This window comes from Planctomycetaceae bacterium (genome assembly GCA_039680605.1).
GTDB lineage: Bacteria > Planctomycetota > Phycisphaerae > SM23-33 > SM23-33 > JAJFUU01.
On the sequence record JBDKTA010000025.1, the window covers coordinates 55174 to 170516 of the forward strand.

The window sequence follows — 115343 nt, forward strand, 5'->3', positions numbered from 1 at the left end:
GACCAAGGACCTAGTGGAGTTCGACCCCCTCGGCCGAAAGTACATTTACGGCGATGAACAAGAAGCCGCCGAAGACGCCGCTTGGCTGCTGTATGACCTTTTCGCTTTGTCAGCCGACGCCGAGATCCGCGTCACCGCGGCCAGCTTTGAGGGCAACTATCACTATGAGAAGGATAAGCGCCTAACAGAAAAGCTGGAATCCTATTGATGTCGCTGGGACTCCACGGTATCATGATACCAAACATTCCCAGAGGAGTTCTGGCCGTGACGTATCATCAGTACAGCCTTAAGGGCGTTCCAGGGCCACTATGGGCGTGGGTCGAACAGCAGGCCATGGCCCGGGATATCGAGATCAACGACTTCATCTTCCGCGTTCTCGACTTCGCACGATGTGACTGGCGAGGTAAGAATCCGCTCGACGCGAAGCCTGTGGTGCGAGAGGTATCGGTTGCCAAAATCGCCGAGCCCAAGGCACAATTTTGTCTTCGTATTGGCGAGTATGGTCATATCTGGCAATGGGTCATCGAACAGCACCGGGGAACCAAGCAACCCATAAAAACAATTGTCCTTGGCGCGATTGAGCGTGCCCGCATCGGTTGGACGCCGCTCTTCGAGTCAGAGACATTAGTACCCCAACCAAGACCGGCTATCATCCCCTTTACGTTCATCGACTTGTTTGCCGGAATCGGCGGTTTTCGGGTGGCATTGCAGGGCAAACTTGGGGGGGCATGTGTCTTCTCCTCTGAATGGGACCGATTTTCCGCGCAAACTTACGCCAAGTGGTTCGGCGAGCCGCCAGTGACTGAAGACATCAGAAGAGTTCCAACGGAGACAATCCCGGATCATGATATCCTTGCAGCAGGCTTTCCCTGCCAGCCGTTCTCGATCGCGGGTGTCTCTAAGAAACTCAGCTTGGGCCAGAAGCACGGCTTCGAATGCAAACGCCAAGGCAATCTCTTCTTCCGAATCTGCGATATCGCACATGCAAAGCGGCCCAAGGTGATGATTCTGGAGAACGTCAAGAACCTGCGATCGCACGACCGTGGCCGAACTTGGCTGGTTATCCAACAGGAGCTCAGACGGATTGGGTACGAACCTAGGGCCGAAATCATAGATGCAGCTGCATACGTTCCACAACATCGGGAGCGCATTATCATCGTCTGCTTCCGCACCGATCTCTACGGCACGGCTGAAGACTTCAGGTTCCCTGTGCCACCATCCGGTCAAAGACCAGCGATCAGGAACATTCTCGAGGATCGTCCGGACGGCCGTTACATTCTGACCGATCATCTCTGGGCGTATCTGCAGCGATACGCTAAGAAGCACCGGGAAAAAGGGAATGGTTTTGGTTTTGGTCTGACGCCCCTGGATGGCATCTCCCGCACACTAAGCGCCCGGTACTACAAAGACGGATCCGAGGTGCTCGTTCCGCGTCGTCCCACAGACCCTTCGTCTTCGGACAGGGGAGCGCAGAATCCTCGCCGGCTTACGCCTGTTGAGGCAGGAAGACTGATGGGATTCAACTTTGTTCGCAACAGAAATGACATCCCTGTTTCGGACACGCAGGCCTACAAACAGTTTGGCAATGCCGTTGTTCCAGACGTCATCGAAGCCGTTGCCATCAACGTACTTCGATATATGGCTGAACGCAAAACTTCGAGCAGCAGGGGGAGCGCTAAGCAACGCATCGCTCTTCGAGCGAAGCGATTACTGAAGCAAAAGGTGCTGCAGTCTGCAGGTGTTGGCGGCGCGGGGGCATGATATGGACGTCCATTCCCGAATCCAGCGGAGCCAGAACATGGCCTCCATCAGGGCAAAGAATACGAGTCCTGAGATCGCCATCAGAAAGCTCCTTCACCGAGAGGGCTTTCGGTTCAGGATACATTCCAGTAGCCTCCCTGGCAAGCCTGACATTGTGCTGCCGAAATATCATGCAGTGATCCTTGTGAACGGATGCTTCTGGCACCTTCACAGGTGCTGTCTCTCCAAGCTCCCGCAGAGCCGCGCAGACTGGTGGAGGAGAAAGCTGGAGGGGAATCGGCAGAGGGATCTTGCAGTAAGACGAGCTCTCATCCGAAGTGGTTGGCGCGTTCTGACCATCTGGGAGTGCGCCTTCAGGGGCAAAGGGAGCGTGAGCGAGGCCATGCGGAAGATCGCAGATGAGGCGGCGATGTGGCTACGATCTACGTCAAGAGAGCGCCAGCTATCGCGGTGACGGCTTGCAGGCGTCTGCCCGATCTGGTTGAATGTCGCCGGAATGAGATGTTGCAGACTTCGTTGTTGGTACGGCTTAACGGGGATACAGCTTTGGCTATGGGCGATCAGGTTGCTGGAGCTTCTTCAAACGCCGCTTGGATGCTCGACGGCGACAACATCTGTATTCGAATGCAGGACGGGCAATGGCTATATCCCACCGCCATGGAAATCGTTGGTGCAGAGTTCAAAAGCAGGCTTAACATCAGAGGAGCCCAGTTGCAGGAGCCACCATCGTTATCGCTTCAGGAGATCAGCTTTGCGCGTTTTCCTCTCAGTGTGAGGCTTTGTTTGTCAACGGCAGGTGAAGGTGAATGCAGCTGCTTTGTTGAAGGAACAGATGCCGATAACCGGGTGCCTTTAACCTGGCCAACAACCGATCAGATTCTTATCGACGGAAAGTGGTTTCCTCTTGTACACGAAGACGTGGCGGCTGTGAGGGACGCTTTGAGAGAGGCAAATGTCCCGTCGCCTGGCCAGCTGACACTCCGCCAATATCTCGCGATCATCCGTCAGGGCAGGCCTCAGGTCGTAGTAGACTCCAGTGCTGAGGCAAAGCATTGCACTTCCATGGTTATCCACAGCATTCCGGCCGATCCGGGGTTTTGTGGAACCCTGTACCCTTACCAAGAAGTGGGTGTCCGGTGGCTGCAGGCGGTGACCGCAGAGGGCCTAGGCTGCGTCTTAGGCGATGAAATGGGCCTCGGGAAGACCGTGCAGATCATCCGGTTGCTTGTCGGAGAGAGGCCTAGTCGCAGCCAACCAGCGCTGATAGTAGCACCTGCGACGCTGCTCGAAAACTGGCGTCGTGAGATCACGAAGTTTGCCCCAGGACTGCGAGTCGCTATCCATCGAGGTCAGGGCCGCACCGGCTTCCCTGCCCAACTAGCGTCGCATGATGTTGTTTTGATTTCCTACGATTTGGCTGCCAGAGATCTCTCTCTTCTGAAGATGGTCCCTTGGAACGTGGTCATTCTTGACGAAGCTCAGGCAATTAAGAACCCAAACACAAGGCGGTCGCTATCAGTCAAAGCTATTGGGAGACGTGTGGGCATTGCCGTGACGGGTACGCCGGTCGAGAACCGCCTGCGGGATCTCTGGTCGATCATGGACTTCACATGCCCGGGCTTCCTCGGCACCCTCAATGACTTCGAGCAACGCTTCACTGATTCAACCAAGGACGCGATCCTTCTAGAGCATATTGTTACCCCTCTGTTGCTGCGACGACAGGTCAAGGACGTCGCTGCGGATCTTCCCGAGCGGATTGACATACCACAAGCGGTTGAGTTGTCCGCTGTTGCTGCCAATGAATACGAGATTCTGCGTGCGGCGATCGTCGAAAAGTATGGAGCGGCCGCCACACTGGTGGCCCTGATAAAGCTGAGAATGTTCTGCGCCCATCCGTTCCTGATCAACCAGGCAGAAGGCGATCCGGCTCACTACAGCACGAAATATGAGCGACTTCTTGAATTGATGGATGAAATCATAGTCGTCGGTCACAAGGCGATTATTTTCACTTCATTCCAGGGAATGGCGGATCTTCTGAGGCAGGATATGAGCCGGCGCTATAGATGTTTCTGCGAAATCATTGATGGCCGCACTTGTGTCGAATCGCGGCAGCCGACTGTCGATGCCTTCCAGGAATATGCCGGAGCTGGCGTGCTTGTTCTCAATCCGAGAGCCGCTGGCACCGGATTAAACATCACGGCCGCCAATCATGTGATTCATTACAACCTCGAATGGAATCCGGCAATTGAGGACCAAGCCACAGCACGGGCATTTCGACGCGGCCAAAAACGTCCGGTGACAGTCCACCGGCTCTTCCACCCTGGCACGGTTGAGGAAGTGATTGATGACCGGGTGCAGCGGAAGCGAGAACTGGCACGGACAGCGGTTGTCGGGACGGAGGGTAGCAGAGTGAATAAGGCAGATATTGTGCGGGCATTGAGCCTCAGTCCGCACGCCCATGGAGAGCAAGCATGAAGAACGAAAGGCCATCGGCAATAACAAAGATTCTCAGCCGCAATGACACGGGTGAAACTGGCGGTCATCAAGCTGGGATTCTTGTACCACGAAATCTTCAGGTGCTGTCCTTCTTCCCCAGCTTGGACAGAGCGACGAAGAATCCTCGCCATCTGCTACTCTTCACCGATACTCTTGGGGAAAGTTGGTCTTTTGCATTTATCTACTACAACAACACCTTCTTCGGCGGAACCCGAAATGAGTACCGGCTCACCAGAATGACTCCCTATCTAAGGTCGCGCAACCTGAAAGCAGGTGACAGAATCACCTTGCGAAGGGATACTAACGGGCAGTATACAATCGAATGCACCCAGCAGCACCAGAGCAGGCGCGGGTCAGATGGTGTCCTGCATCTTGGAACCGGGTGGAAGGTCATCCGTATATAACCTGTCATTAATCCTGATGGGAAAGGAGAATTTGTGCCTACTATAAAAAAGAAGCTGCCGCCAAATCCGTCGCGACTGATTGAGGGCCTGCGAGATACAGGCTACGACTTCAATACAGCGTTGGCAGATATCGTTGATAACTCAGTCGACGCGGGGGCCGACCTTGTCGATATTCGTATCCAGATGGATACTGATGGGGACATTCTTGTTACTGTAGCCGATAATGGCTGCGGAATGGACGAGCAAACCCTGTTGGACGGTATGACATATGGAGCCCAGGGGAGCGGCGATCCCCAGAGGCTCGGAAAGTTTGGATTGGGCCTGAAGACCGCGTCAACAGCGTTTTGCCGGCGACTGGCAGTGGTCACGCGCTCTAGCGGCAAGGCAGATCCGCTGAAGGCCACTTGGGATCTGGATCATGTCGTGAAAGTCTCCGAATGGGAACTCCTGATGGAGGAGCCCAAGAAGGCCGAAATCGACCTTCTGAACAAGGCCGCAAATAATCATTCCGGCACTTTGGTGATTTGGGACAAGGTTGACCGGGTCTTGAAAGCATATGCGAATCCAGGCGGTAGTGCTGCTCGCAACGCCATAGAACGGGTTGCGGACAGCTTCCGGCAGCATGCCGGGATGATCTATCAACGGTTCCTGGACCCGAAGGATAAGCGTGCTCGCACGATCACGATGAATCTTAACGGCATTCCCATCGAGGCATGGAATCCCTTCTGTGAGGATGAGGAGGAGACTGAGATGGTGGCCTCAGAGAAGGTGCCGGTTGAGTCAGAGAGCGGCAAGAAGACCCACTTCACGATCCGGGCCTTTATTTTACCCAGGAAGGAACAGTTCACTTCTGAGGAGGCTCACGCGCGAGCTAGGCTGTCCAACAGCATGCAGGGCATTTACATCTACCGTGAGAACCGCCTGATCCACCCTGCCGACTGGATCGGTATGTTCAGCAAAGAGCCTCACCTCACGCTCTTGCGGGTCGAGTTCTCTTTCGACCACAAGCTTGATGACGCTTTCCAGGTTGATATCAAGAAGTCAAGAATTTTACTCAACGAAGCCCTTTATGACTACGTACTGAACCAGTTTCTCCCGGCTCCACGAAACGCGGCAAACGAAAGGTATCGCAAGGGGCAGCGGAAGAAAGGCGACGAACAGGCAAAGAACGCGCACGCTGATTCTGACCGCAATATTCAAGCAAAGGAAGAAGACCTTCGCATGGCGGACATCCAGGTCCGCGATCCAAAGAAGAACGAGGTGGAGGTGACAAACAGGAGTGGGCATTTTGTTCTGAAGCTTAAAGTTGGGGCCGCCAGCAACAACGGTCAGATGAACGTGCAGACCGTCAGCAGCATAGATGATGGGCTCCTATGGGAACCAGCATTGGCCAGCGGTCACCATGCTGTGCGCATCAACACGGGGCATCCTTACTACCATAAAGTCTATATTCCTAATCACTCTTCCGGAGTCACAGTACAGGGGATGGATTCTCTGCTGTGGGCTTTGGTTGAGGCAGAGCTTGGAACCATCAGTGAGGCGACCCTCAATCATTTTCATGACCTGAGATTCGAAGTCTCTAGGCTTCTGAGAAAGCTGGTTGAGGACCTCCCTGAGCCAGACCTGGATGGCAACGGACAAGAAGATGATCAAGCCTGAAGACCTGGCTGCTTTCCTTACCGTTCGTTTTGGACTGCCCGTTATCGCGGACAGCAGACGCCTTCCAGAGGGGCAGCAACTAACTGTGCGCCCTGCAGATGTTCCCCGAACCATTGGCTTCTCTGTCTCCTTTGTCGTTGGCTGGCGCGCGATAGAGGCGCATTTTATGCCTGCCAGCTATGCGGTAGAACTCGTGCAGGCAATGCAAGCAGCAACAGTTGACCAGAAAGCCGCCTTTCGGATCTTCGCCGCTTCAGCAGTTCAGAAGGGTGCACCAATCAAAATGACCATCGGTGGGATACCGGCTGACCCTGCCGCCCCGGATACTTGGCCATCTGCATGGCGATCTGTGGAGTTCTCGATGCGAAAGGGTGCCTTGGTTATTACACCGGAAGACCCGCTGCGCGAAACACAGACGGTCTTTCCGTGGGCGGCAACTTTCTTTGGCATTACGCTCGCGTTGCTCCCGCTTGAGCCTGCGGAGAGCGCTGTACCAGTGGGCGAGGCGGAAGGAGCCGTCACGCTTGCCAAGGTAAGGCGGTATGAGAGGAGCCGCATCAATCGAGCTGCTTGTATCGAGATAAACGGTGTTCGCTGTTGTGTCTGTGGTTTCCACTTCGGAGAGCAATACGGCCGGGTTGGCGATGGTTTCATCCATGTGCACCATCTTGAGCCATTGTCTATGATGCAGGAATCATATGTTATTGATCCGGCAATTCATCTGGTTCCAATCTGCCCGAACTGTCACTCAATGGCGCACCGCAAAACTCCACCGTATACACCTGCAGAGCTGAAAGAAATGCGAAGCCTTGGCATCCAGAGTGGACTGCACAACTAGATCATCTATGAACTTAAGGCTGATGCGATCACTTTGGGTGACTACCCTCGCCAGCTTTGGCCGCAGTAGCTGATTGTTAATGCGTACCAGACCGGGCCGTCGGTTGTTGCCGTCCCAAGAGCACTTTGCCATCTACCCGATCTGACGGTCCTCGTGATACTGACGCAGCACCTCGCGGATGATGAGATCGCTCTGCGCCGCGTGGGCATACAGGTGCTGCCAGTAGTATTGAAGCGGGCGCCTATTCAGGCACCGTTGGCAATTTTCTGAACGACTAGTCAGACATGCCCGGGCCGCCGCGGCGTCGGCAGGCCCTCCGGCGTGCCACATGTCATTGGCAATCTCCTTTTGAATGTCCTGGATGTCGCACATGAGCGTGCGTCCCCAGAACTCCGCTAGCCTGAACAACCTGTCGAGATTAGCAACCTTGGGTTGGTCGGCCGGATCGAGGGCCTCCAGCGTTGCTACCAACTCCCTGGCTCCTTGCTCGATAAACGCGACCTTGAATTTGCCCACGGCGGATCGCCAGCGTGGATGAAAATGTTCGGCTGTTTGGTCTAAGCTTGTCCAGTCCAGCGGCGGCGTGTCGCCCTTGCGGTCTCCACGATTAGAATCGTGGCACGAGGGAATCAGATTGTCCGGATGTACGGACAGGAACGGAAACGCGCTTTTCGGGAGGAAGTGGTCCAGCTCAGTGCTCTGAAGTTGGTTGTCGCAGTAGGGGCAGATACTGAAGACGGGTTCACGGAGGAACGCCTGCCGAGTCAGATGGCCATTCCCTTGGCACACCGAGTCAGGATACCCGAGGTCTTGGCGCAGCCAAGGCTCGTAAAAGTCCAACAGAAGGTTCTTCATCGCTCGGCGTGCATGCGCCCCCTCCCAGAACGCCGCATCCGTTTGAGTAAGATGAACGCCAACCGGAGCAGTATACAACTCACGGAAGCGATGTTGTTCCCCCATGATGCGGAGCAGCTCGTCCTTGGCTGCCCGGTCGGCCGATGCCACCGTGTTCATCCACGGCTGGCGGCGGCCATTCTGATTCCCCCAGAATCGGCAAACCCAGTCCGAGTCAACTGCCGGCCATGCGAGCCGCTGCAGCCAGGGAAGGTCTACCACTGCTCCTTCCGGCAGCGCGCAGAGCGATCGCACAAGCTGACATTGCAGCTCGACGATGCGTAACATGCGCTGGCGCTCTTGCGAATCAGGGACCGGGTGTATCATGCGTCAGTTCGTCCAGCAGTTTCTGTAATCTGGCCCTCGGCCAGCCGCCGCCAATCTTTGCCACCAGCCGCTCAAGTGCGTCTCGAGTGTCCGCAGTCCAGTCTTCGGCGAGTTTCTGCCTTAGCACCTCGTCAGCCCGCGACCCGATGCACTCGGCTGTCTCGAACACGTGCAGCATCACCCGCCCCGGTTCGGCTCCGAACGTCGGGAACGACACTGGCTTTACCCTCGCTTGGCCGTCCTCCCGGACGAGGCGAATAATCTCGCTCGCGAAGGCATCCGTGAGCGCGATGCTTGTGTGCGTTGCCACAAGAACCTGGGCGACGGTGGTCTTGAGCACGTTATCATCGACGATATCGATGATCTCTCTCTTCCAGGAATCATTGAAGTGCGTCTCGGGTTCGTCCAGCAGCAGCATGCTGCCGTCACGGCCACGCAGCAGCAGTAAGAGGGCCATCCGCCCCAGAAGCATCTGCTCGCCGTCTGAGAAATCATCCCAGGTCAGCACCACATCGTCGGCATAGCCGGCATGGTCGGTCATCGGGCTGACCCGCTTGACGGTCACGGTGGCATCCTCAATCAAGCGGGCTGCCCGCCAGCCCTGAAGTGTGCGGAACACCTGCCAGAGGGGGGTAGCTGTTCCGCCTTGCTCTTGCCTGACCGTGCTGAGAATACGAGCAACGGCACAAGCCCCCGACTGTGCCCCATCTACCTGGTTGGCAACGTCACCGATAGTCGGCGGCCAACGATCTACTGTTTCCTCGCCTCGGACCTCGAAACGGGTTCCCAACACTCCTTCAAGCATTGGTGTAATCCGGCGTTCGCCAAAGCCCAGGTCGATCACCATCTGCATCCTTCCCAGAGGCAGGCGGATCACTTCGTCGGCCAAAGCGCACAGCGCCAGCCATTGAGCATGCCATTCGGGGTTCATCCGGCCCGTGTGCGGCCTGTAGGTAATGCTCAGGTGGGTCGGCCACCACCAGTCCACCTCGTTGAGCAGCGTCCTGGCGTCCTTCTCAGCAGGGCGCTTGCCATGTTGCTGCTGGCGCATCCGTTCCAAAAGCTTACTGCGCCAAGCCTGCATCACGTCTTCCGCAGGGTGCTGGCGCAGTTCCTCGCTAGCCGCCACCAGCCCGACGGCAACCGCTGCCAGCTTGAGGTCAGGGGGCGTCAACAGTAGGCAACTCGCGTCGGCATCGCTGTCGTGTGGCTCGATCTGCGCCCGCAACTCATTGCGCTGCTGGGCCGTCATTTCCACATCAACCGCGCCCAACTCCCGGTTAATGTCCCAACCCCTGGGCCTGTCGTCGTCCTGTCCGCCCTCGATGATAATCTCGGCCAGCGCGTCACCCGGCAACTGCTTCTCAGCCGCTCGCAGCCAGACTGCCAGGTCGCCGGATGTGTAAGCCACAAGAGGATCAGGCAGGTGCTCGGCCAAGAGCTGATTGCCTTGAAACGCGTCGCCATGAATCCACATCGCATCAACCTCCCCCGATGGAGCCCGCCCTTGTTTGATCAGGGGCATCACATCATCCCACGTCGTTTCGCCACCGAGGCCAGATACCACTTCTGCCAGATGCGATTCAAAAGGCGCGACTACGAAGACCGCTTCGCTCTTTGAATCCTCAAGGTGTCGGAAAAAGACGAGTTTCCGCTCCTTATCGCGGGTCGTCTCATAGGCTAGAGCCACCGGGAACGGAGGGACCTCTCCCCGGTCCAGACAGCGGAAAGTCTCATATACCGCCCGAAGTAAACTACTCTTGCCGGTGCCATTCAGGCCGACGACGAACTGAAGCGATCCCTTACGCTCCAGGATACCCTCCTGGTGGAAGGCGACCTTGACATCCTTCAGCACGCCGTAGTCCGGAAGATGAAGGTATCGTAGCCACATGCTCAGCCCCCCTTGACCTGGTCAGCCTGAACATCGACCGACCCAGAAAGGGAAAGAGAATTGCCAACCGAGACATCATGAATGCGCCCCGCGCGGGCCATGCGGGTCAACTCTTCCATGCGGGCGTGATCGGAGGGTTCTCCACCATCACTAGCGTGTTCGCGGGGCAGGCGGAAGACATTGCCGAAGGCCGCGCCGTCGCCGGAACTGCCCGCAACCCTCCGGCTGACCACCCGCACCAGACCCCGGGCCGCCAGCACATCCAGATGGCGGCGGAGGGCATCCTCGGGCAGCTTGTCCAGCGGCTCGGACAGCCAATCCCGCATCGAACCGAGCGTAAAGGCGGGTCCTTGGCCATTCTCGGTCACAGCCAGCTTTATCTGCCGCAGCAATTCCCGCTGCTCGCGGTTGAGTTCCGCGTGTCGTCCGGTGGTCGGCACGGCCACGCTGATGACCGGCCGCTCCGGCCTCGCCAGTTTTACGCCCGCCGCCTTGATCGCTGCGTCACGCTCAGCCGCCTCACGCTCCAGCAAGTCCCGATTCTTCTCGCGCCAGTCGCCTGTCAATTCGCCGCTGAAGGCATTAGCGAGAAGAGAGTCCTGCAGATCGGACAGCAGACCGATTGACGAACCCAAGGCACTGCTCGCATCCGCGACGGCGGCAAGCAAACGCAGGAATTCATCTTGGTGTTCGAGAGCGGGAACCGGCACAGGCAGAGACTGCACATCGCCCTGGTTGATGCTGGCTTGATTCACAGCCAGCTTTGCCCGTCGGCGAAGCTCGTACAGTGCATAGTCGGTCTGCAGATAGGCCAGCAAATACGTTGGCCGAACCTTCGCCCGATCCACTTTGAGCCGCATCATGTTGGATTCAAAGACGGCGGGCTCATCCATCACGGGCACGATGGCGCTCTTGCCCAAATATTCCACGCTATTGACGCGGTTGACCAGGATCTCGTCTGTTTGGACCCCGTACCTGTCAATTTCCTTCTCGGACAACCGGAGCCGCTGAAGTGCCGTGACATCCGTGATTCGTCCGTCGTAGAAATCTCCAATGCGGATGATTCGTGTGCCCTCGCCGTACTGATCCGCCGGCTTGTACAGGCCATTCTGGGGCGACTCAGCCAGCAGCTTACCCAGCCGGATGTGGTTGGCCGTGCTTGGATCGCCAAACATCTCGTGGAAGATGGCGGGTATGAGTTTGGCGGTCAGGTCGTCTGCCTGGCGGCGCAAGCGTCGAACAGCTTGGGCCTCCCTCAGCATCGCCACAATCCGCCGCTGCTCGCTGAGGGGAGGAAGGGGAACCTGCACACTGATCAGGAATGCGGTAGGAACGCGTTGCTGTCCCGCCGATCCGGTAAAGGCGGCTTTCGCACGCTTTCTAAACACGGGGTTTCGCACGAGGAAGAACAGCCATTCCGGCAGAACGTGCGGTCCAGCACGGAGTACGTGGAACTCCGTGGACCCGAAGCCTCTTCCCCCGATCAGCCCCTTGGCTACTGCGGCCTTGCCGTTTTGCATGCATGGCGTGATTTTTGCGAACAGCACGTCATTCTCGCAAAACGGCGTGTAGCCGGTTCGCACCTCCGCAATATCCCGCGGCTCCGCCTCAGTGATCTCGCCCATGACCTCGTCGATGGCGGACATTGGCACAAAGCTGACTTCGCCCTCAACGTCCGAAGGGATCGGATCCCGTGGATTCACCTCGCACACCTGCGACAACCTGGCAAGGTGCCATGTGTTGGGGAGCGTCTGCTTCACGCTTTGCCCTCCACCATGGCCAGGAGGTTGGCGAGCTTAGTGCGGATGTCGGCGTGGACGACATCAAGCTTCTTGACGAGGGCCGCGGGCTTTTCGTGGTCGCCTGCCTCGAAGACGAACGGCTTGTGCCGGCCGGCGGAAAGGTTCAGGTCGGCGGCCTCGATGCAGTCGGGGTCGAGCCGGTCGCGGAAGTCTTCCTTCACCGTGCCGTCGTCGCTGAACACGTTCATCCGCTCGGTCAGGAACTTCAGGTATTCCGGATCGACGTTGCCCTCGGCGTCGTGCGTGGGCTTGGCGGTTTCCTCGCCTGTCTGCGGGTCCCTGCCCCAACTATCCAGCTTGGCCCAGGCGCGGACGGGCGTGGTCCAGGCGAGTTGCTGTTCCTTATCATCCTTCTTGTCCTGACGCTCAGGTTCAACGCTTCGCAGCCAGAGGTCATAGCCATCCATCCGCGCAAAGCCTTTGAGGAGAGTCTGAAGCTCATCGTCGGGTACATCGTAGCCGCTGGGCTTCTTGGGCTTGCCGCCATCGCGCTGTCGTTGATCCAAGCTTGCACGCGCATTGGCCTTGGCCTCTTCCCAAGTCTCGCGCATTGCCGTGAAGCCGAACTGGTCGAACTCGCGATCAAGGATGCCGTGCTCGCGGTTGACACGATTAAGGTCGTTGGACAGCTTGCGCAGCCTGACATCCAACTCCTCTTTCGCCCTGTCGGTCTTCTTCTGGGTGCTCTTTTCGGTTGCCCCGATACCGTGGGCATCATTGACGAACTGTCTGGTCAGTTTCGTGAAAAGGTCGAGCGCCTCAGCCTTAACCTTTTCGGTGGCCTTGGCGGGATCACGCGGCAGGGCCTTAAAGACCTCGTGAATGCCCAAGGCATGCCCAGCCTGAGAACTCTCCTCGGGAAAGATTCGCAGGAACTCGTCATCCAGCACTCGCCATCGCTCCAGCGAGTACTGTGGCTGATGGTAGGCCGTTGTAACAGCGGCCTCACGCAGGCCGGGAGCGTCGGAGCCCTGGAGGACTTCATGCCAAAGGCGGAACTTGGCGACGGCGTCGTACAGGTCATTGGGGCCCTGGAATCTCTCTTTCCGCTTCTGGTCGAGGGTGAAGGCTTCATCGGCCACGTCGTAGAACCATACCTCACGAGTGCGCGGTTCCTGGCCGGCGACAGCCTTCTGGCTGACCTTCTGGAAGATGAGGATGGACGTCTTGACTCCGGCATATGGCAGGAAGACTCCGCCGGGCAGCGACACGACCGCCTCAAGCGTGTTCTCGAATAGAAGTTGGCGGCGCAGTTCGCGGTGGGCATTCGTCGAGCCAAAGAGCACGCCGTCGGGCACGACCACGGCACACCGCCCGCCGGTGCGGAGCAGGTCGAGCATCAGCCAGACGAAGAGCAGTTCGCTCTTGGTGGTGATGGGCTTATCCTTATGACCAGAGGACGGCACGCGGTTGCGATTTGTGGACAGGTCGCCCTCGTCTACGCTGCCGGTGAAGGGCGGATTGGCCAAGATGAAGTCGAAGCTGTCGCTGAGGTCGTCGGGCATCCGCTTGGACAGGCTGTCGCGCTGCTCGATACGTGGGAAATCCAACTCGTGCAGGATGAGGTTCATCCAGGCGATGCGGACCATGGTTCGGTCGTTGTCGAAGCCGACGAAGCACTCGTTCAGGTCGACTCTCTTGGACAGCATGCCGTAGGTACGGTGCGGCGTGCCATCCCACTCGATGCGGAGCGTACCGGGATCAGTGGCCTGCTTCCTCCAATGGAGCAGCGTGTTGACGAGAAAGCCGCCCGTGCCGCTGGCGGGATCGAGCACGCGCGACCCCGCTGGCGGGTCAAGCATCTCGACCATGAAGCGGATGATGTGCCTGGGCGTGCGGAACTGCCCATTCTTGCCCGCGGACTGAATCTCGCCGAGAAGGTACTCGAAGATGTCCCCCATGATATCCGCATTGGCGCTATGTCCGTCGAGCTGGGCGAACAATTCATCGATTGCCTTTACGGCGCGTTCGAGTGTGTCGGTCTTGTTCGGATCGAGAATGAAGTAGGCATCATCTAATCGGCCGGTGACGTGCATGAGCGGATCATGGTTAGCGGGGCTGTTCTCTTTGAGCCACTTCTCCAGGCCGCGGAGCCAGGGAAAGACCGTGTCATTGAATAACTTGAATGAGGGATCTTGGCGGATGTAGCTCCAGCGACACTGATTGTAGTCCTTCTTCGCCTTCTCGTCCTTGTAGTAGATGGATTCCTTGGGCGGATCGGCCTTAGTTCGTGCGGCGTCGAAGCGTTCGAGTTGCCGCAGGAAGAGCAGATACGTGATCTGCTCGATGGCGACCAGAGGGTTGGTCATTCCGGCGGACCAGAACATCGTCCAGAGGCTATGAACTTTGTTTCGCAGTTTCGGTGAAAGCATTGGCGTCCTCAGGCGGCAGACTCGGCCGCGAGCTTGATCAGTTCCTTCAGGGTGTTCCTGTCAAACAGCTTCTCAGGGTCGCCAATCCGGGTGAAGGGCGACTGGTGAAGCTGCTCTACGGTGCGGACCTGCGCCCGGCTGAGCACCGCCTGACGCAGCGTGCGGACAAACATGAGCTGTGTAGCGTTCAGCTTGGGGTGGGCGGTCACCCAGCCATCGAAGGCTTCGGACACCTGCTTCTCGCGTGACGGTAACGCCGCGATACCGAGAATGTGCCCCAGAAAGGCTCTCAGATCCGCACTGGGCTGGTGGTAGAGCTCTCGCAGCCGCTCCTCAGTGATAAACAGATCCGGACGCTCGAGTACGTGTCCTATTTCGTCACATTCGTAGTCTGATAGCGTTCCGCCCTCGCGAAGTTTCTGAAGAGCTGGGCTCTGTTCGGCCAGATCGCGGACGAAGGCTTCGACCTGCTGACGATACGTGTCAGCAAATGCTCCTTCGCCTGAGGGGCCGAAAATGATCCAGTGGCGATCACGTATCTCATCGCGCACAGACAGGCGGACCAGTTGGCCGGTTTCGCGACGGGCACGGAATCGCATGACGGGAGAGAACACCCGGTGGATATGAATGACACGTTCGTAGTCGACGGGCTGCCAGTACTCGTCGCTCATTGCGCGATTGAGTTCGTCTGCCACGGCTCTGATTTCGGGCAGATCATGCGGGAGAAGCGACAAGTTCTCCAGGGTCCTCACCCGGAGCCTTTGGATCTCCTCTACTTCGGCCTTGAGGGCTGCCACGGCGAGACTCTGCGTGAGATTCTCAAACTGCAGCGTCGTGTAGCCCGATGCCGAGGAGAATCGCAGCAGGGGAGCGATGGTCAACACCAGATGCTTGTACTTGGCCTCGTCGAGCGGCAACCAGGCGTCTGGCTTGTCTATCAAGTGTCGGATTTCATCTGCATGCGGAGCCACGTTGACGTTGTCCAGCGGCACGTCACGAAGCATGGCCCTGAGCGCGTTGCACTCGCATTGGGCCAATTCCGCCTCGCCACGGCCGGCTAATATCTCCATTGCCTCCACTCGCAGCCGGAACGTCCGCGTCGGCAGCGGCTCGGCTGCTGGTGTCTCTCCGTGGCCGGCAGGATTGACCTGAAAGTAGGCGAAGTTGTCCCAGTGATCTATGATCAGGAAGTCTTTCTTCGCCTTCCCCGAAAGCGGGTCCTTCCATGGGCGAGTGCCCCGGCCGATCATCTGCCAGAACTTTACTTGGCTGAAAACCGGCTTGGCGAAGACGAGATTGCGAATCGCCGGCACATCAATGCCGGTGTCCAGCATGTCCACAGAGATGGCGACACGTGGGAAATCCCGATTCTTGAAATCGTCGAGCGTCTTGTCGGCCCTCTCCATGCGGCTGTCGATCACCTTGGCAAGGCCTCGCCGCTGGAGGTCGGGATAGAGTCGATTGAAGCTCTGGTACAGTTCGAGAGCGTGATTGTGGCTTACCGCGAAGATGATGGTCTTGCCGGGTAGCGTACCCACCGCATCCTTGATGGAGACATCCATAAACTCCCGGACGATGGCGTCATTTGTACCGGTGTTGGTAATTCGTTTTTCGAAGTCAGTTCCCTCAAAATCCAACTCCGATGGCTCAATCCCCTGTTCCTTAAGCTCCTTAGCGATCTCAGGGGGAAGTGTTCCGGGCTTCAGCCCCTCCACCTGGAATCCGGTCTTGGCGACGTGAACCGGGCGGTATGGGACCAAGTGGCCATCATGAATGGCCTCGTCATAGCTGTAGTGGAAGGTGGGCAGGCCATCCTCGCACTCAAACAACTCGAACGTGTTGTGATCGATGAAATCGGTTGGTGTGGCTGTAAGTCCGACATGAATAGAGTCGAAGTGATCAAGGATCGCCTTGTATCGGTTGTATATCGAGCGATGGCTCTCATCAGCTACAATCAGGTCGAAGTAGCCCGGCGAGAGCCGCTGGTATGTCGCCATCATGCCGGGGTAGGTGGCGGCCAGGACGCGAGCGGCAGGATCGACTTCTCCAGATTCAACCCATCCGCGCGGCACCTGGGGCAGATGCTCCTTAAAGGCATCTAGAGCCTGCTTGACCAGCTCGCGGCGGTCAGCCAAGAACAGCACCCGCTGAATCCATTTTCGGCGCAAGAGCAGTTCGATGAGAGCGATCACCGTCCGGGTCTTGCCCGTTCCCGTCGCCATCACCAACAGGAAACGGCGGCGCGACGTTTCAATTCGTTCGGCGATAGTCTTAATCGCCTCTATTTGGTAGGCGCGACCGGCAATATTCACATCCACATCGGCTCCACCGAGTGGCTGCCTATAGCTCCGAATGAATCGCAGTCGGTCGAGATCCCCTGGTGAGTAGAACCCGCTCACCTTTCGCGGCGGGTAGAGAGAACTGTCCCAGAACCATATCTCATTGCCATTTGCCAGGAAGACAAACGGTTCTGTACCACAGTCGGCTGCGATCCGGCGCGCGTAATCAGCCGCCTGCCGTTCGCCTTCCAGAGCGCTGCGGCTGCTGCGCTTCGCTTCGACGATGGCGATTGGCGCCTTTTGTTGGTCCAACAGTGCATAGTCAGCAAACTCGGTGCAGTCGCCTTCAACGGTTGCCTTGAGGACAAACTCCTCAAGCAGCCGCTGACTGCGAGGCAGCCAACCAGCAGACCGCAGCTGCTGGTCAATGCGATTGGATCGAGTGTATGATTCCTGCTCCATAGCGCCCGATGCTCTCAGCTTGGTTGCATCCCATTGTTCGTATCTGTGTGTTGCCTAATAACGGTCACGGGTGCTCCTTCCCAGCCGGATCGTCCTTGGACTCGCTGGCCAGCTTCGGAAACAACATCTTCCACCTTTGCGTCTCACCAGGAAGAGGAAGCATCCATCGCTTCTCCATGAAGCTGAGCAGTTTCATTCCACGAGCACAGATCTGGGCAGGCCCCCAGATGGCTTCCGCTGCGACCTCAATTTCCGAGTGTGACCCGTCAGCATAGCCGTTACGCGCCTTGCTGCCATCGGTGTGGAACTGCGGCCGCTTCTTCTCCTCAAAGCTGTCGTTTTGCAGCGACGAGTTGATTGCAGATGAGAGAAGCAGCAGATTTCCCAGGCTGCACTTGTAGGCTGACTGCGCGATCTCATCCAACCCTTGAAACTGTTCCGCCCAATCCTCCGTCGTGGTCTGGGGATAGATATGCTCTATCGAAATCGTGTCTTTATTGCTCTTTAAGAGGTCGGACCAATCCACCTTCTTCTGGCGGCTGCGGGATAGAAGGCTCAATTCATACTCATAGAGGAAATAGCGCAACCCGGACCACCCATAGAACCCGTCGCCGTTGGCGAATTTCTTCTCCAGCACGTTGTACAGGCTCCCCAAGCGGAAATGGCCTTCGTCATCAAAAGCGAACAACATGCGCTGGTCCAGCTGCTCCGCGATTTCCGACAAGGTAGCCTCACCGCGATCCACTGCGCGGGCAAAGTTGTAGAACTCGCTGCTGCGGTAGTTCGAGCGAGTGACCGTCATTCTGAAGACGATGAAGATGAACCGCTCTATCCGCTTGAAAAGGCCTATCCGTGCGGCCTCGTCTGGAATGTTCTTTAGGACTGCCATGACCAGCGGCCGAAAGTAGCCCATGCCGACGCGGGTCAGACGCTGCAGCCATGTCGTCTCCTGCGCAGACAGGTTCCCGGCCAGTTCGGGGTAGAAGGAAGCGAACCAATAGAGGGATGATTGCTTGAGACTGAGCACGTAATCGCGGATCTCGGTCGGCCTAAGTTCCGCAGTCTCGCGAAGCGGCTCCGTGATATCGCCGTTGACATCCTCCTCACCTGCATCAATCTCCTCTTCCCACGACTGCTCGTCAGTCTGCTCCAGGTCAACCTCGTGAACGACCTTGCGATGGACCCGCTGCGCGGTGAATTGCTCATCCAGCAAGAAGCGGATGTAGTCTCTGCCAGTTTGTCTGGAGTACTTGAAGTACATGGTCCAATGAGCGCGCAGGAAGTCATCATCGTTCAAAGGCTTGAGCTTGTTGCGGCCCAACTGGTGGTAGACTTCCTTCCACGTATCATTGATGGAATCTCGAAGGCTTTTACGTTCCGCCAGATCAAGCTCGTCGTCGGTATACAGAGTGGTTAAGTAAATCAGACGGTTCTTCAAGAGTTCTAGGTCAGATAGCTTCTTGCCCCGGTTATTCATCGTCTCAAAGGCAACGAAGACATCGAACTCGTCCTTAATGATGTACTCGTTGAACAGAAATCGTTTCGTCAGGGTGCGGTAGAGCTCGTGCAAGCCTTGGACGCCTTCGTTTTCGTGCCACCCACGCAGCTGCTCAAGGAAGAACAGCTTTGCGTTGCTGAGGTTCAGCGTGTAGAAGGTCTCATGGACGGTACCCCCGCCGTCTTCATTCATGATGCGATACCGCATATATTGGTAACTTGGATTGTCGTCCGTGTACCCGAACTTGTAGGTCCGGTACTGATCGCCCTGTGGCTTGACCATGAAGAGGAACTTCTTCTGGACCCCGTCAATGCTCAGAGTGTCTGCGATGTAAATCTCGTGGTTAGGCTTGCCACTGGAGTCTGGCAAATCTCGCACCAACTCGACGAAAGCCTGAAGAAAGATAATGAAGGTGGTTAGCCGCTGCTGACCGTCTACAACATGGTACAGCTTGTAGGAATGGTCGTCGATTAGCCAGAACTCTTTCTCGTCAGCGTTGACGGTGGTGGATGGAATCTCTTTAAGCGTCAAGACGCCGGTGTAATGCGACCGCCCGTCGGGTAGATTCACCAGGTCTTCCCAGAACGCTTCCAACTGTTCGCGACCCCAAGCGTATCCCCGCTGGTAATCCGGGATACGGAAGAGCTTTTCTTTGAAGACGCTGTCAAGAGAACGTGGTTCATCCATTACTAGACCCTGCCTTCCTCAGATGCCCAATTCGTCCGTGATTGCCTCACTTGTGGAACCAGCAGTTTGCTCTCGGGCTCGCTTGTACAGCGTGGCCTTGGAGATCTTTCGATATTGTGTCAGCTCGCCCACTGTCATGATCTCGCAGCATCTGGCCGGCATAGGCTACGCCACGTGCCCCGTGTCAGTCGGATTGGTGACTTGTAAAACCTGAGGGCGGTTTCGTCAACAGGAATCCGATATGGCTGATCCGAGAAACCGCCCCGCGTGCCTGACGACCTGACGGAGTTTATCAAGATGACGCGTGGATTCTACTGCGGCCGTACTGCAAGCGTACAGCTCCTGCTGGCTCAGCGTACTGGCAGAAGGCTCTCCATAACGGGCATTCTGGGTATCGATTCCCAAGCAGATCAGTTGGGAGCAGAATCAGTCTTCCGCCGTTGAGGCCCCGCAGAACTTCGGTAGCTCCTAATTGTCCGTTCAAGCGTGGTAGCAATCTGCCCGGCCAAAGCCTTGGGCGAGAGCATGGTCGCATGCTCTCCAAACCCCAGCACCCATCGCACAAACTCGACAGTGTTGCTCAGCTCGAAGGTCGCAACCACGTTCTGGCCATCGTCCTTCGTGATCCTCTGGCTCGGATGCCATTGCTGTTCCCGCACATTCGTTGCCGCCCAGCCGGTGAAGCGGGCTTTGATCTTCTGGAACTTGCCGGGGCCGAAGATTCCGAAGGCGCCGTGGGTGTGTTTGGTCAGCGAGAATGACTTTGGCTTTTCGAATGACTTGGACGTGGCCCGCACGCCCTTGAAACGTGAGACCTTCAGTGTGCGCACCTCATCGTATTCGGCCAGCCATCCGATGCAGTACAGGGACGAAGACAGCACCACCATTCCGTAGGGATGGAACACCGTTTCCATGTCTCGGCCCTGGCTGGCGGAGCAGTAGACAACCCTCAGCACCTGGCGATTGATGATCGCCTCATTGAGCAGTTCGATCTCTTTCGTCTGGCCGGAGTAATCGTGGCTGGCGAGGGTCTTGATCAGGAAGGCGTCGTCGAGGTCGGAGAAGTAGCTCAGGGCCTTGGTCGGGAGCACGGCCCTGATCTTCTGGAGGGCAGAGTTCAGGCCATCGCCAAAGGGGGTGCCGGCCAGCGGCGCCAGGAGCTGCTGGCTGAGGTAAAGGCTGAGCATTTCCGTCATCGTCATCTGGAGCTTCTCGGATTCCAGGTACCCCGAGTCCAGCTTCCAGTACTTGCGGTTGTTCTCACGATGATCGGTCCGCAGCGGGAAGTGCGTCTGCAGCACATCCAGGTCCCGCAGGACAGTGCGCTTGTTGCACTCCAGGCGCTGGGCCAGTTCGTCGGCCGTGATGCCGAAGCGATTGGCCTGCAGCGTCTTGAGCAACTCCCATTGTCGAAACAGCGGCTCTCCTCGGCCCATATCGTGCCCCTTACGTCAGGTGAAGCGAGGTGATTATAGCTCACTGGACAGGCGGGCGGCCATCAAACCGCCTGGCCGAAAGAATTTTTCAGAAAATTCGTGCCCCCATCTGCTGGGGCTCTTTGCGGCCCGTGTCCCACAAGATGCTGTAGAACGTGACCACATCTGTCATACCCCCGCGTGAAGGCACTATGACCATACCTGTCACAGTGCCCGGCCATAATATCGGCGCCCAAGGGGAAGAACCTGCGGGGAACACACTGAAAGGACACGGCAATGGAAAATGAACGGACAGAACAGAACGGGGTGCTCAAGACGGTTGTGCCGGCTCTGCGGATCGGCGAGGCCTTCGGCCATCGTAACTTAACCCTGGTGCCCCTGCGGGGGGAGGGGTACCAGGGGCTTGATTACACTCTCGCCCAGGACGCCATCGCGGCCGGCGTGTTGGCCGTGACGGAGGTCAGTGAGGCCGGCAGCGTGCCCGAACTTCTGGCCAACAACACGGGCGTGAAGATGGTCCTGTTGCTGGACGGCGAGGAATTGGTCGGCGCCAAGCAGAACCGGATCATGAACACGTCCGTCCTGCTCAAGGGCGAGTCCAAGACGAAGATCCCGGTCTCGTGCGTCGAACAGGGGCGGTGGTATCACGAGTCGGCAAAGTTCCAGTCGGGCAACTACTCGCCCTCGCGCCTGCGGGCGCGCAAGAGCCGCGACGTGACGGCCAGCCTGCGGGAGAGCGGCCAGGCCCGCAGCGACCAAGGCGCCGTGTGGCAAGAAGTACGTGAAAACGTCATGGCTTTCCAGGCCGCCTCGCCGACGATGGCCATGAGCGATGTCGTCAAGCAGCGGCGCGAGTCGTTTGACCTGTACGTCCAGGCCCTGACGTATCCCGAGGGCGCGTGCGGCGTGGTGGCGGCCGTCAACGGGCGGTTCCTGGCCGCGGACATCTTCGACAAGCCCCAGACGCTGGAGCGTGTCTGGCAGCGGCTGATCACCGGCTATGCGATGGACGCCGCGGCACAACTGGGCGAGAGGAACAAAGACTTCTCCGCCAAGGCGGCCAGCGTCCTGATGGAACACGTGGGCGGGATCGACTGCACGATCTGCCCCAGCGTCGGCGTCGGAGGCGACTGGCGGTTCGCCGCCGATGACGTCGTCGGCCAAGCCCTGGTCGCTGACCAGACGTGCGTACACCTGTGCGTCTTCCCCGGCGACGACGTTGCCAACCGCCGCGGCCTGACGCAGAAGGCAATCCAGGCGCCGTCGCGACGACGAACGCGCCGGCAGCAGTAGATGGTTCTGGGGGCGCCGGGCACCCGGCCTTTGCGCCGGGTGCTCGGCAGCGATTCTTCACAAAGGGGGGCCAGCCATGAGACACCATGCATTGATTGTGTGCAGGGATCAGGAAGAACTCGACTACATGAAGGAGGTGCTTTTCTCGCTACATGACAAGTACGACATGGCGGACTGTCAGGCAATGGCAAGGCGCAGGATCAAGAAGCGGCGATACGACTACGTGATTGTGTCTGCGCCCATGTACGTCTGCTCTTCATCGCGCGTCGCCAGCCCGTCGGTGATTGACAACTTCCTGGACGAGATGGACGAGATATACAAGGGCAAGCTCGTTCCAATGATCGTCATCGTGTCGCACAAAGCAAGAGCATGGACGGGCGAGATCATGGGAGCGTCTCGCGGCCGGAGAGTTTTGATCCGCTTCATCCACAATCCCTTTCCACGTCGGGGAGAGACTCTGGATCGGATAATCAAGCACCTCGTCTCCCACGCGGACATGGTGAATCGAATGCTTCAGCACGTGGAGCTAACCCGACCGGAGAGGGTCGCGAATTCTGACAGTGAGAAAGAAACGACAGCAGTTCCCGCGTTGACCAAAGCGCAACTGGACATTCTTCAGGCCATGGCAGAATCGCGGCACCGCGTGATGAAGCAAACCGACATTATTGCGGCAGGAGGTCACAGCAAGCACGTGACGCGACAGGCGCTGAAGGTTTTCCTACGGTTAAGTCTGATCAAGCGGCCTTTTGGATCTCGTGGAGGTTACGCTCTAACAGATAAAGCAAGGGCTGCAATTGGCGATCATGGCAACACCCGCACAACAGAATAGTAGTACTACTACTTTTCATTCGGATTACTACCAAAAACAGCCAAATTTCATGGAATTTACTTGACAGACAACTTCGTCTTAGCTATAAATAGCATAAGTAGTTACGGCTTTTTTCACACGGGCTTCGGAGCCCTCTACGGAACCGAAGGTTACAGGTTCGACCCCTGTCGCCCGTATTGAAAAAGGTCCCGGCTCTGCCGGGGCCTTTTTCAATAGAGCGGAGAAGGTAGAGAGTAGAAAGGAGAAACAACAAGAGGGCCGGCTGACAAGTCGGACGCGTCTGGGCAGCAGCAAGATTTCTCCGCGGTCTCCTCTCTACTTTCTCCTCTCTCGGCCAGACGATGCCGCCCTCTATCGGCGGCTGGAACTTCCCCAGCCCCGACGCACACCGCTGGGACGTCGACAACTTCTCAAAGGCCCTCCACGCGGCCAATCGCAAGGCCCGCCTTATCTGGACGTGTCTGGACTACCGGCACACGTTCGGAAGTCACTTGGCGCAGGCAGGGATATCGCTGTATAAGATCAATGCACTTATGGGCAACTCACCGGATATCTGCCAACGACACTACGCGGCGCTCGTTCCGGAGAGCCTCGGGGAGTGCGTCGAGTTCACACAAAACTTCAGAAACAACATCCGAACTGGTTAAGCAACACAATGACCGACTACACCCTCACCAGAACTCAGAAGAACCAGGTCTTCACTATGATGCAGGCCCTCCAACTCGAGCCAGCCGAATTCCGGTGGGACATTTGGACGGAATCCGACGAGAAGCACAGCAAGCTCGCGCACATCAGCGAAGATCACTACTTCAAATTCGGTCAGCAGTCGAGCGATCTGGACGCAATTTGGTGCGAATGCAGACCAGGCGCACAGACAAGTGTAGAATACGCTTACATATCCGTCCCATCCATAATGAGCACTGTCAATACCTGGCTTGGCGGGGTCAAACGCGAACTCTCCGCACCCGACCTTTGGGGCCAGTTGGAGGCCTTTTCCCTAACAATCCCGCTAGACACTCAGCTTGCCCTGAACGCTGTGCCACTGCTGGAGCGGGACAAAGAAAGGATTCGCGCGGCCCTCGATGAATCGCGTGATCGAGCCAAAACGGCCCATCTCTCGCAACCACAACTTCAAGTTGTGTACGAGAGACTCGATTACCTTGTGGACTCCGCCAACCGTTTAACCCGAAAGGATTGGGTAATGTTGGCACTCGGCGTACTGGCAACCATGGCTCTCCAAGCAGGTATCGACATCCCCAGTTACAAAAAAATCGTTGAGCCCATCTGGCAACTGATCGTATCCGGCCTCCGCTTGCTCACGTGACGCCTTGCGGCCATCGTCTAATGCAACAGATCCGCCGGTTGAACTTGCCAGTCTAGGATCTATCGACCATGCACAATCATAAGCGTAAAGCGGACGCAGTAACCAACCCCATCTACTCTTGGCGTCAGCTAATTGTTACTGCCGCCGTCTCGGCAATCGTAGCTTACGCTACTACATATGTTGCCCAGCGACTGTTCCCCACTGTTCAACTAACACGACAACTGCCACCCGCCGATGCAGAATTCCACCTCAAGAAGCTTCGCGAGGATTGCCCCCCTTTCCCGTACAAGATCGAGCTGATACAGGCCATCCCTGCTTCAACCTTCCTTGGACTACAAACACAGGCCCCCATCTACACTTACTCGATATCACTCGCAAATTTGACTGAAACCCCGGTCAACAACGTCTCGATAACGATAAAGTACCACCGCACCGCGGAAAGATTCTTCCTTCGCCCATTATGGGATTGCGTCCTCACTTCCGCTCCAGGCAAAAGTATTCCTAAGAACGAAACCGTAACCCTTCAGCCAACCAGAGAACCGTTCACCTATCAACTCGCCCAACTCCCCCCTACCACATGTTCACAGTTTCTCTTCGCCGTCTGCACCGACGCTCAGCCCTCGCTCAAAGACATCGCGCTCGACATAGAATGCCCCGAAGGTCGCTTCTGTCAATTAACACCAATCCAATGGAACCGTATTGGCTGGAAATAGCCAAAACGCTACCCCGGCGGACTTGCACGGCCGGGGTAGTGTTTGGACAGAGCCCCGATCTACGAAATCGGGACCGAAGGATGTACTGGCGGGTCTGGCGATCATCCAGGCCCGCCACTTTGCTTCATGACCCCTCACCCCCTTCACAATGGGGGTTGCCTCGAAGGCCTCGACTTCCGCCCGCACGTACCGCACGATTCCGTTGCGCCCCTCGCCCAGGAACACGCGGGACAGGCCCGCCCTGGCCGCGATCCGGTCCAGGTGCGGGGCGGGTTGGGGATTGCATTGGCGGGGGGAAACGGTTCTAGTATGCATCGGAAACCGACGCCGTGAGTGTCGCGGGCAGATGAAGACAGACCGGGTGTCCGGGTACTTTTCAGGGTTCAGGGCGGAACTGCTGATGCTGGAACAGACACGCAAGGATGACAACGCGATTCACCCGGCGGCAGGATGCACGTGCATCTGGCGACGGCCTGTCGTCTGGCTGGTTCTGGTCCTGCTGGTCTGCGCCGGCGTTCGCGTCTGGGCGGCGGAACATGCCGAAGTCATCGCTAAAGACGGGGTCATCTATCTCGAAATGGCCAGGCTCTGGGGAACCAACCCCCATGCCGTCGTTCAGGGCTACGACTATCCGCCGGGGTATCCGGTGGCCGTGGCGGTCACACATGGCCTGCTGACCCGGGCAGGGCTCACCGACAGGCTGGAACTCTGGGAATACAGCGGCAGGCTCATCTCGATGCTGGCGGCGATAGCGTCGATGGCGGCGCTGTGGGTGCTGGCGCGGGCGGCGTTTTCGCCGCAGATCGCGGCCATGACCGTGCTGCTGTTCGGCGTCAGCCGCAAGTGGACGTATCTCGGCGTCGACACGCTCAGCGATTCGCTGGCGGTGGCGTTTCAATTGTGGGCGACGGTAGGCCTGTGGAAGATGCTCTCGCTCCTGAAACAGCGCCCGTGGCTGGCGTTGCTGACAGCCGCCGGGGCCGGCGTTCTGATCGGGTGCGGGTACCTGGTGCGTCCGGAGTCGGTGTGGCTGCTGCCGATCGCGGCGCTGGTCTGCCTGTGGTGGTGCATCCGGCGGCGTTCCGGCTGGGGCACGTCGCTGGCGTCGCTGGTGCTGATGGGCGGATGCGCCTTGGCGGTGGGGCTGCCGTACATGAAGGCCATCGGCGGGTTCAGCCAGAAGGACAGTTTCGAGAAGGTCCTGGGCTACATCGGCGAGGCGGCGGCGCAGAATTCGCCCACCCCCCCGCCGCCCTCGCGGGTCGATCCCCTGTTTCCGCCGGCGCCGGCGGCCGTCGCCGCGTCGCTTGCGGACAGTTCCATCGGGCAATGGGCGCCGATGGTCATCAAGCCGACATTCAAGATCGTCTCGCGGTTGTTCGAGGGGATGAGCCCGATCCTGGGCGTGGGGCTGGTGATCTGGATATGCTGGCTGGCGCTGAAACGCTGGGTGCCCCAGGCTGCGTTTGCCTCGGCGGGCTCGATGCCGGCCGGCGCCTACGGGCCGATCCTGATCGCCGCGGCGGTCGTCGTGGTTCCGGTGCTGGTCCTGCTCTACATCAAGAGCAGTTACATTTCACACCGGCACATCATGTTTCTTTCTGCCCTGGCGTCGCCGCTGGCCAGCGCGGGGATCGTGGTGACCGGATCGCTGGCGGCCGCGGCCGTACCGGCGTTTGCGAAGCGGCCTCACGCGGCGCGTCACCTCACCGCGCTGATCGCGTGTGTGGTGTTCGTGGCGTTGACCTTGGTAACCGTCCATGCCTCGCACACCGACAAGGGCTACCTCCAGGACGCCGGGCTCTACGTCCGTTCGGCGGCGGCAGGCGGCGACCGGTTGCTCACGACGGACTTGCGGATCGGGCATTACTCGCAGATACCGTACAAGGTGCTCAATCCCGCGGGCCTTGCCGCCCCGGCGACGTTCTGGACCTATATGGCCGAGGGCGCCCCTGCCGCGACGCTGGTGGCCCTGAGCCAGAAGGACATGAATGAAACCGAGCAAGGCCGCAAAGCTCTGGCCCAGATGGCGAAAGACCCCCGCCTGGCGGCGATCGGAACGTTCGTCCAGGAGGAAGGGGCTTCGGATCGCGTGATGGTCTTTCGCGTTCGGGCGGCGCAGACCCAGCCGGCCCCCTAGGTTGCCCATGCGCGTGGCACTGGTCCATGACTGGCTGACGGGAATGCGCGGGGGCGAGAAGGTCCTGCAGGCGCTGGGCGACATTTTCCCCTCGGCCGATCTCTTCACCCTCCTGCACGCCAAAGGTTCCTGCCAGGAGCTGGTCCGCAACCGCCGGGTCGTCACCAGCTTCCTCGACGCCTTGCCGGGCGTCGCGCGATACTACCGCTATCTGCTCCCGCTGATGCCCCTGGCGGCCGAGCGGTTGGACCTGCGCGGCTATGACGTGATCGTCTCTTCCAGCCACTGCGTGGCCAAGGGCGTCAAGGTCCCCTCCGACGCGCTGCACATCTGCTACTGCCACACGCCGATGCGGTACCTGTGGTCCCAGAGCGGCCAGTACGCCCGGCGACTGGGCTGGCTCAGCCGCACGGCGATGGCGGCCTTTCGTCGCTATCTCCAGGACTGGGACGTTCGCAGCGCCGCGCGGGTGGATCTGTTCCTGGCCAACTCGCACAACGTGGCGCGGCGGATCGAGCGCGTGTACGGCCGACCTTCAACCGTGGTCTGGCCGGGCGTCGACACCGAATACTTCTGCCCCGGTCCCCAGCCGCGCGAGGATTTCTATCTTGTCTTGTCGGCGCTGGCTCCGTACAAGTGTGTCGACCAGGCGGTGGAAGCGTTCGGGCGGTTGCAGCGGCCGCTTCGGGTGATCGGGTCGGGGCAAATGCTTAAAGCGCTGCGGCGAAGTTCACCTTCGAACATTCAGTGGCTGGGTTGGCAGAGCCAGGAGTCGGTGCGGGAGCATCTGCGCCGCTGCCGGGCGCTGATCTTTCCGACGGAAGAAGATTTTGGTATCGTGCCGGTAGAAGCGATGGCCTGCGGAACGCCGGTGATCGCTTACCAGGGCGGCGGAGCGCTGGAGACGGTGCTGGACGCCCCGACCGACGACGGGTGCGGCCCGACCGGATTGCTGTACCCCTCGCACGACGCCCAGGGGTTGATCGGCGCCGTCGAGCGGTTTGAGCAGACCAGTTCGGTATTCCGCCCCGAGCGGCTGGTGGCGTGGGCGGACCGGTTCAGCATGAAGCGGTTTCGCCAGCGGTTCGTGGCCGCCATCGAACCGGAACTGGAACGAAGGAACATCAAGGGCCTGTGCTGAAAAGATATTCCAACTTCATCCTGCCCTTTCTGGGCGTGGCGGATATCGCCGCGACGGCGGCCGCCTGGGCCGGGGCGTACCTGATCCGCATCGCCAGCGGGCGCTGGGGGCTGACCTCGTACGATCCGCCGACTCTGGACGAGCTTCTGCCCTACGCGCTGCTGACGATGGTGCTGTGCCCGCTGATATACGGCCGCATGGGGTTGTACGGGCCCAAGCGGACGGCGAGCCTGCTTCGGGAGTTGACGGGGGTGGCGCGGGCGGTGGTGCTGGTGTGGCTGCTGACGTGGATGGTGATCGCCCTGACGCGAACGGCGACGCTGTCGCGGATCACGATGCTGTCGCTGCTGGTGGTGTGGCTGCTGCTGGCGTTCGGGACTCGCAGCCTGGCGCAGTGGGCGCTGCACTATCTTCGCTCGCACGGGGCGAACCTGCGGCGTGCGGCCATCGTGGGCGCGGGGCGACTGGGCCAGAAGCTGCATCATGCCCTGAATCAGAATGCGTGGACGGGGATCCGCGTCGAGTACTTCGTGGACGACAACGTCCAGCCCGGCCGCAAGATCAGCGGGGTGACGGTTCGCGGGCCGATCGACAACGTCGAGGCCATTCTGGACGAGCACCCGGTGGACATCGTCTTCGCGGCGCTGCCCGGTTCGAGCCAGAATCGCCTCGAGGAAGTCATCGACGTGCTCTCGACCACCCACGTGGACCTTCGCGTGGTGCCCAGCCTGCTGGGCGTCCAGCTCCTGCGCCACCAGGCGTCGCAACTGGACGACCTGACCATCATCTCGCTGACGCACAGTTCCCAGCAGGGGTGGAACAGCCTGCTGAAATGGGCGCTGGACTTCGCCGTTTCGCTCGTCGCCCTGACCATCCTGGCCGTGCCGATGCTCCTGATCGCCCTGCTGGTCAAGTGTACCAGCAAAGGCCCGATCCTCTACCGCCAGATCCGCACCAGCATCGGCGACCAGCCCTTTGCGATGCTGAAGTTCCGGACCATGGTCGTCCACACCGACGGCGACGCCGGCCCTAACTGGACCGCCAAGAACGACGCCCGCGTCACACCGCTGGGAAGGCTGCTTCGAAAGACCAGCCTGGACGAACTGCCCCAGTTGATCAACGTGCTCAAGGGCGACATGTCGCTGGTGGGCCCGCGCCCGGAGCGCCCCGAGCTGATCGAGCGATTCCGCAGGCAGGTGCCCCACTACATGCTGCGACACCAGGTCCGGGCCGGAATCACCGGCTGGGCGCAGGTCCACGGCCTGCGCGGGCAGACCTCGCTGCGCAAGAGAATCCAGTACGACCTGTTCTATATCCGCAACTGGTCCTTGGCGCTGGACCTCTGGATCATGGTGCTGACGCCCATCCGCGGCATGGTCAACGCCAACGCCTACTGACGAGCGGGAGTCGCGGCGGCACCTCCCAGAAGCCGGGGAATCTGCGACACAGAGACGCAGAGAAAACAGAGAAAAGCAACTGTACTAAAGAGGAAGACCGAATAACCCTTTCCCGCGTCTGTTTTCTCTGCGCCTCTGTGTCGCAAAGTCTTTGCCAGCCCAAAGCGGTACGGGCCACACCACAATTCCACTTCCTTGCTCTTTGTTGTACTTTTCACAGCGGTTTCGAGGGAACCTGCCCCATCCCCTCTCTCCGGCCAGAAGACGGGGAATCTGCGACACAGAGGCGCAGAGAAAACAGAGAAAAGCAACTGTACTAAAGAGGAAGACTTAAGAAGCCTTTTCCGCGTCTGTTTTCTCTGCGCCTCTGTGTCGCAAGGTCTTTGCCAGCCCAAAGCGGTACGGCCCACACCACAATTCCACTTCCTTGCTCTTTGTTGTACTTTTCACAGCACTTTGCGGGAACACCGCCGGACCGCTTCCCCGAGAAACCAGTACGGTCTATACCACAATTCCACTTCCTTGCACTTTGTTGTACTTTTCACAGCGGTTTCGCGGGAACCGCCTCTGGATTGTGGTATTCGTGGACCCGCATAGTAGACGTTCTGCTCTGCTCTGAAATGAGCCTCGAAGAGGCTCCAGAATTTAGCTGGACGCGTAAGCCTCCGGAGAACGGTCTTCCTTATCTTCCCGCCTCGCAGAGGCGGAAGGTTTTTGACCCTCAACCGCCACGGCGTCTGAAACCTGCCGCCTCTGCGAGGCGGGTTCTAATGGTTTCAGTTTTAGATGCGATTGCCCTGATATCCTCTGCCCTCCCTCTTGCCATCGCCCGCGCGAGGGCGTAGTTTATCAGCATGGCCAGAAAAGCAAATCAAGGGGCAGCCGCGCAGGAGACCACGCCGGCTCAAACGCTCGCGACCCCGCAGGCGGCGCAGGCGGCGAAAAAACCTTCCAGCCTCGTCGACACGCGGGTGATCTACTGCGGCGACAATCTCGATCAGTTGCGCAAGCTCCCCGACCAGTGCGTGGACCTGATCTACATCGACCCGCCCTTCAACTCCAACCGCAACTACGAAGTCTTCTGGGGTGAAACCAAGGAAAAGCGGGCCTTCGACGATCGACACGCAAGCACGGCCGCCTACATCGACTTCATGCGCCCCCGCTGCGTGGAACTGGCCCGAGTCCTCAAGAAGACCGGCTCGTTCTACTACCACTGCGACTGGCACGCCTCCCATTACGTCAAAGTCATGCTCGATCAGATCTTGGGGGAGAATAACTTCGTCAATGAGATCATCTGGAAGCGCCAGTCGTCCCATAACGACTCAAAGCAGGGAAGCAAGCATTATGGGCGGCTACATGATTCGATCTTCTTTTACACCGGCGGCTCGGATGATTACGTTTGGAACCAACTCTACGAACCGTACGCAGACGACTATATTGAGACCTTCTACTCCAATGTGGAGCCAGAAACCGGACGGCGCTTCCAGTACGGTGATTTGACAGCCCCGGGCGGCGCTTCTAAGGGGAACCCGCATTACGAGTTCTTGGGCGTCACGCGGTATTGGCGGTACTGCCAAGAGAAGATGGAGGAACTGCATCGGGCAGGCAAGATCGAGTTTCGTCCTAAGGGCAAAGTGCCGCGACTGAAACGATATCTTGATGAAGCCAAAGGGATGCCCGTTCAATCTGTCTGGACCGATATTCGTCCCCTCAGCAATTTCGGCAGGGAAGCACTGGGCTATCCAACGCAGAAACCCGTCGGCTTGCTTGAACGAATTATCAAGACGAGCAGCAACCCCAACGACATCGTGCTGGACGCCTTTTGCGGGTGCGGGACGGCGTTGGTGGCGGCCGAGACTTTGGGGCGGCAGTGGATCGGGATCGACATTTCGCCCACGGCCTGTCGCGTGATGGCCAAGCGCCTGCGCGACGTCTGCCGCGTGAAGGAAGACGAGAAGCTCTGGCAGATCGGGCGCGGGTTTGTCGTGCGCGACCTGCCCTGGAGCCAGGAGCAGCTCCGCAAGCTGCCGCCCTTTGAGTTCGAAAACTGGGCCGTCATCGCCCTGGGCGGCATCCCCAACAAGGCCCAGGTGGGCGACATGGGCATCGACGGCCGCATCTACCCCGTCTCGGCCATGCCCGAGAAGAGCGGTCCCTCAGCCGGACAACTGGACTTCATGGACGCGTGGTATCCCATCCAGGTCAAGCAGAAGGACAAGACCGGCCGCGCCGACATCGACGCCTTCGAGACGGCCATGAACCGCGCCAACCGCACCAAGGGCTTCTTCGTCTCGTTCGACTTCACCACCGACGCCCTGACCGAAATCCAGCGCTACTTCACGGCCGAGCACAAAGTAATCGTCGCCCTGACGGTGCAGGAGATTCTGGAAGAACAGATTGCAAGGAAGTTGGTGTAAGGACTTACAGAGGACACGGCCGTGCGACTGCAACTTGCGCCACGTGCTAGTGAGCATGATTTTGAGTGCTTGTGCGTGAGTATCTTCCGCAAATACTGGCGTTCCCTTAGCATTCAGCGCTACGGGCAGAGCGGCCAAACACAACATGGGGTGGATTTCTGTGGATATGGTGCTGATGGCGCGCTCTACGGCGGCCAAGCTCGATCCTGCGCCCATGTTCGTCGCCCTTATGAAGAAAGGGTTTCTGGAAAGCGATGGACCCCTTAGGCTTTTATCGCCGCAGTCGCGCCCGATTTGGTCGAGCAACCCCATTCTGCTCAAGATCGGCAACATGGTCTTTTCTGACCATCTGATCAGAGAGACAATATAACGCGGTTCCCGCGGCTCAGATTCGCCTTAATACCACCCGAAGTTTCTACCGTGCGAACCTGCTAGCGTCCGATGCCGCTCATCCACGGCAGTTGCTCGGGCCAAATGCCCGTCATAGTCCGGGCTGTCGATCTCCACTAACTGAAGATCATAGATCGGATTGGCCCCTCCGTCACGTTTAGTAAATACCGCCGCATAATTGGAGCGTCGTTGTATCTGCCCTTCGACAACCGGGAAGACCCCCGCATGAATTTCAGGAACGGCCTCAGAAAGTTCTATCCTCCACATTGCATTGTCTGGTCGATAGATGGCCCGAAATGAAGCCAGTACCCCGTTCGACAGCCTCATGTCGAGATAGCTGGTGACTCCTCCAGCAAGTCCAAAAAATGGAACTATATTTTGGACCAATTCAAGTTCGGTTTGCTGGTGGCCGACCATAGTCCCGCAGTCGATCAATACCGTGTTTGCATTTTGTATGTTCATATCGCTGATCTTAACTGTTCGTCGGGAACAATGCAAGCAAGTCTTTGCTGTGCAATCTCTAGCAGATCCACAGGGTCCCTCCGGAACTGCTCGACATATTCGTTCTTCTCTATCCCGATGAACCTACGACCTTCAGCCTTGGCCGCAACAAGAAAACTGCCGCTTCCAAAGGCATTGTCTAACACGATATCATTGGGATTAGTGAAAGTTCTAACAAGATATCGCCCAAGCGCCACCGGTTTTTGTGTTGGCTGGTATACTGGCCCTTCAGACTCGGCCGTCTTGAAATAGACAACGTCTGTAGGATAGCGTTTCCCTTCGCTGGCCACCAGGACCGGAGAAAACTCACCATAGCTTCCAGTAAACTGCGCTTTGCGCACGCCTTTTGAGTAGGCCTCGCCGGCCGAAAACTGCGGGTTATACGTTGGCGGCTTTTTATAAAAAACACAAATATCTTCATGCTTTCGTAGCGGTTGTTTCTTCGCGTTAAGGAAGTTTGTGGGTTTGGATTTCTCCCAGACAATCTTGTACCGGAACAATCTGGTATTGCTGACGATTAGTTTTGCTGTAAACACTCCTTGGGCCGTTAAGCAAATTACCCCATTGGGTTTTATTATGCGTTCATATTCGGCCCAAAGATCGTCCAAGGGGATCACAGAGTCCCATGGATTCTGCGTAGTTCCATATGGCAGGTCACAAAGTATCATGTCTATCGACTGGCTGGGTAGAGTCGGCATGACCTTGAGGCAGTCGCCTTCGATAACCCGTGATTCCTCCAGACGGGAAGTTTTATCCATTATCCTTCTCTCCTTCGTAGCACTTGGCGTGTTTTGGCTAAAAGTACCTGCCTAGCCCATGAGGATGCATCAAGAGATAACGCTGCCGCAGCAGTTACAATCTTCTTGTGCTCTTTCCTCAAGAGACGCACCTGGAATAGTTTATTCCGAAGATCCTGATCGCGTTTTTTTGGTCTTGCCATAGCTGCGTCCGAAAATCTCTTTTCGGCACTTTTTGCCTGATTACTGTAGTGTTAATAAAATGTTTATAACATTACACATATCTCGAGGAGTGGTTCATCTTCGATTGCGCACTCGGCGGAAATAGCGGTAAAGCCCTGGCCGTGGCGGCCGACAGCGCCCTACCGGACAGCGGAGAATTACCAACAGCTTCGGACGGAAGGGATTCGCCCGGCGATTCCGCATCAGCACAAAAAGGGACCCAAGGACAAGTTCGGGCGGGACTGCTTCCGGTACGATGTCCATCAGGACTGTTACATCTGCCCTGCCGGGCAGAAGCTCTCTCGCAGGGCCAAGACAGGCAATGGCTATCATGTTGTTCTATCCCCCCGCCACTGCAATGCTGACCGTCCATTTCTTTTCTTGCCGCGAAGATTTGTTGCATCAGCGGTGAGCCACAACACGGGATGGCGTGAAACAACCACGCCATCCCGAGCCGACTGCGTCGGAGGTCCCCCCCCGGGTGGGGAAGAAACAAGATAAGCCCCAAGGGCAGCGGGATGAGGCCGCCGGCGTCGTGGGCAGGGGCCAAACGGAGGCTCATGGGGGGCCGGCTTGGGGCCTGGGGTCCTACGGCGATGGCGGCTGGCGAAACTGCTCACCGGCCTGGACCGGCAGAAGATGCCTTTGGTTGCGGCCAGAGGCCGCGCCGGGTTCTCTGTGGCAAAGTTGTTGCTGCTATGTGCTGCCGGAAAGTTTGGGCCATTCGGCACAGATACCTTAATTCGCTCATCGAAATCATAATTTGCTTTTCCTGAGTTCTTCGCTCTGATGCACACGAAGTGACTCGCCGCATTGACACTTCCGACGTTGGGTGATATAGTGCCTTGGCCACGGTGGGGATTCTTTAGCGGTCTACGGATCTACGGGGAAGTCGCTGGGTCGGGTCAGTGGACTCGTCAGGAAACTCGATGCCGTCCCGGGTCGGACATTGCGCCGCGAGTCTGGAAGCCCGGCGCGAAAGACCGGCGTGGGTCGGCAGCGTGGTAATCGGGGAGGAGTCTAGCGGAGAATACACATGAGCAAGATCTTCCGAATCCTGGCGATAGACGGCGGCGGCCTGCGGGGCGTATATGCCGTGCATTTGTTGAAACGCATTGAGGAGGAGTTGGGCCCGGTATGGGACAAGGCCTTCGACCTGATCGTCGGGACCAGTACCGGATCCATGATCGCCGGCGGCTTGGCCTGCGGGATCACCGCAACGCGGGGTGAGCAGATCTTTCTGGAAGAGGGAAAACGCATCTTCCGAAAGCGATGGTTCACCCTGATGGGATTGATCGCAAGCCGATACCGGAACTGCGAACTTAAGCGCGTGCTGGAGGACACCCTGGGCGATCGCAAGCTCGCGGACGTCAAGACCCCTCTGATGATCCCCGCGACGGACATCGGCAACGGGTGCGTCCACATGTTCAGATCGGCGTACCACGCGGATTTCGCCGGGACCAAGGATCTGCGCGTCGTGGATGCCATCATGGCCTCCTGTGCGGCCCCGACGTATTTCGACCCTCACCTCGTCGGCGAGTATCTGTTGGCCGATGGAGGCCTTTGGGCCAATGATCCGTCGCTGGCGGCCACCCTCGAGGCCCGGCAGCATTTTGGAGTCGAACTGGAAGATGTGAGGGTGCTTTCCATCGGCACCGGATCCGGCCGGCGATTCTACTCGCAGGCCACGCGGTGGAGGCACAAGGTACTGGGATGGGGGCTGGCCACGCGTTGGGAGGCCGGCAAGTGCATCAACATGATTCTGAACCTTCAGGTTGAGAAGTCCCAGCACATGCTGGGGGTCCTGCTGAAACCCGAGCAACTACTGCGGTTCTCGTTCACGTCCGATATGCCTTTGGCTATTGATGATGTTCGGGAGATTCCCAACCTGATTTCAAAGGCGGACTACGATTTCGAGCACGGTTTCCCGAGGATCCGGGACTTTCTGATCCTGGCTTCGAAAGAGATATCCCCCCAGAAGCCAGCCGCACAAGCCTGCGGACCCGCTGCCTGACTTGAAGACGATATGGGCAAGTGCCCATGCTACTTCTGAGCATTACGGAAAAGAATTGCCCATCCCTTGCAAAGGGCCCGTCGTTGCTCAATAATGCCCCCTGACCGGACCGGGGACGGGTGGGCGGTTTCGGCTGTTTGCCAAGGCAAAGGAGTTCGCCGTGATCAGAGTGGCCGTCATAGGCGCCGGGAACTGGGGCAAGAATCTCGTCCGCACGTTCAACGCCACGCCCGGGGCGGAGCTGCGGTACGTCGTCGATGTCAACGAAAAGACGCTCAAGACCCTCGGGGCACTCTATCCCCGGGCGACCATGACCGCCGACCTCAACCAGGTCCTCCAGGACAAGGATATCGACGCCTGCGTGGTAGCCGTCGACGCCCCCCGCCACCACGCGGTCGCCAAGGCCTGCCTCCAGGCCGGCAAGCATACGTATGTGGAAAAACCGCTGGCCCTCAACGGCCGGGAAGCCACCGAGCTGGTCGACCTGGCCACGGCCAACGGGCGGCACCTCATGGTCGGGCACCTGCTGGAGTACCACCCGGCCGTCAATTACATGAAGGACATGATCGCCCAGGAGTCGGTCGGGCAGCCGCTCTACCTCTACTTCCACCGCGTGAACCTGGGCGTGGTTCGCACGCAGGAGAACGCGTGGTGGTCGCTGGCCCCGCACGACATTTCGGTGGCGTGCTATCTCTTCGGCGCCCAGCCCGTCAGCGTCACGGCTACGGGGCAGTCGTTTCTTCAGCCGGGCATCGAGGACGTGGTTTTCGCGACGCTGCGGTTCGCCGACGGCAAGCTGGCGCACATTCACGTGTCATGGCTGGACCCGCACAAGATCCGCAAAGTCACGCTGGTGGGGTCGCAGAAGATGGTCGTCTTCGACGACATGGACGCCTCGCAGAAGATCTGGATTCACGACAAGGGCGCCGTCGTCAAGAGCGTCGAGAGCTACGTCGAGGCCATCACCCTGCGCACCGGCGACATCCTGATCCCCCGGATCTCCTCGCAGGAACCGCTGATGCTGGAATGCCAGCACTTCATCGAGAGCATCACCAAGAACACGACCCCCCGCAGCGACGGACAGGACGGGCTGAGAGTCGTCCGCGTTCTGGAAGCGGGCAGCCGCAGCCTCCAGGAAGGCGGAAAACCGGTTACCATATAAGGCTTATTCGCCGGCCCGGCCGGGCGGCGGAAGGAGATATCATGGCGCAGCAGGACACGCCCTATTTCGTGCATCCGACGAGTTTCGTCGACGCCGGCGCACAGATCGGCGAAGGGACCAAGATCTGGCACTTCAGCCACGTCTACGCCAAGGCGAAGATCGGCAAGAAGTGCATCTTCGGGCAGAACGTGTCGATCGCCGACGGAGTCGAGATCGGCAACAACGTCAAGGTGCAGAACAACGTGTCGATCTACACCGGCACGGTGATCGAAGACGACGTGTTCCTGGGCCCCAGTTGCGTGCTGACCAACGTGACGAACCCGCGCTCGCAGGTGGTTCGCCACAGCCTGTATGAAACGACGCTCCTGCGCCGCGGCGCCACGGTGGGCGCCAACGCGACCATCGTCTGCGGGACGGTGCTGGGGCGGTATTGCTTCGTGGCCGCCGGCGCGGTCGTGGCCAAAAACGCCCCCGACTACGCCCTGATGATGGGCGTGCCCGCACGCCAGGCCGGCTGGGTCAGCCGCCACGGTCACCGCCTGGGCGCCCCCGACGCCTCGGGCGTCATGCGCTGCCCCGAGAGCGGCTTTCGCTACAAAGAGGTCTCGCCCGGCGTCCTGCGATGCCTGGACCTGGACGAAGAAGCCCCCCTGCCCGCCAATTTGGCCGTAGGCACAAAATCCTACGACGAGTTCAAGAACGCCATCGCCTGAAAGGAACGGAAACCCAAATGAAAGTCCCGCTGCTCGATCTCAAGGCCCAGTACGCCCCCATTCGCGAACAGGTCCTCAAGGCCATCACCGAGGTGGTCGATTCCTGCCAGTTCATCAACGGTCCCCAGGTCAAGCAGTTGGAGGACGCCGTCGCCAAGTATTGCGGTTGCGCCGCGGCTGTCGGCGTCTCCAGCGGCACCGACGCCCTGCTCTGCGCGATGATGGCGCTGGGCCTGGGCGAGGGCGACGAGATCATCACGACGCCCTACACATTCTTCGCCACCGCCGGCTGCATCGCCCGCACCGGGGCCAAGCCGGTCTTCGTCGACATCGAGCCCGACACGTTCAACATCGACGCGACGAAGATCGAAGCGGCGATCACTCCAAAGACCAAGGCGATTCTGCCGGTCCACCTGTTCGGTCAGATGGCCGACATGGACCCGATCATGGCCATCGCCGCCAAGCACGGCCTGCTCGTGATCGAAGACGCCGCCCAGTCGATCGGTTCGCTGTATAAAGGCCGCCCCGCCGGCAGCATCGGCACGGTGGGCTGCTTCAGCTTCTTCCCCTCCAAGAACCTGGGCACCCTGGGCGACGGCGGGATGATCGTGACGCAGTCGGCCGAGCTGGGCGAGCGCCTGGCGGTCTTCCGCAACCACGGGTCCAAGCCCAAGTACTACCACAAGTTCGTCGGCGGCAACTTCCGCCTCGATACGGTCCACGCCGCGGCGCTGCTGGTCAAGCTGCCGCACCTGGAGAAATGGTCGCAGATGCGCCGGGCCAACGCGGCGCGGTATACGTCCAACTTTGCCGGCTTTGCGCCGGTGCGCACGCCGGTCATCCGCGACTGGAACACCAGCATTTTCAACCAGTACATCATCACCGTGCCGCGGCGCGACGAGCTGCAGGCGTTCCTGAAGCAGAACGACATCGGCACCGAGGTCTACTACCCCGTCAGCATGCACGAGCAGGAATGCTTCGCCTCTCTGGGCTGCCGCAAGGGCGACTTCCCCAACAGCGAAAAGGCCGAGGCGTCCACGCTGGCCCTGCCGATCTACTCCGAACTCGCCGGCGAGCAGATCGACTTCGTCGCCGGGAAGATCAAGGAGTTTCTGTCCTGACGACTAACGCCTCAGTTATGGGCTGTGTCGCGGGCGTCCCGCCCGCGCGTGGCGAGGCCGTCTCGGCCTCGCTGCCCAACCGCCGCAGGCGAGACGCCTGCGGTACTCGCGGGCAAGATGCCCGCGACACGCATGTAACTGAGGCATTGCCCTGACAATGTCTGATACGAAGAAGGTCCTCCTGGTCACAGGGCACTATCTGCTGTCCAAGCGGCGGGCTGGATTCCATGCCTTGGCCGAGGCGTTCTGGCAAAAGGGCTGGCAGGTGCTGTTCTTTACCGGAGCCCTGAGCCGCCTGTCCCGCCTGAGGCGCGACTATCGCCTGCAGTACCCGGTGCTGGCCGAGGCCAATCGCATCCGCCCGGTCAAGGACCGGATGGACAGCTTCGTCTGGTACACGCCCTGGCATCCGGCGTCGGTCCGCATGCGGTGGCTCGAGCGCCTCACGTACCGATGGTTCGCCCGGTACGGCCGCCAGGACATCGGCCCCAGCCGGGCGTTCGTCGAAGAGGCCGACCTGATCATCTTCGAGAGCACCCCGGCGCTGCTGCTGACAGAGGCCTTCAAGGAGATCAACCCGCGGGCGCGCTACGTCTACCGCGTCTCGGACGACATGCGACTGCTGGGCAACCACCGCGTGGTCCTGGACGCCCAGGACCGCCTGGCCGGCACGTTCGATTTGATCAGCGTCCCCAGCGAACCGCTGCTGGAGAAGTTCCGGCAGTACCCCCAGACGCGGCTGCACCTGCACGGCATCAACAAGGATGTCTTCGACGCCCCGCACGAGAACCCGTACGACCCGGCGTGGGAGGCCAACTGCCTGTTCGTGGGCGCCAGCCGCCTGGATTACGCGGTGCTGGCCGCGGCGGCGGGTCAATTCAAGCGGTGGGCGTTCCACGTCATCGGGCCTTTCAGGAATCTGCCCCGCGCCGCCAACATCATCGCCCACGGCGAGATGGAGTTTCTCAAGACCGTGCCGTACATCCGCCACGCGGACATCGGCCTGCACACGCTCGCGCACGTTCCGGGCGCGGAGTGTTTCACCAACAGCCTCAAGGTCATGCAGTACTGCTACTGCCGCCTGCCCATCGTCGCGCCGGAGTTCCTCCGCACCCCGCGCCGCAACATGTTCTACTATCGCCCCGGCGACGCCGAATCGATCGCCCACGCCCTGCGCCAGGCCCGAGCGTTCGATCGGGCGGCCTACACCCGCGACGACATCCTGTCATGGACAGACCTGGCGAGCCTGTTGGCCGGCGAAACGACGTCCGCCGCCACACCGCGCTAACCCGAAAACGGCATGCACCGCAGAGACCGCAGAGACCGCAGAGAAGCAACCGGCTCAAAAACAGTACGCCGCAGTGTCGTCAGTTGAAAAGAACACACAATCCACGAAAGCGCCCCGCACTGTGCTGTATTTTTCTTGAAATGCCTCTGCGATCTCCGCGATCTCCGCGGTGAAACATCCGGGTTAGAGCCGCGGCTGGTCGCATACCTGGCGGTAGAGCGATGCGACCTGCCGGGCGGTGTTGCCCCAGGTGTATTTCGCCGCCTGCGCCAGGCCCTTGGCCGCCAGTTCCCTGGCCACATCGTCGCGCAGGGTTTGCTTGACCGCCTCGGCCAGCGCCGCCGGGTCCGACACGTCGACCTGCAAGGCGGCCTGTCCGCACACTTCGTCCAGCGACGAGCCTCGCCCGCACACCACCGGGCATCCGCACGCCATCGCCTCGAGCACCGGAAGGCCGAAGCCCTCGTAGGCGCTTGGAAACAGCAGGCACCGCGCCCCCGCGTATAACAGCCGCAGATGTTCGTCATCCACATACCCGCACTGGATGATGTCCCCGCCGTCGTCGCTGCGCTGCCCGACGGACACAAGCTTGAGCCCGGGATACTCCGCGGCCAGCCGCTCAAAACACTGCCTTGCCGCCTTGAAGCCCTTGTAGGGCTTGCGGTCGCCCATGCAGATGATGTACGCGTCGAGCCCCAGCGACTTGCTGGCCGCGGCGATCTGGTCGGCGGCGACCGGCCTGAAAGCCTCCGACACGCCGTTGGGAATCACCGTAATTTTGCCCGCAGCCTGGGGGAGCATTTCCGCAAGATCGCGCCGCGTCGATTCGCTGGGGCAGATGATCGCCCCGGCCATGCCGGCGGCACGCTTGAGCATTCTTGAGGCGATGAAGACCTTGCCCCGGCCGAACATCTGGGGGAACTTGAAGTGGATCAGGTCATGCACCGTGACGACAAACGGCGTGGGCGGCCGCACCGGAACGTTGTAGTGCGGGAAGTGCCAAAGATCCGCCGGCCCCAGGCTACGAAAGAACCCCCCGCCCCACCACTGCTCGCGCAGCGAATAGAGGGCCGCGTCATAAGGGGCGACCTGTCCGGCCGATCGGGCTTCGTCCGCCGCGCCGGCCATCACCAGGCGCAGCCCCGCATCGACGCGCGGCAGGTGCGTGCAGAGTTCCTTGACGTAGCGCCCGATGCCGGTCCGCCCCCAGAGGCGCGCGTCGATCACGATGGTTTGCGGGCAAGTCATCACTCGGGAAATTCCACGTCAAATTGTTCCGCCCAGGCGATCAGGTTCACGCACCGCCACATGCAGTGATCATAATCGCTCTGGCCGCGGCTCATCCGGCTGAACATGTCCATCATCGCTTCGTGCCTCAGGGCCGGTACGGCGCGGGCTCGCGGCGAGGTCAACACCTGCTGGTACCAGCCGCCCAGCCCCTGCAGCCATTCCAGACCCGGCGTGGCAAATCCGATCTTGTCTTTGCGGTCGAGGATGACATTGGGCACTGTCCCGCGCATGGCCGCACGGAAGACGCGCTTGCCGGGGTAATCGCGGGAGACAAGGTATTCCTCGGGCAGCGAGAACACGAACTCGACCAGCGCCGGCGTGAGGAAGGGGACGCGGCTTTCGATCGAATACGCCATCGAGTTGTGGTCTTCGTATCGCAGCAGTTGCGGCAGGCTGTTGTCGAAGATGGACTGATTGAGCGTCTGTCGCAGAACGTCGGGCCCCTTGACGCGCCAGATCGGCTCGCCGGCGACGCCATGGCGGGCGAACCAGCGTGCGTCGATCCATCGCGGCAGCAGACCTTTGCCGCCCAGGCGGCGCCCGATTTTCTGCAACGCCGTCGGCGCCAGCAATCCGCCGGCGTGCAGCAGCATGCCCAGGCCGCTCTGGCCGCCCAGGCGCGACGCCCCGCGCCAGAAGTGCAGCGCGGGTCCCAGCCGCATCTGTCGCAGCAGCGAAGCGAGGCGGCAGGAAAGATACGGCACGTAGCCGGCCAGCATCTCATCGGCCCCTTGGCCGTCGAGCATCACCTTCATGCCCGCCTCGTGCGCTCGGCGGAAGACGCGAAACTGCGCATAGATGCTCGGGCTTCCGAACGGCTCGTCCTGCGCCGCCAGCAGCGCGCCCAGATCCGAGAGCAGGTCCCGCGGCGAAAGGGCGATCTTGTGCGACTGCGCCGCGGCCCCGGCGGTGATCACGTCGACGTACCGCTCTTCGCTCAGGGCGTTGTCGGCCACGTAGCTGAAGGTCGACAGGTCGCTCTGGGGCCCCAGGCCTGCGCGTGCGAGCATGGTGATGGCCGAGGAGTCCAGCCCACCCGACAGCGCCACGCCCAGCGGCACGTCGCTGCGCAGGTGCATCGTGACGCTCTGGGAAAACAGCTCGCCAAGCCGCCGGGCGGCTTCGTCGAAGGACAGATCGGTGGTGCGGCTGAGATCCAGCCGCCAGTACCGCACGGGGCTCAGCCGCGCCGGCGCGTCCAGCGACACCTTGACGTAATGCGACGACGGCAGAGCGTAGATGCCCTCGAAGAAGGTCTCCTCGCCGCTGTCGCTGAGGCCGAACCGCAGGTACTTGTAGACCCGCGCGGCGTTGGCTCGCCGCGGCAGAGCGGGCAGTTGCAGCAGCGCCTTGATCTCGGAGGCGAAGGCCAGCCCGCCCCGCCAGAACGTGTAGTAGAGCGGTTTGATCCCGAAGAAATCCCGCGCCAGCACCAGCGTGCGCTCGGCGGCGTCCCAGATGCCAAAGGCGAACATCCCCACCAGGCGGGTCAGGCAGCCCTCGCGCCACTGGCTGTATGCCGCCAGCAGAACTTCCGTGTCGCACTCGGAACGGAACCGGTGCCCGGCTTCTTCCAGCTCGCGGCGCAGGGCCCGGTAGTTGTAGATCATCCCGTTGTAGACGATGGTGTAGCGTCCGTCGGGCGAGGACATCGGCTGCGCGCCGGCCTCGGAGGGGTCGATGACGGACAACCGGCGGTGGACCATCGCCACGGAGGGTTCGCGAAGATCTGTCGCGCTGCGGGAGATAACGGAGGCGCCTCGCCCGTTCCATCCGAAGAACCCTTCGCCGTCGGGCCCGCGATGCGCCAGGCAGCGGCCGATCGCCGTCAGCAGCTCGGCGTCGATGCCGCCCTGTCCGCCCGCCAATATTCCGGCAATACCGCACATAGACGCTCTCAGACCCCCAGTTCCTGGTAGACCTTCAGCAACGCCTGCCGCTGGCGCACCCAGGAATACTTCTCCTGGGCCGCTTGCATACTGGCGGCCGTGAACTCGCCCTTCTGCCGCCGGCTCAGGCAATCTTCAACCGCCGAGGCGATCTGCCGCGCCGAGCCCATCGGGTACACCTCGCCGATGCCCTGGTCCTTGACGATCTTGCGAAGCTCCGGAAGATCGCTGGCACAAACGGGAACCCCCGCCGCGATGAACTCAAAGAGCTTGTTGGGAGTGCAGAAGCGATTATTCAGGATGCCGTCGTCCGTATACGGAATGATCCCCATGTCCGCCAGGCGCGTGAACCCCAGCAGCCGCGTCTGGCTGACCGGCGGGGCGAAGAAGACGTTGGCGATGCCCTTGCGGGCGCAGGCGGCCTTGAGCGACCTTGCCAACTCGCCTTCCCCCAGCATCAACAGGCGAACGTCGGTGCCCAACTCGGCGAAAGCGGCCACGAGGTTCTCCAGGTTCCGCTCCGGGCCGATGTTGCCTTGGTACAGCACGTTGAGCCCGCCCTTCGGAACTGCGAAGTGCCCCAGGAATTCCTCCCCCGTCACAGCCGCGGGGGGACCGGCCGCCTCATGGCTGTTGTAGACGACGGCCGGCATGGCGATGGCGTAGAACTCGACCATTTGCCGGGCGATGGAGTCGTTGACGGTGATGACGCGGTCGGTCTGGCCGATCAGCGACGTCTCGACGCCTTTCCAGTATTCCTGAAAAGCTTTGTCCTTCACCTGGTACGGCCACAACTCGTGAGAGTCGTAGATGATCTTCGCGCCGGGCGCTATCTCGCGTTTGAGCTGCACGGCGGCAGGCAGGGTGTCCAGGTCGTGGCAATGGATGACGTCGTACGCGGCCGTCGGGCACCGCCGCACCAGCACCTCGGCGGCGCCGGCCCGCTTCCACCCGCCACTGGCCCGGTAGAGCCTCTTCTGGACCTGGTAAAACCACGGCCAGGCCTTCAAGAGCGTCTTGCCCTTCTCGACGAACCGTCGCCGCCAGCCCAGCCCCTGCAGGTCTTGCGAACTGCACAGAACCAACTCCACGCGGCCGTCCAGCAGGCCCTGTTCCACCGCCGCCGGTACGCTCACCAGCGTGACGCTCCTGCCCGAGTCGGCCAGGGCGTTGGCCTCGGCGACGATGCGGCGGTCGATCCGGGTCGCATGGGCGGAGAGCATCAAGATGTTGGACATGTCGTCATCCTGTTCACAGAAAGGCGATTATACGCCTCTGCCTGGCCGCTAACAATACGCTCCCGCCCGAACCGGCGGAAAGCGCGTGATTCACAGGCCTCAAATCGCTAGAATCGGCCACGATGCCGATGTTCAGTCTCAAAACCTATGAGCACCTGATCCGCTCGCTGGGGGCGACCGCTCGGCCGTTCGTCACGTTCGCTCGTGGCTCGGCCGGCCTGGCGCTGCGGCTGGACGTCGACTACGACCTGGCGTTGGCCGCCGCCGTGGCGGCGATCAACCAGCGCCTGGGCGTTAGAGGCACGTTCTTCATCCAGGTCTCATCGGCCGTGTACAACGCCTGCAGCCCCGCCGACCGCCAGGCCATCGCTCAGATCGGCGAGGCCGGCCAGTTCATCGGTCTGCACCACGACGCCCGCGGCACGGTTTTGGACAGCGACCAGCTCCAGCGCGAGTACGACGTGCTCGAACGCCTGACCCCGCAGGTGCAGCGGGTCGTGGCGTGGCACAATCCGCCAGCCGACACCGCGTCGCTCGATGCCGCCGCCGAGAAGGCGGGCTTCCTCAGCACCTACTGTCCGGAGTTTTTCGGACCCGACCGCTACGTCTCCGACAGCAACTGCCGGCACCGCGCCGAGCAGATCGCCGCCTTCGCCGGCGCCTGCCGCGCCCCACTGGTGCAGGTGCTGCTCCATCCAGTGATCTGGAGTTTCGACGCCGACGGGATGGAAGACGTCCTTGCGGCCCTGTTTGGCGCCAAGGTAAACCAGCTCGGCAGGGACTTCATGCAGAATCGCCTGTGGACCAACGCGCTGTGCCAACGGGCCCTGCGCATGCTGGACGCCGAGGTTCGCAAGGCATGAGCCAGTCGCGCTCCATCGTCCTGTTCGCCGACGAAGTCGGAATACCGCTGGCGCTGGCGTCGGCCGGCGCCGGCGCGATCGCCTGCGTCGTGGTCGACCCCAAACGCGCCACTGCCGTGGCCGCGGCCGAGCAGGCCTGCCGACCATTGGCGATCCCCGTCCTGGCCCACCCTTCACCGCAAGGGCGCCGGGAATTCGAGGCCGCCGTCGGCGACCTGTCTGCCTCACTGGGCCTGGTGGTTTCGTACAATCGGATTCTCTGGCCGGACCTGCTTGGGCTGTTCCCCCGCGGCGTGGTGAACCTCCACGGCAGCCGCCTGCCGCAATATCGCGGCGCCAACGTCCTGCAGTGGGCCATTATCAACGGCGAGACGCAGACCGCCATGACGATGCATTACGTCGACCAAGGCGTCGACACCGGGGCGATCATCGCCCAGCGCGACGTCCCGATCGCCCACGCCGACACCGCCCTGGCGGTTCGCGAGAAACTGATGTCGGCCGCCGCAGCGCTGCTTGAGGAATACCTGCCCCGCCTCGTCTGCGGGCGGCTGTCCGCCCACGCCCAGGACGAGGCTTTGGCAAGAGTCTGGCCTCGGCGCCGCCCGCAGGACGGGCGCATCGACTGGTCCTGGAGCGACCGGAAGATCCACGACCTGATCCGGGCGCTGGTGCGGCCTTGGCCTGGAGCGTTCTACCGCGACCGCGCGGGGCAGGACGTCACCATCGACCGTTACATGAGCCTGGGCGAGATTGCGGCGCTGCGCCGCGAGGTGGGGTCATGATTGCCGCCGCCCATCAACCCAACTTCTTCCCCTGGATGGGGTACTTCCGCAAGATCGCCCGGTCGGAGGTGTTCGTCTTCCTGGACGCGGTGCCCTTCGGGTCCAAGGGAACCTGGATCAACCGCGTCAAGATGATGGTCTCGGGCGCCGCCCAGTGGGTCATCTGCCCCGTGGCCAGCGCCCACGAGAAACGCATCTGCGAGATCACCATCGTCGAACCCTCCCCCTGGCGAAAGAAGCTCATCAAGACCCTGGAGATGAACTATGGCAAGGCCGCCTGCTTCAAGGAGGTCATGCCCTGGATCGAACCGATGATTCTGCGCCAGGAAGAAAATCTCTCCCGGTACAACATCCAGAACATCCTGGAGATCTGCCAGCGCCTCGGGCTGCACCGGCGATTCGTGCTGCACTCGGAACTGCCTCCGGGCGAACCTCACGAACTGCTGGGAAGCGAGCGGCTGGCCGCCATCTGTTCGCAACTCGGCGCCGGCGTCTACCTCGCCGGCGACGGGGCCGACGACTACGAGCAGCAGACCGCCTACGACCGAAAGGGCCTGCGCCTGGAGCGTCTGGGCTTTGTGCCCCAGCCGTATCCCCAGGCGGGCGCCGCCGGGTTCGTCGCCGGCCTGTCTGTTCTGGACTGCCTGTTCAACGTGGGCGTCGAGGCAACCGCTTCGATGCTCACACACGACCCTGGAGCCCCACAATGACCCGTTTGGTTTGCCCATCGGACCAGTCGGCCCTGAGCGCGGCCGGCGAGAGCCTGACCTGCCCCTCGTGCGGCCGCAGCTATCCCGTGCGAGAGGGCATCGCTCGCTTCGTCTCGGCGATCGCGGACGATTCACAGAAGCAGGTCGAGGCGGGTTTCGCCTACAAGTGGACGCGCGACGAGTGGGGCTTCGAGCCCAAGCACATCGAGTTGATGCAGGAGTTCTTCTGGACGCGGTTCGGTTTTTCGAGCCATGCCGACGTGGCGGCGTTGTTCGGCGGCAAGACCGTCCTGCACGCGGGGATCGGCTCGGGGCAGTGCGAGCAGCATTATCTTCAGCACTGCCGCGAGGTCTGGGGACTGGATATTTCGCAGAGCGTCGACGCGGCGCAGCGCAACTGGCACAAGCACTACCCTGACCTGGCCGGCAGACTGCACCTGGTGCAGGCCGACCTGATGAGCATGCCGTTTGACGACGGCGCGTTCGACATCGTCTTCAGCGACGGCGTGCTGCACCACACGCCCGACACGCGTGCGGCGCTGGGCGCCATCACCGCCAAGGTGCGCCCCGGCGGGCTGGTGGTGTTCTACGTATACAAAAAGAAGGCGCCCATCCGCGAGTTCGTCGACACGTACCTCCGCGACCGGATATCGGACCTGCCGCCCGAGCAGGCCTGGCAGGCGATGGAACCGCTGACCGCCCTGGCGCGCGACTTGTCCCGCCAGAAACTCCAGATCGCCGTCCCGCAGGACATCCCGCTGCTGGAGCTACAGGCCGGCACTTTCGACCTGCAGCGATGGCTGTATTGGAACGTCATGAAGCTCTATTGGAATGAGCTGCTTGATTTCGACGGCAACAACCACGTAAATTACGACTGGTATTATCCCAAGTACGCTTGGCGACACACGGCCCAGGAGGTTCAGAACTGGCTCGATGAGCTGCGTCTGGAAACCCTGCACCTGCAGGCGGGCGATTCAGGAATCAGCGTCATAGCCAGGAAGGGTTGAGATGGGAATCCACGATTTAAGCTCCAGCGAAAAGACGGCCGCTCGCCGCCAGTACCAGCAGCCGGACTTTCCGTTCGTCTGCGGCATCTCCCTGGGCGAGTACCCGTGCAACCGCCGCTGCCGCATGTGCCCGATGTACACGGCTCCGCCCAAGGTCGAGCGTTACATCACCGACGAGATCCTCGAACAGGCCTGCCGGCAGGTCGGACAGCGGAAGGTCAATCTCGAACTGTCCGCCTACGGCGAAACGTTCATGCACCCTCGGGCCGACGAGTATCTCTTCACCGCCCGGCGGATGTGCCCCAACGCCCAGATCGTCGTGGCCACCAACGGCGCCCTGCTGACGCGCGAGCGATGCGAGAAGATCGTCGACAGCGGGATCGACCACCTGTCCTTCTCGCTCGACGCCGGGTCGGCCGAAAGCTACCAGTGGCTGACCGGCACGAGCGACTATGACGACGTCTGCCGCAACCTCGAGACGCTCGCGGCCGTCCGCGACCAGCGCGGGGGCAAACACCTTCGGATCACCACGCACATCATCGGCATCAAGGAGCTCGCCCACGAGTTCGAGGCCTTCGAGGCCCGCTGGAAAGGTATCGTCGACTCGGCGGTGGTGCGTCCTTACGGCAACTGGGCGGGGATGGTCAACGACAACGGCGTGACGCCGGCGCAGAAGCAGGAGATCCCGGCCGAGCGGTATCCCTGCGCGTGGCTGTGGTACGCCACGAAGATCGAGCCTAACGGCGACGTCTCGAAATGTTTCGTCCACATCACGGGCGACCTTCACCCCGTGGGCAATATCATGCAGGAACCCCTCGAGTCGATCTGGCGCGGCGAAAAGATGAACCGCCTGCGGGAACTCCACATGACCAACCGCTGCGGCGAGCTGGACCTGTGTCCCGACTGCATCGTCTGGTCGCTGTTTCCCAAGTTCTGGAAGCAGCGCAAGCGCCTGGGGCTCTTTAAAACCGGAGAGTGGAAATGAGCGTGGCAGGAAGACTCAAGCGATTGGTGGCCTCTGCCCTGGGACGCAAGACTCCCCCCGCCGTCGAGGCCTCCGCCGACGCGCCCAGGGTCGCGCCGCCCTTCCCCCACTACATCTGCATGGAGCTGACCAACGCCTGCAATCTCCGCTGCATCCAGTGCATCTACCAGGGCGGCAAGGGCGACCACTACCGCGGGCAGATCGGCTACATGGACGTCGACCTGGCCCGGCGGGTGCTCGACCAGCTCCAGCCGACGCGCTGCGGCGTCATGCTCAACGGCGACGGCGAGGCGCTGCTGCATCCCAAGTTCCAGGTCATCGCTCGCCATGCGGTGAGCCTGGGGCTCTCCAGCGTGTACTTCAACACCAACGGCACGCTGCTGTCGCGCGAGTTCACCGACGAGTTCGTGACGTACTTCAAAGGCGCCGTCTCGATCAGCCTTGACGGTTTCAAGGAAAGCCACGACCGCATCCGGCGCGGCTCCTCCTACGACAAGGTCGTCGCCAACATCGACTACCTGCTGGCCCGGATCGGCGAAACCGGCGCGCCCATCACGCTCTCGGCGGCGTACTGCAATTATGACCAGCCCAAGGGCGAGCGCCTGGAGTTCGCCAAGTACTGGACGCAGCGCCTGGGCAGCGTCTCGGTGTGCGAGGTATACGACCAGGACTACCGGATCATCTCCGACCAGATCAACAAGCCCCAGAAGCCCGACCGCGTCCGCTGCGGCGTGCCCTGGGAGACGTTCATCGTCCGCTGGCAGGGGCCCGTCGTGCCCTGCTCGAACTGCTTCCCCCTCGGCGACGCCGGCGGCATCGTCCTGGGCGACTCGCGAACGCAGACCCTCCTGGACATCTGGAACGGCCCGGTCCTCGCCGACCTGCGCCGACGCACCGAGGCCTGGGACCTCGAAGGCACCATCTGTCAGCCGTGCGAACGATGGAACATGTACGTCACGTTGGACCCGCGCGAAGAGGAGGGTATGATGGTCACCCGGACCGGCGTGTTCAGCACGTACAAGAGAAAGGACCCCGCGCCCGATGCGCCTGGTGGCCATTGAAAATCTCGACCCCTCATCCGGCAACACGCCGGCGGAGATAGCGACGCTCTTCGGCGCTGACGCCTGGCTGACGCTGAACTGCGGCGGCACATGCACCCCCACCGGCGGCGACAAGCGCCTGCTCGCGGCCGCCGGGGCCTCACCCGCCAGCCCGCTGGACTTCTACCGCCGCCTGCTCGGCGCGCTGGACGCCCCGGCCCAGATCGTCCGCCTGCGCAACCCGGCCTATCCGCTGCACCGCCTGCTGTCGGCCGAAATGGACGAAGCGTTTGGGCCCGCACAGTACGACTATGTCCTGTCCACCGCCGCCGAGTGCGGCCTGACGGGGTACTTCGCCGAACGGTTCAATGCCGCCGCCCTCGACCGGATCAGTCACACCGCCCAGGCCGTCATGCCCGAGGGCTACTTCAACGGCATGGCGACGCAGCGATGCGGGCGGCACTGGTTCTCGCTGGATCTGCGGCGGTTTTATCTGCAGGACAATTTCGAGCGCCTGTTCGATTCGCCGCGCAGCCTGTGCGTCAACGCGATTCCCACGTGCAACTATCGCTGCGAGAAATGCCAGTACCACTCGCCGCGCGTCGGGCAGCGCCGCGACTGGCCGCCGGCGATGACTGTCGAGAAGTTCCAGCTCATGCTCGATCGCACCAAGGCGTACAAACGCCTGGCCAGCGTCTGCCCCACCATCAGCGGCGAACCGCTGCTGCATCCGCAGATCGACACCCTGGTGCGCCTGACCAAGAAAGCCGGCTACAGCTCGTCCTTCGCCACCAACGCCGCCCTGCTGGACGGCGAGATGACCGCCCGCCTGCTCGACGCCGGACTCGATGGCATTGCCTTCAGCGTCGATAGCTGCGACCCGCAGACGTACCAGGCACTTCAGCACGGCAACCTCGAAGCCGTCGAAGGCAACATCCTGCACTTCCAGCAAGAGGCCGCCAAACGCCAGCGCCCCTGCCCGATGACGATGATCTGCGTCGTCTCCAAGGCCAACGAGTCGCAGGTCGAGGCTTACCGCGATCGCTGGCTCGGCCGGGGCATTGCGGTGGTCTTCTCGGCTGAGCATGACATCGAGAACAACAATACCGCCTCGTTTGCCCATTCGCGGTGGGGCCCGTCCCAGCGGATGCCTTGCCATTCGCTCTGGCACGGTCTGTACCTCCAGAACGACGGGCGCCTCGTGACCTGCGGCGCCACGGCAGGCTCCGACGGCCTCAAGGACAACTTCTTCGAGCAGGAGCCCCAGAGCCTGTGGCGCTGCCACGCGATGGAGACCCTCCGCCGCCAGCAGTTGACCGGCCAGCGCCCAGGTTACTGCGGTATGTTCTCCTGCTGGACCGGGCTGATGAATACCTGGGCGTATGAGGACGGCCGCCTGATCAACCACACCCTGGGCACGTGGATGGAACCGCTCCCCCCGCCGCTCTCGGCGCCGCAGGCAACGCTCGAGTCGGAACACCAACCCTCCCGCTCGATACTACGCCGAGCCCTGCGCTCGCTGCGCCGCCGCCTGGGGTAAAGCCGTTCTGGGCTAGTGATCAACGCCCAGGACGCCAAGCACTTCAAAGGCGCCTTGCCCGCCCATAACAGGATCCGTCTCAGACATCATGGCCCAATAGTCCAGCGGGCCCGGCGCCAGGAAAAGCAGGTACTTGCGACCTTCAACGATCTGGCCGGCCGGGGCAGTCGGGGCAGACGTGCGGAATGAGATGGATTTCAGAGAGGTATTACCGCGAAGAACCCGCTGGATATCAAAGGCGTTGTTGATCGGCATAGCCAGACTTCCGTCGGGTCCGGAAATGCACGGGCCGTTGTAGTGCTTTCCCGTGCCGACGGCGATCACCGTCGCTCGCTCAATCATCTCGGGCGGGACTTTCTGACCCCCGCGCAGAACCTCCGACAGTGCCTGCGTCAGCGGCAGACCCCACTGCTTATCATCGCGGCCGCCGCCGAACATCGCCGCTCGCGGTATCAGCAGCGATGCGTTGTCGTCGCCGAGGGATTCGCCGCGAAAGACCGCCATCGTCTCCACGGGTACCGCCTCGTCGTCGCGGCCCCGGCGGTCCAATATCTTCCACCAGAACAGCTTGCCCAGCGTCTGGTCGACGCTCACGTGGATTGGCACGTAATGCCCCGTCTGGTCGTCTTTGATGGACCCCTTGAGCTGGCCGGTGACTTCGGAATCGCCGCCGGGGGTTTTGGTTTTGACCTGCTCCAGCCGCGCCGCCCCGATGGCCGTTGTCACGCCGTCGGGCGCGGCCGCGCCGGCATCGACCGCCCCCAAGGCCGCATTGAGCAGCGCCGGGACATCAAGAGACGTCTCGATATTCTCCGTCAGAACAAACACGCCCAGCCCTCGCCACTGTCGAAGGCCTTTCGCCCGGCGCGACGGTTCTCCATACTCGCGCGGCACATAGCTTGACGGCATCAGCCAGATGTCGATCCGCGGACTCTCTTTCCAGCTAAAGCTCTGGTAGTTCCGATCCAACTTCCGCACGGCCATGAACAACACGCCCGGATGGGCCGACAGACCGGCTGGGCACATCGGGGCGTCAGTCAGCGCGTAGGGGATAAACCACCCCTGCGACAGTCGCTGGGCCAGGGCGATCAGGAACTGCTGCGACCATCCCTGCGTCACCGAGAGCTTGGCCGGAATCGTCGGCGGTGCGGGCTGCGCCGCCTGCGTCGCCGTGGCGGGTTGAGACGCGGGAGACGAGGCCGGCGCGTGGCGCCCGCGACAACCGCCCCCGCTCAGGATGAACACTGACATGCAGATGGCGAAGATACGGTTGATGCTCGGCGCGTATGGATTCATGAGCAACATTATGCTGGACGGGAACCCGTCGAGCAAGTCGAAGCACCGCCTCGTTAGCGGTCGAGAACCATACGTCTCGCTGCAAAACGCGCGGGGCAAGCCCCGCCGCTAACAGGAAACGCCATGGCTGCTACTCGAACGTCACGATCACCGGCGCGTGGTCCGAGGGGCTCTTGCCTTTGCGCTCGTTGCGGTCAACCTCGGCGGCAGTGGTCTTGTCGGCCAGCGGTCGCGTCGCCAGCACGTGGTCGATCCGCAGCCCGTTGTTCTTCGGGAATGACAGCAGTTGATAGTCCCACCAGGAATAGATGCCGCCCTCAGGGTGCATCTTGGCAAAGACATCCACCAAGCCCCAGTCGGCGATCTCCTGCAGGGCCGCCCGCGCGGTCGGATGGCAGAGCACGCTGGAGGCCCAGAGTTCCGGGTTGGCGACGTCCTGGTCGTCGACGGCCACGTTCAAGTCGCCGCAGAGCACCAGCGGCTGATCGGGCTGGTAGCATTGCTCCAGATGCGTCCGCAGGCGGTGCATCCACTGGAGCTTATACTGGTACTTCTCCGAGCCGACGAACGACCCGTTGGGAAAGTACGCGCTGATGATACGCACGCCGTCGATCGTGGCCGCGATCAGCCGCGAGTCCGGGTCCGGCACGGCGTCGCAAAGCCCGCGCGACACATCGGCCGGTTCGCCGCGGCTGAGGATCGCCACTCCGTTGTAAGCCTTCTGCCCGTATACGGCGCAGCGGTACCCCATCGCCTCGACCGCCGCCGCGGGAAAGATATCGTCAGTGACCTTGAGTTCCTGCAGACACACCACGTCCGGCCGGTGCCGCTCCAGCAGCGCCGCCAGCCTCTCCATCCGCACGCGAATCGAATTGACGTTCCAGGTGATGAGCTTCATTCGGGGACACAGGAAAAACCCTGCTCGGCAAAGTGGCTATCGAAAGTGAATACCTGACGAATGCCCATGCGTCTCATGATGTGGAAGCTGACACAGTCGACGAGGCTCAGATCCCTTCGGCCCGCTGCCAACAGCGCTTCGGCTGCCGCTTCGTGGTCGGCCGAATTGCTCCATTCCACTGAAAGAATGGGATAGAACAATTCATGCAGCGAACGGGCTGCCGCAATTCCAAAACGAGCCTGTACCAATGCAAACGTTTCTGTAAGGACGCAACTGGGGACAACCAAGATCGCATCGCCATCGAGCAATTCCTGCCAAGCCGCTCTTGCAGCAGCGTGATTGATGTCCTTGGGGTTGAGCATTGCCAGGAAAGCAGAGGTGTCAATGAGGCAGATCACGAACCGAAATCCTCAGCCAGATACTTGTCGTGGTTGACAGAAAGATCTGTGATTTCACACTCAAAGCGGCCCAGCGCATCCACTGTCCGCTGCTTGAGTTCCTGTCGTGAAACGCGGGGCCTGCTGCGCAAAAACTGTTCCATGCCTTCTCGGACGAGTTCGGACAATGAAACCCCTTTGGCCTTAGCTTCCTCACGAATCCTCGTAGACTGCTCTTCGCTAAACTGTATTTGCGTTCTAATCATCGTGACACCATAACATCACTTTCTACATTATGGTAGCATCATCGGCTGCTTTTGACAAAGAAAATAGCCAGTCTTGCCATTTTTCCCGCTATCAACCCTATCTCTCGGTATCCTGCTCCATGTTCGCTCTTACAGGTTTCAGCCCCAGCACACTGGATTCTAGCCGCCGCGGCAGGCAGCTTGAGCGTGATCTGCTGGCTGGTGCGGCTGGTGATTCTTGCATCCAGGCGGCCGGCGGGGATATCCCACTCGATGTCCAACGTGATCCCGCCGCGGCAGGCGATGCCTTGGGCCGAGCCCTTCGTCCACTTCTTCGGCAGCGCCGGCAGGAGCTTCACCCAGCCCGGGGCGGAGAAGACCAGCATCTCCAGCACCGCGGCGGTCAGGCCGAAGTTCGCGTCGATCTGGAAGCAGCGGTCGCCGCCGAACCAGCCCAGCGTCAGCCCCTGCGCTCGCCAGTCGTTGTGGTACGTGTACAGGTTGGGGCCCACGCACGAGCGCGTCAGCAACTCCAGGCACTCCAGCGCCCGGTCGCCCTCGCCCAGCCGCGCATAGATGTTGGCCATGTGCGACAGCGACCAGCCCGTCTGACTCGTCAGGCCCACCACCAGCCGCTTCTCAACCGCGACGCGGCACGCCTCGAACAGCTCTCCCGCCGTCTCAGGCGTGACCTCGCGGCCGGGAAACAGCGGATAGATATGCGACTGATGGCGATGGTGGTAGTTGTCCGGCAGAGCGTCGTGGATCCACTCGCGGATCGCCCCGTCGGCGTTGACCTGGTACGCCGGCAGCTTCGCCAGCAGAGCCCGCCACCGCCCCGCCGCTTCGCGCTCGATGCCGAGCGTATCGCACGCTGCGCACAGGTTCGTCAGCAACTCGCGGGCGACGGCCACGTCCATCGTCGCGTTGATCGTCACCAGCCCTGCTTCGTCGCGCTGAGGGCGGTTCTCCGGTGACAGCGACGGGGCGAACACGGCCCGGCCGTCCGGGCTTTCAAAGAGGAAGTCCTCGTAGAACAGGGCGGCCTCTTTCATGAACGGGATTGCACGGGCTCGCAGAAACTCCTTGTCGCCGGTGAAGAGGTAGTAGTCGTAGAAGAGCTGCGCCAGCCAGCCCGCCGCGGCGGTCCAGTTGCACCAGACGCCCGGGCCGATGAGCCCGTGCGTCGTCTGCGAGATGGGGATATAGATGCCGCGGCAGCCATAGAGGTTGCGGGCGTTGACGCGGTAGTCTTCAACCATCGACTCGTAGTAATCGAAGAACGGCAACGCCGCCTCGGCGAGGTTGCCCGGCAGGGCCTGCCAGTAGTTCATCTGGACGTTTTCGTCGTTGTGATAATCGCTGCGCCACGGCGGCTGATAGAACCCGTTCCAGATTCCCTGCAGGTTCGCCGGCCAGGCGCCCCCCGCCGAGCTGGACACCAGCAGGTGCCGCCCGTAATCGAACATCCGCTGGATCAGCGCCGTCGGCACGTCGCCGTTGTACGCGTCGATCAACAACCGCTCGTTCACGGCCTCGCTGTCGCCGGCGCCAAGATCGAGCTGCATGCGGTTGAACAGTTCGTCATGGGCCGCCACGTGCTTGCGCCGCAAGGCGGGGTACGTCCCCGCAAGTGCGGCCACTTCGTCCGCCAGGCGAGCCAGCGCCGACGCAGGCTCTTCCCACACGAACAGCTTGAGCAGCACGACGATGCTGTCGGCCCCGGTCACCTGCACGCCCTGGCCGGTGGAGACGCTCCGCCCGCCGGCGGCAAAAACTCGCGCCAGGCCGCCGAACTTCGAGCCGTCGCTGTACGCGCCGATAACCGACAACGTGTCGCTGGTTTCACGCGAGTCGAACGTGAGATTCGGATCGCACCCGGCCGCCGCGTCGGCCTTGGGGATGGCGGCCGCATCGTGCGGCGCCAGGGCCAACCGCACCGTCAACCGCCCGCGGCGCGAGGCGCTGATGCGCATGGCGACAACGTCCTGCCCGCGGCAGACGAAGACCTCGCGGCGATAGTTCACTCCGGCGTCGGTCCACTCGACAGCCGCAATCCCGCTGCGAAAGTCAACGCTGCGGCGGTAATCGCTGAAGGGCCCGCCCGTCTGCGTGTGCATGCACAGGTCGAATGCCGGCTGATAGCAGCCCGGGCGCTGCATCGGATAGCCCGCCTCGCGAAGCGTTCTTTCGAGAAAGCCCTCAGCCTCTTTGTACCGCCCTGCCGCCAGCAGCGCCCGCAGGTCGGGCAGCTTGCCCGAGACGTCCGGCAGAACCGGCTTGGGCAGCGGCACCCATAGCGCCTCGTGATTGAGCATCACGACGTCGTGAACGATGTTCCCGTACAACGTCGCGCCGATGCGCCCGTTGCCGACCGGACAGCCGTCGCGCCAATCGGTCGCCGGCTGATACATCGACATGCCGCAAGCTCGCTCGCGTGATTTCGCCTTGGCCATCGCAACTCCAGTGCAGCGTTCCTGCCGCCCCATGGCGACCGATGTGCTTTATATATCGGCCGACCGAAAAGTTACGGTCAGGAATCGTCAATCTGCCGGTACGCATCGGCCGACCGCCCAATCGCGCAGGGCCTGGACTTTTTCCCGCATCGTCACCGACAACGGCGGCGAGGTGCGGATCGCATCGGCGACGTGCCGGTCGGCCAGCTCCTGCTTTGCGGCGTATGCATCGTGCAGGCCGCTGATGACGGCCGACTCGATCTCCGCCCCGCTGAAGCCCTCGCTGGCCGCGGCAAGGGCGTCCAGGTCGAACAGCGAGGCGTCGCGTTTGCGTTTGCCCAGGTGAATGCGGAAGATCTGCTTGCGCACATCGAGCGTCGGAAGGTCGACAAAGAATATCTCGTCGAAACGCCCCTTGCGAAGCAACTCCGGCGGCAACGCCTCGATGTCGTTGGCCGTGGCGATCAGGAACACCGGCGCCGTGTGTTCCTGCATCCATGTCAGAAGCGTCCCGAACATCCGCTTGCTCAGCCCGCCGTCGGAGCTTTGCGAGGCCGCCGACGCGAAGGCCTTCTCGATCTCGTCGATCCACAGAACGATCGGGGCCATCATGTCGGCCTGCTTGAGCGCGTCGCGGAGGCGTCGCTCGGATTCTCCGATGTACTTGTCGTACAGCGCCCCGGCGTCCATGCGGAGCAGCGGACGTTTCCACGCCGTCGCGACGGCCTTGGCCGCCAGCGATTTGCCCGCCCCTTGCACGCCGAGCATGAGCAGCCCGCGCGGGGCAGGCAGACCGAAGGTGACCGCTTCGTCAGAGAGCGAATCCTCGCGCTGCGCCAGCCATTTCTTCAGCCGCCCCAGGCCGCCGACCTCGCTCAGGTCCGTCGGTGATTCGACGTATTCCAGCAGCGTCCCATCGCCCAGGGCACGACGCTTTCCGGCCAGAATCCGGTTGATGTCCTGGGCGTTGAACCGCCGGTCGTCGGCCAGCACCTCGACGATGATCTGCGCCGCCTGGCGTCGCGTCAGCCCGCGCAGGTTGCGAATGATCGTGCTGAGATCTTTGCCGGTCAGCTTGACGCTGATCCGCTGCTCGTCGTTCATCTGTCGCACGGTGCGACGGATCAGTTCCTTGATTTCCTTTTCATCCGGCAGCGACAGTTCCATCTTCGTGCATGCGCTGGCAACCACCGCCGGCACGTCGTCACAGGCGTCAATCAGCACAAGCGTCGAGTTGAGCCCGGGCATTTTCTGCGCTGCCTCGCGGAACATGCGACGCGTCCGTTCGTCCTTCAGATGTCCCGCCAGGTCCAGAAACACGAAGAGGCCTTTGAGGTCCCCGCGGGTGATCCGGCATAGCGCTGCCGCCGGGTGTTCGGTGTCGGCCTGAACCGTGCCGTCTTCGATCATCCCGTCCCTCAAGCCCGTGCCGATCGACCATAGCCAGACGTCGCGGCCGCGGTTCATCGCCACGTCACGCACAATGGACAGGGCGTACTGCTCTTCATCTGTGAGCATCCTGATGCCGGGATGGCGGCAGGTCAGGAGGTACCCAAATTGCTCGCGGTCGTTCATCTAAATGCCTCGCTCAGTTGATGCTAACCTGCCCATTGTCTCGGTTGGCCTCTCGATAGGCCATGGCGTACTCCATGTGGTAGCAGAAGACTTCCAGAATATTGCCGTCTCTAAAAGCCTGTTTGCCGCTGCGGATGAGCTTGACAGGAAGGTGGGAGAAAGGAATGCCCATCGAGGCAGCCAGTCTGCGCTTGGCAGTTCGGATGTAGATGACGGCAGCGACAGCCATCAAGGCGGCGCCCGGCAGGACGAACAGCAAGCTATCAGCAGGCAATAGAGCCGCAACAGTTGCCAGATAGAAGTGAAGAGCCATCAGCGCAGCGATAATGAGTACCGACAGGATCGCCAGCTTGGTCCTGCTCTTGGCCGCTCGTTGGTGAAAGTCATGGCATCGCAAGCAGATGGGCCAGCCCTGTATCGTCACGATTGATCCGATTCCAGGCAGCAGCAGCTCTCTTGAGAGTTGGAGCGACCGGCTGGCTTCGGGCGCCAAGCAGTGGGGACAGAGGTCGGGGAAGACGGGTGTCGTGAAGTCTCTATGCCGGATCCTGCATTTTGCCATGGCTGATCACCAGCCCCCGGTTTTGGTCAAGAGGGGGCGACCCAAGGCCGTCTCGATCTTGTTGATGAATATTGACCCACGCGGCCTGCCGGTATTCTCACTGCGGTGCCTTGCCTCGGCAAGGACCTGCTCGCCATTATTGTCGCGAAAGCGATCCTTCGTCGTCGTCCTCGTCCTCGTCGTCGGTTTTGGCTTTATCCAAGCTGCAACCACATCGTTGCATTGAGCCACATCCGCAACGTATATTACCGGCTCACGGCAGAGGAGCAACTATGGAAACGCATGGGACTGTGGTCGGGATCGACCTGGGGACGACGTTTTCGGCCATCGCTTATCTCAATCAGGCGGGTATTCCGATCACGGTGCCTAATGCCGAGGGGCAGTTGACGACGCCGTCGGCGATTTTGTTCGACACCGAAGGTGGGCTGGTCGTCGGGCAGGAGGCCAAGCGCGCCAGCCTGATCTACCCCGACCGCGTGGCGATCTGGATCAAGCGCGACATGGGCGAGAAGCTCTACCGCCAGCAGATCGCCGGGCGGTGGCTGAGCCCCTCGGCGCTGTCGGGCATCATTCTCAAGAAGATGCGCAAAGACGCCGAGCTGCGGATCGGACCCATCAGCGGGGCCGTGGTGACCGTGCCGGCGTATTTTGACGAAGCCCGCCGCCAGGCCACCGTCGACGCCGGTGCCATCGCCGGGCTCAAGGTGCTGGACATCATCAACGAGCCCACCAGCGCGGCGTTGGCGTGGGGCTTTCGCAACTTCATCGAGCGCGGCGGCAGCGCCCGCGACGTGGCGGGCATTCGCCACAGCACGCACGACCAGGGCGTCTCGCTGGTCTACGACCTCGGCGGCGGCACGTTCGACGTGACGGTCATCAAGTCCGAGGGCGAAACGCTGCGCGTGCTGGCAACCGACGGCGACGTGCAGCTCGGCGGCAAGGACTGGGACGATGTGATCGTCGACTACGTCAGCGAACAGTTCATCGACAAGTACGGCAGCGACCCGCGCCAGGACCCCCAGAGCCACCAGGACCTCCAGCTTGCCTCCGAAGACGCCAAGCACGCCCTCTCGCGCCTGATGCGAACGCAGATGGCCGTCAACCACGCCGGCAACCGACTGATGGTCGAGCTCACCCGCGAGCGGTTCGACGAGATCACCTCCGGGCTGCTCTTCCGCACGTCGCGGCGCGTCGACCGCGTGCTCGAACAGGCCGAGCTGGACTGGAGCGGCATCGACCGTATCCTGCTGGTGGGCGGGTCCACCCGCATGCCGCAGGTCGTCAAGATGCTCCGCGAGAAGAGCGGGCAGGAGCCCGACCATTCGCTGGCTGCCGACGAGGTCGTCGCACACGGCGCCGCTATCCACGCCGCCATCCTGCAGATCAGCGGCGCCAAGGGGCTCGAAACCACCGTCACGCTGCCCGAAGACGGCGACGAAGGCAAGAGCGGCTCCGGCGAGACCATGGTCGGCCGCCACATCGTGCTGCCGGATATCGGCGTCGAGGCCGACGGCAGCGCCGACACCGCCGAGCTGCCCGCCATCCCGCGCGGGGCCGACGAGGCCGAGATCGCCCAGCACGCCCTGCGCTACGAGCTCAAAGCCGCCGGCGGCGGCGACTACGAACCGCAGATCGCCGAGGCCCTGCAGGGCATCAAGACCATCAACGTCAGTTCGCACACCCTGGGCGTGGTAGCCACCTCGCCCCGCAGCGGCCGCAAGATCCGCAGCGTGCTCATTCCGCACAACACGGAGTTGCCCGTCAGCGCGAGCAAGACGTACGGCACCGTCAGCGACAATCAGTCGGTGGTGCGCGTGCGGGTGATCGAGGGCGAGAGCGACGACCCCGAGGCCTGCATCCACATCGGCGAGTGCGTCGTCAGCCCCCTGCCCCACGGCCTGCGAAAGGGCTCACCGATTACGGTGACGTTCACGTACGACAACAGCGGCCGCCTGCACGTGCAGGCCCGCGACGACACGTCAGGCGTGATGGCCAACACCACGATCGTCCGCCCCGGCGCCATGACCAGCCAGCAGATCGACCGAGCCCAAAGCGCCCTCGACGCCCTGGCGATGATTTAAGTAGCACGGGCGTCCCGCCCGTGAGTAGCATGGGCGTCTCGCCCATGGTCCTGACATTGCGCGTCGCCGTATTGCCTTTGGGGGACGAATCTCCAATCAGGTTTCTGTTGGAGTCTCATCCCAGCGATTACCGGGCGCGCGGCCGCACAACCAGTTCAAGGCGTAATGTCTTTCAGAGATGATGGAACGGGCGATGAAGTACTCTTCCTGTGGCAGTGCTCTGAACGGTTTTCCAAGGAACAGAAAATCGTCCTCCTTGATCTCGGAAAGATCGCCATTTTCGTGCGCCTGCTTGGCTGTGAACCTGACGATGTCATCAAAGGTGTGAAATCCCGCAGCCCTAAGTTTTTCATCTGCAGGAAGACGTTGGCCTTCTTCGATCAACTGCCGAGTCCTTACGCGCCAATGCCATAGCTCGATTAAATCCCGTTTCTTGTCTACCTCCGCCTGCTCCATCAGTTGCGGGGGCTTATCCTGCGGGATGTTCTTGAAGATATCAGGCGACAGTTCCTCATCGATTTTCGGCCAATCGTGCCAGTTCAGAGCCCACATCATGATGCCCGCGCATTCCATTCGCCAACTTGCCGCAAGCCGCTCATACGATTCTATTCGCGACCCGAAAGACTCAAGGAACTTCTTTTCTCGGGGGCTTGCCGCTTTCCAGATATCCCCACTCTTCATCTCGGAGATCGTCTCCTGGGCTCGCTGCCTGCAGGACTCATCAAACTGGTGGCAATCATCGCCCGACCACCGGCTGAAAAGCTCCTTCAGTACGTCTTCGGGCGGCGTCGAGAAAGAATGACGAACTAAATACCCCAGAATACGCAACCTCGTCACAACATCTTCTTTTGCAGGCCGCATAGTTTGTCCTTCATCAGAGTCAATAGCCCAGGCGTTTCCGCACAACTCGTTTATAGGCTCGAAAGTTCACGGCCACAAGAACAATCGCAACGGTCAGGGCCACCAGGTCTTTTCGCCCCAGTAGAGCCCTCGCAGGCGCATGTCGCATACGGGAGTTGTCGGCCGTCGGGTCGCAGTTGAGCTTGGGCAAGTCGCAGTAGCCGTCGGCGAAGTACCGGCGTCTCGTCCCCGATACGGCCCTGGCATCCCGCCCTCGCTGCCCGTGCACTAGAGAAAACAACCGCGCGGAGCAAGCTCCGCCGCTAACGTATAGGAGCATCCCCCAGACGCTATCGGTAATTCCTTCGCAACGAGCCCGCGGAACTGGTACACTCTAACCTGTTCTGATAGTCGGTCCAAGGCTCAACGCATCCGGCAGCCGCAAAGTGCCGGACCAGATCGACCACTCTTACGCCGGCCATGTAACTGGCCCATGCCTCCACAAGACAGGACCTTGCACCGATGCGACTCTATTTGATCAATCCACACAACCCGCTGGTCACGCTGACCAATACCAAGGAAAGCCGCTGGAACCGCTATCGTGTCTGGAAACCGCTGGGACTGATGGTGCTGGCCGGCCTGACGCCGGGGGACTGGGAAATCACCATCATCGACGAGAATCGCGGCCTGCCCGACTACGCCGCCATGCCCACGCCCGATCTGGTGGGGATCACGGCCTTCACGTCCCAGGCCAGCCGCGCGTACCAGGCAGCCGCCGAGTTTCGCGCCCGCGGCGTGAAAGTCGTCATGGGCGGCATCCACGCGACGATGTGTCCGCAGGAAGCCCAGCGCCACGTCGACGCCATCGTCACCGGCGAGGCCGAGAGCATCTGGGCCACCGTGCTGGCCGACGCGGCCGCCGGGCGCCTGCAGCCGCTGTACGCCGGCATCCACACCGATCTGTGCAACGTGCCGCCGGCACGGCACGACCTGCTGCGCGACGATTACGCTTTCGGCGCGATCCAGACGACGCGCGGCTGTCCGCTGAGCTGCAGTTTCTGCAGCGTGTCGGCGTTTAACGGCACGCGCTACCGCCACCGCCCGGTCGAGAAGGTGGTCGAGGAGTTCCGCTCGATCCCCGAGACGTGGGTGCTCGTCGTCGACGACAATCTCATCGGGACCACCAAGGCCCACATCGAGCGGGCCAAGGACCTGTTCCGCGCGCTCATCGCCGCGAACCTCCGCAAGAAGTGGATCGCCCAGGTCACCATCAACATTGCCGACGACGAGGAGTTGCTGGCGCTGGCGCGCAAAGCCGGCTGCCGCGGCGTGTTCATCGGTTTCGAGTCGGCCAGCGTGGCCGGGCTGACCGAAGTGGGCAAGAAGTTCAATCTGCTCAAAGGGCGCGATTTCGCCCAGTCCGTCAAGCGCATCCGCCGGCACAAGATGCTGGTGGTCGGCTCGTTCATCATGGGTCTGGACGCCGACGAACCTGGCATCGGGCGCCGGATCGCCAACGTCGCCCGCAGCTACGGGGTGGACATCCTCAACACGCTCTTCCTGACGCCCCTGCCGGGCACGCGGCTGTGGGACCAGATGAAGGCCGACGACCGGATCGTCTCGCGCGACTTCCCCGACGACTGGAAGTACTACACCCTGGGATTCCCCACCGCGCGGTACAAGAACTTCACCGTCTCGCAGATCATGACCGAGATGGACACCTGCGACCACACGTTCTATTCGCTGCCGCGAATCCTGCGCCGCCTGGCCGAGGGGCTCATCGCCGGCCGCCGCCCGCTGCTGGCACTGATCGCGAACCTCTCGTACCGCAACAACGCCCGCCTGGCCCGGCGAAGCTACCGCCTGATGAACTCCCTCCACGCCGCCATCACCCCCCTGGCCGCGGCCGAGTAGCACGGGCGTCTCGCCCGTAAGTAGCATGGGCGTCCCGCCCATGCTCTTGCCGTGTGGCATGGGCGTCTCGCCCATGCGCGTGTCGCGGACGTCTCGTCCGCGCATCCCCGAACCGACTCCCACGGTCAGCGCCACGCACAACGGAGTTGTGCGTGGCACCCCGCCCCCATGCGCATGTCGCGGGCGTCTCGCCCATGAGCATGGGTGCCGTGGCGCGCAGGGCCGAAGGCTCGGAGAGCCACGATCCCCAAACTCGCCCACTCGCGATCCTGTCGTGGCTGTCGGGCTAAAGCCCTCCCGCCACGGCACCTGGCTTCCCGCCCGTGCTGCTTCTTACGCCTTGCCAGCCTTGGCGCGCTTGCCCTTACCGGCTTTTCCAGCCTTGCCGGCTTTGAGTCCGCGGATCTCGCGGATCTGCTTGCGGGTGGCCTGGCGAATCTCTTTGATCTTGGCCTTCTGGTCGGCCGTCAGGGTCTTGCGGACTTCCTGTCGGGCAGCCTTCTTCGCCGCTTTGTCTTTGCCCTTGGCGTCGTCGAGCACTTTCTTCTGCGCGTCGGTCAGGACGGCCCGGACCTGGTCCTTGGTCGCCTGGCGGATTTCCTTGATCTTGGCCTTATTCTCGGCCGTCAGTCCCGCCTTCTTGCCCTGCTTCTGCGCCGCCATCGCCGGCCCGCACAGCAGCGCCCCTGCCGCCAACGCAACCAACGTCATGCTCAACTTCGTCATGCCGATTCTCCATTGCGTCCCGAATCTTTCCAGCCACACAGCCGCCAAGGCCCAGGACAGACACGTTCAACTAAGCCTTACGCAGCGGCGCAGACGGTATTGCACGCGGCAAAAACATTTGCCACAAAGGTCACAAAGAACACGAAGAGGGGCAGACGGAACTGGGGATTGTTAATCCTTGGGCGACGACTTGACATTCATGCGCCGCGCTATGATAATTCCATTCGCGACTACGTTGCTTATCGGGGCGTGGCGCAGCTTGGTTTAGCGTGCTTGACTGGGGGTCAAGAGGTCGAGGGTTCAAATCCCTCCGCCCCGACGTCACGAAGAAAGGCCGTCCCCTAAAAGGACGGCTCTTCTTCAATTTGGCCTTTAGCGTGGTCGCTGCGGCGACAGGTCGAGGGTTCAAACCCCTCCGCCCCGACGTCACGAAGAAAGGCCGCCCCCCAAGGGGCCTTTCCTGTTCCGGCGGCACCTGCTCCTTTTGCGAAGAAACCTTTGCCAGATTGGGAGATTTGCCAGTGATTACTGCTCTGATTGAGCGATTCCGGGCCGCGACCGCGTCGAGGAAGTTCTGGTATGTTGTGTGGCTTCTATCCATCGCTGGTCTGGCGGCGTGGTTAGTCTCCAACCCAATCAGAGGCAAGTTACCCGCCTGGGACGTGGTGCCGCTGCTGCTGGGCGCGGTTTTGATGGCGATTTTTGCGACCGTCCATGAACTCTACCGCCGTACGTGGGGCACGGTTGGAATGGTCGCCGTTGCGATGGCCTCCATGATTGGCAACATCACCATTCGCCTGGAAGGCGGTCTATTTGGCACTCGGACGATCTTGACTTCGCTACTCACGGTCGCCGGCGCATGGTTCTTCTGGCGCGACCGTGGCAAGGACGACCAGCTCTTCCGTGTACCCGGCGAACTCGGGGCAGCCGCAAAGGACCTCGAGCGACTGCTTGGCCGCGGCCACGAAGCCTACCGTTGCTTTGTTGGACGCTCCATGCTGGGTCAAACCAGTCGTGTGGCCGACTGGCTGGAGAGGGTATATGAGGATCACGCGACCGGCAAAGTCACCGCTTTGTTCGTGGAGATGGAGCGATTCGACATCAACACTGACCTGTGGACCATTCAGGGGTTCGCCTTCAGCATGCCGGCAGAGGAACTCATGGAAGATCTCGAGTACAACCTCGGAGAATACGACAGCGCTCTGGAGGAAACGCTGGCATTGACCGGAATGGAAGATCTCCAGGCAGTATTCGCTCGTGCCCGGGAACAAGACTCATCCACCGAGCCCGAGCAGTCATATGCGTTCGATCTGATGACGGTTCGCATGCAGCAGCTAATCGCAGCCGCCCACAAGGAGCTTGCACGCCGGGATCATGAGGCCGCAAGAGTTCGACTGTTCGCAAATGCCCACGATACCTGTTGGGTCCCGCTTTGCTCTCCAGCGATCAAAGGCAAACATCCTCACACGTCCTCGGACCGTCGCGGCTGAAACGATCTGCTGCACGGCTAGATTGAGCTGCACACTGGCTTCTTGGCAAGGCATTCCAAGCCGGGGCTTGAAATATTGTTCATGCATCCCAGGCCCGTTCACGGGCCTTCGTCCTACCGAAGGGATGCCTAGCCCCGGCCTTTGAGGCCCGGGGGTCGGTAGTGCAACAACCCGTTTGTTTTTTAGCGTGCTTCAGCACGCTTACTGCCCAGCCCGCAGGTAAGCACGCTGAAGCGTGCTCGAAGAAAAGAGGGAACGGCAATCGTCGTTTCACCCCGCCGCAAACGGCGGGGCTAAGCCCGGCTCCGCCGGGACAAAGGCCGCTCAAGCGGCCTGTTCCCGACCCCCGTGCTGCCGTTAATCTGCCGTTAAAGTGCCGTTATAGTGCCGTTAAATCAGGCCTCTTCGCACCTTCGCCCTTCGTGCCTTTGTGGCAAGACTCCCTGCTGTTCCCGCCGCCGACGTCGTGCGACTCTTGCGGCGAAAACGGCCGTCAAAGAGCCGCAAATCAGCCAGACGGCCCAGCACGGAATCACGAGCAACGTGAACCTCGCTGGCGGCATCTGCCACGCAAAAGGCGGACGATACCTTCCCTGCACTACTTCAAATTGCAAAAGCCCACTGCGTGAGGCCACATCAAAACCCACCCCAGTACACCACTGCTGCACTAGCTTGTCGGAGGGTTCACACACCAGCACGAAGGATGTATCCCGCTTCCAGTTGGTGAATCGATTGAACAGGAAGTCCCCCTTCCCCACGCCCAGTTCGCAGTGGGTGCCAAATGGGCCCCACAGCAGGAGCATACTATGGCCGTAGCTCACGCCCCAGAGTCCGCTTACCACCAACCACAGAATTATCGAAATGGCCAACCCTGCGTAGCCCCAGCGCCTGTTCATGTCCTCACCCTATCTTCTCAATCCGCCGTGCGTCTTGGACCGCCGATGCCGTTGTTGTGGTAGCCGCCCTGCTGGACATCGGGGCTGGCGTCGGGCTTGATCTCGCTGACGGTCAGGCTCTTGATCGTCGCGTCGCCGCCCTCGGCTGACTGCGTAACCGCCCCTGGCGTGCAGTCGGCCTTGAGCTGCTTCTCGATGAAGAAATACCCGTCGGCCCAGACGGTGACCATGCCCTTCTGCACGAAGACCCTCAGGTTCAGCAGCTTGTCGGCCTGCTTGATGTCGAACCGCAGCGGCGCGCCGTCGACGATCAGATGATCGCCGGTGTACTCGATCTTCAGGGCGGCCGCCTTGCCGGTAATGCTCATCACCACACGCTTGGCGCTGCCGGGGTCGATCTGGGCCTGGATGAAGGCCTTGGTGGTTGTGAAGGGGACGGCCTCGCCGGCGCCGGCCAGCGGTTTGTTCTCGACCTTCGTTACGTTGCCAAAGAGCTTCGTGACGGCACTGAGCAGCACGTGGGTGTCCCAGAGCATCGGGCAGCGGCGGCTGTGCGTGAAGGGCTTGCTCTTGCAGCCCAGGCAGTAGTACCCGCTGTGGACGCCGGTGTCGGTAACGACGACGGCGTTGCAGTTGCCCAGCGGCTTGTAGTCATGCACGGTCACCATCGGGGCCGGCCAGTTCATCCAGTAAATGCTCTGGTGGTTGTGCCCGGCGTGGATGAGCTGGACGTTGTAGTCCTTGAGCATCTTATGGAACTTGGCCCCGTCGGGGTTGGGGTAGTGATAGCTCAGGATGATTCGCTTGCCCTTGGGCTGGGCCTTGAAGTCGCGTTCGAGCCACTCGACGACCTCTGGGCGGACGGCTTCCTCATAGCAGTCGATCCCGACAAAGTGAACGTCGGCATAATCGAACGCCCACCGCATGGGACCCAGGTCTTTCGTCCAGGCGCCGTGGCCTTCGAGTTCGGGTTTGCCCGGGGCGACGACGTCATGATTGCCGATAACGTGCAGGAACGGGACTTTGAACTTCTTCTCGGCGTCGGTCAGCACGGCGAAGGTCTGGCCTTGCGGGCTCTCGCCGAAGCTCGTATCGCCGGTGTCGAGAACGAACTTCACATCGCTGCCCAGGCTGTTGACAAACTCGGCGAAGGCGTCGCAACCGTTGGGGAAACGGCAGTGGCTGTCACTGTGCTGGAGGTACATGAACGGCAGCGCCTGCTTGTCTTCTCGCAGGCCGAAATGAACCGCCGCGGGGTCCTTCATATCCGCCAGGGTCACCCAATAGCGGCCGGTGGGCCACTTGCCCGACGGCCAGCAGACGTTGATCGCCTGGGCGGGTCGGAACTTGAACATGGGGTCTGCCGCGGGCTTGATCGTGTACGACCCGTCATCGCCGGTAACGACGAACTCCTTACCGTCAGTGATCCGCACGCCGGCGATTCCCTTCTCGCCGGCATCGAGCACACCGTTGGCGTTGGCGTCGAGAAACACCTTGCCGCTGACCGCTTGCGGCGTAGCGGGCTGCCCGTGCGCCGAAGTCCAACCGAGCCCCGCCGCCAGAACGATCAATGCACAATTACGGATGTTCATGAGGTTCTCCAGGACGCGATGATACCAGAAACAAATGCGCCTGTCGCCACGCCATGCCGCCCACCGGCGGGTTCAATACACTGCCCTTACTGGAGCGATCATGCACAATCGAATCTGGATTTCCGCGGCCGCGTGTACGGTGCTGTTGGCGATAGGCCTTTCCTGGGCGGATGAACCTGCCGCCGCCCCGCCCCCCCCTGCCGCGTCGCAGCCGGCCAGTGCCTCGGGTCCGGTGACGATCACCATATTCAGCACCAACGACATTCACGATCACATGGAAGGCTTTCAGCAGGTCATCGGGTATGTCCGCGCATTCCGCGCCAAAGACCCCAACGCCCTGCTGCTGGACGCCGGCGACATGACCGGCACGGGCGAAGAAGCCCTGGGGATCACGCGGGCCGAGGCCATGTGGTGCATGGCCCTGGCGGCGAGGTACGACGCCGTCATTTTCGGCAATCACGACCACGGCAACGGCAAGGCCCGCCTGATCGAACTGGGCGAGAAGTACCCGGCCATGCCGATGCTGATGGCCAACGTCAAGTTCGGCGAAAAGGAACAGGACCTGGCCAATCGCTTCCCCCCGTATAAGATGTTCCAGTTCCAGGGGGTGAAGGTGGCCGTCATCGGCGTCTCGTCCTCCGACGTCCGCTACACCAAGAAGAACCGCTTCGAGTTGTATTACGAAGTGCCGATCGTACACCAGTACGTGCGCAAGCTCCGCAAGGAAGCCGACATCATCATCGCCATCACGCACCTCGACGAAGGCTCCGACTTTGCCATCGGCTCGGGCCCCGACGCGCCGGACTTGATCGTCGGCGGGCACTCCCATGGCGCCCCCTGCACCGTCTGGGGACGCGAGAAGAAGAGCTTCCTGATCAAGGCAGGGCGGTACGGCCGGGTGCTGGGCAAGGTGACGATCGTCTGGGACGGCTCGAAGATCAGCAGCCTCAAAGGCGAGTTGCTGGGCCCGACGAAGGATTGGCCTGAAGATGAGCCGGTGACGACCTTGCTCAAGGCGTATCGCAAGGCGAATGAAGAACGCAAGGCCAAGGAAAGCAGCAACAAATAGGATCCTGCGGGCGTGGAAAGCTGCCAGGCCCCAAGCAGCAGGATCATGCAATACAATCGAAAGGGATAGTGATGACACTGAGGCACTCTCTGGCAGTTCTGGCGGCGGTGGTTACAGTCGGCGGCGGTTCGCTTTCGGTCCAGGCCAAGCCGCGCAAGGCCCCGCCGGCGCCGCCGGCTCTTCCGGCGGCAGGCGTACTGCATCTGCCGGCGGTGATCGGGTCAAACATGGTGCTGCAGCGCGACGTACCGCTGCCGATCTGGGGCTGGGCCGGCGCCGGCCACAAGGTCACCGTCAAGCTCGGCGGCGTTGAGAAGACCGCCACGGCCGACGACAAGGGCAAGTGGACGCTCACGCTGCCGGCGCAGAAGTCCGGCGGCGAGGCGCTGACGATGACGGTATCAGCCCCGCCGGCCCCCGGAACGGACAAGCCCCAGGTGATCGAGCTGACGAACATTCTCGTTGGCGAGGTGTGGCTGGCGTCGGGTCAATCGAACATGGAATGGGGCGTTGCCGGCTCGCGCGACGCGGCCAAGGAAATCGCCGCGGCCAAGTTGCCTCGCATCCGCCTGTTCAATGTTCCCAAGGTGCAGACCGGCGCCCCATCGCACGATGTCGCCGCGCAGTGGGTCGAGTGCTCGCCCGAGTCGGTCCGCGGCTTTTCCGCCGTGGCGTTCTTCTTCGGCCGCGTCATCAATAAAGAACTCGACGTGCCCGTCGCCCTGATCAACGCCTCGTGGGGCGGATCGCCCATCCAGCCGTGGACGCCGCCGGCCGGTTACGAACTGGTGCCCCGGTTCAAGACGGTCAAGGTCCAGCCGGGCCCGGCAACGATGTTCAACGGCATGGTGGCCCCGCTGGCGCCCTTCGCCATCCGCGGCGCGCTGTGGTACCAGGGCGAGACGAACTGCATTCAGAACGACGGTCTCTTCTACACCGAGCGTATGAAGGCCCTGGTGCTGGGCTGGCGGAAGGTATGGAACCAGGGCGACTTCCCCTTCTACTCGGTGCAGATCGCACCCTGGGCCGGGTACAAACCCTCCCTGCCGACATTCTGGCAGGCGCAGCTCGACTCGGTCAGGCTCATCCCGAACACCGGGTTGGCCCAGACGACGGACCTGGTGGCCGATGTCGGCAATATCCACCCCGTCGACAAGGTCGACGTCGGCGCTCGCCTGGCGCGGCTGGCACTGAAGGGCGCGTACGGCCGCAAGGACGTCGTCACCTCCGGTCCGACGTTCAAGGCGATGACGGTCAAGAACGGCAAGGCGGTCGTCACGTTCGACGGCGTCGCCGGCGGTTTGGCGAGCAAGGACGACAAGGAGTTGGCGTGCTTCGAGATTGCCGGGGCCGACAAGAAGTTCGTCCCCGCCAAAGCCACCATCGAAGGAAACACCGTCGTCGTCAGCGCCGCCGAGGTGCCCGTGCCCGTGGCGGTGCGGATGAGCTGGTCGAACACGGCCCGGCCGAACCTGGTCAGCCAAGAAGGCCTGCCCGCCTGGCCGTTCCGCACGGACGACTGGGAATAGCAGGAAGACTCACCGCAGAGATCGCAGAAGACGCGGATGGATGGTTGGTTGGAGGGTTGGATGGATGGCGCGCCCGTGTCTCCGCAGCAGCTTCGGAAAGAGAAGTTGGGCCATAGAGACACAGAGAAAACGAAAAGATGGGTATAAGAGACCGGGTGCTGCCGCCTTTAACTTTTCCTGACTCTGTGAGCTCTGTGTCTCTGTGGCCCATAATCCGCAATCGAACTCTGCGGTGTTACGGTTCTTATTCAACTCCCTTGCGGGGCGGGCCGATACAGTTTTTGGAGGCCCGCGTAGATTCAGGTCAGGGTACGCCGGAAGATGCCTCGCCCGCTTTTGGCGGCAAGAGAGGATCAGTGATGAAGTTTGACGCCATCCTGCTGGAGGATGCGCGCGGCGGTTTCATCGCGCTGTGCCCGTCCATGCCCTGCTGCAAAGCGCGCTCGCGCAGCCGCGACGAAGCGTTGAAATCGCTGCGCCTGGCCATCAAGCGATTTCTGGCCCCGGTGCTGCGCATCAGCCCGGACCTGCTCTCGCTGAACGTGCAAGAACACGTCGCTGCATCGGAGGATATTTTCGGGCGTGCGGCAGCCTGAGAGTCGGATATACTCCTCCCCCATGAGTTCCCTCACCCTGACGTTCAGCGACAACATGCTCACCATCCACGGTCCCCATCTGCCCGGCGGCGCCGTGGAGATCTGCTACATGGAAACCTACTGCCGCGCCGGCTCGACCGCTCGCGACTGGGGGCAGACGGCCATGATGTACCAGGCCGAACTCCTCCGCATCAGCGAGGACGGCAAGCAGGTGCGCATGCGTCACACGGTCTGCGACGGGACGCTCGTCGAGCACGTCATCACGGCCGGGGCCGACGAGATCGACTTTCGCCTGACGGCGCACAACCCGACAGACAAGACCAACGAGGCGATGTGGGTTCAGCCCTGCATCCGCGTGGGGCGATTCGCCGGTTCGTGCGACGGCTGCGGTGGGATCAAGCACCTGCCCAAGTGCTTCGTCTTTCTCGACGGCGAGCTGACGCGCATGCCGACGCACGACTGGGCCACCGAAGGGCTGTACACCCCCGGGCAGACCTGGTGCCCCGAGCACGTCTGCCGCGAGGACGTCAACCCGCGCCCGCTGAGCCCGCTGGTGCCCAGCAACGGCCTCATCGGCTGTTTCAGCGGCGACGAGTCGCTGGTGCTGGCGACGGCGTGGCAGCCGTACCAGGAACTCTTCGCCGGCGTGATCACGTGCATCCACGCCGACCCGACGATCGGCCCGCTCGCCCCCGGCGAGTCGCGCGATATTTACGGAAAGATCTACATCGTCCCGGCGGACATCCCCGCCCTGCTGGCGCGATACGAGACGGACTTCCCCGAGCATTGTCGCTGAACGGGGAGGAGGACGGGGACGGGGAGTGCGGGATTACGCGGATTTGAGGGATTAAGAGGATTAGAAACGCAAGACGGGGACGGGTCGCCATGGGCAGGCAAGAAGACCAAGAGGATTAGAAACAAGGACGGGAATGGAGGAGAGTTTTCTTTCGTCCTCGTCGTCGGTTGTTTCGTTTCAGCACGGGGAGGGGGCGTCACACGGTATACTGAAGCGCCGTGACACCGACCAACACAGACAACCCGCGTCCCCCGGAACTGCTCGCCCCCGCCGGCGATGCGCGGTGCATGCAGGCGGCCATCGTCAGCGGGGCCGACGCGGTGTACTTCGGCCTGGAAGACTTCAACGCCCGGCGGCGGGCGGCCAACTTCACCCTCGACGAACTGGGGCAGACCATGGCCCTGCTGCACGACCACAACGTGCGCGGGTACGTGGCCATGAATACGCTGGTCTTTCCACAGGAGCTCGCGGCGGCGGCCGAGTTCGTGCGGGGCATCGCGGCGGCCGGGGTCGACGCGGTCATCGTGCAGGACGTCGGCCTGGCAAGGCTGATTCATGAGACCGCCCCGGCCCTGCCACTGCACGCCTCGACGCAAATGACGCTGGCCAGCCCGCGGGCGATCGCCTGGGCGGCCCGGTGCGGCATCAGGCGGGTCATCCTGCCGCGTGAGCTGTCGATCGAGCAGATTGCGGATATTGCCGCAAGCAGCAGCGTCGAGCTGGAAGTCTTCGTACACGGGGCGCTGTGCATCTCGTACAGCGGCCAGTGCCACGCCAGCGCCGTTTTGGGCCAGCGCGGCGGCGCCGACGCCCGCAGCGCCAACCGCGGACTCTGCGCCCAGCCCTGCCGCCTGCCCTGGCAGGTCCTGGTCGACGGCAAGGCGATGGACATGGCGGGGCGCCCCCACGTGCTGAGCCCCCGAGATCTGCGGGCGTACGACCTGATCCCCCAATTGCTGGCGGCCGGTGTCCAGGTCTTCAAGATCGAGGGGCGGCTCAAAGACGCCAATTACGTCGCCGCGGTGACGGCACTGTATCGCAAGGCCCTCGACGCCGCCCTTGGCGGCCGTGCGTTCACGCCCGACCAGGCCGACATCCGCGCCCAGGAGCAGTCGTTCTCGCGTGGGTTTACGCACGGGTACCTCAAGGGGCGCAACCTCGCCGCGCTGGTCGAAGGGCGAAGCCCCAAGAAGCAAGGGCGCCGTTGCGGGACGGTGATCGGCGACAATAACGGCCGCGTGCGCGTGCGGGTCGATCGGGGCGAGCATCTGGCCGCCGGCGACGGCGTGGCGTTCGATTCGCCCGGCACGGCGGAAGACTCCCAGCAAGGCGGGCGAATCTACGCGGTTCGACTGATCGACCGCGAGAAGGCGGTCGTGGAGCTGACGTTCGGCCGCGGCAGCGTCGACGCGCGCCGGGTGCGGTCCGGGTGGGTGGTCTGGAAGACCGACGACCCGGCGATGGAGAAGGAGATCGCCCGAAGCTTCGCATCGCTGGCCCCCGCGCGCCGCCGCCGGCTGTGGTTGGAAGCCTCCGCCACGCCAGGCCAGCCGCTGACCATACGGCTGCACGACGGCGCCGGGCACGAGGCGCTGGTCGCCGGCACAGTGCCGCTGGAGGCGGCGGTCAGGCATCCCCTCACGGTCGAGGTGCTCCAGGCCCAGTTCTCGCGCCTGGGCAACACGCCATATGAACTGGCCGGCGTCGAGCTGCGCTGCGGTGGCCAATGCGTTCCGCAGGCGGACGTGATGGCCCCGGTGAGCGAGCTCAACCGCATACGCCGCGAGGCCGTGGCCATTCTGCAAGCGGCCCAGCAAAAGCAGTGGCCCATCGAAAATCCCAATGCTCTTCAGACCCTGCGAGGCCGGGCCAAGATATGTGGTGTCGGCCATGCTGAACAGCAAGAGCATGGGCGAGACGCCCATGCCACACAGCAAGAGCATGGGCGGGACGCCCATGCCACACAGCAAGAGCATGGGCGAGACGCCCATGCCACACAGCAAGAGCATGGGCGAGACGCCCATGCCACACAGCAAGAGCATGGGCGAGACGCCCATGCCACACAGCAAGAGCATGGGCGAGACGCCCATGCCACACAGCAGGGCGTGCCGGCGGTGCTGGCACGCACGGTGGGACAGGTGCAGGCGGTTGGACAATGGGTCGCATCGCGGAAGATTCCCCCGCAGTGTCTGACGCTCTATCTGGAGGCGGCAGGGGAAGAGATCCTCTCGCAGATGATCTCGGCCGCCGGCGAGGCGGGCATCGCGCCGGCCCTGGTCACGCCGCAGATCGTCACTCAGGAGGATGAGCATCTCGTGCGGGCGATGCTTTTGCATGAACCCGCCGCCGTCCTGGTGCGCAGCGCCGGCGCCCTGAGCCTGCTGCAGGAACTCGCGCCGCAGGTTCCGCTGATCGCGGACTTCTCGCTCAACGCCGCCAACGAACTCTCGGCTGGGTGGCTGCTCGACAGCGGATTTGCCCGCGTGACGGCATCGCTCGATCTGGATCTGCCGCAGATCGAGGCGATGGCCGCGGGCCTGCCTGGGCAGGTGCTGGAGGTCTGCCTCTACTCGCACAGGGCGATGTTCCACAGCCAGTACTGCCTCTGGTCCGGTCGCGTGGAGCCCCGCGCCGGCTCCGGCGCCTGCCGCCGCGCGTGCCGCGGGCACTCGCTGGCGTTGGCCCCGACAACAGGCGGACTGGCCGCGGGCGGGCTGAACATCCCCGGCCGTGCCATGCCGGTACTCCGCGACGCCACCTGCCGCAGCACGATCTATGCCCCCCGCGCGAGCTTTCATCGCGACTGGCCCGGCGCGCTGATCCGCGCCGGCGTGGCGGTCTTGCGGGCGGAGTTTCTCGACGAAGACGCCCCCGAGGTCACGCGCACGCTGGAGGCCTTGTGGGGTGCATCCAAGGCCGCTATGATGAATGGCCGAGGCGGTTGATGAACGCGATGCCCACGATGATGCGATGGTTGCTTGCCGTGCTGGTGGCGGTTGCCCCGCTGGCCATGCCGCGCACATCCCTGTCGGCAGAGAGCGCCCATGGAGACCGCAGCGCCCTGAAGGAGCGCCAGGACGAGCCGGTGCTGCTGTTCCTGGCCAACCGGACGGACGGCCACCTGACGCTGCTGCCCAAGAGCCCAGCCGCTCCGGCCTGGGCTCCGCAATGTATCTTCGGCGTGGACGTTCCGTGTTGGCGTGAAGAGCTTGATCTGCCATGCGCCCCCGGCGCCAGTTCCCCCCACCGCTCCCTGCTGCAACTCAAGAGCTTGCTGACGATCTGATACGCCCTCCGGCGCAGCCTCAGAATCCGTAAGCCTACTTGAACATGCGTGCGCGCACGCAGACTGGGAGTACATCCATGGCGGCTTCAGCCCCCACTACAATCGACACGGTTCTTTCAAACGTCAGCGCCCTGCTGGATCAATCACGTTGCGAGGACGCGTTGAACCTTATCAGCCATTGCGGCATCAACTCGATCCGATTGGCCAACGCCCGCGGCGTGTGCCTGCTCCGGATAGGGCGCGTTGAGCAGGCGCTGGCTATCTTTCGCGACCTGGTATACCCGCGTGGCGCGTTTTCCATCCCCGACGGCACGCCGGCGGAGTTCCAGGCCAACTACGTCTCGGCATTGCTGGCCGCGGGCAATATTACTATCGCCAAGTCGCTGCTGGGGCAGATCGACCAGCAGGGCCACCCCTCGATCGTGAAGATCAAGGACGCCATGGCCCGGTGGCGAAAGAGCGTCGGGCTCGTCGCTCGGGCAAAACTGCTGCTGGGCGGTCCGCTGACAAAACCGGTTCTGGATTATGCCCCCGGCGACCTGTGAACCGTTTGGCCAGCGCCGTCGCCGTGGGCGGCGGTAAATCCGCCCTCCACAATCCTTGACAGGCGCGGGCGGGGGCGATACCATGCTCCACTGCCGGACGTAACGCCCTGATGGGCAAGGACAACGGCGTGGCGAGAAAAAAGGATGTTGAAGCGCTCTTTGAGGTAATTACCAAGAGCAAGAGCGGCGGCAAAGACATGCCGGGTCTGACCATCCCCGAGTGGATGCGCAAACCCGTCTCGCCGGAGGCGCAGCCGCAGGACTCGACGCCGCCGATCAGCGACGACCTGTCCGACGACAGCGACCTTCCGCCGCTGGAGCTGCCTCCCCCGCGGAAGACAGCGGTGGCGCCCGCAGTGCCCGCGGCACCGGCCAAACCGGCGACGGTCAATCCGCCGGCCAAGCCCGCAGCGGCTGAGCCCCCGGCGGCAGTGCGAGCGACGGTGACCGAGCCGATACTGCCGGCACGAAAATCGGATGCAGCGTCGGCGGTCGATACGGCCCCGACGGCGCCGGCGGTTGTCGCCCCGCCCTCGCGGCCGGCGCCACGGCGCCCGTTGCGGATGCCTCAGATGTCGCCGCCGGGCAGCGGTCAGGGCGTGGGCTTTCCGGCACAGTCGCTGCTGGCGTCGCTCAAGCCGGTGGTGAAGATCGAGAACCGGCAGTTGTCGCTGGTGTTTACGCCGGCCAGTATGGCGGTGATGGCGGGCGCTGCGATGCTGCTGCTGATCGCGATGTTTGTGGTGGGATGGTTCTCTCGCCCTGCCCGGCCGGCCGAGTTATCGCCGGCCCAGGTGCGGGCGATCCTGGAAAAGGTCCGCCCGCAGTTGGAAGGCCAGGGCGTCAACTGGGAACAGATGCTGGCTATGTTGCCGGGCCAGCCGACCGGTCCGGCGCCGCAGCCGCAGCAGCAACAACAGCAGCAGCAGCAAGATCGCCAGGCCGTACCGCCGACGCGGACGGTGGGCAAGAGCTACATGATTATTCAGGGCCTGGGCGGCAAGAGCACTGAGGACCTGCGGGAAGCCTGGCGCATCCAGAAGTTCTGCAGCGAGGGCGAGTTTCCCGCCACGGTCAGCCTGCTTCAGGGACAATACGTGATCTACTCGCTGACGGGCTTCGACACGCCTGACGAGGCGGCAGCGAAAGAGTACGCAGAGAAAATCAGAGTGCTGGGTCAGAAATACAAGACGCAGACCCAGGGACGCGAGTTCAAACAAACCGACCCGCAGGGGCGCTGGCCGTGGTTCCTGAAGTATTCCGGACCCGGGCCCGCTGCGGGATAGACGACCAGGTGGAGTAATTCAATCATGACGTTGGATCGTACACTCAAGAGCGGCGCCGGACTTCACAGAGCCCGAAGCGTCCTGACCCGTGCCGAACGCATCGCCAAGCTGACGGAAGAGGGCAAGTTCGACCCCGCCGCCAACAGCCCCCTGGCCCTGCCCAAGGTGCGCGTGCGCACCTCCAAGGCCGGCACCAAGAGCAAGAAGGCCGCGGAAGAAACCCCCGCCGAGGGCGCGCCCGCTGAAGGCGCCGCCGCGGCCGCTGCCCCCGCCGCAAAGGAAAAGGGCGGCAAGGGCAAGGACTAGTCCTTACCGCGGTGGCACAGGCTTTCGGACCTGTGAAAGTCACGGCCCCCCTGCAGAGGGTGTTATGCCCGGTGCCGTGGCGGCCGGCTGCAAGCCGGCAGCCACGATCCCCGACGCAGGTGCAGTCGTGGCTGTCGGTCCTTTGGCCTCCCGCCACGGCACCAACCCAGTCACAGCCTGGAAAGGCTGTGCCACGATACGTCTATGTTGCGCAAAAGCCATTCCATCGCCGATCGCATGCGGCTGCTCGATGCCTCGGGCATTCGAAAGGTCTTCGACCTGGCCGCGAAGATGAAAGACCCGATCAACCTCTCGATCGGTCAGCCGGATTTCGACGTGCCCGCGGCCGCCAAGGAACAAGCCATCGAGGCCATCCGCGCGGGCATGAACAAGTACACGCAGACGCAGGGCCTGGAGCAGCTTCGCGCGGTGATCGCCGACCAGTGCCGCACGGAGTTCGGATGGGACGCGAGCCACCCGTACCTGATCACCTCGGGTGTCTCGGGCGCGTTGATGCTGGCGATGCTGTGTACCATCAATCCCGGCGATGAGGTGGTGCTGCTCGAACCGTACTTCGTGATGTACAGCCATCTGGTGAATCTCGCCGGCGGCGTGCCCGTTCCAGTCGACACGTATCCGGACTTCCGCCCCGACCCGGAGAAGATCGCCCGCGCCATCACCGACCGCACGCGCATGCTGATCGTCAACTCTCCGTCCAACCCCACCGGGTACGTCTGGAGCCGCGAGGAGCTCGATGCGGTGGCGGCGGTGGCAGCCAAACGCGACCTGCTGGTGATCTCGGACGAGATCTACAACCTCTTCTGCTACGATCGCCCCTTCGTGTCGATGGCGTCGGTGTACGAGAACACGCTGCTGATGCGCGGGTTCTCCAAGAGCTACGCGATGACCGGCTGGCGCGTGGGTTGGTGCAGCGGCCCGGCGCCGATCATCGAGAAGATGACGATGCTTCAGCAGTACAGTTTCGTCTGCGCCCCGAGCATCGCGCAGGTGGCGTGCTGCCAGGCGCTCAACGAGGACATGTCCGCCCAGGCGGCGGCCTACAAGCGCAAGCGCGACATGGTGTACGACGCGCTGGGCCCTTCGATGGGCCTGGTCAAGCCCGGCGGAGCGTTCTACGCGTTCGTGCCCGCCCCCGGCGGAAACGCCACGGCGTTTGTGGAAAAGGCCATCGCCAACAACGTGCTGGTCATTCCGGGGAAGGTCTTCTCCTCGCGCGACACGCACTTCCGCCTTTCCTACGCTACCGGCGACGAGCAACTCGCTCGCGGGCTGGCGATCCTGGCGGACCAGGCCCGCTGACGCGACCCGGCGGCAGGTCAATCGTCAAGCCTGGGCGGGGGTGTCTTCCAGACCCAGTTCCGCCTCGATGGCGTCGGCCTTGGGCACCCTCGTGCCCTGGAGGGCGAAGAGGATTCCCGGCAGCGACCAGACGAGCTGCACCGCCCGCGTCATCAGCGCCAACGCCATCACCATGCGGTTATTGGCCAAAGCCAGCATCCGCCCGGCGACATCCGCTGCCGGTATCTTCTTGAGACTCTGTCCCAGGAACATCACGTACGCGTTTTCGATGATCCCGATCCCGCCGGGCGTCAGAGGCACCGCCCCCACCACGTACACCAGCGGCACATACAGGAAGTAGTCGTACCACGTCAGCCTGTGGATGTGCAGCGAAACGCCGATCACCCAGATCGACCCGATCCAGAACATCTGGGAAATGAACGTCACCACCGTGGCCCAGAAAACCCCCAGCAGGTGCCGGCCAAGACGCTGCGCCCCTTCACCGGCGGCTGCAAAGTGATGCGCGTAAGACAGGCGGCCGTAGATCTTCTCCAGGTGGAACAGCCTGCGGAAAGAACCGCTGAGGATGAACGCGCAGACGAACACCAGACCGCAGACCAGCACGATCACGACGACGATAGCGTCGTGGATGTCGCGCCATGCGCCAAGCCCGGCCCAGAGGTACGCCACGACCATAACGGCAGCCAGAACCACCATCGCTCCCAGGCCCAGCACGCGGTCGACGAACACCGATACGACGACCCGCGCCTTGTGGGAAGTATGCTTGGCCAGGTAGTACGCCTTGACCAGGTCGCCCCCGACAGAACCAGGAATCACGTTATTGAAGAACTGTCCCAGAAACGTCAGGCGGATCAGTTCGCCCAGGCCGACGCGAATCTCCTGTATGTTCAGCAGGATCTGGATGCGATACGCGCAGATGGTGGTCCCGATCACGTTGGCCAGCGCCCCCAGGCCCAGCAGCAGCCAGTCCGAACCCAGCACGTACTGCCAGATCTCGGCCAGCACGTCCAGCAACCCCTTGTCAGGCTCAGCGGGCGACTTCAAGCCCCGCAGCGCCCAGGCCATCAGCGCACAGGCAAGGACGCACTTGCCGGCGATCAGCAACATCTTGCGATTGGATTTCTTCATGAGGTCCCGGTGGCGCCAAGGGCTTGCACACAGAAATACAAGGATACCATTGCCTGTACGGCAATAACAACTGGCGGGCGATTTTCCACTCGCCGATGTATCGCAGGGCGGATAAAATGCCGATCTCTCTACAGAAGGTTTATCCCTCCCTGAATACGATTTATGGCGCCGTCCCAAACAGTCGATGTGCCCGGCTACCAGGTTCTGAACTGCCTGGGGCGCGGGGCTGGCAGCTCGATCTGGCAGATCCGCGACTGCCGGAGCGACGCTCTTTATGCGCTCAAGCGCGTGCTGCGGCGCCCGGACGTGCCCGGCGACCGCGTGCTCATGCTGGCGATAAACGAAGCCCACGTCGGAATGCAGATGGACCATCGCGTCATCCGCCACATCTACCAGGTGCGACGCATCCGCCAGTGGATGCGCCTGCAGGAAGTACAGTTGATCATGGAACTCTGCCAGGGACAGTCGCTCCAGGAACGCCTGCCCCGTTCGCTGCCTGAAACGGTGGCGGTTTTTTCTTCCGTCGCCTCCGGCCTGGCCCACATGCATGCACGCGGCTACGTCCACGCCGACATCAAGCCTAACAACATCCTGATGGCCGCCGACGGTACGGTCAAGGTCATCGACCTCGGTCAGAGCTGCCCCATCGGTACCGTCAAGGACCGCATCCAGGGCACGCCTGATTTCATCGCCCCCGAGCAGGTACACCGCCGCCCGCTGGACTCCCGGACCGACATCTTCAACTTCGGCGCCAGCCTCTACTGGACCCTCGCCGGACGCCCGATCTCCACCGCCATGCCGCCGCGCGGGTCCGTCACGTTGCGATCCGAGGCGGTCACCGTTCCCATCAGCCAGTACAGCCCCGGCGTTCCGGCGGCGCTGGACAAGCTCGTCGCCGAATGCATCGAGCTCTATCCCGACAACCGCCCATCGAGCATTCTGGAAGTCGCCTCGCGACTGAGCCTGATCGCCGCGTCGCTGGCGCCGCGCACCGCGTCCGAGCCTTCGCCCGACGACACCGTCTTCGACTAGCTCGGATGTTCACCGCGGAGGACGCAGAGGCCGCAGAGGTGTTATTAAGAAAACAAACCGTGCAGCAGATCATGGAGAACCTCCTCTTGGACAAACTGTTTTTCAGATCCCCGAAAGCTGCCCCGTTAGTTAGCTTTTGTTTTAGACTCTTTTCTTCTCCGCGATCTCTGCGTTCTCTGCGGTTAGCGCTGGATTAGGACCCCCCCGTGCCCAGCCCCGTCGCCGACATCTTTGCCGCCGTCGCCGCCGCCAATCGCGGCGACGCTCGGCGTCGCGGAAACGTCGTACACGTCGAAAGCGGCCGAACGCTCATCGTCGCCGGCGACATCCACGGCAACCGCGCCAATCTCGACCGCATTCTGCGCTACGCCGCCCTGCGAGACCAACCGCAGCGCGTGCTGGTGCTGCAGGAGCTCATTCACGGACCCGCCGACGAAAAGACCGGCTGCGACCGCAGCATCGAACTGCTGATGCGCGTCGCTCGCCTCCAGGTGGAGCTGCCCGGGCGCATCATCTGCCTGATGGGCAACCACGACCTGACGCAGGCCAGCGGCGCCGAGATCCTCAAGGACGGGCGCGGCGTCTGCCGCGAGTTTACGGCCGGCATCGCCGCGGCCTTCGGCGACGACGCCCCGAGCGTCACCGGGGCGGTCAACGACCTGCTGCTGTCGTGCCCGCTGGCCATTGCGACCCCCGGCGGCGTGATGATCAGCCATTCGCTGCCCACACCCGGCGCCGAGGCGGCCGCCGATGTGCTCGACCGCGACTTGACCGCGCAGGACTTCGCCCGCGGCGGCGCGGTCTACCAATGGCTCTGGGGGCGCCGCCAGAACCGCTCGCAGATCGACCAACTCGCCGCCAAACTGAACGTCAACTTCTTCGTCCTGGGACACCGCCACATGGAAGGCGGCTTCGAACTGTTCGATCCGCAAGCCGTCGCCCTCTCCAGCGACAGCCAGTTCGGCTGCGTGATGGAGTTTTCGTCGGATGAGATGCTGACAGCCGACGCCGCCCAGGAATGCCTCAAGCCGATCACTCTTCTGGGATAGGATACGCCGTGGATGAACTTTCGGGAAAACTCAAACGCCACCTGCGCAACCAAGGCCGCTCGCTTACATCGCTGGCGACCATCGGCAAGTCGGGCCTGACCGACGCGGTCGCGGCGAACCTGCGCGGGCTTCTGGACACGCACGAGCTGATCAAGGTGCGCCTGCCCGCCTTGCCGCCGGCAGAGCGGACCGAACTGGCCCGCCAGGCCGCCCAGGCCGCCGACGCCCACTGCATCGCCGTCGTCGGACACACCGTCCTGCTCTACAAGCCCCGTCAGGCCGACCCGTAGCACGGGCATCTTCCCCGCCTCAGCACACACCCATGGCGACCTGCCTGCCGGCAGGCAGGCCCGCTGAACAACGCGTGCCGCCATGCCCGGAACGCATCCGTCGTTGGCGATTGGATTTTCTCTTGCCAAGCGTTCGACCGGCAGTATCATGACCGTGTGCTAAACCGCTGATCGTTCACTCACCCAATTCGTTTCCGGGTCTGAAAGGAAGATTGCCATGGCAGCTTCGCGACAGATGTTCCGTATTTCCTGCGTCATGTTGGTCGGCCTCTTGTGTCTGAGCGTGACCGCCCCGGCATGGGGACAGTTCGGCGACGCGCTCAAGATCGCCGAGAAACTCCGCAAGGAGAAACAGGAAAGGGAACGCAAAGAAAAGGAAAAGAAGGAACAGGCCCAACCGGCCGACTCGGGCAGCAAGACCGACGCCCCGGCCGGCGCACGCCCCGCCTTAGGAGGCAAGATCGTGTTCTCGGCCTCGCCGATCGACCCGGCCAAGCCGGAGAATCTGGTCAGCGAGTTCAAGGCCGGCGATTCCATCTACGCCCTGGTGCAGACGGATAAGACGTGGCGCGACCTGCTGGGCAAGGGCAATGAAGACGTCAAGGAGATCCAGGTGCCGCTGGACATGATCATCGACGGCAAGACCGTCGATTTTCAGTACATCACCATCAAGAACGCCCAGGCCATTGACAGCAAGTTGCTGGTGCTGGAGATTGCGCCGGACCCGGCGAAGATGACGTCCTACAAGGACGAAGGATTCGCGTATGGCGAGGGTAAGGGCCGACGCAAAATCGGGCCCGACCAGTACACGTACAACCTTGGCAGACTCTCGCCGGGCAAGCACACCATCAAGTTCCAGGTTCGCAGCTACGGCGACATTTTCTCCGCCGGCGAGTTCACCATCGAAGGCGACGACTACAAGCCCTACGCCGCCCTGCGCGAGAAGATCCTGCAGGAGATGCTCAACGTCGGCGGCATGCCCAAGGCCCAGAAAACCGACGCGGCCATGGAAGCCCAGATGATGAAACTGCTGCTCAACGCCGGATGGAAGAATATCCGCCGCCTGGTCATCGTCGACAAGGATTGGTGGCTCGACCGCCACAGCGGCGGAAACTCGGCAATCATCGGCCGCCACATCGCCGCGGCCGTGGCCGCCAAAGATGCTGACGGCAGCTTCTTCTGGTCGAACGTGACCTTCCAGCAGAACCGCCTGATCGACGGCTCGTATGGCGTCCTGGAAATCTCGAACACCGGCGTCAAGCGACCCATCAAGGAAGAGAACATCAACAAATAAGCGGATCAGGTCCCCGGGGCCGACGCCGGGCCGAACCGCGCGGACTCGATGCTGCTCTTGAGCCGCTTTAGCGCCTCGTCGGCGGGCTGAAGCGCCACCGCCATGTCGATGTACTTCATCGCCTGGGCGTACCTGCCGGCGTCGTAGAAGCACCGTGCGGCCGCAGCGCTGGCCTGACCGGCCAGTTGTGCGAAATGGGTGGCCTCGGCGTAGGCTTCGCCGGCCTCCTGCTGGCGTTCCTGACGCTGGCGCACCTGGCCCATGAGCATCAGCAACTCGCCGCTGCGGCGGTGGCGCAGGGCCTGCGTCAGCGTTATCGCGCAGTCGTCGGTGCGTCCGGCGCCGAACTGGGCGGTGGCCAGCCGGATCGAGACCGCCGCGTCGTCGGGCGAAAGCGATGACGCCTGCGCGAGGTAATCGGCGGCCTTGGGGTAGTCCTTCTTTTCCAGCGCCAGTTCGCCCAGACCGGCCAGGGTGCGGCCGTCTTTGACGCCGCCGTCGTACGCCCGGGCGAGGTACCCCCCCGCCGCCTCGCGCTGCCCGGCGGCAAGGAGATGCTCGCCGAATCGCGCCCAGATTTCGGCCCCGGCGCCCGGTCCGCCGCCTTCGTCGGCGGCCTTGCGAAAATACTCCATCGCCTTGGCGGGCTCATTGGCTTTGAGCAGGATCTGCCCCCTGAGCCACAGCCCGCCGGCGTCGCGGGGCGCCCGAGCGAGCAGCTCATCGAGGATCTTGTCTGCCGCGGCGGTCTGGCCCAGGGCCAGTTGCGATTCGGCCAGCAGCGGCCGGACCTGCGTGTCGTCGGGATTGGCGCGGACGTACGCGATCATCAGGTCGCGGGCGCCGGCGTAGCCTCCGGGCCTCATGAGGCCCCGGGCCTTGCCCAGCACGTCGTCGGCGAGGTTGCCGGCGGGGGCGGATTTGACCGGCGTGGGGTCTTTGCCTCGGCCGACGTAGACCGCCAGCGCGCCGATGGCGGCGGCCATCGCTATCAGCACCCACGGCAGATATCGCGATCGCCGGGCGGGCATTCAGCGTTCCTCCCCGAGCAGGCGGGCGACGCCCCGGGCGATGTCGCCTTGTTCCATCAGGGCCTGGCCCACCAGCACTGCCCGGACGCCGGCGGCGGCCAACCGCTGCACGTCGGCGTAGGTTTTGATTCCCGACTCGCTGACGAGAACGGCCTCTTCGCCAGCCAGCCCCGCCAGGCGCATGGTGGTGTTGAGGTCGACCTCGAACGTGGCGAGGTTTCGGTTATTGATGCCCAAAAGGCCATAGGATTTGTGGGGAAAACCGACCATCGACCGCACAAGCATCATCTCGTCGGCGTCGTGAACTTCCACCAGCGTACACATACGCAGCTCGGTCGCCAAAATCATCAGGTCCAGCAGCATCGAGGCGTTCAGCGCCGCGACGATCAGCAGGATGGCGTCGGCCCCGGCGGCGCGGCTCTGATAGACCTGCCACGGATCGATGATGAAATCTTTGCGAAGCACCGGGATATCGACCGCGGCCCGCACGGCAGTGAGGTACTCCAGGCGTCCCTGAAAATATTGCTCGTCGGTCAGGACGCTCAGGGCGCTGGCGCCGGCGGCGGCGTACTGGCGCGCCGCGTCGACGGGGTCGAAGTCCTCGCGGATGACACCGGCCGAGGGCGAGGCTTTCTTGACTTCAGCGATGAGATTGACCGGCCCGCGTCCGGCGCGGGTGACGGCGGCGAAGAAGTTCCGCACCGGCGGGGCGGCGGCGGCAGCGGCCTGCAGCGACGCCAGGTCGGTCTGCCCGCGCAGCGCCTCGACCTCTTTATGCTTGGTTTGCAGGATGCGGTCTAATATAGTTTGCGGCACCGTTTGTCGCTCCGGGTCCTTTAGTCAACCTAACCGTATGGCGTGAATGATGTCAAACGCTTTATCACAAGTTACGACCACGGCGCCGGCTACTGCACCGGCCACGGCGCCGATCGTCCAAGTCCCGGGGTGGATGTACGCGCTGGTAGCGCTGGGCCTGTGCGTTCTGGTGGCCTGGACGATCGCGTGCCTGATCCGTCGGCGAAAGTTTCTGGAGGCGTCGGGGCCGGGGCGTCGCAGCCGCCTGACGGTCCTGCACGTCATGCTGCCGCTGCTGTGCGCGTTGCTTGTCGGTGGCCTGGCGGGGTTCCTCCTGCCTAAGGGGCTGCCGTACTCGCTGATCGCCGGCGCGGCTGGCAGCGTGGCGATGATCGCCGCCAGCCTGGTGGCGGGGTCGCATGGTATTCCGCTGGGTCTGGGCAGGGGCATGGGGCTCTCGGCGAGGCACTGGCTTTACGACACCGCCCGGGGCGTGCTGGGTTACTTGGCGGTCCTGCCGGTCTGCCTGGGGGTTCTGGAAGTCACGACGCGCATCATGATGCTCTGGGGCTTTAAGCCCGCCCCCCACCGCCTCCTGGAAATCCTGCGCCAGCCCGGCGCGCACTGGGGCAGCGTCGCGATGGCGATCATCCTGGCCGTGGTCCTCGCGCCACTGACCGAGGAGATCTTCTACCGCGGGCTCATCCAGACCGCCCTGCGCCGCCATCTGAAAGCCTGGCCGGCGATCATGCTGACGGCGGTGCTGTTTGCGGCGATGCATCTCGACATGCCCAACAGCGTCCCGGCGATGCTGGTCTTCGGCATGGCATTGGGATACCAATATGAGCGGACGGGCAGGCTCTGGGCGTCGATCGTTATGCACCTGCTCTTCAACGCCGTGTTCGTGACCGCCACGATGACCGCCGGCGTCTGAGGGTGATTACGGCCTTTGCTCTCGCGTGGCCGGCGCGGTCGCCGGGACAGCCGCGGGCGCCTTGTCGACAATCACCACGTCCCCGGCCAGAAACCCCAACCGCTGCCCCGCCGCGGCGGAAATCACCAGTGCCTGGCGCACCTGCCCCGCCACGACCAGTTCCTGCGTGCGCTCCAGGTCCGCCCGGGCGAAGGGCTGAACCGCGCCGGCCTGCTTGTGGACCATCTCGACCAGCATCTCGTTGACCGGAACGCCCGCGCCGGCGCCCATGGCGGCCATCGCCGCCACGCGACTCTCTGCCGCCAACCGCCCCTGCCGCTCGCGATACCACAGCACGCTCAGCAGCACGATGATCAGCACGAGCAGGCCGGCCGCTGCCAGCGTGAACAGGGAATCGCGATTCGACTGGCGTTCAGACTCGGTCATGGTCTTCTCCCAAAAAGCGCCACGCGCCGCATGGCTTGCGGTTGGTAGTCATACGCCAAAGCCCGCCGCAAGGCAAGGCCGCAACGCACCGGGTGCCATGGCGCCTGGGTGCGGTGCGCCGGGTGCCATGGCGGCCGTTTCACAGCCGCCATGTCCCCGACCGTTATTCGCCAGCACCTTTCGCAGCCGGGTGCCGTGGCGGGAGGGCTTCAGCCCGACAGCCACGACCACGCGCAGTCTGCGGCGATTCACTCCACCGAGTTCAGGGATCGTGGCTCTCCGGCCCTTCGGGCCTGCGCGCCACGGCACCCGGGCCCGCGTCACGACACCCGGCGCCTCGCCTGATGTTGCTTTTCGGCGGGGCCTTTCGTAGCATCGTCGCATGCCGACTGCATCCCTCCCTGAGCCTGGATCATCCGGCGCGTCGCCGTGGGCGCGGGCGCTACCCGCAGCGGCCATCGCCGCGCTGGTGCTGGCGGCCGCCTGCGGCGGACTGACGTTCGTGTGGGACCATGACACGCACTTTCACCTCGCCAGCGGCAAATGGATGCTCGATCACGGCAGCGTGCTGCGGACCGACCCCTTCAGCGTGCACGACCAGGACCATTGGCTGAACATCCAGTGGCTCTTCCAGGTTGTCATCGCCGCACTGCACGCCGTCGGCGGATGGGAGGCGCTGTCGGTTCTGAAGTCAGCTTTGGCGGCGGGCATGATGCTGGCGATGCTGCTGGCGCTGCGTAGGCACGTACCGATGTGGTGGCTGGCAATCGCGTGCGGCCTGGCGATGTACGTCGCGCTATCGCGCGTCCGCGTGCGCCCCGAGCCCTTCACCATGCTCTACCTGACGGTGATGGTGATCGCCCTGGAGGCGGTCCGGCGCGGCGCCTCGGCGCGGTGGCTGTGGCTGATGACGCCGGTCATGATCCTCTGGGTCAACATGCAGGGGCTGTTCATCCTGGGGCTGGGCGTGTTCTGGACGGCAATGGCGGGCGCCGCCGTTGAACGCTTTCTCCTCCACCGCCCCAGCGGCAACCTTGTCAGCCAGGAAAGCCTCGCCGCCGCTCTGGCGGCGACGGCAGGATGCCTCGTCAGCCCCTGGCCGGTAGAGGCCCTGACCCAGCCCTTCCTGCTCCTGACCCGAATCTCGGGCGAAAAGTTCATCTACACGTACTTCGTCAGCGAGTTGAGCCCGACATGGCAGGCGCCCCTGAGCCATCCGGCCGCCTTGGCGCTGCTGGGCCTGACGGTGCTGGCGATGCTCATCAACCGCCGACGGACGGCCGTGGCGCACTGGCTCTGGTTGGCGATGTTCGGCGCGCTGGCGGCGATGGCGATTCGCAACATCGGTCTGCTCTGGCCGGCGTGCGCATACCTGCTGGCCTGGCACGGCGGCGAGATTGTCCGCCGCATCGGAACGCGCCTGCGCCCCCCCGCCTGGACCGGCGCCGCGGCGGCGGGGCTTGTGATCCTGGGCGGATTGGCCGCGGCGGCGGGCTACACCACCGAATGGACCCTCCGCGCGACGAGCAGTTGGCAGCGGTTCGGCGCGGGACGGCAGGAGGAGAACTTTCCCATCGCCCAGGCGGAGTTTCTCAAAACCCTGCCCGCCAAGGGCGACATCCTCAGCATCAACTTCGGCGACGCCAGCGCGTTCATCTATCACGCATGGCCGCAACGGCTGATCTGGATGGACGGGCGACTCGAAGCCCATTCCCAGCAGCGATTCCTGCGATACCACGAACTGGCTTCCAACGACTTCGCCAGCGTCGCGGCGCTGGGCGCCAGCCGCCAACTACCGCCCAGCGTGCGGTTCTACTTCGTCGGGCAGGGCGACGGGTTGCGCCTGTCGATCTTCGCCCAGTCCGACCGCATGCGGCTGCTGTCGCTGAGCCCGGCTGGCGCCTGCTTCACCCGCACCGACTGGAACCTCGGCGGCGCGCTGCCACCGCCCAATTCCAACCTGCGCGAGGCGTTCGACCGCCCGATGACCGGCGACGGCAGCATCGAGGGCTGGCCGATGGCGCGGCGGCGGTGGTACCGCCAGAACCCCACGCCCATGATGTACCGCCTGGGGCAAATGCTGATGTGGCTGGGCCGCCAGCCCGATCGCACCACGCCGCTGCAGATTCCACCCCCGCCCAGCGACCTGCAGATCCACTGCAGCCTGCTGAGCGTGCGGTTCCTCTCCGCCGCCGTGATCGAGAACCTCCAGCGCCCCGCCATCACCGAGGGCATGCTGGCCCAGGCCCTGCAAGTGCGAGCCCTCTATGATCGCGTCGAACCCTCGGGGCTCATCCCCGCCGACATCAACGCCGCGCGCGGGCTCTACCTCTACAACCGTCTGCCGCTGGGGACGCTCTCCACCCACGACCTGAAGCAGTTCGGCCCCCAGCGTATCCGCGCCATGAGCGAAGCGCGGCAGTATGACGCAGCCGCCGCGGCGGTCGGCGACCTGCTGCGGTTCTTCCCGCCGCGCGAGCAGGTCACGCCGCCGGAATGGTACCTGACGCTGCGCAACTCGATGAACGACGCGCTGAACCGCTCCCGCGATCTGCTGGAAGAGAAGGAACGTCTCGGCGGAATGTCGCCCGGCCGCGCCGCGATGATCATGGCCTCGCCCCAGTACGGACTTATCGACCAAGCCATCGCCGCCGCCGAGGCCGCCCCACCCGGCGACGCCGACGCCGCACGCGCCGCCGGCGACCTCCACCTGAGAAAAGGCCAGACCGATCAGGCCCGCGCCGCCTATGAACGCGCCGCCAAGGCCATCGGCACGCACGCACCGCTGCGCCTGCGGATGATCCTCTGCGACTGGGTCGAAGGACGCCTCTGGAAAGCCCACCAGCAGTTGGACGCATTGACAGCCGGCGACGAACCCAACGAGGCCGAGTGCTACTATCACGCCACGCTGCTGGAGCAACTGGGCCTCTACGATCAGGCGCGGGCCGTGGCGCTGAAAGCCAACCCGCACGACCCGGCCGTGAGAGAGTACATCGAACGGCTGCTGGCGCGGATAACGGCCGTCAGAGCGTCGCTGTAATCACCACGTTCAAAAACTCACCACAGAGGCACAGAGATCACTGAGGTAAAAACAAGAACGGCCGGGTGGCATGGTTTCTTCCTCTGAGCCCTTTGTGCCTCTGTGGTAAGTTTTTCCCAAGGGTCCAGCCGCCACCGATTACTGATTACCGATTACTGATCACCAATCAGAATTGATGCAGAAATCGCACGTCGGATTCAAACAGCAGGCGGATGTCCGGAATGTTGTATTTGCGCAGGACCATTCGCTCGATGCCCAGGCCGAAGGCGTACCCGGTGTAACGCTCGTGGTCGTAGCCGACGGCTTCGAGGACATTGGGGTCTACCATGCCGCAACCGCCCAGTTCGATCCATCGCGTGGACCCGTCGTCGTACTCGAAGAGCAGGTCCACCTCCGCGGAGGGCTCGGTGAACGGAAAGAAGCTCGGGCGGAACCGCGTCTGGACGGTCGGGCCAAAGTACGCTTTGCAGAACTGGTCCAGGGCCGTCTTGAGGTCGGCCATCGTGACGCCTTCGTCGACGTAGAGCCCCTCGATCTGGTGGAACATGAACGAGTGCGTGGCGTCGACGGCGTCGGGGCGGTAGACGCGGCCGGGAGCGACGATGCGCACCGGCGGCTGGCGCGACTCCATCGTGCGGATCTGCACGGTGGAGGTCTGGCTGCGGAGCATCGTGTGGTCGTTGATGAAGAAATTATCCAGCGGGTCGCGCGCGGGGTGGCTGGGCGGAATGTTCAGGGCCTCGAAATTATGCCGCTCGTCCTCGACCTCCGGACCGTACGCGACCTCGAAGCCCATGCGGCCGAAGATGTCGCAGATATCCTCGATGGTCTGCGAGATGATGTGGCTGTGCCCGATGCGCGGCTGGCGGCCGGGCAGGGTCACGTCTTCGATCGCAGCGGTGCGGGCGGCCTGGGGCTTGCCCTTTCCCGCCAGCGCCGCATCGAAGGCGGTCTGCAGGGCGTTCTTGGTTTCGTTGGCGGCCTTGCCCGCGGCGGGCTTGACGTCGGCGGGGGCTTCCTTGAGCCGCTGCATGAGGGCCTTGAGCTGCCCTTTGGTTCCCAGGTACTTGATGCGCCATTCTTCCAGCGCGCGGGCGTCGGCGGCCGAGGCCAGCTCGGCCTGGGCCTGCTGCTGCAGGGTTGCGATGTCGTCAAGCAGTGACACGATTCACTCTCCTTGAGCGCCGGTCAGTCTATCAGGTCGTGCGGCGAGGGACAACAACCTCAGCGGCTTTTACGGCCGCGCTATAATTCCCGAAACGGGAGGATGCCATGGCAGCGCCACAACAGACTGGAACGATCAACGACATCGACACGCAGGTGGTTCAGGAGACGGTCGAGGCCATCAAGGACGACCCGGGCCTGGCCAAGGCGAGGTTCCATCTGACCAACGAGTGGACCGGCGGCACCCAGAACCGCTCGCGCATCACCGGGTTCCACGTCGCGCGGCAGGACATGGAACACAAGCAGCACTACGAGTTGAGCGCCGACGAGCCGCCGATGCTCGGCGGGCGCGACGAGGCGCCCAACCCCGTCGAGCACCTGCTCAACGCCCTTGCAGCATGCATGACCACCAGCATGGTCGCTCACGCGGCCGTCCGCGGAATCGAGATCGAGGAGGTCCAGGCCCACGTCGAGGGCGACATCGATCTGCGGGGGTTCCTCGGCCTGGCGCCGGAGGTCCTCAAAGGATTCTCGAACATCCGCGTGCAGTTCCGCGTCAAGGCCGACGTGCGAAACCTCGCCCGCCTGAAAGAGCTGGCGATGTATTCGCCGGTCTTCAACACCCTGACCAGCGGCGTGGATGTGGACGTCACGGTCGAACCGGCCTGAGCAACCGCGGCGGCGGAAAACTCACGTCTCGCCACGCGGGGCCCGGACCGGGTATCATGCGGACGATGGACCAGCGATTCGGCAGGCAATTTCGCGTCAAACGCGGGGCGGAGTTTTCGCGCGCCATTGAACAAGGCCGCCTGGTCTCTGACGCCCTGACTCGCCTGTACGCCTTGGCCAACGGGCGCCAGTACTCGCGCATCGGCGTGGCGGTCGGGTCGCGACACGGCGGGGCCGTGCGGCGAAACTACGTCAAGCGTCTCTGCCGCGAGGCCTTTCGCCTTTCGCGCGCCGACCTGCCTTTTGGGTGGGACTTCATCATCATGCCTCACGCACGCAAACGACCGACGCTGGTTGCCTTGCAGGCGTCGCTGATTAAACTGGCCGCCCAGGCTACCCGCTCGCAAGGCGACCCCGTGGAAGGGCCTGAGAAATGACCCTCGCCGATCTTTACCGCCGCGCGGACCGGGCCCTGGTCGAACTGCTCGTGGCAATCGTGCGCCTGTACCAGGTGACGCTGTCGCCCATCGTCGGCCGCAACTGCCGCTTCATGCCCTCGTGCAGCAACTACTTCATCGAGGCGGTTCGCGCCAAGGGCGCCCTGCGCGGAACGGCCAAGGGCCTCTGGCGGATCATGCGCTGCAACCCGCTGTGCAAGGGCGGGTACGACCCGGTGGATCGAGTCTCCGGTTCTGAAATCTCAGATCGGTAATTTGAGATGCCAGATCGGACAAAGCGGCTTTACCACTTCTCGCGGTGCTTGTGTCCGCCGTGTTGATAGGTGCGCGAGGGTTTGCCGGCCACGGTGCCTTCGCCGGTCGGGCGTTCGGGTCCGGTGATGGCGGGCTGGCGGGCCAGAGCGGTCTTCCAGGAGGCATCGATGATCGAGACGGCCTCGTCGAGATCGTCAGTCATGTGGAAGAGGTCCATGTCGGCCGGGTCGATCTTGGCAAAGTCGTGGTCGAGCATCGACGTGCTGAACCACTTGATCAGGCCTTTCCAGTACCGGCTGCCGATGAGGATGACGGGGAATTTCTCGGCTTTGCCGGTCTGGATCAGGGTCATGGAGTTGAAGAACTCGTGCAACGTCCCGAACCCGCCGGGGAAGCAGACGAAGGCGCTGGCGTATTTGACGAACATGACCAGCCGCGCGAAGAAGTATCGGAAGTCCTGGCTGATCGTGGCGTAGGGGTTGGCCTGCTGCTCGTGGGGCAGGGTGATATTGAGCCCGACGGAAGTTCCGCCGGCGTCGAAGGCGCCGCGGTTGGCGGCTTCCATGATGCCCGGACCGCCTCCGGTAATGATGGTGAACTTGAGCTCTGCCAGCATGTACGCCAGGCGGCGTGCGTCGGCGTAGTCTTTGTGTGAGCGGGGCGTGCGGGCCGAGCCGAAGATGCTGACGGCCTGGCCGAACTGGCTCATCATTTCGAAGCCTTCGACGAACTCGCTCATGATGCGGAAGACCCGCCACGGGTCGCCCTGGATGAAATCGCGGTCGATGATCATTTCGCTACTCCAGCGTTGGAACATCCAGTATATCGGCACGATCAGGCCTGGGGGAAAAACTTACCACAGAGGCACAGAGGCAGGATGAGGAAGAAACAACAAAAACCGACGACGAGGACGAGGACGAAACAGATGCAGTTTGCGACTGTTAGCGGCGGGGCTTGCCCCGCGCGTTCCGAGCAAGTCGAAGATCCGCCGTGGCGGGCTCAACCGCTAACGAAATGGAAAGTGGTCGAGCGTTATCGTCCTCGTCGTCGTCCTCGTCGTCGTCCTCGTCCTCGTCGCCGGTTTCTTCCGGTCTTTGCCCGGCTTTGACAAACGCCCGCCCGGGCGGTTAAATGGGAGCAACGAAAGGCCAGATGTGTTGAAGAGCCTGATAATCACAAAGCAAACTCTCTGCCGCCTCCGCGGGTGCGGGGCGTTGATGTTGCTGGCGCTGGGCGTGCTGGCGGCAGGCGGTTGCGGCGGGTCGTACAATATGGTCCTGGGCGACCAGGTCGCCGCGGCGGGCAAGGATGTGCCCGTCGTCGTGCGGCTGCGCCGGACCGATTTCATCTTCATCAACATGTCGATGGAGAAACAGCCGCTGCGGTTCCGCCTGGACAGCGGCCCCGAGCGCGTGGCCTTCACCGACAAGCAAGGCTACGCCGGCGTCAGCCTGCCCGCCCCGGCCAAGGCCGGACGCTACCTGCTCAAGGTCGACCTCAGCGACTACGAAGGCGAAGAGGTCCGCGAGCAGGCCCACGTCTACATCTGGCAAGAGTCCAAGCCCGTCCTGGCGGTGGACCTGGAGTGCCTGCCCCGCAGCGGGCAGGGCGAACATGAAGCCGCCAAGGCCGTCCTGGCGGGCTTTGCCCGAACCGGACACATTCTGTACATGACGCGCGCGGCCGTGCGCGAGCAGGAGACGGCCCACGCCCGCATCACCTCCGACGGATATCCCGACGGACCGGTGCTGCTGTGGCAGCGGCAGCGATGGCGCTTGGCTACCAGCGACAGCGGCATGCCGACCATCGAAGTCGAAGATCGCATGATCAGCCAACTCGCGACCCTCAAGACCCAGTTCCCCAAACTGCGGCGAGGCGTCTGCGGCAGCGAGGCCGCCGCCCTGAGTATAATGGAAGCCGGTCTTGACCCGGCCGTGGTCGGCAAAGACGTGCTGATCTACAACGCAACGTATTTCCCCACGTGGACCGACATGCAGACCCAGGGGCTTCACGATCCGGTCTTGCGGTAAAACGTTCCGTGCGCCCGACCGCCCGGGCAAACCCATCCATTCATCCATTCATCCATTCATTCATCCACCCATCCATCGCGTCTGCGCGTCTCGCCCGTGCATTCGGGCGTGCCGGTCGTTAGAATGTCGCCATGTCTGAAGAGTTCAATCGAATCGTCGTGTTCCTGCCCAACTGGGTCGGCGACGTAGTCATGGCCAGCCCCGTACTTGTTGCGCTGCGCCAGCGATACCCCGCGGCGCACATCGCGCACTTCGGGCGTGCGGCTGCGCTGGCGGCCGCCGACGGCGCGGTCTGGTCCGACGAGACAATCGAAGCCAGCCGCGCCGGCGGGCTGCTGGGCGTGCTGAGGTCGGCGCGTCGGCTCAGGCGAGGCCGCTTCGACATGGCGTTGCTGCTGCCCAACAGTTTTCGCTGTGCCCTGGCGGCGCGGCTGGGCCGGATCAGAACCCGCATCGGATACGCCCGCGACGGGCGGGGGTGGCTGCTCAGCCATGCGATGGAACCCTTCCGCGATGCCGACGGGCGATTCGTGCCCTTGCCCACCATCGAATACTACATCCGCCTGGCCGCCCTGGCCGGCGTGACGTCGGCGCCGCGGACCATGTCCCTGGGCGTTCGCGAGCCGGACGACCATGCGGCCGCCGAGCTGCTGGCGCAGTCCGGCGCCGACGCGGCGCGCCCGCTCGTGCTGATCAACCCCGGGGCGTCCTTCGGGCCAAGCAAGATGTGGGAGCTGGGACGTTTCGCCGCCGTGGCCGATGCGCTGATCGAACAGCGCGGCGCTCAGATCATCATCAACGCCGCTCCGGCCGAGCGGGCCATCGCGGCACAGGTGGCGCTGGCGATGCGGCACGAGCCGCTGCTGAGCTTCGCCGGGCGCGACAATTCGCTGGGCCTGCTCAAGGCTCTGGCGAAGCGCTGCGGGCTGGTCATCACCGGCGACACGGGCGTGCGCCACATCGCAGCGGCGATGGGAACCGCCGTTGTGACGCTCTTTGGCAGCACCGATCCGGTCTGGGCGCAGATCGACTACCCGCGAGAGCGCATCCTGCGCGTCGAGGTGCCCTGCTCGCCCTGCCAGCGAAAGATGTGCGACCAACCCCCCGGCCCGATCTACCACCAGTGCATGGCCGCCATCAGTCCTGCGATGGTGCTCGAGCAGGTCCTGGCCTTGCTCGACGAGGGTGCCACGCACAACTCCGTTGTGCGTGTCCCCGAGGCCTCACACCAGCAGGAGCGCCTATGATCGCCGACTCCTGCGACCATACCCTGCTTGAGGCTTTGCGAGCCCAGGGGCTCGACAGCGTCCAAGGCGCCTTCGCCTGGCAAGGCGGCAGCGACCTGAACAAGCCGCGCCTCGGACACCGCCGCCGCACGCGCGTGGAGTTGACCGGCGCCGCCGGCGAGAGCGTCACGCTCTACCTCAAACGCTACGGTCCCGAGTCGATCTGGCACGCCCTCAAGCGCGTGCTTCGCGGTCGCTCGTGCGTGGCCGTGACCGAAGCATTGAACATCTCAGCCGCCCGCGACGCCTCCGTGCCCACCATGCGGGCCCTGGCCTGGGGGCAGGAAACGGGCCTGCTGCCGCGGCGGAGTTATCTGCTCGTCTCGGCTGTGCCCGGCGATGCGATGGAACGCTGCTTCGACGGGTTTCTTGCTCGGTCGTCGCCGGAGATGGTCGAGGCTGTCACCGTCGAGCTGGCACGCGTGGTGCATCGCCTGCACGCGGCGGGGTACGTGCATCGCGACCTGTACGCGGCGCACCTGTTCCTGCACGAGAGCGACGGCGGGTGCGACGTGTACCTGATCGACCTGGCGCGGATGTTCCGCCCGCCCGCCTGGCGGATGCGGCGATGGATCGTCAAGGACCTCGCCCAACTCCAGTACTCCATGCCGGCGCCGTGGGTGCAGCAGTGGTGGCCGGTGTTCATGAACCATTACGCCCTCGGCCGCGGCGGTCGCGAGCGGACAGCCCTGGAGGCGGCGGTGGAAGCCAAAGCCCGGGGCATCCGCCGCCGGCAGCGGCGGCGCGGCGAACGAAAGGCTCGGCAGGCGCAGGCATGAAGATCGCTTTAGTTATTGAACGCATGGATGTTTTTCGCGGCGGGCGCGAGACCTCGACCGCCCAGACGGCGGCCGAGTTGGCCAAGCGCGGCCACGAAGTCACCATCCTCTGCCAGAGCGGGTCGTGGGCGCATCCGGGCGTGCAGCTCAAGACCTTCGGGCGCCGCGGACCGCTGAGCGTCTCGCTGCTGTCCAACTTTGTCGCCGACGTGCAGCGCGAGACCACGGCCGGCGCCTACGACATCGTCCACTCCACGTTGCCCGTGCCCGGCGCGAACGTGTACCAGCCGCGCGGCGGCACGGTTCCCGGACAGGCGGCCGCCAGCCGGCGGCGGCACAACGTGGTGACGGCCGCGGTGGGCGATCTGCTGCGCGAGCTGAGCCCGCTGCGCCGCCGGATGACGGACCTGGAGCGCCAGGTCGTGGCCGACCCCAAGACCCTGCTGCTGCCGGTCAGCGCGATGATCGCCGCCGAGTTCGAGCAGTACTACCACCGCACCGAGGGCGTGAAAATCGTCTACAACGCGGTGGACATTCCCGCCGCCGGCGAGCAGGAGCGCGCCGACTGGCGCCAGCGCCTGCGGTATTCGCTGGGCGTGACGTCGTCGGACGTGGTCTTTCTGAGCGTGGCCAAGAACCTGGCCCTCAAGGGCGTCGACCGGCTGATCGAGACCTTCGCCCACTGGTACCACAAGGCGTCGCCGCGAGCGGTGCGACTGGTCGTCGTCGGGCAGGAGATGCACGAGGGCTACCAGCGCCACGCGGGCCTGCGCGACGTCGGACGGCTGGTGACCTTTCTGCCCTGGACGGCAGAGGTCTCGCAGTGGTACGCCGCCGCCGACGCCTGCGTGCTGCTGAGCTGGTACGACCCGTGCAGCCGCGTCATTCTCGAGGCGGTGCGCTGGGGGCTGCCTTCGATCACGACCGCGTATAACGGGGCGGCCGAGCTGCTGGCCGGCGGGGCGGGCATCGTCGTGCCTTCGCCGCGCGACCGCGCGGGCCTCGCCGCGGCCCTGGAGGCGATGATGGACCCCCTGACCCGTCGCCGCTGCACCGAGGCCTGCTCTGCCGTCGCCGCCAGCGTCAGCATGGACCGCCACGTCAACGAGCTGCTGACCGCCTACGAGGAGGCACGCCGATGACACCCGCGGATATCGTGCAGTTGATCGCAATGGCGCTGGCGGGGTACGTGCTGGGCTCGACGCCGACGGGCGTGATCATCGCCCGCTTCAAGGGCGTCGATCTTCGCAAGAGCGGCAGCGGCAACGTCGGCGCCACCAACGTCGGGCGCGTGCTCGGGCGCCGATGGGGATACCTGTGCTTCGCGCTGGACGTCGGCAAGGGTTTTGCGGCCGCCTTCGCGGCGGTGCTCATCTGCCAGGACGGCGCCGCCGTGCCGTCAGCGGCGACGCAATTGTGCTGGCTGCTGACCGGCGCGGGGGCGGTGCTGGGGCACGTGTTCAGTTTCTGGCTGAAGTTTCGCGGCGGCAAAGGCGTGGCCACCGGACTGGGCGTGGTGCTGGGCATCTATCCCTACATGACCTTCGCCGGGCTGGCCGCATTGGGCGTGTGGGTGGTCGTGACGCTGGCCAGCCGATACGTCTCGATGGGCAGCGTGGTCGCCGCGGCCGCATTCGTCCCGCTGATGACCGGCATCGCCATGCTGCATGATTGGCCGCTAAAAGACCTGTGGCCGCTGGTGACATTCTCGACGGCGATGATCGCCCTGATCATCATCCGCCACGGCGGCAACATCGTGCGCCTGGTCCGCGGCACGGAGAACAAAATCGGGCTGAACAAACCGTAGCGGGGAACTCACCGCGGAGGTCGCGGAGAACGCAGAGAAGAAAGAGGACGGAGACGGGGACAGGGACGGGGACGGGGACGGGGAGTGCGGGATTACGCGGATTTAGGGGATTAAGAGGATTAAAACAACAACAAGAGATGGTCAGGCATGTTTTTCGCGTTCCCATCTTCAGAGCTGATGTCGCCCAGAAAGATGAAGGAAAACAACACCCTCTTCCCTCTGCGACCTCAGCGGCTAATTGGATCCCCCGCCGGCGGCTGGTCTTTTCAGGGTGAACATGTTTCCCGCCTGCTGCGTGACGGCGCTCTTGAGCACGAGCATGGTCATGGCCGCGGTTACGGCGGGGCTGGGAAGCTTGCTTTGGCGGACGAGGTCGTCCAGCGAGAGCGGGCCTTTGGACAGCAGGGCGTGCAGCGTTGATTCGGTCGGGTTCAGGTTTGGCGGTATGGTGGGGACGGGCGTTTCTTCCGGGGCCATCTTCGCGCCGACCTGGCCGAGGTGCTCGAGGATATCGTCGAGGTTCTGCACCAGGATCGCCCCGCCGCGGATCAGGTCGTTGGCGCCCTGGCTCAGCGGCGAACTGACCGGGCCGGGGATGGCGAAGACTTCGCGCCCCTGCTCGGCGGCCTCGCGGGCGGTGATGAGCGATCCGCTGCGGCGCGAGGCCTCCACCACCAGCACGCCCAGCGACATCCCGCTGATGATGCGGTTGCGCGTGGGGAAGTTGCCCGGAAGCACGGCGGTGCGCATCGGCAATTCGGTGACGATCGCGCCGTGGCCGCCGTCGACGATCTGGCGGAACAGCGGCACGTTCTCCGGCGGATACATGCCGCTGAGCCCGCAGCCCATCACCGCGACGGTGCGCCCCTGGACGCTGATGGCGCCGCGGTGCCCGGCCGTGTCGATCCCGCGCGCCCCGCCGCTGACGACGGTGAACCCCGCCCGCGCCAGGAGCTGCCCGAACCGCCCGGCCTGTTCCATGCCATAGTGCGTACACCGCCGCGAGCCAACCAGCCCGATCGCCAGCGCATCGGTTGGGTCCAGCCGCCCCAGCGCGTACAACACGGCTGGGTAGTCGTAGATGTTCTTGAGGGCGGTGGGATATTGCGGCGAGCGATCCGTGATGATGGTCGCGCCGACGCGGTCGGCCTCGGCCAATTCGCTCTCGATGTCTTCGTCGCTCACGGCGCGGATGGCGTCGGCGGTTTTAGGCCCGACGCCTTCGACTTGCTGCAGGGCGTGCGATGAGGCCGCGGCGGCATCGGCGACGCTACCGAACTTCTCGACGATCCGCCGGAAGGTGACCGAACCGACGCCGTCGGCCAGCCACAGCCTCAGATACTCTCTCACGTGTTCGTCATGAACCATAGTCACCCCGTAGCACGAGCGTCTCGCCCGTGAGTAGCACGGGCATCTTGCCCGTGTTCCTGTTTTGTGGCATGGCCGTCACGGCCATGCCTCCAAGAGCATGGGCGAGACGCCCATGCCACACAGAGGGATGCCCATGCCACGGGGGCATTTTCGCCCGGCGGGCGGGCCTCTTCAACCATGCACTGGGGTCGGGCGAAAAAATCTTGTTCGGGCGGCTTTGGGTTGCCAATGCGCCGCCCTTGCGTTATGATGCGTGGCCTGATTGAAGATTGGATCCCGTCGCGGCCATGCCGCCGGCGGATAGCGAGCCTTGTGAGAACGTATGCCCAAGCCCCGACGACGCAGAAAAATCGGTTCCAAGAAACGCCGCGAACGCCGCAATCGTCGCAAGGGCCGCTAAACGGGGGGCGCTGGTGGCACGGCCTGTCCAGGCTGTGGCTATCAGCGCTGCCACAGGCTCAAAAGCCTGTGCCACCGTCAAAGCGTCCAGACACCTTCTATTGCCTGCCCGCAATGGCCACACGTGCCATCGGCTAAGGTGATGCTGCGCACGGCGAAGCCCGCCCGCTCGATGACCACCTTGCGGCACGAGGGGCAGTGCGTGTCTTCGCCGCGATGGCCTGGAACATTGCCGCAGTAAACATACTTCAGCCCCGCGTCGTGGCCGATCTTCATGGCTGTCTCCAGCGTCTCGACGGGCGTGGCGGCCGTCGTCGTCATCTGAAAATCGCCGTGGAACCGCGAGACGTGCCAGGGCACGTGCGGACCGAGCTTTCCGCTGATATACGCGGCGATGTCGGCCAACTCCTCCGCTGAGTCGTTCATCCCCGGCACTACCAGCGTGGTGACCTCGACCCAGATGCCCGCGCCAACCAGCGCCTCGAGACCTTCCAACACCGGCGCCAGGCGGGCCTTCATAATCCGCTGGTAGGTCTCGTCGCGGAAGGCCTTGAGGTCGACGTTGATCGCGTCGAGATACGGGGCGATTTTTTCCACCGCAAGCGGCGTCAGGTACCCGTTGGAGACGAAACAGTTGCCGATCCCAGCCTCGCGGGCCAGCACGGCTGTATCGTATGCCAGCTCGAAGAACACCGTCGGCTCGGTGTACGTGTAGCTGATCGACGCACAGCCGTAGCTCTTGGCGGCCGAGACGATCTGGGCCGGCTTGGTGGCCTGGCCGCCGACGATCCCGCCCTCGCGCGGCGACTGCGAGATCTGCCAGTTCTGGCAGAACGCGCACTGGAAGTTGCACCCCGGCGCCGCCACCGAGAGGCTCTGAGAACCGGGCAGGAAGTGAAAGAGCGGCTTCTTCTCAATCGGGTCGACGTTGACGGCCACCAGCGCCCCGTAGTTGAGCGACTTGAGCATGCCCGCCACGTTCTCGCGCACGCGGCAGATGCCGTACTTGCCCGCGGCGATCACGCAGCGGTGGCCGCACAGATTGCATCGCACCTTCTGCCCGTCCAGACGCTGCCACAACATGGCATCATGCTCGGCCACGCGATCTCCCAAACAGCGAAGCCTTCTTTCGGGGTGGCATGGCGACACCAGTTTCACCGGGGTCGCCATGTTCTCTCACGCCATGTCTTCCAAGCCCCATGGCGACCTGCATGAAACAACAACGCATGTCGCCATGCCACCCGACGTTTCGGCCGCCATGGCACCCGGCCAGATCATTCCCCCAGCATGCGGTGCCTGACGAACCAGCCCGCCAGCCAGCAGACCAAAGCCGCCACCGCCGCCGGCGGCCACAACTCGCGCCGCTGCTGCGAGGCGACGGGCTCGGGCAGCGGCGCCGCACGGGCGGCAGCGACGGGGTCGCCGGCCGCCTCGGCGCTAGCGTCCAGGCCCAGCAAGCACAGGGCCTGAAGCGCCCCCGCCTCGTCGCGATAGAATCCCGGCCACAGCAGCGGGCCTTGCTCGCCCCCCCCACCGGCGAGGGCTTTCCACCGCGCGTGGGGGACATCGATGCCACTAAGGCACGCGTAGGAACCGGGCCCTTGCCCCCCGCCGCCCAGCCATCGCGTCGCGTTGGCCATGAAGACCACGAATGCCGGCGTGGCGCCGAAGTTCGTGTTGGTCGGCTCCAGCGCGAAGGCCACGTACACACGCCGCGGCTGGGCGGGGTCTTGTGGTTCGTTTCGCACGATCAACGCACTGTTATTATATGAGGCCAGCGCCACGGCGCCGGCGGCGTCGGTGTCAGACCGCCACGGCGCGGCTCGCCGCACGGCCACGGCCGCCAGCGATACGCCCGCCATGACCGCCTCGCCGGCCGCCCAAGAACCTTTGTCTAAGGCGATGTTTTCCACCGCGCCGCCGGGTCGCCACAGCGGCGGCGGCTGGGGCGGCTCGATCACCAGGGCGGGCTTGCCCGGCGGTGGCGCCAGGCGATTGGCGATGACGATATCCGCCTGCGCGGCATCGGCGACCGGCTCGAGCGATTCGTCGACGCTGACATAGCGGCGGATCAGCGGCGAATCGTCGCCGACGATCGCCACGCGCACCCGCGCGCGGCTGCGCCGTGCAAGGTACGCCGACGCTCCAGGCCCCCGTAACGGACCGGCGGCCGCGGACACCACCGCCCGCACGCCCTCCCACTGCGGGCAGACGATGATGACCCCCTGGCGTGCCGACGGGGCCAGAGTCCTGCTGACGCCGGGCACGCTGTTGCCCTGGGCGTCGCTGATATCCAGCCGGACTGTCTGCGGCGCGGCGGTCTGGTTGCGCAGAGCGACGAAGACCTGGGCTGTTTTGCCGGCCAGAGGCTCCGCGGCGACGGCGTCGATGGTGACCGGCGGTAGGTGCGCGGGAATGCGGATGATCGTGGTTTGCGGCCCGGCCGCGTCGGGCGCCGCCGAGGCAGCCCCGAGCCGGTAGACGTGCTGCGCCGCGTCGTCGGCGGCGGGCAGTTGCACCTGGTCGGCGCGGACAGCCAGCAGCGGCGTTCGGTCGATCAGGGCTCGTGCCTGGGCGCGGTCCATCCACGCCGAGGCGCCGCCGAGAACTTCCGGCAGGACGACCTGCACGCGATCATGCTCGTCAAGGCGGTCGAGCACGGCCGCGGCAGCGCGGCGAAGCGAGTCCATCGCCGCGGCGCCGCCAAGTTCAGCGGTGGGCACAACGGCCATCGCCACGTGCCGCGCGGGCGTCTGGTCCTGATAGACCGGCCGGGCCATCGCCAGCACAGCCGCGGCGGCGCCGATCAGCAGCAGCACCCAGGCGGCGCCGACGCGACGGCGGGCGCGGGCGCCGCGATTGATCGAGCGTGCCGCCTCCTGCCACAGCGTCAGGGTTGGCGCGACGATCTGCCGCCGCGCCGGGCGCAGCAGCGCCCAGACCGCCGCGGCGGCCACCGCTACCAGCGCCACCAGCGATACAGGCCAGAGAAATGTCATGGGAGAAACCTAGAAGCGGTCCATGTGCGGTTCCTCAACGACCTTTCGCAGCATGAGGAACCGCTGTCCCTTGTAATACGTCATCAAGCCCGAGATCTTGAGGTAGACAGTGTTGCCCTTGTAGGCCGAGGCCATTTTCAGCTCCGCCCGCCGCAGCATGGCGCAGGGCAGCAGGCGCAGCGGCGGCTCGAGCAGGTTGTTGTCCGAGACGAACCGCACCTGAAGCCAGCGGGCCTTGCCGGCGGGCATGACCACGGCCAACCGGTCCACCACGTACGAACCGCGCTGCGATTCAAGGACGCGCTCCGTCGGCAGCGGGGGCACCGCCTCTTCGTTGGGTCGCGGCGTCGTGGGGCGAGGCTCTTCCACCACCGGTCGCACAATCACGTCTTTGCGAAGCTCGGCGATGATCTCCTCTGCCGAGACGCCCGGCAGCGCTTCGGGGATTCCCGCCTGCGACGCCGGACCCGTTGCCGGTCGCGAGACCGCCGCGCTGGCCGGCTGCGACTGAGCCGTCGCCGGGCTCGACGCGGAGGTTGCGGCCTGCGTGGCGGCGAAGTACGCCGGGCGACTGGCGGGGACGACCGCCGGTCGCGAGGCGGCGGTGGCGGTAGCCGGCTGCGAGGACGCCTCGCGGCGAGGGGGTCTCTTGCCCGCCAGCGACGCCTTGGTCAGCAGCAGGTACGAGCGGCCTTCGTAGAGGGAGAACTCGCCGCTGACGCGGAACAGCGCCTCGTCGCGACGGGCCATCTCGCGCTCCATCTCCTCCAGCACGCCGCAGGGCAGGGCCCAACTGGCCAGACCGGCCGGACGCAATTCGTCGTCCAGGAGTTCCACCAACACCCACCCGCTGGCGGGGTCGCGCCTCAGGCGGCACAGGCGGCTTTCGAGCATCTCGCCGTCAGCGGGGAGGCTGGAGCTAACGGCCCCGGCATGGCCAGCGTCCGCTACGCCGGTGGTGACCGGAACGGGCTTTTCTTCTTCGTCGTCGGCAACCACCACAGGCGCAGGGTCGACGGCGACGGGCAGCACGCGCTGGCGGTCGGGCCGTCCCGGACCCAGCCGGGGCCTGCTTGTCGACGCAGGCGCAGCGGCCAATGCAATACACGCAGCGGCCAGCACAGTAGCAAGCACAGCCGCAGCGGCCGCACGCCGACAAAGTTGTTCTGAAACCTTACTCATTGCAGGGCCCACCGGAGAAGATTGTACCCGCCCCACGCCCGCCGGTTCAAGGACGGGTCCGCGACGTGGCGCAGCCGCGCGTCATTTTGCGGCCCCAAACAGATCGCTCATGGCATCGAGGTCGCCGCAGAGCGTGACGAATGCGGCGCACCGCGGCCGGGCGGCGGCCATCAGGTCCACCACCGGTTGCCAGAAGGTTCCCATGCACGCCAGGGGTCGCCGCGGAAGGAGCTTCTTGCACATCTGCTCCCAGACGCAGGCCAGTTCGGCCAGCGTTCCGGTGGCTCCAGGCAGGACGACGTACCCGCACGTGCCCAGTTCAATGAGCTTGCCCAGGCGGTCAGCCAGCGAGGGCGTCACGATCGCGTGCTCGATGTACGCGTTGGGGCGGCTGGACCAGACCGAGCAGGTCACGCCGATGGTCGAACCTCCCGCCTCGCGGGCGCCGCGGGCCGAAGCTTCCATGGTGCCACCGTATCCGCCGTTGGCGACGGCGAAGCCCAACTCCGCCAGGCGCCGCCCGACGCCGAAGGCCTCGCGCCAAGCGTCGCTTCCGGCGGCGGGCTCGTTCGAGCCGAAGACGCACACGACCTTTTCCGGCACGGGCATGGCGCTACAACCCGCCCTGGCGGGTGTAGTTGAGCAGTCCGCCGGCGGCGAGGATCTTCCGCTGGCGCTGGGCCAGCGTCACGCGGCAGGCGATGTCGACGTTGCGCGTGCGGTTGTGGATCGTGATGCTCTCGCCCGAGGCGATGGCCTGCTCAAGTCCGCTGACGATAAGCTTGTCGGCGGCCTCGATCGCCTCGTACGCGCCATCGGCGGCGAAGGTCAGCGGCAAGATGCCGAAGTTGACCAGGTTGGCCTGGTGGATGCGCTCGATGCTCCTGGCGATGACGATCCGCACGCCCAGGTACATCGGGCACAGCGCCGCGTGCTCGCGCGACGAACCCTGGCCGTAGCTGGCGCCGGCGACGATGATCCCGCCGAAGTTGCGTTCCTTGGCCGCCAGCGCCCGCTGGGCGAAGGTCGGCTCGGGCGGCTTGTTGAAGCAGTTGAAAACGTATTTGGCGTACTCGGGCACGTTGGAGCGGTGCTTGAGCAGCGCCCCGGCGGGCATGATGTGGTCGGTGGTGATCTTGTCGCCGACCTTGATGAGCACGACGCTTTCCATCGCGTCGCGGGGCGGCTGGCCCGACGGCGGCTTGACGATCGTCGAGCCGCGCACGACTTCTACATTCGCCGCGTCGTCCGGCGCCGCCGGCGGCACGATCATGCCGTCGTCGATGGGCAGCGCCGCGGGCGCCTGCACTGCCGGCGTGACCGCGCCGGCGACCCGGGGCAGCTCGCGCGGGTCGGTCAGGCAACCGGTAATCGCCGCGGCGACGGCTGTCTCGGGCGAGACCAGGTACACTTCGTCGTTGGTCGTGCCGGTTCGGCCGGTGAAGTTTCGGTTGAACGTTCGGACGCTGACGGAGCCTTCGGCGGGGCTGAAGCCCAACCCGATGCAGGGTCCGCACGCCGATTCGAGGATACGCGCCCCCGCGGCGATCAGTGACGCCAGCGCCCCACTCTGGGCCAGCATCGTCAGCACCTGTCGGCTGCCCGGGGCGATCCCGAGCTCGACCATCGGGTGTACGGTGCGGCCCTTGAGCAGCGTCGCGGCCATCGTCAGGTCCTGAACGCTCGAATTGGTGCATGAGCCGATCAGCACCTGCCGCACGGGTTTACCCGCCAGGGCGGCGATGGGGATGATGTTGTCGGGGCTGGGCGAGCCTGCCGCCAGCGGTTCCAGCGCGGCCAGGTCGATCACGATGCCGCCGAAGCTGACCGGGGCGATGCCCGCGGAGTCGGCCTCGTCGACGGCCACTCCCGTGCAGAAGCGGCGAATGTTTTCGATGGTAGCCGCGTCGCGCTCCAGGTGCAGGTGCTTCTCGATGCGGTCGTACTTGGCGCCGTCATCGGCGGCCAGCGGGGTGTAATGTTCGCCGCGCCCCTGGGCGGCGAGGAACTGTCGCGTCAGGTCGTCGGAGGGAAAAACGCTGGTCGTCACGCCCAACTCGGCGCCCATATTGGTGCAGGTGGCCCGCGCGGGGACCGGCAGCGAGGCGACGCCCTCGCCGAAATACTCGACCACGCAGTTCACGTTGCCGCGCGTCGTCAGGATGCTCAGCAGGCGCAGGATGATGTCCTTGGCGGCGACCCAGGGCGGCAGCTTGCCCCGCAGTTCCACGCCGATCACGCGCGGGCACGGCGTGTAGAACGCCCCGCCGCCCATCGCCACGGCCACGTCCAGCCCGCCGGCGCCGATGGCGAGCATGCCCAGCCCCCCGCCTGTGGGCGTGTGGCTGTCGCTGCCCAGCAGCGTCTTGCCGGGGCGCCCGAACCGCTCGAGGTGTACCTGGTGGCAGATGCCGTTGCCCGGACGCGAAAAGTACGCCCCGACCTTGGCGGCGATCGACTGCAGGTACAGATGGTCGTTGTGGTTCTCGGGCCCGAACTGGGCCATGTTGTGATCGACGTAGCTGACCGCCAGCTCCGCTCGCACGCGGGGGATGTCCATCGCCTCAAGCAGCAGGAAGGCGGTCGTCCCGGTGGCGTCCTGGGTGAGCGTCTGGTCGATGCGCAGACCGATCTCGGCCCCGGCCGTCAACTTGCCGGTCACGAGATGGTCCTGGAGAATTTTTGCAGTCAGCGTCCTTGGCACGATCAACTCCTGTGTCCTTCAAGTTCCAGCATCCGCCGTTTGAGCGGTACGCCGCCGGCGGCGGAGAACCCGCCGCACGATCCATCGCTGCAGATCACGCGGTGGCACGGCACCACCAGCGGTACGGGATTGGCCGCCAGGGCCCCGGCGACGGCGCGGGCGGCATTGGGATTGCCCACGTGCCGGGCCAGAGCGGCATAGCTTTCGGTGCGTCCGTATCCGATGCTACGGCAGGCGTCGAGCACGGTTTGGCGAAATGCACCTGTGGCGAGCTGACAGGCGACCGGGGAGAAATCCACCGCCGCGCCGTCAAAGTAGGCCCCCGTCAGTTCGATGAGCGTCTTGAAAGGCCTGGCGTCCTCGCGCGCCTCGACGGTGCCGGCCAGCAGCGCGCGGCGCACCTTATCGGGCGTGTCGTGAGGCAGAATGATCCGCACGATGCCCGTGTGCGCCAGAGCCCCCATGGTTCCCCAGGGCGTGTTCCAGGTTGCATAGTACAGCGTCTGTGACATGCCGCGATTTTAGACGCCCACCGCGCCGCAGGCAAGGGCAGCGAACCGCGAACAAGACAGGACGAAGAATCGCAACGTTAGCGGCGGGGCTTGCCCCGCGCGGTTTCAGGATCGGGGAAACAACCGCGTCGAGCAAGCTCGACCGCTGACAAAACAAGACTGCAGACTATCTCGCCGATTCACGCTCGAACTGGGTGACCCAGCGCGTGATCTCGCGCAGGGCGGCACAGCCCTGTTCGGTCTGCTCAAGACCAACGAACTGGAAGCCCAGCAGCACGCCCTGGCCCAGCGGCTCCTCGTGTCGGAACTGGGCCTCGATGCCCACGCCGGCGGCGCCGAGTCCGAACAATAGATGCATGCCGACCGGTTCGCCCGATTCGAAGTATCCGGACACTTCCTTGCCACAGGCCACTTGGACGCCGCCGGCGCTGAGATTGTCGGCCCGGCCGGACCAGACCGGCGTGTCGCCGCTGCCGCTGGTGGGTTCGGACTCGACGCCGCCGGCCCAGAACGAGACTCGCACGATGCGGCCTTCGGGCACGCTCACGCGCGAGTACGCTCGGCGCTGGAGGCACTGGACGGCCACCGGCACAGTCAGCCGCAGCACGGGCACGTCCGAACCGCTTTCGTCAGGGCAGGAGCCCGCCCCGGCGATGGTGGTCATGAAGATGTGCTTGTGGTGCTTGTACTTGAAGTTGACGCCCACGCTCTGGGCCGACTGAAGGGCCGGGCACGGTCCGCTGTCGCTGCGGGGAATCTCGACCAGCAGGTATCCACTGTCGAGCCCGACGCAGCGGCTGTGCAGATTCTGCCAACTGCGGCCGTTATGCACGGTCACCGTCAGGGGAATGTGCCGTTCGACGGCGCCGGCAAGGGTCTGGCCGATCGCGCTACCGGTGAGACATTTCATGGCGGACATAATGCACCTGCTCCAGTCAATACATAACGATCCCATAGGCATGTCGGTTATCCAGGAGGCTCACTTGAACAAGGATGCTTTCATCTGTGGGTTAAGCTGTTGAACTGACCGCCCCGGCTACCGTATGATAAATAGCATGCTGGCTTTATCCTGCCGGCATATCGAGAGGCCAGCATGATCCAATGCAAAGACTGCGAGTTCTTCCTCCGCGACGAAAGCGGCCAGGTGCGGTTCACCTGCGACCCTTTTAACAACATCAAGGAAAGCGAGTGCCTGACCAAGTGGCAGTTGATCAAGATCAACCAGATGGTCGCCAGCTACCAGGCCACGCTCGACTACTACAGCAAGCTTGCCCCGATGCAGGAGAAGATGTTCAAGGTTGTCCAGCGCGAGATCGACGATCTCAGCGAGGCGGACAATTGGAAGACGCCGGAGGATGACGAAGAATCGCCCGCTGACGAAGATTCCGATTGGCATCCGACCCGCTAAACCCGTGCGTGCCTTCCCATGAAACGAGGGGTTAACTGTTCAGGAGAATGACTTTGACCGCTAAATTGCACCGTCTGACTGTACTGGCCGCCTTGGCACTGATTCTGGCTCTATGGCCCATCGCCGCGGCGCAGAACGCTCCCGCCCCGGCAGCGACCCAACCGGCCGCCACCGCCGCCGCAGCAGCGCCGAACGTCTCGTACGGCGGATTGCTTGATATCGCCGTCGCGGGCGATTTCGGAAAAGCCTACGCCGCCTTTCAACGCCTGCCCTCGGCCGGTCCAGACCGACAGGCGGCGCTGGCGCTGTTGGGAAGGCAGGTCGAGCGATCGACGGCCAACGCCCGCGAGCGCGAGGGCGAGCTCGACGACGCCGTCGCCCGCGTGAAGCAGGCGATGCTCGCACAGGAACACCAGGAACCGCTCAAGAAGAGCGGCCTCTTCGACCGCCTGCGCGACGCGGTGGGCAAGCTCGTGCTCGCTTACGGCGAGGTGGGCAACGGCGACGACCTGCCGCTGATCAACGCCGAGGCCGCCGCCCTGCGCCGCACCAAGACGCTCGAATCCCTGGACAAGCTCCCGCCGCTGATCGAGTCCGTCAAGGGCCTCGTCGCCGCCCAGAACGACCCCTACGCCGCATCGGTGCGCGAGATGATCGCCCGCACGGTGGCTCGCCTGCAGGACGTGCGCCAGGCATGGCAGGGGGCTGACTTGAAAACCCCCTCCGCCCGCGTCGACGCCAGCGGCGTGCTGTGGGAAAAGCAGACCGATCTGGCCCTGAGCATCACCGACATCCAGGGCATGGTCGTCCTGAAGCCCTGGCACATGGCCCTGGCGCAAGCTCGCCTGGCGCAGGAACTGGCCGGGCAGGATCATTCGTATAGCGAGCAGGACTGGTACAAGACGCTCATCGCCGCCACGCTCGCCCGGGCGGACAAGGCCGCCGCCGACGCCCGCTGGTTCGAGGCGCTGACGGCATACAGCGCGCTGGAGGAACTGGCCAAGGACCTCGACGCCCAGCGGGAGCAGTTCTACGCCGACAAGGCCAAGCTTGCCCGCCAGCACGTGCGCGTGCTGAGGCTATACGGCGACGCCGGGGAGCTGACCGCCGAGGAGGACGCCGTCCTCAACCCCGGCGCCACGACCCGCCCGGCCAGCGCCAAGGCCGAAGATTCGCAGACCTCCTGGCGCGACATGACCAGCGGGATCGACGCCAACATGGTCAAGCGTGCCATCGAGCGCCTCAACGATTCGTACGTCACGACGGTCGATTACCGCAAGGTCATCCAGGGCAGCCTGCAGGCCGTTCGGGTGCTGGCCACGACGCCCCAGGCGCAGAAGTCGTTTCCGTTGCTGAGCGAGGCGGCGCAGCGCGACAAGTTTGTTTCGGCGATCGACGCCCAGCTCAAGATCGCCCAGACGCGCGACAACCTCGACCAGCTCGACCTGACGCTCGCAATGGACAGCGTGCTGCGGGCGTCGGAGACTTCCGTGCGGATCCCCACCAGCGTGCTGGCGATGGAGTTCGCCGACGGGCTGCTGGACGAGTTGGACCGCTTCAGCTCGATGATCTGGCCGTATGACGTGTCGGACTTCCTCAAGCAGACCATGGGCGAGTTCTTCGGCGTGGGCGTGCAGATCACCAAGGAGCCCGGAGAGCCCCTGGAGGTGGTGACCCCCCTGCCCGATTCGCCGGGCTTCCGCGCCGGGCTCAAGGTCGGCGACAAAATTCTCAAAGTCGACGGTCGGGCGACCGAAGACCTCAGCGTCGATAAACTCGTTCGCATGATCACCGGCAAGAAGGGCAGCACGGTCGTGCTGACGATCACGCGGGCGGGCATGGTCAAGCCCATTGACGTGCCCATCGTTCGCGACGAAATCCACATCCGCACCGTCAAGGGATGGCGCATGGCCAACGACGGCAAGTGGGATTTCTGGCTCGACGAACCCAACAAGATCGGCTACATCCGTCTGACGCAGTTCACTGACACGTCGCACTCCGACATGCTCGAGGCGATCAAGGAACTGCGCGCCGGCGGGCTCAAATCGCTGATCCTGGACCTGCGGTTCGACCCCGGCGGACTGCTCAACGAGGCCACCAAGATCGTCGACGAGTTCGTCAGCAGCGGACGCATCGTCTCAACGCGCGGACGCCAGGTGCCCGAGAGCCCCCGCAACGCCCATCGCAGCGGGCAGTTCCTCAGCGGCGACCTGGTCGTGCTGATCAACGAGCAAAGCGCCTCGGCCTCCGAGATCGTCTCCGGCGCCCTCAAGGACCTTCGCCGGGCGACCATCGTCGGCCGCCGCAGCTACGGCAAAGGCAGCGTGCAGAACATCATCCCCCTGGAAGACAAGAAGGCCTTCCTCAAGCTCACCACGGCGTACTACTATCTTCCCTCAGGACGGCTGCTGCACCGCAAGAACGGCAGCACCGAGTGGGGCGTGGACCCGGATGTGGTTGTCGGCGTGACGCCTCGCCAGATGAAACGTTGGCAGGACATCCGCCGCAAGACAGACCTGCTGATGGACATCGATCCTGCCGCCCTCACCGACGCGCTCAAGAAACAGTACGAAGCCGACATCCAGCTCAATTCGGCCGTCACGCTCCTGCGCCTCAAAGCCCTGCGCGACGCCCTTCCGGGAAATAAAGCCATCGCCGACGTAAAGTAGGCCCCACGGCACGGGCGTCTCGCCCGAGAGTAGCACGGGCATCTTGCCCGTGAGTAGCATGGGCGTCCCGCCCATGCTCTTGCCGTGTGGCATGGGCGTCTCGCCCATGCTCCCGCTGTGTGGCATGGGCGTCTCGCCCATGCTCCCCGATCTCTGAGATCAGGGACACGCACAACGGAGTTGTGCGTGGCACCCTTCTCACCTGTGCTCTTGCTGCTTCCCCATGGCGACCCGCTTCGCGTGTTGCCATGCCACTCCTCTTCTTTTCTCTTTTGGTTCTTGTTTCTTGCTTCGTATTTGTCGTTTCGAATTTCGAATTTATTGTTTCACACCGCCACCGCTTTTCCGCTGGTGAAGGTGAAGGTCTTGCCTGAAGCATCGACGCTGACGTGTTCGCCGGGCTTGATCTTGCCTTCGAGGATGCGCGACGCCAGGGGATTCTCGATCTTCTGCTGAATCAGCCGCTTCAGCGGACGGGCGCCGAAACTGGGGTCGAAGCCCAGTTCGCCCAGCAGGTCCTTGGCGGCGGCCGTCAGCTCGATGGTGATGTTGCGGTCGGCCAGGCGGTCTTCGAGCAGGCGCACCTGGATGTCGACCACCGCCCGCAGGTTCTCCTTGCTCAGGGTGTGGAAAACGACCGTCTCGTCGATGCGGTTGAGAAACTCCGGGCGGAATCGCGCCCGCAGCGCCTCGTTCAGCCGCGCGTCGATCTCCCACTGCTCGGCGTGCTTGTCGGCCAGGTCCTGCACGACGGCCGAGGCGATGTTGCTGGTCATGACGATGATGGTGTTCTTGAAATCCACCGTCCGCCCGTGTCCGTCGGTCAGCCGCCCGTCGTCGAGCACCTGCAGCAGCACGTTGAAGACGTCGCTGTGGGCCTTCTCGATCTCGTCGAAGAGCACCACGCAATACGGTTTGCGGCGGACGGCTTCGGTCAAGCGGCCGCCCTCCTCATAGCCGACATATCCGGGCGGGGCGCCGATCAGGCGCGCCACCGAATGCTGCTCCATGAACTCGCTCATGTCGATGCGGACCATGGCGTCTTCGCTGTCGAAGAGATGCTCGGCCAGGGCCTTGCACAGTTCGGTCTTGCCCACGCCGGTAGGCCCCATGAACAGGAAGCTGCCGATGGGCCGGCGCGGGTCGCCCAGGCCGGCGCGGTTTCGCCGCACGGCGTCGGCGACGGCGCGCAGGGCCTCGTCCTGCCCCACCACGCGCACGCGCAGGGCGTCTTCCATGTGCAGCAGGCGCTCGCGCTGCGACTCCATGAGCTTGGCGACGGGAATGCCTGTCCACTTGGCCACGACCTCGGCGATGTGCTCAGGGGTGACTTCCTCGCTGGTCAGTCCGCCGGCGGCCTGCAGGGCGGCGAGCTTCTCCTCGGCGTCCTTGACCTGCTTCTGCATGTCTCGCAGGTCGCCGTACTGGATTCGGGCGGCCCGCTCGAGTTCGCCGCTGCGCTGGGCCTGTTCAAGCTCGGTCTGCTTGGCCTCGATCTGTACCTTGAGGGTCTTGATGGCGTTGAGGGCGTCGCGCTCGTTCTGCCATCGGGCCTGGAGCTGCCCGAATTGCTCCTGCATTTGGGCCAACTGTCGCTCGAGTTCCTCAAGGCGCTGCTTGCTGGCCTCGTCGGTCTCCTTGCGCAGGGCCTCGCGCTCGATCTGCATCTGCATGATGCGGCGGCGCATCTCGTCCATCTCTGCCGGCATCGAATCGTTCTCGATGCGCAGGCGGCTGGCCGCTTCGTCAATCAGGTCGATCGCCTTGTCGGGCAGGAAGCGGTCGGAGATGTAGCGGTGGCTCATGACGGCCGCCGCCACCAGCGCCGCGTCCTGGATCCGCACACCATGGTGGGCGTCGTATCGGGCCTTGAGCCCGCGCAGGATGGCGATGGTGTCCTCGACCGAGGGCTCGTCGACGACCACCGGCTGAAACCGCCGTTCGAGGGCGGCGTCTTTCTCAACGTGCTTGCGGTACTCGTCGAGCGTGGTGGCGCCGATACAGCGCAGTTCGCCGCGGGCCAGTGCGGGCTTGATGAGGTTGCCCGCCGAGATGGCGCCCTCGGCCGCCCCCGCGCCGACGACCGTGTGCAGTTCGTCGATGAACAGGATGATCCGCCCGTCGGAGCCGGTGACTTCCTTCAGGACCGCTTTGAGGCGGTCTTCGAACTCGCCGCGATACTTCGCCCCGGCCAGCAGCGCCCCCATGTCGAGGGCGACGATGGTCTTTCCTTCGAGCACGCTGGGCACGTCGCCGTTGACGATGCGCTGGGCGAGCCCCTCGACGATGGCCGTCTTGCCCACGCCGGGCAGACCGATCAGCACGGGGTTGTTCTTGGTACGGCGCGTGAGCACCTGCATGCAGCGGCGGATCTCGTCGTCGCGCCCGATCACCGGGTCCAGCTTTCCGCTGCGGGCGATATCGCACAGGTCGCGCCCGTAGCGCTGCAGGGCCTGGTACTTGTCCTCGGGACTGGCGTCGGTGACGCGCTGGCTGCCGCGGATGTCCTTCATGGCCGCCAGGATCGACGCGCGATCGGCCCCGAGAGTCTTGAGCACGTCGCGCGCGGGCGAGGGTTCCTCGAACAGCGCCAGCAGCAGGTGCTCGACGGAGGTGTATTCATCTTTGAGACTCGCCGCTTCTCGCTGGGCGCGCGTGAGGACGGCGTTGGTGGCCGAGTCGATGCCCATCCCCGCGGCGCCGCTCTGGCTGGGCATGCGCTTGAGCTCACTGTCGACGATCGAGGCGACGCGGTCCTGCGGAATGCCGATCTTCTCCAGCAGCGGCCCGGTCAGCCCGCCCTCCTGCTCCAGCAGCGCCTTGAGCAGGTGCAGTGGCGTGATGTTGGCGTGCCCGGCCTCGGACGCGACGCCCTGGGCGCCCGCCAATGCTTCCTGTGCCTTAACCGTTAATTTGTCCAGTCGCATGAATGCACCCCTTCCTCATGAAGGGTATGCAAACTGCGTACCGGATGCAAATGCCAGCCGCCAGGGCCCTGCCTCAGTCATGGGAAAAGTCGCGGCAGAGGCACCAAGTATTTATCAAAGCCGTTGTCTGGCTTTGATGAATACTTGCGCTGGGCGGGGGTACATGGCCCCAAATGAAGAAGTAATTCACACAACGAATTACTTCTTCATTTAGTGCCTCCGCCGCGACTTTTCCCACCCTGGCGTCCTGCCAATTCCACCGCGCCCACCGGCGGCGTTGCCATTACGGCAGTCGCCGCCGACCGCCCGTGAGCCCACTCAGGGATGGATGTCCCGAGTCATGCTCTCCACCTGGCGAACGCGCGTGGTGGCCGACGACCAGTCGGCACAGGCCGCCTTCGCCATGATGGTGTAGCCAAAGCCCACCAGGGCAGCCGCAAGAATCAACGCCGCCACGATCCGCTTGAAGCAA

Annotated in this window: 96 protein-coding genes and 1 tRNA gene (2 of these 97 only partly in view); 59 read left to right on the forward strand and 38 right to left on the reverse strand. The window is 63.2% G+C overall.

The window, feature by feature from the left end; genetic code table 11:
- The 8 genes in view from ABFD92_07905 to ABFD92_07940 are tightly spaced (at most 56 nt apart) and all read left to right on the forward strand, a layout consistent with a single transcriptional unit that may run on beyond the window.
- Positions 1 to 57, forward strand: partial view of a hypothetical protein gene (locus tag ABFD92_07905; protein MEN6504446.1) — the 3' portion only. The gene continues 750 nt to the left of window position 1, outside the view; 57 of the gene's 807 nt are visible here — the last part of the coding sequence; the start codon falls outside the window, past its left edge; its stop codon occupies positions 55 to 57.
- A complete protein-coding gene (locus ABFD92_07910; protein ID MEN6504447.1) occupies positions 14 to 208 on the forward strand; it encodes a hypothetical protein in 195 nt (64 codons plus the stop codon). Before ABFD92_07905 ends, ABFD92_07910 begins: the two co-directional genes overlap by 44 nt.
- 56 nt (positions 209 to 264) lie before the next feature.
- The gene (gene dcm, locus ABFD92_07915) at positions 265 to 1761 is read left to right on the forward strand and encodes a DNA (cytosine-5-)-methyltransferase (GenBank protein ID MEN6504448.1); all 1497 of its coding nucleotides are present in this window, start codon (positions 265 to 267) and stop codon (positions 1759 to 1761) included.
- 1 nt (position 1762) lies between these two features.
- Positions 1763 to 2215: a very short patch repair endonuclease gene (locus tag ABFD92_07920; protein MEN6504449.1), complete on the forward strand. Its 453-nt coding sequence runs from the start codon at positions 1763 to 1765 to the stop codon at positions 2213 to 2215.
- Entirely contained in the window at positions 2173 to 4236 is a 2064-nt protein-coding gene (locus tag ABFD92_07925) for a DEAD/DEAH box helicase (protein ID MEN6504450.1), read from the forward strand. Before ABFD92_07920 ends, ABFD92_07925 begins: the two co-directional genes overlap by 43 nt.
- Complete coding sequence (locus ABFD92_07930) at positions 4233 to 4661, forward strand: EcoRII N-terminal effector-binding domain-containing protein (GenBank protein ID MEN6504451.1); 429 nt, start codon at positions 4233 to 4235, stop codon at positions 4659 to 4661. The genes ABFD92_07925 and ABFD92_07930 overlap by 4 nt, the downstream gene beginning before the upstream one ends.
- Before the next feature lie 33 nt (positions 4662 to 4694).
- Complete coding sequence (locus ABFD92_07935; GenBank protein ID MEN6504452.1) at positions 4695 to 6320, forward strand: ATP-binding protein; 1626 nt, start codon at positions 4695 to 4697, stop codon at positions 6318 to 6320.
- Positions 6307 to 7158, forward strand: a complete 852-nt coding sequence (locus tag ABFD92_07940; protein ID MEN6504453.1) for a hypothetical protein — start codon at positions 6307 to 6309, stop codon at positions 7156 to 7158. The genes ABFD92_07935 and ABFD92_07940 overlap by 14 nt, the downstream gene beginning before the upstream one ends.
- 132 nt (positions 7159 to 7290) lie before the next feature.
- On the opposite strand, the gene ABFD92_07945 is transcribed toward ABFD92_07940, so the two are convergent.
- The 7 genes from ABFD92_07945 to ABFD92_07975 form a co-directional block, all read right to left on the reverse strand.
- Entirely contained in the window at positions 7291 to 8340 is a 1050-nt protein-coding gene (locus ABFD92_07945) for a hypothetical protein (protein ID MEN6504454.1), read from the reverse strand.
- A gap of 19 nt (positions 8341 to 8359) precedes the next feature.
- On the reverse strand, positions 8360 to 10270 hold the full coding sequence (locus tag ABFD92_07950; protein MEN6504455.1) for an AAA family ATPase: 1911 nt from the start codon (positions 10268 to 10270) through the stop codon (positions 8360 to 8362).
- 2 nt (positions 10271 to 10272) lie between these two features.
- On the reverse strand, positions 10273 to 12030 hold the full coding sequence (locus ABFD92_07955) for a restriction endonuclease subunit S (protein ID MEN6504456.1): 1758 nt from the start codon (positions 12028 to 12030) through the stop codon (positions 10273 to 10275).
- Positions 12027 to 14444, reverse strand: coding sequence for a class I SAM-dependent DNA methyltransferase (locus tag ABFD92_07960; protein MEN6504457.1), 2418 nt, complete (start codon positions 14442 to 14444; stop codon positions 12027 to 12029). The genes ABFD92_07955 and ABFD92_07960 overlap by 4 nt, the downstream gene beginning before the upstream one ends.
- Before the next feature lie 8 nt (positions 14445 to 14452).
- Entirely contained in the window at positions 14453 to 17185 is a 2733-nt protein-coding gene (locus tag ABFD92_07965; protein MEN6504458.1) for a DEAD/DEAH box helicase family protein, read from the reverse strand.
- Positions 17186 to 17249: 64 nt separating this feature from the next.
- Positions 17250 to 19370 carry a DUF262 domain-containing protein gene (locus ABFD92_07970; GenBank protein MEN6504459.1) on the reverse strand — a complete coding sequence of 707 codons (2121 nt, stop codon included), beginning with the start codon at positions 19368 to 19370 and terminating at the stop codon, positions 17250 to 17252.
- A 410-nt stretch (positions 19371 to 19780) separates the two neighbouring features.
- The gene (locus tag ABFD92_07975) at positions 19781 to 20806 is read right to left on the reverse strand and encodes a transcriptional regulator (GenBank protein ID MEN6504460.1); all 1026 of its coding nucleotides are present in this window, start codon (positions 20804 to 20806) and stop codon (positions 19781 to 19783) included.
- A gap of 276 nt (positions 20807 to 21082) precedes the next feature.
- Here ABFD92_07975 and ABFD92_07980 point away from each other — a divergent pair, with 276 nt between their 5' ends.
- From ABFD92_07980 to ABFD92_08020, 9 genes are all read left to right on the forward strand, one after another.
- On the forward strand, positions 21083 to 22099 hold the full coding sequence (locus tag ABFD92_07980; GenBank protein ID MEN6504461.1) for a DUF6569 family protein: 1017 nt from the start codon (positions 21083 to 21085) through the stop codon (positions 22097 to 22099).
- Between the two features lie 76 nt (positions 22100 to 22175).
- Positions 22176 to 22928, forward strand: a complete 753-nt coding sequence (locus tag ABFD92_07985; GenBank protein ID MEN6504462.1) for a hypothetical protein — start codon at positions 22176 to 22178, stop codon at positions 22926 to 22928.
- Between the two features lie 655 nt (positions 22929 to 23583).
- On the forward strand, positions 23584 to 24252 hold the full coding sequence (locus ABFD92_07990) for a hypothetical protein (protein ID MEN6504463.1): 669 nt from the start codon (positions 23584 to 23586) through the stop codon (positions 24250 to 24252).
- A gap of 68 nt (positions 24253 to 24320) precedes the next feature.
- Positions 24321 to 24965, forward strand: a complete 645-nt coding sequence (locus tag ABFD92_07995) for a hypothetical protein (GenBank protein MEN6504464.1) — start codon at positions 24321 to 24323, stop codon at positions 24963 to 24965.
- A gap of 400 nt (positions 24966 to 25365) precedes the next feature.
- Positions 25366 to 27105, forward strand: coding sequence for a glycosyltransferase family 39 protein (locus ABFD92_08000; protein ID MEN6504465.1), 1740 nt, complete (start codon positions 25366 to 25368; stop codon positions 27103 to 27105).
- A gap of 7 nt (positions 27106 to 27112) precedes the next feature.
- A complete protein-coding gene (locus tag ABFD92_08005) occupies positions 27113 to 28246 on the forward strand; it encodes a glycosyltransferase (GenBank protein MEN6504466.1) in 1134 nt (377 codons plus the stop codon).
- Positions 28240 to 29643, forward strand: coding sequence for an undecaprenyl-phosphate glucose phosphotransferase (locus ABFD92_08010; GenBank protein MEN6504467.1), 1404 nt, complete (start codon positions 28240 to 28242; stop codon positions 29641 to 29643). The genes ABFD92_08005 and ABFD92_08010 overlap by 7 nt, the downstream gene beginning before the upstream one ends.
- A gap of 854 nt (positions 29644 to 30497) precedes the next feature.
- Positions 30498 to 32060, forward strand: coding sequence for a DNA methyltransferase (locus ABFD92_08015; GenBank protein ID MEN6504468.1), 1563 nt, complete (start codon positions 30498 to 30500; stop codon positions 32058 to 32060).
- A gap of 160 nt (positions 32061 to 32220) precedes the next feature.
- Positions 32221 to 32430 carry a hypothetical protein gene (locus tag ABFD92_08020; protein MEN6504469.1) on the forward strand — a complete coding sequence of 70 codons (210 nt, stop codon included), beginning with the start codon at positions 32221 to 32223 and terminating at the stop codon, positions 32428 to 32430.
- 26 nt (positions 32431 to 32456) lie between these two features.
- Here ABFD92_08020 and ABFD92_08025 read toward each other — a convergent pair whose 3' ends face one another.
- Both ABFD92_08025 and ABFD92_08030 read right to left on the reverse strand, forming a co-directional pair.
- Positions 32457 to 32912: a hypothetical protein gene (locus tag ABFD92_08025; GenBank protein MEN6504470.1), complete on the reverse strand. Its 456-nt coding sequence runs from the start codon at positions 32910 to 32912 to the stop codon at positions 32457 to 32459.
- Positions 32909 to 33709, reverse strand: a complete 801-nt coding sequence (locus ABFD92_08030; GenBank protein MEN6504471.1) for a site-specific DNA-methyltransferase — start codon at positions 33707 to 33709, stop codon at positions 32909 to 32911. The genes ABFD92_08025 and ABFD92_08030 overlap by 4 nt, the downstream gene beginning before the upstream one ends.
- A gap of 1237 nt (positions 33710 to 34946) precedes the next feature.
- Between ABFD92_08030 and ABFD92_08035 the strand changes: the two genes are divergently transcribed.
- The 5 genes from ABFD92_08035 to ABFD92_08055 all read left to right on the forward strand — a co-directional run bounded on the left by ABFD92_08035 (position 34947) and on the right by ABFD92_08055 (position 40208).
- Positions 34947 to 35924 (forward strand): CBASS cGAMP-activated phospholipase, encoded by a 978-nt coding sequence (locus ABFD92_08035; protein MEN6504472.1) that lies wholly within the window; start codon positions 34947 to 34949, stop codon positions 35922 to 35924.
- A gap of 160 nt (positions 35925 to 36084) precedes the next feature.
- Positions 36085 to 37086, forward strand: coding sequence for a Gfo/Idh/MocA family oxidoreductase (locus tag ABFD92_08040; GenBank protein MEN6504473.1), 1002 nt, complete (start codon positions 36085 to 36087; stop codon positions 37084 to 37086).
- A gap of 41 nt (positions 37087 to 37127) precedes the next feature.
- Positions 37128 to 37799: an acyltransferase gene (locus ABFD92_08045; protein MEN6504474.1), complete on the forward strand. Its 672-nt coding sequence runs from the start codon at positions 37128 to 37130 to the stop codon at positions 37797 to 37799.
- A 17-nt stretch (positions 37800 to 37816) separates the two neighbouring features.
- Positions 37817 to 38920 (forward strand): DegT/DnrJ/EryC1/StrS family aminotransferase, encoded by a 1104-nt coding sequence (locus ABFD92_08050; GenBank protein MEN6504475.1) that lies wholly within the window; start codon positions 37817 to 37819, stop codon positions 38918 to 38920.
- A gap of 157 nt (positions 38921 to 39077) precedes the next feature.
- Positions 39078 to 40208 (forward strand): glucuronosyltransferase, encoded by a 1131-nt coding sequence (locus ABFD92_08055; protein MEN6504476.1) that lies wholly within the window; start codon positions 39078 to 39080, stop codon positions 40206 to 40208.
- Positions 40209 to 40391: 183 nt separating this feature from the next.
- Here ABFD92_08055 and ABFD92_08060 read toward each other — a convergent pair whose 3' ends face one another.
- The 3 genes from ABFD92_08060 to ABFD92_08070 are packed head-to-tail and all read right to left on the reverse strand — an operon-like array spanning position 40392 to position 44625.
- A complete protein-coding gene (locus ABFD92_08060; protein MEN6504477.1) occupies positions 40392 to 41456 on the reverse strand; it encodes a glycosyltransferase family 1 protein in 1065 nt (354 codons plus the stop codon).
- A complete protein-coding gene (gene asnB, locus ABFD92_08065) occupies positions 41456 to 43387 on the reverse strand; it encodes an asparagine synthase (glutamine-hydrolyzing) (GenBank protein MEN6504478.1) in 1932 nt (643 codons plus the stop codon). The genes ABFD92_08060 and asnB overlap by 1 nt, the downstream gene beginning before the upstream one ends.
- A gap of 8 nt (positions 43388 to 43395) precedes the next feature.
- The gene (locus ABFD92_08070) at positions 43396 to 44625 is read right to left on the reverse strand and encodes a glycosyltransferase family 4 protein (GenBank protein ID MEN6504479.1); all 1230 of its coding nucleotides are present in this window, start codon (positions 44623 to 44625) and stop codon (positions 43396 to 43398) included.
- A gap of 122 nt (positions 44626 to 44747) precedes the next feature.
- Between ABFD92_08070 and ABFD92_08075 the strand changes: the two genes are divergently transcribed.
- The 7 genes from ABFD92_08075 to ABFD92_08105 are packed head-to-tail and all read left to right on the forward strand — an operon-like array spanning position 44748 to position 51552.
- Positions 44748 to 45488, forward strand: coding sequence for a hypothetical protein (locus ABFD92_08075; GenBank protein MEN6504480.1), 741 nt, complete (start codon positions 44748 to 44750; stop codon positions 45486 to 45488).
- Complete coding sequence (locus ABFD92_08080) at positions 45485 to 46270, forward strand: methionyl-tRNA formyltransferase (protein ID MEN6504481.1); 786 nt, start codon at positions 45485 to 45487, stop codon at positions 46268 to 46270. The genes ABFD92_08075 and ABFD92_08080 overlap by 4 nt, the downstream gene beginning before the upstream one ends.
- Positions 46267 to 46980: a WbqC family protein gene (locus ABFD92_08085; GenBank protein MEN6504482.1), complete on the forward strand. Its 714-nt coding sequence runs from the start codon at positions 46267 to 46269 to the stop codon at positions 46978 to 46980. Before ABFD92_08080 ends, ABFD92_08085 begins: the two co-directional genes overlap by 4 nt.
- The gene (locus ABFD92_08090) at positions 46977 to 47987 is read left to right on the forward strand and encodes a methyltransferase domain-containing protein (protein MEN6504483.1); all 1011 of its coding nucleotides are present in this window, start codon (positions 46977 to 46979) and stop codon (positions 47985 to 47987) included. Before ABFD92_08085 ends, ABFD92_08090 begins: the two co-directional genes overlap by 4 nt.
- A 1-nt stretch (position 47988) precedes the next feature.
- Positions 47989 to 48972 (forward strand): radical SAM/SPASM domain-containing protein, encoded by a 984-nt coding sequence (locus tag ABFD92_08095; protein MEN6504484.1) that lies wholly within the window; start codon positions 47989 to 47991, stop codon positions 48970 to 48972.
- Positions 48969 to 50033, forward strand: coding sequence for a radical SAM protein (locus tag ABFD92_08100; protein ID MEN6504485.1), 1065 nt, complete (start codon positions 48969 to 48971; stop codon positions 50031 to 50033). The genes ABFD92_08095 and ABFD92_08100 overlap by 4 nt, the downstream gene beginning before the upstream one ends.
- Complete coding sequence (locus ABFD92_08105) at positions 50014 to 51552, forward strand: radical SAM/SPASM domain-containing protein (protein ID MEN6504486.1); 1539 nt, start codon at positions 50014 to 50016, stop codon at positions 51550 to 51552. The genes ABFD92_08100 and ABFD92_08105 overlap by 20 nt, the downstream gene beginning before the upstream one ends.
- A gap of 12 nt (positions 51553 to 51564) precedes the next feature.
- Here the strand turns inward: ABFD92_08105 and ABFD92_08110 are convergent, their stop codons facing one another.
- The 7 genes from ABFD92_08110 to ABFD92_08140 form a co-directional block, all read right to left on the reverse strand.
- Positions 51565 to 52848 (reverse strand): hypothetical protein, encoded by a 1284-nt coding sequence (locus ABFD92_08110; GenBank protein MEN6504487.1) that lies wholly within the window; start codon positions 52846 to 52848, stop codon positions 51565 to 51567.
- A gap of 130 nt (positions 52849 to 52978) precedes the next feature.
- Complete coding sequence (gene xth, locus ABFD92_08115) at positions 52979 to 53746, reverse strand: exodeoxyribonuclease III (GenBank protein MEN6504488.1); 768 nt, start codon at positions 53744 to 53746, stop codon at positions 52979 to 52981.
- On the reverse strand, positions 53743 to 54144 hold the full coding sequence (locus ABFD92_08120) for a PIN domain-containing protein (protein MEN6504489.1): 402 nt from the start codon (positions 54142 to 54144) through the stop codon (positions 53743 to 53745). The genes xth and ABFD92_08120 overlap by 4 nt, the downstream gene beginning before the upstream one ends.
- Positions 54141 to 54389 (reverse strand): CopG family transcriptional regulator, encoded by a 249-nt coding sequence (locus ABFD92_08125; protein MEN6504490.1) that lies wholly within the window; start codon positions 54387 to 54389, stop codon positions 54141 to 54143. Before ABFD92_08125 ends, ABFD92_08120 begins: the two co-directional genes overlap by 4 nt.
- A 38-nt stretch (positions 54390 to 54427) precedes the next feature.
- On the reverse strand, positions 54428 to 56824 hold the full coding sequence (locus tag ABFD92_08130) for a glycoside hydrolase family 95 protein (GenBank protein ID MEN6504491.1): 2397 nt from the start codon (positions 56822 to 56824) through the stop codon (positions 54428 to 54430).
- A gap of 87 nt (positions 56825 to 56911) precedes the next feature.
- Complete coding sequence (locus ABFD92_08135) at positions 56912 to 58399, reverse strand: AAA family ATPase (protein ID MEN6504492.1); 1488 nt, start codon at positions 58397 to 58399, stop codon at positions 56912 to 56914.
- A gap of 13 nt (positions 58400 to 58412) precedes the next feature.
- Positions 58413 to 58823, reverse strand: coding sequence for a hypothetical protein (locus ABFD92_08140; GenBank protein ID MEN6504493.1), 411 nt, complete (start codon positions 58821 to 58823; stop codon positions 58413 to 58415).
- A gap of 410 nt (positions 58824 to 59233) precedes the next feature.
- On the opposite strand from ABFD92_08140, the gene ABFD92_08145 reads away from it, so the two are divergent.
- Positions 59234 to 61042, forward strand: a complete 1809-nt coding sequence (locus ABFD92_08145; GenBank protein MEN6504494.1) for an Hsp70 family protein — start codon at positions 59234 to 59236, stop codon at positions 61040 to 61042.
- A gap of 96 nt (positions 61043 to 61138) precedes the next feature.
- Here the strand turns inward: ABFD92_08145 and ABFD92_08150 are convergent, their stop codons facing one another.
- On the reverse strand, positions 61139 to 61903 hold the full coding sequence (locus ABFD92_08150; protein ID MEN6504495.1) for a DUF4272 domain-containing protein: 765 nt from the start codon (positions 61901 to 61903) through the stop codon (positions 61139 to 61141).
- 501 nt (positions 61904 to 62404) lie between these two features.
- On the opposite strand from ABFD92_08150, the gene ABFD92_08155 reads away from it, so the two are divergent.
- Entirely contained in the window at positions 62405 to 63796 is a 1392-nt protein-coding gene (locus tag ABFD92_08155) for a radical SAM protein (protein ID MEN6504496.1), read from the forward strand.
- Positions 63797 to 64129: 333 nt separating this feature from the next.
- Here ABFD92_08155 and ABFD92_08160 read toward each other — a convergent pair whose 3' ends face one another.
- Entirely contained in the window at positions 64130 to 64522 is a 393-nt protein-coding gene (locus ABFD92_08160) for a hypothetical protein (GenBank protein MEN6504497.1), read from the reverse strand.
- Between the two features lie 243 nt (positions 64523 to 64765).
- Here ABFD92_08160 and ABFD92_08165 point away from each other — a divergent pair.
- Positions 64766 to 64841 (forward strand) — tRNA-Pro (locus ABFD92_08165).
- A gap of 202 nt (positions 64842 to 65043) precedes the next feature.
- Complete coding sequence (locus ABFD92_08170) at positions 65044 to 66012, forward strand: hypothetical protein (protein MEN6504498.1); 969 nt, start codon at positions 65044 to 65046, stop codon at positions 66010 to 66012.
- Between the two features lie 913 nt (positions 66013 to 66925).
- Here the strand turns inward: ABFD92_08170 and ABFD92_08175 are convergent.
- On the reverse strand, positions 66926 to 68500 hold the full coding sequence (locus ABFD92_08175) for a metallophosphoesterase (protein ID MEN6504499.1): 1575 nt from the start codon (positions 68498 to 68500) through the stop codon (positions 66926 to 66928).
- A gap of 100 nt (positions 68501 to 68600) precedes the next feature.
- Here ABFD92_08175 and ABFD92_08180 point away from each other — a divergent pair, with 100 nt between their 5' ends.
- The 10 genes from ABFD92_08180 (at position 68601) to ABFD92_08225 (ending at position 79233) form a co-directional block, all read left to right on the forward strand.
- Positions 68601 to 69569 carry a metallophosphoesterase gene (locus ABFD92_08180; GenBank protein MEN6504500.1) on the forward strand — a complete coding sequence of 323 codons (969 nt, stop codon included), beginning with the start codon at positions 68601 to 68603 and terminating at the stop codon, positions 69567 to 69569.
- Positions 69570 to 69640: 71 nt separating this feature from the next.
- Positions 69641 to 71098, forward strand: coding sequence for a sialate O-acetylesterase (locus ABFD92_08185; protein ID MEN6504501.1), 1458 nt, complete (start codon positions 69641 to 69643; stop codon positions 71096 to 71098).
- 359 nt (positions 71099 to 71457) lie between these two features.
- Positions 71458 to 71694 (forward strand): hypothetical protein, encoded by a 237-nt coding sequence (locus ABFD92_08190; protein MEN6504502.1) that lies wholly within the window; start codon positions 71458 to 71460, stop codon positions 71692 to 71694.
- A 22-nt stretch (positions 71695 to 71716) separates the two neighbouring features.
- On the forward strand, positions 71717 to 72490 hold the full coding sequence (locus ABFD92_08195; protein MEN6504503.1) for a hypothetical protein: 774 nt from the start codon (positions 71717 to 71719) through the stop codon (positions 72488 to 72490).
- A gap of 218 nt (positions 72491 to 72708) precedes the next feature.
- Positions 72709 to 75435, forward strand: a complete 2727-nt coding sequence (locus ABFD92_08200; GenBank protein MEN6504504.1) for a DUF3656 domain-containing protein — start codon at positions 72709 to 72711, stop codon at positions 75433 to 75435.
- Positions 75435 to 75776, forward strand: coding sequence for a hypothetical protein (locus tag ABFD92_08205; GenBank protein ID MEN6504505.1), 342 nt, complete (start codon positions 75435 to 75437; stop codon positions 75774 to 75776). Before ABFD92_08200 ends, ABFD92_08205 begins: the two co-directional genes overlap by 1 nt.
- A gap of 77 nt (positions 75777 to 75853) precedes the next feature.
- Complete coding sequence (locus ABFD92_08210) at positions 75854 to 76321, forward strand: hypothetical protein (GenBank protein MEN6504506.1); 468 nt, start codon at positions 75854 to 75856, stop codon at positions 76319 to 76321.
- A gap of 128 nt (positions 76322 to 76449) precedes the next feature.
- Positions 76450 to 77607, forward strand: coding sequence for a hypothetical protein (locus ABFD92_08215; protein MEN6504507.1), 1158 nt, complete (start codon positions 76450 to 76452; stop codon positions 77605 to 77607).
- 24 nt (positions 77608 to 77631) lie between these two features.
- Positions 77632 to 77913 carry a small basic protein gene (locus tag ABFD92_08220; protein ID MEN6504508.1) on the forward strand — a complete coding sequence of 94 codons (282 nt, stop codon included), beginning with the start codon at positions 77632 to 77634 and terminating at the stop codon, positions 77911 to 77913.
- A 204-nt stretch (positions 77914 to 78117) separates the two neighbouring features.
- Positions 78118 to 79233, forward strand: a complete 1116-nt coding sequence (locus ABFD92_08225) for an aminotransferase class I/II-fold pyridoxal phosphate-dependent enzyme (protein ID MEN6504509.1) — start codon at positions 78118 to 78120, stop codon at positions 79231 to 79233.
- 24 nt (positions 79234 to 79257) lie between these two features.
- Here ABFD92_08225 and ABFD92_08230 read toward each other — a convergent pair whose 3' ends face one another.
- Positions 79258 to 80361 carry a lysylphosphatidylglycerol synthase transmembrane domain-containing protein gene (locus ABFD92_08230; GenBank protein ID MEN6504510.1) on the reverse strand — a complete coding sequence of 368 codons (1104 nt, stop codon included), beginning with the start codon at positions 80359 to 80361 and terminating at the stop codon, positions 79258 to 79260.
- A gap of 162 nt (positions 80362 to 80523) precedes the next feature.
- Here ABFD92_08230 and ABFD92_08235 point away from each other — a divergent pair, with 162 nt between their 5' ends.
- The 4 genes from ABFD92_08235 (at position 80524) to ABFD92_08250 (ending at position 84026) form a co-directional block, all read left to right on the forward strand.
- A complete protein-coding gene (locus tag ABFD92_08235; GenBank protein MEN6504511.1) occupies positions 80524 to 81393 on the forward strand; it encodes a serine/threonine-protein kinase in 870 nt (289 codons plus the stop codon).
- Positions 81394 to 81599: 206 nt separating this feature from the next.
- A complete protein-coding gene (locus ABFD92_08240) occupies positions 81600 to 82442 on the forward strand; it encodes a metallophosphoesterase (GenBank protein ID MEN6504512.1) in 843 nt (280 codons plus the stop codon).
- An 8-nt stretch (positions 82443 to 82450) separates the two neighbouring features.
- A complete protein-coding gene (locus tag ABFD92_08245) occupies positions 82451 to 82732 on the forward strand; it encodes a YhbY family RNA-binding protein (GenBank protein MEN6504513.1) in 282 nt (93 codons plus the stop codon).
- 217 nt (positions 82733 to 82949) lie between these two features.
- A complete protein-coding gene (locus tag ABFD92_08250) occupies positions 82950 to 84026 on the forward strand; it encodes a hypothetical protein (GenBank protein ID MEN6504514.1) in 1077 nt (358 codons plus the stop codon).
- 5 nt (positions 84027 to 84031) lie between these two features.
- Here the strand turns inward: ABFD92_08250 and ABFD92_08255 are convergent, their stop codons facing one another.
- Positions 84032 to 85057: a tetratricopeptide repeat protein gene (locus ABFD92_08255; protein MEN6504515.1), complete on the reverse strand. Its 1026-nt coding sequence runs from the start codon at positions 85055 to 85057 to the stop codon at positions 84032 to 84034.
- On the reverse strand, positions 85058 to 85873 hold the full coding sequence (gene trpC / locus ABFD92_08260) for an indole-3-glycerol phosphate synthase TrpC (protein ID MEN6504516.1): 816 nt from the start codon (positions 85871 to 85873) through the stop codon (positions 85058 to 85060).
- A 133-nt stretch (positions 85874 to 86006) separates the two neighbouring features.
- On the opposite strand from trpC, the gene ABFD92_08265 reads away from it, so the two are divergent.
- Positions 86007 to 86786, forward strand: coding sequence for a type II CAAX endopeptidase family protein (locus ABFD92_08265; protein MEN6504517.1), 780 nt, complete (start codon positions 86007 to 86009; stop codon positions 86784 to 86786).
- 6 nt (positions 86787 to 86792) lie between these two features.
- Here the strand turns inward: ABFD92_08265 and ABFD92_08270 are convergent, their stop codons facing one another.
- Positions 86793 to 87212, reverse strand: coding sequence for a hypothetical protein (locus ABFD92_08270; protein MEN6504518.1), 420 nt, complete (start codon positions 87210 to 87212; stop codon positions 86793 to 86795).
- Between the two features lie 382 nt (positions 87213 to 87594).
- Here ABFD92_08270 and ABFD92_08275 point away from each other — a divergent pair, with 382 nt between their 5' ends.
- On the forward strand, positions 87595 to 90252 hold the full coding sequence (locus ABFD92_08275) for a hypothetical protein (GenBank protein ID MEN6504519.1): 2658 nt from the start codon (positions 87595 to 87597) through the stop codon (positions 90250 to 90252).
- A gap of 166 nt (positions 90253 to 90418) precedes the next feature.
- Here ABFD92_08275 and pheS read toward each other — a convergent pair whose 3' ends face one another.
- Entirely contained in the window at positions 90419 to 91417 is a 999-nt protein-coding gene (gene pheS / locus ABFD92_08280; protein MEN6504520.1) for a phenylalanine--tRNA ligase subunit alpha, read from the reverse strand.
- Positions 91418 to 91524: 107 nt separating this feature from the next.
- Here pheS and ABFD92_08285 point away from each other — a divergent pair, with 107 nt between their 5' ends.
- From ABFD92_08285 to yidD, 3 genes are read left to right on the forward strand one after another with little or no spacing between them, the layout of a single operon-like run.
- Entirely contained in the window at positions 91525 to 92085 is a 561-nt protein-coding gene (locus tag ABFD92_08285) for an OsmC family protein (GenBank protein ID MEN6504521.1), read from the forward strand.
- Between the two features lie 56 nt (positions 92086 to 92141).
- Entirely contained in the window at positions 92142 to 92522 is a 381-nt protein-coding gene (gene rnpA / locus ABFD92_08290) for a ribonuclease P protein component (GenBank protein MEN6504522.1), read from the forward strand.
- Entirely contained in the window at positions 92519 to 92797 is a 279-nt protein-coding gene (gene yidD, locus ABFD92_08295; protein ID MEN6504523.1) for a membrane protein insertion efficiency factor YidD, read from the forward strand. The genes rnpA and yidD overlap by 4 nt, the downstream gene beginning before the upstream one ends.
- Positions 92798 to 92826: 29 nt before the next feature.
- On the opposite strand, the gene ABFD92_08300 is transcribed toward yidD, so the two are convergent.
- Positions 92827 to 93591 carry a TIGR00730 family Rossman fold protein gene (locus ABFD92_08300; GenBank protein MEN6504524.1) on the reverse strand — a complete coding sequence of 255 codons (765 nt, stop codon included), beginning with the start codon at positions 93589 to 93591 and terminating at the stop codon, positions 92827 to 92829.
- A 364-nt stretch (positions 93592 to 93955) separates the two neighbouring features.
- Here ABFD92_08300 and ABFD92_08305 point away from each other — a divergent pair, with 364 nt between their 5' ends.
- The 5 genes from ABFD92_08305 (at position 93956) to plsY (ending at position 98700) form a co-directional block, all read left to right on the forward strand.
- Entirely contained in the window at positions 93956 to 94828 is an 873-nt protein-coding gene (locus ABFD92_08305; protein MEN6504525.1) for a hypothetical protein, read from the forward strand.
- A 131-nt stretch (positions 94829 to 94959) separates the two neighbouring features.
- Positions 94960 to 96075, forward strand: coding sequence for a lipopolysaccharide heptosyltransferase II (gene waaF, locus ABFD92_08310; protein MEN6504526.1), 1116 nt, complete (start codon positions 94960 to 94962; stop codon positions 96073 to 96075).
- Positions 96072 to 96893 carry a lipopolysaccharide kinase InaA family protein gene (locus ABFD92_08315; protein MEN6504527.1) on the forward strand — a complete coding sequence of 274 codons (822 nt, stop codon included), beginning with the start codon at positions 96072 to 96074 and terminating at the stop codon, positions 96891 to 96893. Before waaF ends, ABFD92_08315 begins: the two co-directional genes overlap by 4 nt.
- Entirely contained in the window at positions 96890 to 98035 is a 1146-nt protein-coding gene (locus ABFD92_08320) for a glycosyltransferase family 4 protein (protein ID MEN6504528.1), read from the forward strand. The genes ABFD92_08315 and ABFD92_08320 overlap by 4 nt, the downstream gene beginning before the upstream one ends.
- A complete protein-coding gene (gene plsY / locus ABFD92_08325) occupies positions 98032 to 98700 on the forward strand; it encodes a glycerol-3-phosphate 1-O-acyltransferase PlsY (GenBank protein MEN6504529.1) in 669 nt (222 codons plus the stop codon). Before ABFD92_08320 ends, plsY begins: the two co-directional genes overlap by 4 nt.
- Before the next feature lie 234 nt (positions 98701 to 98934).
- Here plsY and dprA read toward each other — a convergent pair whose 3' ends face one another.
- From dprA to ABFD92_08365, 8 genes are all read right to left on the reverse strand, one after another.
- Complete coding sequence (dprA, locus tag ABFD92_08330; GenBank protein ID MEN6504530.1) at positions 98935 to 100068, reverse strand: DNA-processing protein DprA; 1134 nt, start codon at positions 100066 to 100068, stop codon at positions 98935 to 98937.
- A gap of 480 nt (positions 100069 to 100548) precedes the next feature.
- Positions 100549 to 101571, reverse strand: a complete 1023-nt coding sequence (gene amrS / locus ABFD92_08335) for an AmmeMemoRadiSam system radical SAM enzyme (protein MEN6504531.1) — start codon at positions 101569 to 101571, stop codon at positions 100549 to 100551.
- Between the two features lie 173 nt (positions 101572 to 101744).
- Positions 101745 to 103469, reverse strand: a complete 1725-nt coding sequence (locus ABFD92_08340) for a BatA domain-containing protein (protein ID MEN6504532.1) — start codon at positions 103467 to 103469, stop codon at positions 101745 to 101747.
- Positions 103470 to 103478: 9 nt separating this feature from the next.
- Complete coding sequence (locus ABFD92_08345; protein MEN6504533.1) at positions 103479 to 104567, reverse strand: hypothetical protein; 1089 nt, start codon at positions 104565 to 104567, stop codon at positions 103479 to 103481.
- Positions 104568 to 104732: 165 nt separating this feature from the next.
- Positions 104733 to 105260, reverse strand: a complete 528-nt coding sequence (locus tag ABFD92_08350; GenBank protein MEN6504534.1) for an LOG family protein — start codon at positions 105258 to 105260, stop codon at positions 104733 to 104735.
- 4 nt (positions 105261 to 105264) lie between these two features.
- Positions 105265 to 107355 carry an aconitate hydratase gene (locus ABFD92_08355; GenBank protein MEN6504535.1) on the reverse strand — a complete coding sequence of 697 codons (2091 nt, stop codon included), beginning with the start codon at positions 107353 to 107355 and terminating at the stop codon, positions 105265 to 105267.
- Positions 107356 to 107357: 2 nt separating this feature from the next.
- Positions 107358 to 107867: a methylated-DNA--[protein]-cysteine S-methyltransferase gene (locus ABFD92_08360; protein MEN6504536.1), complete on the reverse strand. Its 510-nt coding sequence runs from the start codon at positions 107865 to 107867 to the stop codon at positions 107358 to 107360.
- Between the two features lie 166 nt (positions 107868 to 108033).
- The gene (locus tag ABFD92_08365; GenBank protein ID MEN6504537.1) at positions 108034 to 108786 is read right to left on the reverse strand and encodes a PilZ domain-containing protein; all 753 of its coding nucleotides are present in this window, start codon (positions 108784 to 108786) and stop codon (positions 108034 to 108036) included.
- Positions 108787 to 108960: 174 nt separating this feature from the next.
- Between ABFD92_08365 and ABFD92_08370 the strand changes: the two genes are divergently transcribed.
- The gene (locus ABFD92_08370) at positions 108961 to 109275 is read left to right on the forward strand and encodes a hypothetical protein (GenBank protein ID MEN6504538.1); all 315 of its coding nucleotides are present in this window, start codon (positions 108961 to 108963) and stop codon (positions 109273 to 109275) included.
- Positions 109276 to 109328: 53 nt separating this feature from the next.
- On the forward strand, positions 109329 to 111944 hold the full coding sequence (locus tag ABFD92_08375) for a S41 family peptidase (GenBank protein ID MEN6504539.1): 2616 nt from the start codon (positions 109329 to 109331) through the stop codon (positions 111942 to 111944).
- 326 nt (positions 111945 to 112270) lie between these two features.
- Here the strand turns inward: ABFD92_08375 and clpB are convergent, their stop codons facing one another.
- Both clpB and ABFD92_08385 read right to left on the reverse strand, forming a co-directional pair.
- Positions 112271 to 114871, reverse strand: coding sequence for an ATP-dependent chaperone ClpB (gene clpB, locus ABFD92_08380; GenBank protein ID MEN6504540.1), 2601 nt, complete (start codon positions 114869 to 114871; stop codon positions 112271 to 112273).
- A 318-nt stretch (positions 114872 to 115189) separates the two neighbouring features.
- Positions 115190 to 115343, reverse strand: partial view of a hypothetical protein gene (locus ABFD92_08385; GenBank protein MEN6504541.1) — the 3' portion only. It continues 11 nt past the right edge of the window; only the last 154 of its 165 coding nucleotides appear in the window; its start codon lies off the right edge, out of view; its stop codon occupies positions 115190 to 115192.

Coding starts and splice junctions, on each gene's coding strand:
- ABFD92_08250 (MEN6504514.1), top strand. CDS start 82,950: ATGGCAGCTTCGCGACAGATGTTCCGTATTTCCTGCGTCATGTTGGTC.
- ABFD92_08025 (MEN6504470.1), bottom strand. CDS start 32,912: ATGAACATACAAAATGCAAACACGGTATTGATCGACTGCGGGACTATG.
- ABFD92_08070 (MEN6504479.1), bottom strand. CDS start 44,625: ATGTCCAACATCTTGATGCTCTCCGCCCATGCGACCCGGATCGACCGC.
- ABFD92_08125 (MEN6504490.1), bottom strand. CDS start 54,389: ATGATTAGAACGCAAATACAGTTTAGCGAAGAGCAGTCTACGAGGATT.
- ABFD92_08230 (MEN6504510.1), bottom strand. CDS start 80,361: ATGAAGAAATCCAATCGCAAGATGTTGCTGATCGCCGGCAAGTGCGTC.
- ABFD92_08180 (MEN6504500.1), top strand. CDS start 68,601: ATGCACAATCGAATCTGGATTTCCGCGGCCGCGTGTACGGTGCTGTTG.
- ABFD92_08320 (MEN6504528.1), top strand. CDS start 96,890: ATGAAGATCGCTTTAGTTATTGAACGCATGGATGTTTTTCGCGGCGGG.
- clpB (MEN6504540.1), bottom strand. CDS start 114,871: ATGCGACTGGACAAATTAACGGTTAAGGCACAGGAAGCATTGGCGGGC.
- ABFD92_07940 (MEN6504453.1), top strand. CDS start 6,307: ATGATCAAGCCTGAAGACCTGGCTGCTTTCCTTACCGTTCGTTTTGGA.
- ABFD92_08035 (MEN6504472.1), top strand. CDS start 34,947: ATGAGCAAGATCTTCCGAATCCTGGCGATAGACGGCGGCGGCCTGCGG.
- ABFD92_08285 (MEN6504521.1), top strand. CDS start 91,525: ATGGCAGCGCCACAACAGACTGGAACGATCAACGACATCGACACGCAG.
- ABFD92_08210 (MEN6504506.1), top strand. CDS start 75,854: ATGGCGGCTTCAGCCCCCACTACAATCGACACGGTTCTTTCAAACGTC.
- ABFD92_08365 (MEN6504537.1), bottom strand. CDS start 108,786: ATGTCCGCCATGAAATGTCTCACCGGTAGCGCGATCGGCCAGACCCTT.
- ABFD92_08050 (MEN6504475.1), top strand. CDS start 37,817: ATGAAAGTCCCGCTGCTCGATCTCAAGGCCCAGTACGCCCCCATTCGC.
- ABFD92_07975 (MEN6504460.1), bottom strand. CDS start 20,806: ATGGGCCGAGGAGAGCCGCTGTTTCGACAATGGGAGTTGCTCAAGACG.
- ABFD92_08110 (MEN6504487.1), bottom strand. CDS start 52,848: ATGAATCCATACGCGCCGAGCATCAACCGTATCTTCGCCATCTGCATG.
- ABFD92_08015 (MEN6504468.1), top strand. CDS start 30,498: ATGGCCAGAAAAGCAAATCAAGGGGCAGCCGCGCAGGAGACCACGCCG.
- ABFD92_08315 (MEN6504527.1), top strand. CDS start 96,072: ATGATCGCCGACTCCTGCGACCATACCCTGCTTGAGGCTTTGCGAGCC.
- xth (MEN6504488.1), bottom strand. CDS start 53,746: ATGAAGCTCATCACCTGGAACGTCAATTCGATTCGCGTGCGGATGGAG.
- ABFD92_08360 (MEN6504536.1), bottom strand. CDS start 107,867: ATGTCACAGACGCTGTACTATGCAACCTGGAACACGCCCTGGGGAACC.
- ABFD92_08190 (MEN6504502.1), top strand. CDS start 71,458: ATGAAGTTTGACGCCATCCTGCTGGAGGATGCGCGCGGCGGTTTCATC.
- ABFD92_07930 (MEN6504451.1), top strand. CDS start 4,233: ATGAAGAACGAAAGGCCATCGGCAATAACAAAGATTCTCAGCCGCAAT.
- ABFD92_08370 (MEN6504538.1), top strand. CDS start 108,961: ATGATCCAATGCAAAGACTGCGAGTTCTTCCTCCGCGACGAAAGCGGC.
- ABFD92_07965 (MEN6504458.1), bottom strand. CDS start 17,185: ATGGAGCAGGAATCATACACTCGATCCAATCGCATTGACCAGCAGCTG.
- ABFD92_08270 (MEN6504518.1), bottom strand. CDS start 87,212: ATGACCGAGTCTGAACGCCAGTCGAATCGCGATTCCCTGTTCACGCTG.
- ABFD92_08225 (MEN6504509.1), top strand. CDS start 78,118: ATGTTGCGCAAAAGCCATTCCATCGCCGATCGCATGCGGCTGCTCGAT.
- ABFD92_08150 (MEN6504495.1), bottom strand. CDS start 61,903: ATGCGGCCTGCAAAAGAAGATGTTGTGACGAGGTTGCGTATTCTGGGG.
- ABFD92_08090 (MEN6504483.1), top strand. CDS start 46,977: ATGACCCGTTTGGTTTGCCCATCGGACCAGTCGGCCCTGAGCGCGGCC.
- ABFD92_07985 (MEN6504462.1), top strand. CDS start 22,176: ATGAGACACCATGCATTGATTGTGTGCAGGGATCAGGAAGAACTCGAC.
- rnpA (MEN6504522.1), top strand. CDS start 92,142: ATGCGGACGATGGACCAGCGATTCGGCAGGCAATTTCGCGTCAAACGC.
- ABFD92_07995 (MEN6504464.1), top strand. CDS start 24,321: ATGCACAATCATAAGCGTAAAGCGGACGCAGTAACCAACCCCATCTAC.
- ABFD92_08155 (MEN6504496.1), top strand. CDS start 62,405: ATGCGACTCTATTTGATCAATCCACACAACCCGCTGGTCACGCTGACC.
- ABFD92_08105 (MEN6504486.1), top strand. CDS start 50,014: ATGCGCCTGGTGGCCATTGAAAATCTCGACCCCTCATCCGGCAACACG.
- ABFD92_08300 (MEN6504524.1), bottom strand. CDS start 93,591: ATGATCATCGACCGCGATTTCATCCAGGGCGACCCGTGGCGGGTCTTC.
- ABFD92_08235 (MEN6504511.1), top strand. CDS start 80,524: ATGGCGCCGTCCCAAACAGTCGATGTGCCCGGCTACCAGGTTCTGAAC.
- ABFD92_07960 (MEN6504457.1), bottom strand. CDS start 14,444: ATGCTTTCACCGAAACTGCGAAACAAAGTTCATAGCCTCTGGACGATG.
- ABFD92_08000 (MEN6504465.1), top strand. CDS start 25,366: ATGCTGGAACAGACACGCAAGGATGACAACGCGATTCACCCGGCGGCA.
- ABFD92_08220 (MEN6504508.1), top strand. CDS start 77,632: ATGACGTTGGATCGTACACTCAAGAGCGGCGCCGGACTTCACAGAGCC.
- ABFD92_07990 (MEN6504463.1), top strand. CDS start 23,584: ATGACCGACTACACCCTCACCAGAACTCAGAAGAACCAGGTCTTCACT.
- ABFD92_08205 (MEN6504505.1), top strand. CDS start 75,435: ATGAACGCGATGCCCACGATGATGCGATGGTTGCTTGCCGTGCTGGTG.
- yidD (MEN6504523.1), top strand. CDS start 92,519: ATGACCCTCGCCGATCTTTACCGCCGCGCGGACCGGGCCCTGGTCGAA.
- ABFD92_08340 (MEN6504532.1), bottom strand. CDS start 103,469: ATGACATTTCTCTGGCCTGTATCGCTGGTGGCGCTGGTAGCGGTGGCC.
- ABFD92_08195 (MEN6504503.1), top strand. CDS start 71,717: ATGAGTTCCCTCACCCTGACGTTCAGCGACAACATGCTCACCATCCAC.
- ABFD92_08185 (MEN6504501.1), top strand. CDS start 69,641: ATGACACTGAGGCACTCTCTGGCAGTTCTGGCGGCGGTGGTTACAGTC.
- ABFD92_08060 (MEN6504477.1), bottom strand. CDS start 41,456: ATGACTTGCCCGCAAACCATCGTGATCGACGCGCGCCTCTGGGGGCGG.
- ABFD92_08080 (MEN6504481.1), top strand. CDS start 45,485: ATGAGCCAGTCGCGCTCCATCGTCCTGTTCGCCGACGAAGTCGGAATA.
- ABFD92_08075 (MEN6504480.1), top strand. CDS start 44,748: ATGCCGATGTTCAGTCTCAAAACCTATGAGCACCTGATCCGCTCGCTG.
- ABFD92_07950 (MEN6504455.1), bottom strand. CDS start 10,270: ATGTGGCTACGATACCTTCATCTTCCGGACTACGGCGTGCTGAAGGAT.
- dprA (MEN6504530.1), bottom strand. CDS start 100,068: ATGGTTCATGACGAACACGTGAGAGAGTATCTGAGGCTGTGGCTGGCC.
- ABFD92_08005 (MEN6504466.1), top strand. CDS start 27,113: ATGCGCGTGGCACTGGTCCATGACTGGCTGACGGGAATGCGCGGGGGC.
- ABFD92_07920 (MEN6504449.1), top strand. CDS start 1,763: ATGGACGTCCATTCCCGAATCCAGCGGAGCCAGAACATGGCCTCCATC.
- plsY (MEN6504529.1), top strand. CDS start 98,032: ATGACACCCGCGGATATCGTGCAGTTGATCGCAATGGCGCTGGCGGGG.
- ABFD92_08160 (MEN6504497.1), bottom strand. CDS start 64,522: ATGACGAAGTTGAGCATGACGTTGGTTGCGTTGGCGGCAGGGGCGCTG.
- ABFD92_08045 (MEN6504474.1), top strand. CDS start 37,128: ATGGCGCAGCAGGACACGCCCTATTTCGTGCATCCGACGAGTTTCGTC.
- ABFD92_07970 (MEN6504459.1), bottom strand. CDS start 19,370: ATGGATGAACCACGTTCTCTTGACAGCGTCTTCAAAGAAAAGCTCTTC.
- ABFD92_08095 (MEN6504484.1), top strand. CDS start 47,989: ATGGGAATCCACGATTTAAGCTCCAGCGAAAAGACGGCCGCTCGCCGC.
- ABFD92_08265 (MEN6504517.1), top strand. CDS start 86,007: ATGTACGCGCTGGTAGCGCTGGGCCTGTGCGTTCTGGTGGCCTGGACG.
- ABFD92_08350 (MEN6504534.1), bottom strand. CDS start 105,260: ATGCCCGTGCCGGAAAAGGTCGTGTGCGTCTTCGGCTCGAACGAGCCC.
- ABFD92_07945 (MEN6504454.1), bottom strand. CDS start 8,340: ATGTTACGCATCGTCGAGCTGCAATGTCAGCTTGTGCGATCGCTCTGC.
- waaF (MEN6504526.1), top strand. CDS start 94,960: ATGTCTGAAGAGTTCAATCGAATCGTCGTGTTCCTGCCCAACTGGGTC.
- ABFD92_08100 (MEN6504485.1), top strand. CDS start 48,969: ATGAGCGTGGCAGGAAGACTCAAGCGATTGGTGGCCTCTGCCCTGGGA.
- ABFD92_08130 (MEN6504491.1), bottom strand. CDS start 56,824: ATGGCCAAGGCGAAATCACGCGAGCGAGCTTGCGGCATGTCGATGTAT.
- ABFD92_08085 (MEN6504482.1), top strand. CDS start 46,267: ATGATTGCCGCCGCCCATCAACCCAACTTCTTCCCCTGGATGGGGTAC.
- ABFD92_08175 (MEN6504499.1), bottom strand. CDS start 68,500: ATGAACATCCGTAATTGTGCATTGATCGTTCTGGCGGCGGGGCTCGGT.
- ABFD92_07980 (MEN6504461.1), top strand. CDS start 21,083: ATGGAAAATGAACGGACAGAACAGAACGGGGTGCTCAAGACGGTTGTG.
- ABFD92_08055 (MEN6504476.1), top strand. CDS start 39,078: ATGTCTGATACGAAGAAGGTCCTCCTGGTCACAGGGCACTATCTGCTG.
- ABFD92_08135 (MEN6504492.1), bottom strand. CDS start 58,399: ATGAACGACCGCGAGCAATTTGGGTACCTCCTGACCTGCCGCCATCCC.
- asnB (MEN6504478.1), bottom strand. CDS start 43,387: ATGTGCGGTATTGCCGGAATATTGGCGGGCGGACAGGGCGGCATCGAC.
- ABFD92_08145 (MEN6504494.1), top strand. CDS start 59,234: ATGGAAACGCATGGGACTGTGGTCGGGATCGACCTGGGGACGACGTTT.
- ABFD92_08255 (MEN6504515.1), bottom strand. CDS start 85,057: ATGCCCGCCCGGCGATCGCGATATCTGCCGTGGGTGCTGATAGCGATG.
- ABFD92_08275 (MEN6504519.1), top strand. CDS start 87,595: ATGCCGACTGCATCCCTCCCTGAGCCTGGATCATCCGGCGCGTCGCCG.
- ABFD92_08030 (MEN6504471.1), bottom strand. CDS start 33,709: ATGGATAAAACTTCCCGTCTGGAGGAATCACGGGTTATCGAAGGCGAC.